This is a genomic window from Ruegeria sp. YKSD179, assembly GCF_059612885.1.
The window spans coordinates 1-115343 of record NZ_JBXWRL010000008.1; the positions used below are offsets into that span (position 1 = coordinate 1).

The 115343-nt window shown below is 52.7% G+C and carries 103 protein-coding genes, 1 tRNA gene and 3 pseudogenes (1 of these 107 running past the window's edge); 51 read left to right on the forward strand and 56 right to left on the reverse strand.

Annotated elements, in window-relative coordinates; translation table 11 throughout:
• Positions 1–135: 135 nt before the first annotated feature.
• Positions 136–750 (reverse strand): DUF1326 domain-containing protein, encoded by a 615-nt coding sequence (locus AC2FNE_RS06450; protein WP_496804990.1) that lies wholly within the window; start codon positions 748–750, stop codon positions 136–138.
• A 335-nt stretch (positions 751–1085) separates the two neighbouring features.
• Between AC2FNE_RS06450 and AC2FNE_RS06455 the strand changes: the two are divergent.
• Positions 1086–1235: pseudogene (locus AC2FNE_RS06455) on the forward strand (IS6 family transposase); the annotation flags it as partial.
• Between the two features lie 69 nt (positions 1236–1304).
• Here AC2FNE_RS06455 and AC2FNE_RS06460 read toward each other — a convergent pair.
• Genes AC2FNE_RS06460 through AC2FNE_RS06470 form a run of 3 tightly spaced genes read right to left on the reverse strand, consistent with a single transcriptional unit; the run spans position 1305 to position 3899 of the window.
• Positions 1305–2267 carry an aldo/keto reductase gene (locus AC2FNE_RS06460; RefSeq protein WP_170609023.1) on the reverse strand — a complete coding sequence of 321 codons (963 nt, stop codon included), beginning with the start codon at positions 2265–2267 and terminating at the stop codon, positions 1305–1307.
• A gap of 11 nt (positions 2268–2278) precedes the next feature.
• On the reverse strand, positions 2279–2989 hold the full coding sequence (locus AC2FNE_RS06465) for an SDR family NAD(P)-dependent oxidoreductase (protein WP_496804991.1): 711 nt from the start codon (positions 2987–2989) through the stop codon (positions 2279–2281).
• On the reverse strand, positions 2889–3899 hold the full coding sequence (locus AC2FNE_RS06470) for an amidohydrolase family protein (RefSeq protein ID WP_496804992.1): 1011 nt from the start codon (positions 3897–3899) through the stop codon (positions 2889–2891). Before AC2FNE_RS06470 ends, AC2FNE_RS06465 begins: the two co-directional genes overlap by 101 nt.
• A gap of 76 nt (positions 3900–3975) precedes the next feature.
• Here AC2FNE_RS06470 and AC2FNE_RS06475 point away from each other — a divergent pair, with 76 nt between their 5' ends.
• A complete protein-coding gene (locus tag AC2FNE_RS06475) occupies positions 3976–4707 on the forward strand; it encodes an SDR family NAD(P)-dependent oxidoreductase (RefSeq protein ID WP_170609019.1) in 732 nt (243 codons plus the stop codon).
• Here the strand turns inward: AC2FNE_RS06475 and AC2FNE_RS06480 are convergent.
• The 8 genes from AC2FNE_RS06480 to AC2FNE_RS06515 form a co-directional block, all read right to left on the reverse strand.
• Positions 4701–5504: an SDR family NAD(P)-dependent oxidoreductase gene (locus AC2FNE_RS06480; RefSeq protein ID WP_170609017.1), complete on the reverse strand. Its 804-nt coding sequence runs from the start codon at positions 5502–5504 to the stop codon at positions 4701–4703. The genes AC2FNE_RS06475 and AC2FNE_RS06480 overlap by 7 nt on opposite strands.
• A 71-nt stretch (positions 5505–5575) precedes the next feature.
• Positions 5576–6568, reverse strand: a complete 993-nt coding sequence (locus tag AC2FNE_RS06485) for a sugar-binding protein (RefSeq protein ID WP_170609015.1) — start codon at positions 6566–6568, stop codon at positions 5576–5578.
• 40 nt (positions 6569–6608) lie between these two features.
• A complete protein-coding gene (locus AC2FNE_RS06490) occupies positions 6609–7682 on the reverse strand; it encodes an ABC transporter permease (RefSeq protein ID WP_496804993.1) in 1074 nt (357 codons plus the stop codon).
• On the reverse strand, positions 7679–8419 hold the full coding sequence (locus tag AC2FNE_RS06495; protein WP_170609013.1) for an ATP-binding cassette domain-containing protein: 741 nt from the start codon (positions 8417–8419) through the stop codon (positions 7679–7681). The genes AC2FNE_RS06490 and AC2FNE_RS06495 overlap by 4 nt, the downstream gene beginning before the upstream one ends.
• A gap of 141 nt (positions 8420–8560) precedes the next feature.
• Positions 8561–9556, reverse strand: coding sequence for an inositol 2-dehydrogenase (iolG, locus tag AC2FNE_RS06500; RefSeq protein WP_170609011.1), 996 nt, complete (start codon positions 9554–9556; stop codon positions 8561–8563).
• Positions 9557–9580: 24 nt separating this feature from the next.
• Positions 9581–10354, reverse strand: a complete 774-nt coding sequence (locus AC2FNE_RS06505) for a TIM barrel protein (RefSeq protein ID WP_170609009.1) — start codon at positions 10352–10354, stop codon at positions 9581–9583.
• 1 nt (position 10355) lies between these two features.
• Entirely contained in the window at positions 10356–11315 is a 960-nt protein-coding gene (locus AC2FNE_RS06510; protein ID WP_496804994.1) for a sugar phosphate isomerase/epimerase family protein, read from the reverse strand.
• The gene (locus AC2FNE_RS06515; RefSeq protein ID WP_170609005.1) at positions 11312–12334 is read right to left on the reverse strand and encodes a Gfo/Idh/MocA family oxidoreductase; all 1023 of its coding nucleotides are present in this window, start codon (positions 12332–12334) and stop codon (positions 11312–11314) included. Before AC2FNE_RS06515 ends, AC2FNE_RS06510 begins: the two co-directional genes overlap by 4 nt.
• Positions 12335–12902: 568 nt before the next feature.
• Here AC2FNE_RS06515 and AC2FNE_RS06520 point away from each other — a divergent pair.
• On the forward strand, positions 12903–13931 hold the full coding sequence (locus AC2FNE_RS06520; protein ID WP_496804995.1) for a LacI family DNA-binding transcriptional regulator: 1029 nt from the start codon (positions 12903–12905) through the stop codon (positions 13929–13931).
• A 164-nt stretch (positions 13932–14095) separates the two neighbouring features.
• Here AC2FNE_RS06520 and AC2FNE_RS06525 read toward each other — a convergent pair whose 3' ends face one another.
• The gene (locus tag AC2FNE_RS06525; protein ID WP_496774370.1) at positions 14096–14554 is read right to left on the reverse strand and encodes a hypothetical protein; all 459 of its coding nucleotides are present in this window, start codon (positions 14552–14554) and stop codon (positions 14096–14098) included.
• 236 nt (positions 14555–14790) lie between these two features.
• Between AC2FNE_RS06525 and AC2FNE_RS06530 the strand changes: the two genes are divergently transcribed.
• Entirely contained in the window at positions 14791–15354 is a 564-nt protein-coding gene (locus AC2FNE_RS06530; protein WP_496804996.1) for a peroxiredoxin, read from the forward strand.
• A gap of 137 nt (positions 15355–15491) precedes the next feature.
• Here AC2FNE_RS06530 and AC2FNE_RS06535 read toward each other — a convergent pair whose 3' ends face one another.
• Complete coding sequence (locus AC2FNE_RS06535) at positions 15492–15806, reverse strand: hypothetical protein (RefSeq protein WP_170608946.1); 315 nt, start codon at positions 15804–15806, stop codon at positions 15492–15494.
• Positions 15807–16495: 689 nt separating this feature from the next.
• Here AC2FNE_RS06535 and AC2FNE_RS06540 point away from each other — a divergent pair.
• From AC2FNE_RS06540 to AC2FNE_RS06550, 3 genes are all read left to right on the forward strand, one after another.
• A complete protein-coding gene (locus tag AC2FNE_RS06540) occupies positions 16496–17947 on the forward strand; it encodes a DUF1254 domain-containing protein (RefSeq protein ID WP_496804997.1) in 1452 nt (483 codons plus the stop codon).
• Positions 17948–18012: 65 nt separating this feature from the next.
• Entirely contained in the window at positions 18013–18834 is an 822-nt protein-coding gene (locus AC2FNE_RS06545) for a hypothetical protein (RefSeq protein WP_496804998.1), read from the forward strand.
• Between the two features lie 121 nt (positions 18835–18955).
• On the forward strand, positions 18956–20884 hold the full coding sequence (locus AC2FNE_RS06550; RefSeq protein WP_496804999.1) for a DUF3604 domain-containing protein: 1929 nt from the start codon (positions 18956–18958) through the stop codon (positions 20882–20884).
• A gap of 879 nt (positions 20885–21763) precedes the next feature.
• Here the strand turns inward: AC2FNE_RS06550 and AC2FNE_RS06555 are convergent.
• From AC2FNE_RS06555 to AC2FNE_RS06585, 7 genes and pseudogenes are all read right to left on the reverse strand, one after another.
• A pseudogene (locus tag AC2FNE_RS06555) lies at positions 21764–23308 on the reverse strand (AAA family ATPase); the annotation flags it as partial.
• Positions 23205–23441: a hypothetical protein gene (locus AC2FNE_RS06560; RefSeq protein WP_496805000.1), complete on the reverse strand. Its 237-nt coding sequence runs from the start codon at positions 23439–23441 to the stop codon at positions 23205–23207. The pseudogene AC2FNE_RS06555 and the gene AC2FNE_RS06560, both read right to left, overlap by 104 nt.
• A 117-nt stretch (positions 23442–23558) precedes the next feature.
• Entirely contained in the window at positions 23559–24131 is a 573-nt protein-coding gene (locus AC2FNE_RS06565) for a hypothetical protein (RefSeq protein WP_496805001.1), read from the reverse strand.
• A gap of 158 nt (positions 24132–24289) precedes the next feature.
• A complete protein-coding gene (locus AC2FNE_RS06570) occupies positions 24290–24472 on the reverse strand; it encodes a helix-turn-helix transcriptional regulator (protein ID WP_496805002.1) in 183 nt (60 codons plus the stop codon).
• 73 nt (positions 24473–24545) lie between these two features.
• Entirely contained in the window at positions 24546–24956 is a 411-nt protein-coding gene (locus AC2FNE_RS06575; RefSeq protein WP_496805003.1) for a hypothetical protein, read from the reverse strand.
• Entirely contained in the window at positions 24953–26152 is a 1200-nt protein-coding gene (locus tag AC2FNE_RS06580) for a tyrosine-type recombinase/integrase (RefSeq protein WP_496805004.1), read from the reverse strand. Before AC2FNE_RS06580 ends, AC2FNE_RS06575 begins: the two co-directional genes overlap by 4 nt.
• A gap of 979 nt (positions 26153–27131) precedes the next feature.
• Entirely contained in the window at positions 27132–28136 is a 1005-nt protein-coding gene (locus AC2FNE_RS06585; RefSeq protein ID WP_496805005.1) for a fatty acid desaturase, read from the reverse strand.
• Between the two features lie 429 nt (positions 28137–28565).
• On the opposite strand from AC2FNE_RS06585, the gene AC2FNE_RS06590 reads away from it, so the two are divergent.
• The 3 genes from AC2FNE_RS06590 (at position 28566) to AC2FNE_RS06600 (ending at position 32671) form a co-directional block, all read left to right on the forward strand.
• Entirely contained in the window at positions 28566–29534 is a 969-nt protein-coding gene (locus AC2FNE_RS06590; protein ID WP_496805006.1) for a TAXI family TRAP transporter solute-binding subunit, read from the forward strand.
• Positions 29535–29633: 99 nt separating this feature from the next.
• Positions 29634–32243 carry a TRAP transporter permease gene (locus AC2FNE_RS06595; RefSeq protein WP_496805007.1) on the forward strand — a complete coding sequence of 870 codons (2610 nt, stop codon included), beginning with the start codon at positions 29634–29636 and terminating at the stop codon, positions 32241–32243.
• Positions 32240–32671: a universal stress protein gene (locus AC2FNE_RS06600; protein WP_170608686.1), complete on the forward strand. Its 432-nt coding sequence runs from the start codon at positions 32240–32242 to the stop codon at positions 32669–32671. The genes AC2FNE_RS06595 and AC2FNE_RS06600 overlap by 4 nt, the downstream gene beginning before the upstream one ends.
• A 91-nt stretch (positions 32672–32762) precedes the next feature.
• On the opposite strand, the gene AC2FNE_RS06605 is transcribed toward AC2FNE_RS06600, so the two are convergent.
• The 3 genes from AC2FNE_RS06605 to AC2FNE_RS06615 are packed head-to-tail and all read right to left on the reverse strand — an operon-like array spanning position 32763 to position 36845.
• A complete protein-coding gene (locus AC2FNE_RS06605; protein ID WP_170608685.1) occupies positions 32763–33797 on the reverse strand; it encodes a lipocalin-like domain-containing protein in 1035 nt (344 codons plus the stop codon).
• Entirely contained in the window at positions 33787–36201 is a 2415-nt protein-coding gene (locus tag AC2FNE_RS06610) for an ABC transporter permease (protein WP_496805008.1), read from the reverse strand. The genes AC2FNE_RS06605 and AC2FNE_RS06610 overlap by 11 nt, the downstream gene beginning before the upstream one ends.
• Positions 36198–36845 (reverse strand): ABC transporter ATP-binding protein, encoded by a 648-nt coding sequence (locus tag AC2FNE_RS06615; protein ID WP_170608693.1) that lies wholly within the window; start codon positions 36843–36845, stop codon positions 36198–36200. Before AC2FNE_RS06615 ends, AC2FNE_RS06610 begins: the two co-directional genes overlap by 4 nt.
• 173 nt (positions 36846–37018) lie before the next feature.
• On the opposite strand from AC2FNE_RS06615, the gene AC2FNE_RS06620 reads away from it, so the two are divergent.
• Entirely contained in the window at positions 37019–37453 is a 435-nt protein-coding gene (locus AC2FNE_RS06620) for an ion channel (RefSeq protein ID WP_496805009.1), read from the forward strand.
• Here the strand turns inward: AC2FNE_RS06620 and cls are convergent.
• The 3 genes and pseudogenes from cls to AC2FNE_RS06635 form a co-directional block, all read right to left on the reverse strand.
• Positions 37450–38862, reverse strand: coding sequence for a cardiolipin synthase (gene cls, locus AC2FNE_RS06625; protein ID WP_170608692.1), 1413 nt, complete (start codon positions 38860–38862; stop codon positions 37450–37452). The two genes, AC2FNE_RS06620 and cls, sit on opposite strands and share 4 nt — an antisense overlap.
• 23 nt (positions 38863–38885) lie before the next feature.
• A pseudogene (locus AC2FNE_RS06630) lies at positions 38886–39861 on the reverse strand (HAD family hydrolase).
• 75 nt (positions 39862–39936) lie between these two features.
• Entirely contained in the window at positions 39937–41547 is a 1611-nt protein-coding gene (locus tag AC2FNE_RS06635) for an arylsulfatase (protein WP_170608682.1), read from the reverse strand.
• 201 nt (positions 41548–41748) lie between these two features.
• Between AC2FNE_RS06635 and AC2FNE_RS06640 the strand changes: the two genes are divergently transcribed.
• Entirely contained in the window at positions 41749–42429 is a 681-nt protein-coding gene (locus tag AC2FNE_RS06640; RefSeq protein WP_170608681.1) for a Crp/Fnr family transcriptional regulator, read from the forward strand.
• Between the two features lie 2 nt (positions 42430–42431).
• On the opposite strand, the gene AC2FNE_RS06645 is transcribed toward AC2FNE_RS06640, so the two are convergent.
• The 8 genes from AC2FNE_RS06645 to AC2FNE_RS06680 all read right to left on the reverse strand — a co-directional run bounded on the left by AC2FNE_RS06645 (position 42432) and on the right by AC2FNE_RS06680 (position 50863).
• Complete coding sequence (locus AC2FNE_RS06645; protein WP_496805010.1) at positions 42432–43580, reverse strand: hypothetical protein; 1149 nt, start codon at positions 43578–43580, stop codon at positions 42432–42434.
• Between the two features lie 68 nt (positions 43581–43648).
• Positions 43649–45154 carry a VWA domain-containing protein gene (locus AC2FNE_RS06650; RefSeq protein WP_496805011.1) on the reverse strand — a complete coding sequence of 502 codons (1506 nt, stop codon included), beginning with the start codon at positions 45152–45154 and terminating at the stop codon, positions 43649–43651.
• Complete coding sequence (locus tag AC2FNE_RS06655; protein WP_170608678.1) at positions 45151–46134, reverse strand: VWA domain-containing protein; 984 nt, start codon at positions 46132–46134, stop codon at positions 45151–45153. Before AC2FNE_RS06655 ends, AC2FNE_RS06650 begins: the two co-directional genes overlap by 4 nt.
• On the reverse strand, positions 46131–46607 hold the full coding sequence (locus AC2FNE_RS06660) for a DUF4381 domain-containing protein (RefSeq protein ID WP_496805012.1): 477 nt from the start codon (positions 46605–46607) through the stop codon (positions 46131–46133). The genes AC2FNE_RS06655 and AC2FNE_RS06660 overlap by 4 nt, the downstream gene beginning before the upstream one ends.
• The gene (locus AC2FNE_RS06665) at positions 46604–47551 is read right to left on the reverse strand and encodes a DUF58 domain-containing protein (RefSeq protein WP_496805013.1); all 948 of its coding nucleotides are present in this window, start codon (positions 47549–47551) and stop codon (positions 46604–46606) included. Before AC2FNE_RS06665 ends, AC2FNE_RS06660 begins: the two co-directional genes overlap by 4 nt.
• A 19-nt stretch (positions 47552–47570) precedes the next feature.
• The gene (locus AC2FNE_RS06670) at positions 47571–48548 is read right to left on the reverse strand and encodes an AAA family ATPase (RefSeq protein ID WP_170608675.1); all 978 of its coding nucleotides are present in this window, start codon (positions 48546–48548) and stop codon (positions 47571–47573) included.
• A gap of 113 nt (positions 48549–48661) precedes the next feature.
• A complete protein-coding gene (locus AC2FNE_RS06675) occupies positions 48662–49774 on the reverse strand; it encodes an acetoin utilization protein AcuC (RefSeq protein ID WP_170608674.1) in 1113 nt (370 codons plus the stop codon).
• A gap of 3 nt (positions 49775–49777) precedes the next feature.
• Positions 49778–50863: an AI-2E family transporter gene (locus AC2FNE_RS06680; RefSeq protein ID WP_170481967.1), complete on the reverse strand. Its 1086-nt coding sequence runs from the start codon at positions 50861–50863 to the stop codon at positions 49778–49780.
• A gap of 170 nt (positions 50864–51033) precedes the next feature.
• On the opposite strand from AC2FNE_RS06680, the gene AC2FNE_RS06685 reads away from it, so the two are divergent.
• From AC2FNE_RS06685 to AC2FNE_RS06695, 3 genes are all read left to right on the forward strand, one after another.
• The gene (locus AC2FNE_RS06685) at positions 51034–51903 is read left to right on the forward strand and encodes a YihY/virulence factor BrkB family protein (RefSeq protein WP_170481965.1); all 870 of its coding nucleotides are present in this window, start codon (positions 51034–51036) and stop codon (positions 51901–51903) included.
• On the forward strand, positions 51900–53828 hold the full coding sequence (locus AC2FNE_RS06690; RefSeq protein WP_496805014.1) for a multiheme c-type cytochrome: 1929 nt from the start codon (positions 51900–51902) through the stop codon (positions 53826–53828). Before AC2FNE_RS06685 ends, AC2FNE_RS06690 begins: the two co-directional genes overlap by 4 nt.
• Positions 53829–53915: 87 nt before the next feature.
• A complete protein-coding gene (locus tag AC2FNE_RS06695) occupies positions 53916–54110 on the forward strand; it encodes a hypothetical protein (RefSeq protein WP_170611140.1) in 195 nt (64 codons plus the stop codon).
• Between the two features lies 1 nt (position 54111).
• On the opposite strand, the gene AC2FNE_RS06700 is transcribed toward AC2FNE_RS06695, so the two are convergent.
• The 3 genes from AC2FNE_RS06700 to AC2FNE_RS06710 all read right to left on the reverse strand — a co-directional run bounded on the left by AC2FNE_RS06700 (position 54112) and on the right by AC2FNE_RS06710 (position 57163).
• On the reverse strand, positions 54112–54813 hold the full coding sequence (locus tag AC2FNE_RS06700) for an RlmE family RNA methyltransferase (RefSeq protein WP_170481959.1): 702 nt from the start codon (positions 54811–54813) through the stop codon (positions 54112–54114).
• A gap of 86 nt (positions 54814–54899) precedes the next feature.
• The gene (locus AC2FNE_RS06705) at positions 54900–56015 is read right to left on the reverse strand and encodes an acyltransferase family protein (RefSeq protein WP_170608671.1); all 1116 of its coding nucleotides are present in this window, start codon (positions 56013–56015) and stop codon (positions 54900–54902) included.
• Between the two features lie 35 nt (positions 56016–56050).
• Positions 56051–57163 carry a Ppx/GppA phosphatase family protein gene (locus tag AC2FNE_RS06710; RefSeq protein WP_170608690.1) on the reverse strand — a complete coding sequence of 371 codons (1113 nt, stop codon included), beginning with the start codon at positions 57161–57163 and terminating at the stop codon, positions 56051–56053.
• Positions 57164–57401: 238 nt separating this feature from the next.
• Between AC2FNE_RS06710 and AC2FNE_RS06715 the strand changes: the two genes are divergently transcribed.
• From AC2FNE_RS06715 to AC2FNE_RS06725, 3 genes are read left to right on the forward strand one after another with little or no spacing between them, the layout of a single operon-like run.
• Complete coding sequence (locus tag AC2FNE_RS06715; RefSeq protein ID WP_170481950.1) at positions 57402–57698, forward strand: virulence factor; 297 nt, start codon at positions 57402–57404, stop codon at positions 57696–57698.
• 26 nt (positions 57699–57724) lie between these two features.
• A complete protein-coding gene (locus tag AC2FNE_RS06720) occupies positions 57725–58651 on the forward strand; it encodes a methylenetetrahydrofolate reductase (protein WP_170608670.1) in 927 nt (308 codons plus the stop codon).
• 9 nt (positions 58652–58660) lie between these two features.
• Positions 58661–59719: a methyltetrahydrofolate cobalamin methyltransferase gene (locus tag AC2FNE_RS06725; RefSeq protein ID WP_496805015.1), complete on the forward strand. Its 1059-nt coding sequence runs from the start codon at positions 58661–58663 to the stop codon at positions 59717–59719.
• 69 nt (positions 59720–59788) lie between these two features.
• Here the strand turns inward: AC2FNE_RS06725 and AC2FNE_RS06730 are convergent, their stop codons facing one another.
• Entirely contained in the window at positions 59789–60325 is a 537-nt protein-coding gene (locus AC2FNE_RS06730) for a winged helix-turn-helix transcriptional regulator (protein WP_170608668.1), read from the reverse strand.
• Positions 60326–60365: 40 nt separating this feature from the next.
• Between AC2FNE_RS06730 and AC2FNE_RS06735 the strand changes: the two genes are divergently transcribed.
• Together AC2FNE_RS06735 and AC2FNE_RS06740 are read left to right on the forward strand one after the other, a co-directional pair.
• The gene (locus AC2FNE_RS06735; protein WP_170608667.1) at positions 60366–60740 is read left to right on the forward strand and encodes a VOC family protein; all 375 of its coding nucleotides are present in this window, start codon (positions 60366–60368) and stop codon (positions 60738–60740) included.
• Positions 60741–60841: 101 nt separating this feature from the next.
• Positions 60842–61669, forward strand: a complete 828-nt coding sequence (locus tag AC2FNE_RS06740; RefSeq protein WP_170608666.1) for a polyphosphate kinase 2 family protein — start codon at positions 60842–60844, stop codon at positions 61667–61669.
• A gap of 98 nt (positions 61670–61767) precedes the next feature.
• On the opposite strand, the gene AC2FNE_RS06745 is transcribed toward AC2FNE_RS06740, so the two are convergent.
• Both AC2FNE_RS06745 and AC2FNE_RS06750 read right to left on the reverse strand, forming a co-directional pair.
• Complete coding sequence (locus AC2FNE_RS06745) at positions 61768–62619, reverse strand: class I SAM-dependent methyltransferase (RefSeq protein ID WP_170608665.1); 852 nt, start codon at positions 62617–62619, stop codon at positions 61768–61770.
• A 26-nt stretch (positions 62620–62645) separates the two neighbouring features.
• Complete coding sequence (locus AC2FNE_RS06750) at positions 62646–64688, reverse strand: ASKHA domain-containing protein (protein WP_496805016.1); 2043 nt, start codon at positions 64686–64688, stop codon at positions 62646–62648.
• Between the two features lie 218 nt (positions 64689–64906).
• Here AC2FNE_RS06750 and guaB point away from each other — a divergent pair, with 218 nt between their 5' ends.
• From guaB to AC2FNE_RS06790, 8 genes are all read left to right on the forward strand, one after another.
• Entirely contained in the window at positions 64907–66355 is a 1449-nt protein-coding gene (gene guaB / locus AC2FNE_RS06755) for an IMP dehydrogenase (protein WP_170608663.1), read from the forward strand.
• Positions 66356–66418: 63 nt separating this feature from the next.
• Positions 66419–67591, forward strand: a complete 1173-nt coding sequence (locus tag AC2FNE_RS06760) for an RsmB/NOP family class I SAM-dependent RNA methyltransferase (protein ID WP_496805017.1) — start codon at positions 66419–66421, stop codon at positions 67589–67591.
• Positions 67592–69052: 1461 nt separating this feature from the next.
• On the forward strand, positions 69053–70318 hold the full coding sequence (locus tag AC2FNE_RS06765) for a hypothetical protein (RefSeq protein WP_170611143.1): 1266 nt from the start codon (positions 69053–69055) through the stop codon (positions 70316–70318).
• Positions 70319–71128: 810 nt separating this feature from the next.
• Positions 71129–71365: a hypothetical protein gene (locus tag AC2FNE_RS06770; RefSeq protein WP_496805018.1), complete on the forward strand. Its 237-nt coding sequence runs from the start codon at positions 71129–71131 to the stop codon at positions 71363–71365.
• 32 nt (positions 71366–71397) lie between these two features.
• Positions 71398–72465 carry a recombinase RecA gene (recA, locus tag AC2FNE_RS06775; RefSeq protein ID WP_170608658.1) on the forward strand — a complete coding sequence of 356 codons (1068 nt, stop codon included), beginning with the start codon at positions 71398–71400 and terminating at the stop codon, positions 72463–72465.
• 139 nt (positions 72466–72604) lie between these two features.
• Positions 72605–75274 carry an alanine--tRNA ligase gene (gene alaS, locus AC2FNE_RS06780; RefSeq protein WP_170608657.1) on the forward strand — a complete coding sequence of 890 codons (2670 nt, stop codon included), beginning with the start codon at positions 72605–72607 and terminating at the stop codon, positions 75272–75274.
• Position 75275: 1 nt separating this feature from the next.
• Complete coding sequence (locus AC2FNE_RS06785; RefSeq protein ID WP_170608656.1) at positions 75276–75563, forward strand: DUF1330 domain-containing protein; 288 nt, start codon at positions 75276–75278, stop codon at positions 75561–75563.
• 354 nt (positions 75564–75917) lie between these two features.
• Entirely contained in the window at positions 75918–76541 is a 624-nt protein-coding gene (locus tag AC2FNE_RS06790; RefSeq protein ID WP_496805019.1) for a transglutaminase-like cysteine peptidase, read from the forward strand.
• A gap of 129 nt (positions 76542–76670) precedes the next feature.
• On the opposite strand, the gene AC2FNE_RS06795 is transcribed toward AC2FNE_RS06790, so the two are convergent.
• The 5 genes from AC2FNE_RS06795 to AC2FNE_RS06815 all read right to left on the reverse strand — a co-directional run bounded on the left by AC2FNE_RS06795 (position 76671) and on the right by AC2FNE_RS06815 (position 82610).
• On the reverse strand, positions 76671–77291 hold the full coding sequence (locus tag AC2FNE_RS06795) for a hypothetical protein (protein WP_496805020.1): 621 nt from the start codon (positions 77289–77291) through the stop codon (positions 76671–76673).
• A gap of 807 nt (positions 77292–78098) precedes the next feature.
• Positions 78099–78794 carry a hypothetical protein gene (locus AC2FNE_RS06800; protein WP_496805021.1) on the reverse strand — a complete coding sequence of 232 codons (696 nt, stop codon included), beginning with the start codon at positions 78792–78794 and terminating at the stop codon, positions 78099–78101.
• Between the two features lie 624 nt (positions 78795–79418).
• Complete coding sequence (typA, locus tag AC2FNE_RS06805) at positions 79419–81236, reverse strand: translational GTPase TypA (RefSeq protein WP_496805043.1); 1818 nt, start codon at positions 81234–81236, stop codon at positions 79419–79421.
• Positions 81237–81711: 475 nt separating this feature from the next.
• Entirely contained in the window at positions 81712–81957 is a 246-nt protein-coding gene (locus tag AC2FNE_RS06810) for a hypothetical protein (RefSeq protein WP_170607001.1), read from the reverse strand.
• Positions 81957–82610: an alpha/beta hydrolase gene (locus AC2FNE_RS06815; RefSeq protein WP_170481911.1), complete on the reverse strand. Its 654-nt coding sequence runs from the start codon at positions 82608–82610 to the stop codon at positions 81957–81959. Before AC2FNE_RS06815 ends, AC2FNE_RS06810 begins: the two co-directional genes overlap by 1 nt.
• Positions 82611–82787: 177 nt before the next feature.
• Here AC2FNE_RS06815 and iscR point away from each other — a divergent pair, with 177 nt between their 5' ends.
• The 9 genes from iscR to AC2FNE_RS06860 all read left to right on the forward strand — a co-directional run bounded on the left by iscR (position 82788) and on the right by AC2FNE_RS06860 (position 90436).
• Positions 82788–83246 carry a Fe-S cluster assembly transcriptional regulator IscR gene (gene iscR, locus AC2FNE_RS06820; protein WP_170606999.1) on the forward strand — a complete coding sequence of 153 codons (459 nt, stop codon included), beginning with the start codon at positions 82788–82790 and terminating at the stop codon, positions 83244–83246.
• Positions 83247–83307: 61 nt separating this feature from the next.
• Positions 83308–84351 (forward strand): cysteine desulfurase family protein, encoded by a 1044-nt coding sequence (locus AC2FNE_RS06825; protein WP_170606997.1) that lies wholly within the window; start codon positions 83308–83310, stop codon positions 84349–84351.
• An 18-nt stretch (positions 84352–84369) separates the two neighbouring features.
• A complete protein-coding gene (gene sufB, locus AC2FNE_RS06830; protein ID WP_170481905.1) occupies positions 84370–85890 on the forward strand; it encodes a Fe-S cluster assembly protein SufB in 1521 nt (506 codons plus the stop codon).
• Between the two features lie 68 nt (positions 85891–85958).
• The gene (gene sufC, locus AC2FNE_RS06835; RefSeq protein ID WP_170606995.1) at positions 85959–86714 is read left to right on the forward strand and encodes a Fe-S cluster assembly ATPase SufC; all 756 of its coding nucleotides are present in this window, start codon (positions 85959–85961) and stop codon (positions 86712–86714) included.
• On the forward strand, positions 86714–87994 hold the full coding sequence (sufD, locus tag AC2FNE_RS06840) for a Fe-S cluster assembly protein SufD (RefSeq protein ID WP_496805022.1): 1281 nt from the start codon (positions 86714–86716) through the stop codon (positions 87992–87994). The genes sufC and sufD overlap by 1 nt, the downstream gene beginning before the upstream one ends.
• Positions 87994–88479: a YIP1 family protein gene (locus AC2FNE_RS06845; protein WP_496805044.1), complete on the forward strand. Its 486-nt coding sequence runs from the start codon at positions 87994–87996 to the stop codon at positions 88477–88479. The genes sufD and AC2FNE_RS06845 overlap by 1 nt, the downstream gene beginning before the upstream one ends.
• Positions 88476–89069, forward strand: a complete 594-nt coding sequence (locus AC2FNE_RS06850) for a YIP1 family protein (RefSeq protein WP_170606989.1) — start codon at positions 88476–88478, stop codon at positions 89067–89069. The genes AC2FNE_RS06845 and AC2FNE_RS06850 overlap by 4 nt, the downstream gene beginning before the upstream one ends.
• A complete protein-coding gene (locus AC2FNE_RS06855) occupies positions 89062–90282 on the forward strand; it encodes a cysteine desulfurase (RefSeq protein ID WP_170481891.1) in 1221 nt (406 codons plus the stop codon). The genes AC2FNE_RS06850 and AC2FNE_RS06855 overlap by 8 nt, the downstream gene beginning before the upstream one ends.
• A 77-nt stretch (positions 90283–90359) precedes the next feature.
• A tRNA-Arg gene (locus AC2FNE_RS06860) sits at positions 90360–90436 on the forward strand.
• A 219-nt stretch (positions 90437–90655) separates the two neighbouring features.
• Here the strand turns inward: AC2FNE_RS06860 and mepK are convergent.
• On the reverse strand, positions 90656–91225 hold the full coding sequence (mepK, locus tag AC2FNE_RS06865; RefSeq protein ID WP_170480622.1) for a peptidoglycan L,D-endopeptidase MepK: 570 nt from the start codon (positions 91223–91225) through the stop codon (positions 90656–90658).
• 348 nt (positions 91226–91573) lie between these two features.
• Here mepK and AC2FNE_RS06870 point away from each other — a divergent pair, with 348 nt between their 5' ends.
• The 4 genes from AC2FNE_RS06870 to AC2FNE_RS06885 are packed head-to-tail and all read left to right on the forward strand — an operon-like array spanning position 91574 to position 95807.
• Positions 91574–93175, forward strand: a complete 1602-nt coding sequence (locus AC2FNE_RS06870; RefSeq protein ID WP_170606987.1) for a L,D-transpeptidase family protein — start codon at positions 91574–91576, stop codon at positions 93173–93175.
• Between the two features lie 34 nt (positions 93176–93209).
• Positions 93210–94286: a UDP-3-O-(3-hydroxymyristoyl)glucosamine N-acyltransferase gene (lpxD, locus tag AC2FNE_RS06875; protein WP_496805023.1), complete on the forward strand. Its 1077-nt coding sequence runs from the start codon at positions 93210–93212 to the stop codon at positions 94284–94286.
• 47 nt (positions 94287–94333) lie between these two features.
• On the forward strand, positions 94334–94591 hold the full coding sequence (locus tag AC2FNE_RS06880) for an acyl carrier protein (RefSeq protein ID WP_170480615.1): 258 nt from the start codon (positions 94334–94336) through the stop codon (positions 94589–94591).
• Between the two features lie 7 nt (positions 94592–94598).
• The gene (locus AC2FNE_RS06885) at positions 94599–95807 is read left to right on the forward strand and encodes a beta-ketoacyl-[acyl-carrier-protein] synthase family protein (RefSeq protein WP_496805024.1); all 1209 of its coding nucleotides are present in this window, start codon (positions 94599–94601) and stop codon (positions 95805–95807) included.
• Positions 95808–95860: 53 nt separating this feature from the next.
• On the opposite strand, the gene AC2FNE_RS06890 is transcribed toward AC2FNE_RS06885, so the two are convergent.
• Complete coding sequence (locus AC2FNE_RS06890) at positions 95861–96475, reverse strand: invasion associated locus B family protein (protein ID WP_170480611.1); 615 nt, start codon at positions 96473–96475, stop codon at positions 95861–95863.
• A gap of 445 nt (positions 96476–96920) precedes the next feature.
• Between AC2FNE_RS06890 and AC2FNE_RS06895 the strand changes: the two genes are divergently transcribed.
• A complete protein-coding gene (locus AC2FNE_RS06895) occupies positions 96921–98468 on the forward strand; it encodes a helicase HerA-like domain-containing protein (protein WP_496805025.1) in 1548 nt (515 codons plus the stop codon).
• A gap of 48 nt (positions 98469–98516) precedes the next feature.
• Here AC2FNE_RS06895 and AC2FNE_RS06900 read toward each other — a convergent pair whose 3' ends face one another.
• The 6 genes from AC2FNE_RS06900 to AC2FNE_RS06925 all read right to left on the reverse strand — a co-directional run bounded on the left by AC2FNE_RS06900 (position 98517) and on the right by AC2FNE_RS06925 (position 104364).
• The gene (locus AC2FNE_RS06900) at positions 98517–98771 is read right to left on the reverse strand and encodes a hypothetical protein (RefSeq protein ID WP_170480607.1); all 255 of its coding nucleotides are present in this window, start codon (positions 98769–98771) and stop codon (positions 98517–98519) included.
• 190 nt (positions 98772–98961) lie between these two features.
• Positions 98962–100332, reverse strand: coding sequence for a branched-chain amino acid ABC transporter permease (locus AC2FNE_RS06905; protein ID WP_496805026.1), 1371 nt, complete (start codon positions 100330–100332; stop codon positions 98962–98964).
• Positions 100329–101339: a branched-chain amino acid ABC transporter permease gene (locus AC2FNE_RS06910; protein ID WP_170480603.1), complete on the reverse strand. Its 1011-nt coding sequence runs from the start codon at positions 101337–101339 to the stop codon at positions 100329–100331. The genes AC2FNE_RS06905 and AC2FNE_RS06910 overlap by 4 nt, the downstream gene beginning before the upstream one ends.
• A 91-nt stretch (positions 101340–101430) precedes the next feature.
• On the reverse strand, positions 101431–102273 hold the full coding sequence (locus AC2FNE_RS06915; RefSeq protein WP_496805027.1) for an ABC transporter ATP-binding protein: 843 nt from the start codon (positions 102271–102273) through the stop codon (positions 101431–101433).
• A complete protein-coding gene (locus AC2FNE_RS06920; RefSeq protein ID WP_170606977.1) occupies positions 102270–103058 on the reverse strand; it encodes an ABC transporter ATP-binding protein in 789 nt (262 codons plus the stop codon). The genes AC2FNE_RS06915 and AC2FNE_RS06920 overlap by 4 nt, the downstream gene beginning before the upstream one ends.
• A gap of 124 nt (positions 103059–103182) precedes the next feature.
• Positions 103183–104364 carry an ABC transporter substrate-binding protein gene (locus AC2FNE_RS06925; protein ID WP_170606975.1) on the reverse strand — a complete coding sequence of 394 codons (1182 nt, stop codon included), beginning with the start codon at positions 104362–104364 and terminating at the stop codon, positions 103183–103185.
• A 167-nt stretch (positions 104365–104531) separates the two neighbouring features.
• Here AC2FNE_RS06925 and AC2FNE_RS06930 point away from each other — a divergent pair, with 167 nt between their 5' ends.
• Positions 104532–105629, forward strand: coding sequence for a PQQ-dependent sugar dehydrogenase (locus AC2FNE_RS06930; RefSeq protein WP_170606973.1), 1098 nt, complete (start codon positions 104532–104534; stop codon positions 105627–105629).
• Here the strand turns inward: AC2FNE_RS06930 and AC2FNE_RS06935 are convergent.
• Positions 105626–106630, reverse strand: coding sequence for a GlxA family transcriptional regulator (locus AC2FNE_RS06935; protein WP_496805028.1), 1005 nt, complete (start codon positions 106628–106630; stop codon positions 105626–105628). The genes AC2FNE_RS06930 and AC2FNE_RS06935 overlap by 4 nt on opposite strands.
• 169 nt (positions 106631–106799) lie before the next feature.
• Between AC2FNE_RS06935 and AC2FNE_RS06940 the strand changes: the two genes are divergently transcribed.
• A complete protein-coding gene (locus AC2FNE_RS06940) occupies positions 106800–108170 on the forward strand; it encodes a class II 3-deoxy-7-phosphoheptulonate synthase (RefSeq protein WP_170480590.1) in 1371 nt (456 codons plus the stop codon).
• 58 nt (positions 108171–108228) lie between these two features.
• Here the strand turns inward: AC2FNE_RS06940 and AC2FNE_RS06945 are convergent, their stop codons facing one another.
• Positions 108229–108903 carry a PAS domain-containing protein gene (locus AC2FNE_RS06945; protein WP_170607017.1) on the reverse strand — a complete coding sequence of 225 codons (675 nt, stop codon included), beginning with the start codon at positions 108901–108903 and terminating at the stop codon, positions 108229–108231.
• 229 nt (positions 108904–109132) lie between these two features.
• Here AC2FNE_RS06945 and AC2FNE_RS06950 point away from each other — a divergent pair, with 229 nt between their 5' ends.
• The 7 genes from AC2FNE_RS06950 to pstA all read left to right on the forward strand — a co-directional run.
• Positions 109133–110023, forward strand: a complete 891-nt coding sequence (locus AC2FNE_RS06950) for a YicC/YloC family endoribonuclease (protein ID WP_496805029.1) — start codon at positions 109133–109135, stop codon at positions 110021–110023.
• Between the two features lie 16 nt (positions 110024–110039).
• Positions 110040–110678: a guanylate kinase gene (gmk, locus tag AC2FNE_RS06955; protein ID WP_170606969.1), complete on the forward strand. Its 639-nt coding sequence runs from the start codon at positions 110040–110042 to the stop codon at positions 110676–110678.
• Positions 110679–111218, forward strand: coding sequence for a gamma carbonic anhydrase family protein (locus tag AC2FNE_RS06960; protein ID WP_170606967.1), 540 nt, complete (start codon positions 110679–110681; stop codon positions 111216–111218). It abuts the gene before it with no gap.
• A gap of 11 nt (positions 111219–111229) precedes the next feature.
• On the forward strand, positions 111230–112276 hold the full coding sequence (locus AC2FNE_RS06965; RefSeq protein ID WP_170606965.1) for an ATP-binding protein: 1047 nt from the start codon (positions 111230–111232) through the stop codon (positions 112274–112276).
• 168 nt (positions 112277–112444) lie between these two features.
• Positions 112445–113485, forward strand: a complete 1041-nt coding sequence (locus AC2FNE_RS06970; protein WP_496805030.1) for a substrate-binding domain-containing protein — start codon at positions 112445–112447, stop codon at positions 113483–113485.
• Between the two features lie 86 nt (positions 113486–113571).
• Positions 113572–115044 (forward strand): phosphate ABC transporter permease subunit PstC, encoded by a 1473-nt coding sequence (gene pstC, locus AC2FNE_RS06975; protein ID WP_496805031.1) that lies wholly within the window; start codon positions 113572–113574, stop codon positions 115042–115044.
• A protein-coding gene (gene pstA / locus AC2FNE_RS06980; protein WP_170480574.1) for a phosphate ABC transporter permease PstA crosses the window boundary here: on the forward strand, positions 115041–115343 show its beginning. 1029 nt of this gene lie beyond the right edge of the window; 303 of the gene's 1332 nt are visible here — the first part of the coding sequence; it begins with the start codon at positions 115041–115043; its stop codon lies beyond the right edge, outside the window. The genes pstC and pstA overlap by 4 nt, the downstream gene beginning before the upstream one ends.

Consider the following 115343-nt stretch of genomic DNA (forward strand, 5'->3'; position numbering starts at 1 on the left):
ATGCCGACCCCGAGCAGGGTATAAATCGCAGCGAGAACAACGACAGAAGAAAGACCTGCTATCACTATTAGCCGGTCTCGCTTCAAGCTGCGCTCTAGCGCAGTTCCAGTTGCTGTGGTCACAGTGCGCGTAGAGTTAGCCCGACCAGGCGAACGGGGCGAAATGTCCGTTCCTGGAGCCAGTGGAATCGTCCCATTCAACTCCGAAGGCATTGAACTTACTCTTTGTAGCCCGCGCAAGTGCGAGCGTTGTTGTTACCGGATGTGGGACATTATCGATCTTGATTGGGCCACCATTCGGAAGCGCGCTGTTGACAGCTTCGACCTCCTGCTGAACCAACTCACCAGCTGTCACGGATATCTTGTCTCCTTCGGACACGAAACTGATCGGTCGTTTCTCGACACCCGCAACTTCGCCGACCAAGGGCCCTAGCGCCTCCATCGGACCACCCGCAGCTCCAGTGGCGATATCGCCGATCGCTGCAGTTTGTGCATCACTGGCGTTCTCATCGACAATCAAACCGACTTTGATGTTTCCTTCGGACATCGCGCTCGGTGCGTGAAGCAAGACTATGAAGGACAAACCGTCTAGCGAAATACCGTCCTTTTCCCCTTTAAGAATTTTCATCGCAATCGCTGCCTTGCAATCACCCTCGGTGGGCGTCGCGGTCAGATTTGTCGTAATGCATGGGCACAAGAAATCGCAGTTGCAAGTTTCCATGTACTCGCCTTCGATATGCCAGCCAGCCATAATCAATCCTCCCTGAATATTGAGAGTATGTCACAACTTTTGACTTCACGCACCTTTGGCAATCAATGACCGCTAAGTCCGCAAGGCAGACGTTCACGGAATTTTGCCGAATGACCGCGACGAGCCCAGAGCAGCCTGATCGAAATCATTTGTTTTGTAGAAACAGCATCCATGATGCGTATTTGTGGGCTCTTTTTAAGCGGACTATGATTGTAGGTGCTCCGGGAAAGTCAAACTGTATGAATGAGCACCCTCAGAGGCGGTTGGCCGCGATAATGATGCTGGACGTAGTAGATTACTCCCAGCATATGGCCAATGATGAGGAGGGCACGCTCAGGCGCATGCGAAGTTTGCAGAAATTCGCTTCCGTCCATTCCTCCGTCTATAACCATTTCAACCAGGAAAGATCTCTCATCAGCCGAGACACCTTCAAGCTGACCCGCGCCGCCGCTCTTAGCGAGTGGCGTCAACTCTGTTCCGGATAGGTTCGCGGTTTCCCCGGCAAACTGAGACTGGTTCGAGTTAGTCTGACAGCACCTAGCTTTCCACAGAAGTCACCCAGGCTTGTACTCTCGATCCGCCTCTGGATCCTCAAAAGACACTGCCTGCTTCGATAACTCTTCCCAAAACGCGCCTGGGATACTCTCAGATGCCCAGTCGATCGTCTGTTTAACCCGTTCAGGCTTGGAGACCCCGACAATCGTCGAAGCAACACGTTCGTCTTGCATCGAAAACTGAAGTGCCGCGGCCCCGGGCGATACGCCATGCTGACGACAGAGCCTCTCGACGGCCTTGACTGGCTCGAGCTTGGGCGCGTCAGCGATCTGGTAGGTGACGCGCGGCATCTCTGCGCTGCCCTTGGCAAAAACGCCGCCGGCGTAGGGTGCTGCATTCAGTATCGCGATCCCCCGAGCGCACGCGTCATCGAACATCCGACCCGCGGAGCGATTGATCAACGTCCAGCGATTGTGGCTGATCAGCGCATCGAACGGATAGTCTCGCAAGATCGGTTCCATGATGTCGAGCCGGCCCATGGCCAGCCCGACCGCTTCCGCGATGCCCTCTTCTTTCAATTTGAAAAGCGCGTCGATCGCGCCGCCCTCTCGCGTGATCTCGCCCAGATCGCGCGCGTGTTCGGGATCATGCAGATGAAGCAGCGGAATGCGATCAAGGGACAATCGCTTAAGGCTCTCTTCCACGGATTGCCGCACCCGAGCAGCGTCAAACCGGCCCGTCTCCATGTCGCGGTCGAGCTTGGTCGAGAGCACAAAACCGTCCGGCAGTCCACCCATCTCATGGATCACGGCACCGACCCGCTCCTCGCTGCGGCCGAAGCCGTAGTTGTTCGACGTGTCGAGAAGATTGACCGGGCTTTCAAAGATCGACCGAACTGTGGCGCGGGCGCGGTCTTCGGTGACAGAGTACCCGTAGGTGTCCGGCATATCGCCTAGGCCGGAGGCTCCGAACCCGATAGAAGTCACGGCGAGCCTTGTGGCTCCAATTGGGTTTTGTGTCATAATTGTCCCCCTTAAATCGACCCGGCCTCGACCATATAGTTATTGGCCGTGCACATCGCGGCATCGTCTGACGCCAGAAACAGGACCATCCGGGCCACGTAGACTGGGTCTATCAAATCCGGCAGACACTGGCGGTCAGCATGTTTCGCGATGGCTTCCGGGGTGACCCACAGGTCTTTTTGCCGGTCGGTCATAATCCAACCCGGCACGATGGTGTTGACCCGGATGCGATGCCGTCCGAGATCCCGCGCCATCGTGCGCGTCAGGCCGTGAACGGCAGATTTTGCCGTGGTGTAGGCGGGAAAACCGCCCCCCGCTTCCCACCAGGAGTTGGATCCCATGTTCACGATGGCGCCGCCGCCCGCCGCGATCATATCCGGCGCCACGGATTGAATGGCAAAAAACATATGCCGCAGGTTGGTGGCCATACGTTCGTCCCAATATTCCAGAGTAACGTCTTTCCAGTCGTGCCGGTCATCCCGCGCGGCGTTATTGACCAGCACCGTGATCGGCCCAAGTCTGTCGCGCAACGTGTCAATTGCGGCACGCAAGGCTTCGATGTCGCGCAGGTCACAAATTTCAAACGTGGCCGTCTCGCCGATCTCGTCCGCTAGTGCTGCACTACCATAAGCATCGAGGTCGATAAATCCAACCTTCGCCGATTGTTTGGCAAAGCCTCGCACGATCTCGGCGCCGATGCCCGAGGCGCCGCCCGTGACCATCACTGTCTTGCCCTTGAGGCTTGGATAATTTGCAAAGGTCATACCATTGCCATCCTTTTCTGTAGAAAACTTTTGCTGTTTCGCCGAATATTTTTGCCTGCGCCTTCTCGCCCAGATGTGCGGATAGGCGCGCTGCTTGCGCAACCCAATCGCTGTACTGACAGCGTAGCAGACAGACCGGCCAATCGGAGCCGAACATCACTCTGTCTGGCCCAAATACGTCGATTACGTGATGTACATAAGGACACAACACATTATCCGACCAGTCATGCTCTGCCTCGGTAACAAGGCCTGAAACCTTACAATACGCGCCCGTATCTTCTGCCAGTTTGCGCATGCCCTCTGCCCAGGTGTCGAAGCTGTCGCTTCGTTCCAGTCGAGGCTTCAGGCAATGACCGAGCACCGCGCGCATGCCCTCGTGGCGCAACAGCAGTCGGTGGAAGTTTGCGAGATGCCTTGGAAAGCCAAGGCAATCGAAGGTCAGGTCCAGATCCTCGATGGCCCGAAAGACCCAGTCGAGATCCGGGCGGAGCATCCAGTCATCCTCCGGAATATCTTGGATCATTGGGCGGACGCCCACAAATTTCGGGTGGGCCGCAAAACGTTCCAGCGCTGAGATCTGCGTTGGGTCTTCAAAGTCGATCCAGCCCACGACCTTAGCGACGGTCGCCGTTTCTCCGGCGATTTTCAGAAGGTACTCCGTTTCCGCGAGCGTGGGGGCTGCCTGCACCAGCACGGTTTGCGCGAAGCCATGAGCGGCCAGCAAAGGTTGCAGATCCTCGGGTCCGAAGACGCGTGCAATCGGCGCATCCGGCAACATCCAAAAATAGTCTCCGCGCTCCGGATCCCAATAGTGTTGATGCGCATCAATTCTTTGCACGCGTTGCGCCATTTCGTAACCTGTCTTCACTGTGAGACTGCGCCAATCCGGGCCGCAAGTCACGACAAAGTGGAATATGTTGGCAGAAAAGGACGAGAGGCAAGACATGAACAGCTACGATCTCGAAGGGCGGGTTGCCGTTGTAACCGGTGGAGCAAACGGCATAGGGCAGGCCATAGCAGCGCGCTTTCGGACCAGCGGAGCACAGGTGGCCATATGGGACATGGATGCAGAAAACGTCGCGCAGTCGGAAGTGGAGTCCTTTTTCGCCTGCGACATTTCGCATTGGGAAAGTGTCCGCGAGGCGCGGGATGCGACTCGCGATGCTTTGGGTCGGATCGATATCGTCGTCAACAGCGCCGGGATCGCTGGACCCAACGCGCCGGTGGAAGATTATGATATCGCCGCATGGCGTCAAATCATGGAAGTCAATCTGACCGGAACCTTCCTTGTGAACCGTGCGGTCGTGCCGGGCATGAAGGAGAAAGGCTATGGCCGGATAGTCAACATCGCCTCTGTCGCAGGCAAAGAAGGTAATCCGCAGGCTAGCGCCTATTCTGCTTCAAAGGCGGGTGTGATCGCATTAACAAAATCGCTAGGCAAGGAACTCGCGGATCACAACATCGCGGTTAATTGCGTGACACCGGCGGCGGCGCGGACCCGGATTTTTGACCAGATGTCGGAAGAGCACATTCAGTACATGCTGTCGAAAATTCCGCGTGCCCGCTTCGTCGACGTCGAGGAGATTGCAGCTATGGTCACTTGGTTGTGCAGCGAAGAAAACTCTTTCACGACGGCTTCTGTTTTCGATCTGTCTGGTGGGCGGGCGACTTATTGAGCTTTGAAGGTCTCACACCAATCCGGATGCCAACGTGATAGAGGAGGCCGATTTTCGATTAGATCGCCGACCGCCCAAGCCATCCGTTTTGCATCCATTTCCTCAGTCACCTCATTATCCGGGCAAATGATGTAGAAATCGCCACGCTCAAGACGTGGGAGCATATAGTCGACAAGTTGTTCGGGGCTCCACCCTCCCGGATTGGGCTTGTGGGGGCCGGTAATGGTAAAGCCTGGAACCAGTAGGTGTGCAGTTACTTGACATTCTTCGGAGTTGCGGAGCTTGTGCTGCAACTGCTCTGTGTACGTTTTGAGAGCTGATTTTGTAACGTTGTAAATGACGTTGCCTGGTGGGTTAGTGATGCCCTGTTTCGAGCCTGTATTCAAAATAATCCCAGGACGTCCTTGATCTAGCATGCGTGGTAGAAATGCACGTTCTGCATAGACCGCCGCCCAAAAATTGACTTCCATTGTGCGATGCCATGCATCAAGCGCATCATCAGTACCGCCTGCTACACGGTCGGCCGCGTTATTCATCAAGAGATCAACGCGGCCTAACTCGCTAAAGCAGCGGTCAGCAAGCACAACCATTGCACCTGCATCAGAAACATCCATTGCTTGGCAAAGAAATGGGCCGTGAAGTGTTGCAGCAGCAGCTTCGAGGCGCAGAGTATCCAGATCAACCAGAACAATGTGCATCCCGCGCTTTGACAATGCTTGGGCTGTAGCTAGCCCAATACCAGACGCAGCACCCGTTATGACGGCGACTGAACCATTCTTAAGGGCCTCATGTTGCATTAGTTCTCTCCAAAAATGAGTTGAGCGGCGCAGTTTTAAACGCGCCGCTCACGGCTAGCACTGGTCACAATTTACTTCACGCAAGTGTCCACGTTGTCATTGTTGCAGACGTCGAGACCGGTGTAGATAGGATCATCAACGGATTTGCCATCAACAATGTCTTTGAGGATGAACATCGCCTTATAGCCCATTTCGTACGGACGCTGACCCACGAGGCCATTACCAAGGCCGTCTTTAGTTTGCTCCAATTGCATCGGCAGTGTGTCGGCTACAACAATAGTTAAATCGCCGGAGTCCATTTTTGCTTTATATGGCTCCGCGGCTGAACGATAGGCGTTATCGAACCACTGTGTAAATGCTCCAGTGGACAAGAATGCAGTCAGATCGTCATTTGCAGCCAGAATGTCCGACATGCCTTGAACGGCAACGTTACCGTCGTCATTGGTAATGAGCGGGCAACCAGATATTTCTGTCCAGCCTCCCTCACCGGCAAGAGCTTTTCCCGGAGGTGTCCCAGTATCCGCACCGGCTAGTGTGTCGCGTGCACCTTTAAGACGTTCATTATGGTTGGCTGCAGCCGCGCCGCCGGTTTGAAGACAAATTGTGCCGCCGTCAGGATGGCGAGCTTGAACTAGTTTTGCCAGGTTCACACCGATGTCGTAATTGTTGGTACCTACATAGGTAGTGCGTAGACTGGCATCTTCAGGGAGAAGATCCGAGTCCCAAGTGATTACTGGAATGCCGGCGGCTTCCGCGTCCTTGAGAACTTTACCCATTGCAGGAGCGTTCGACGGGGCGACGGCAATACCGTCAATACCTTTGGTGATCAAGTCTTGTACAATTTGTATTTGCTCAAGTTCGGTGTGCTCACCGGGCCCTATGTATTCACAGGTCACACCGTCCAGCTCCTCTTGAGCTTTGTAGCATCCATCACGGGCCAGGTCGAAGAACGGGTTGTTCATTGCCTTTGGAACGAGAGCAAATGTTTTTGCGTGACCATCCGCAAGCGCCATTCCTGACATTGCAATGGCTGCGACCATTGTGGTTGCAAGTAATCTCTTCATAGTTTCCTCCCTTGAGTTGTTGAAGAGTAGTAGTTAGGGGTTATTTTCCCCCGCGGTTTCGGATTTGTTCCAGAAGAACTGCCAAAATGAGGAACAATCCGACAAAAAATTGTTGCCAGAGCGCCGGTATTCCGGCGAGGATCAGCGAGTTTCGAATAAGTTCGATAAGCGCTGCGCCAATGGGCGCTCCAAGCGCAAAAACAATGCCGCCCATCAGATTGGCGCCGCCGATCACGGTGGCCGCGATCACGGTTAGCTCCCACGTGAAGCCCATCGCGTTTGTGACCGAGCCGGTGTAGCCGACAAAGAGAAACGCCGAGAGACCCGCGGTTAGAGAACATACAACGTAGACAGAGACCAACATCCGCTCAACTGGAATACCGGCAAGCTTTGCCGCATGCGCATTGCCGCCGATGGCAATCACCCAGCGCCCCCAGGTCGAGTAGCGCCAGATCCACCAGAACACCGCCGTCAAAATAGTGAGCATCCAGACCACGTTTGGGATGCTCAGGATACTGCCCCCGCCGATCCACTCAAAAAGGTCCTGATCCGGTCCGAAGTCCCAGATCATCTGGTTGTTTGAGACAACCCGTGCGAGCGAAACGACAATCGACAACATCCCTAACGTGACGACGAAAGGTGGCATGCGCAGATAAGCGACGAGAACGCCATTCACAAATCCCACAAGTGCAGCGACAGCCATACAGCCCAAAAAACCGAGCCCGATCCCAAAGCCGGCCTGCATAATCAAGCCCGTGACGATCCCAGACAGACCGACGAGTGATCCGACGCTGAGATCAATGCCCGCTGTACAAATAACTGCCGACATTCCAAGCGCCATGATCCCAAAGAATGCCATGTTTCGTGTAATGTTGAAGATGTTCCGCTCCGTCATAAAGGCGTCGGAAACGAACGTCATAACGACTGCAAGTGCGATCAACGCAAGGAACACCCAAAATGGCTGCGTCCTTATGATTGCTCCAAATCCGGAAACTTCTTGCCGGTGTGTAATGCTCTCGTCGATTGCCGCGTGATCCATTTCGCTTAATTCGTCCGCCGGTCCGTGTCCCGGATGTTGGCGTAGTTCTTCGTCGGTTGGTGGATTAGTGGTCATGCTGCTTCGATTGCCCCGATGATTAACCCGGTAACTTCTTCCGGGGTCGTTTCGCTGATACGTTTATCTGCAACTTTTGTGCCTCGACGTAGAACCGCGACCCTGTCGCATACGTCAAAAACATCTGGCATCCGGTGTGAAACAAGGATGACTGCGTGACCGGTGTCTTTCAGTCGATGGATGAGCGCCAAGACCTCTTTCACCTGACGCACCGAAATGGCAGCCGTTGGCTCATCCATCAAAACAAGTTTCGGATCACTAAGTCTTGTGCGCGCGATCGCAACGGCTTGACGTTGCCCGCCTGACATCTGCCGCACCAAGTCTCGCGGGCGGGTTTCGGATTTCAACTCACCAAAAAGTTCGCCCGCCTTCCTGTACATGGCCGAATAATCCAGCATGGAAATTGGCCCAAGCTTTTTTCTGAGTTCACGCCCCAAAAAGACGTTGGCAGCGGCCGTCAAGTTGTCGCAAAGGGCTAAGTCTTGATAAACGATTTCAATGCCCGCTTCCCGGGCGTCTATGGGTTTTGAGAATTCGATACCCCGGCCTTCGATGCTTATTGCACCGGAAGTCGGAGGAAAGTTACCAGCAATTATTTTCATCAGGGTCGACTTGCCAGCACCGTTATCACCCATTAATCCGACGGCCTCGCCGGGAGCAATCGAAAGATCTACGCCTTGCAGCGCATGAATGGCTCCAAAGCTCTTTGTAATGTTTTTGAGCTCCAAAAGGCTCATTTTGCCAACACCTCCATAATGTTGTTGCTACCTCGACCGAATTAGAGAGACGGTATCTCAACCGTTTCGACCTTAACACAAGCGCCAATTTGCGCACCGTATAAATCCATCGAGCTGCGCCCTATTGTGATGAGGTCGACGTCAGACATCTGAGAGCCTAACTGGCTGGCCAGTCTTCGTAGACTGCGTTGCGGCTTCGGCCATCGCAAGCGAGTTAATCCCGTCATCAAGCGTCACCGGAAGCGCCGATCGGTCGCCCAAAGCATCCACGAAGGCAGCCCATTCGTTAGCGTAAGACGGCATGTAGCGCTCAAGAAAGAAGTAAGTGGGCTTTGCTGCGGTCACGCCGGCCGTGGTGGATTTGACTACGGTGTTTTGCAGCATGTTCTGGGCTTGCAGGAGACCCTCTGATCCCAACAACTCTACACGCTGGTCGTAGCCATAGACGGCACGCCGCGAGTTCTTGATGACGCAGATGCGCCCATCCGCATAGGTCATGGTCACAGCAGCGGTATCGACGTCCCCCGCACCGCCGATCTCCGGGTCCACGATGGAGGATCCAGCGGCCATGATGCTCACCGGGGTCTGACCCATCATGAAGTTGGCCATGTCGAAGTCGTGGATCATCATGTCGCGGAAGAGACCGCCGGACACTTTGATGTAGGCAACCGGCGGCGGCGCTGGATCGAACGAGGTGATCGACAGAAGCTCTGCCTTTCCGATCTCGCCCGCATCGAGCGCCGTCTTCATCGCGCTGAAATTCGGATCGAACCGACGATTGAAACCAATCATGATGGGTTTGCCGGAGGACTTGGTGTTTTTTCTGCAGGCACGTGCCCGCTCAAGACTGAGATCGACAGGCTTTTCGCAGAGAACGGCCTTACCGGCGGCGGTCGCGGCCTCGATCAGGTCGGAATGCGTGTCCGTAGAAGTGGCGATCAAAACCGCGTCGATGCTGTCATCCGCGATGATTTCCTCGGTGGTACGCGCCGTACTGCCATATACGGCGGCAAGCTTTTCAGCATTCTTAGGGATATAGTCCGAAACCGCAGCAAGAGTGCTGCCCGGGTTGGAGGAAATGGCGGTGGCGTGTACACCGGCAATGCGGCCTGCGCCCAGAAGTCCGACTTTGATCATCGCGGGGTCTTTCCGAAAAGAGGGTTATAGTGTGAATGCGGCGCGGAAGGCTTCGAGAGCATCTTCCGGATTGTCCTTGGCGAAGGCCTCCATCCCGACGGGGCCGGCATAACCCAGATCATCGAGAGCGCGCGCAATGGCGGGCCAGTTCATCTCGCCTGTGCCGGGCTCGCAGCGACCGGGATTATCGGCCACCTGCACCTCGCCGATCCACGGCAAACAGGCTTTAGCGTGGCGGATCACATCCCCTTCTCCGATCTGAGTGTGGTAAAGATCGAGGTTGATCCGCAGCTCTGGACGGTCGACCGCGGCCACAAGTGACAGGACATCGGAGGTCGAATTGAATGGACAGCCGGGATGTTCGCGTAGATTGAGGTTTTCCAGTGTGAAGGTCACTCCCTCTTTAGCGGCCATGTCACAGATTCGGTTCAGTGTATCGCGGGCGCGCAGCCACATGCCCGGCGCGACATGCGCTATCTGCTGGATCGGCAGACCCCGATCACCCAGACCAGTTCCGTGCAGATTGAGGCGATGCACGCCAAGGCGTTTGCCGACCTGCGCCGTATCACGGGCCGATTTCAGCAGCATGTCGGCTCCTTCGGCATCGGCGAGCCTCCCCTCGAGATAGCCGTTCATGATCGTGAATGTCGCACCGGTTTTTTCGAGTTGGTCCAAGTCCCAAGCCGGCCAGTTCCAGAGACCAACGCCAAAGCCCATCTCATTCAGACGCGTCGCGCGCCAGTGGATCGGTTTGTCTTGCCAGAGCATCTCTGCGCAGGCCGCGAGTTCAAACGCCATCTCAGATATCCTGTGGTTTGTAGTCGGCGGTCTTGCCGGGCATGACGCCCTGCAGGAGTGCGACCGATTTCTCAAGTCCCTCAAGTGAGTTCAGGAGCACGTCCTCGTGCTCAATCGACAGCCAGCCGTCGTAGCCCGCCATCTTGAGCCGGATGCAAAACTGGCGCCACCATTCCTCGCCGTGACCGAAGCCAAGCGTGATGTAAGACCAGCTGCGGGCCGGGACGTCCATTAGTGAGCCGTTTTCCAGTAGGCTTGTCGTCGCCTGAACCGGCGCATTCAACAACGTGTCCTTGGCATGGACGTGGTAAATCGCATCTCCCAAAGCTTCGGCCGCGACCAGAGGGTCTGCTCCCATCCAGAAAAGATGCGAGGGGTCGAGGTTCGCGCCGATCACGGGCCCGACCGCCTCGCGCAGTCTTCTCAGGGAGGGAACGTTGTAGACACACTGGTTGCCATGAAGTTCGAGCGCGATGCGCTCAACGCCATGCTCGCGAGCCAAGCTCACGATGTCGGTCCAGAAAGGGACCAGTTTCTCTTCCCACTGGTAGCGCAGAATCTCCTTCGTCTCAGGTGGCCAGGAAGAGACGATCCAATTCGGCATCGTGTCGCTCGCATGGCCTGCGGGCAGACCGCTCATCGTGCAGACGGTCTTGATTCCCATGGCTCCTGCAACGCGTATCGTGTCCTTCAGTCCTTCGCCCTGAGTCGGGTCCGTTGGGTGCAGCGGATTGCCGTTGGCATTCAGGCTGATGATCTCCAGCCCGCGGTCCGAGAAGGCTGTTTCGAATGCATTGCGGGCTCCAGTATCGCTCAGCATTGCCTGCAGATCGAAGTGCGGCGCCATGGACCAGCCGCAGGTATTCACCTCGATCCCCGAAACGCCCAAGCGCGCTGCGTTGTCGAGCATGCCGTCCAGAGACATTGCCCCTAGGCTGTCTGACACAAACCCAAGTTTCATGTCGCGGCCTCCTTTGGGCGATCGTACAATTCCGGTTTCGATATGATTTCCACGGTCTGCTTCGTGCCGGTCGTCAACGCTCTGGCGCCAGCTTCGGCCACAGCCGACGCGCAGTATCCATCCCACGCGTTCGACGCGATTTCAGGGAACACGCTTGTTTCAGCAAAGCGGAGAAATTCCCGGTTCTGTCGCACATAAGCTTCGTGATAGCGACCGCGCCAATCGGCGTCGTAGCGCGTCCTGGACTCCAATTTAATGTCCGTCCTTGTGTAGGCCACGTTGTTCATGGTTACAGACCCTGCCTCACCTACCAGCTCCGCGCGAACGTCGTACCCGTAGGCTGCGTTGTTGTTGATTTCTATGGTCACCAGTTGACCGTCTTCTGTTTCCACAACCATCACCACCGGCGCGACGCGGTCGTCGGACCGCCGGGGCTGGTGTGCTGTCACGCTTGTAAATTCAGTACCAAGAACATGCCGCACGACATCGAATTCATGCGGTGCAGAATTTGTAATGGCCATGGCAGCAGTGAAATCAGCCGCAGGCGTTTCCACATTGCGATGAAAATTGTGCATCATGAGAGCGCGACCCAGGCGGCCAGATGTAAGCGCTTCCCGCATTTCGACGTAAGATTGGTCGTAGCGACGCATGAAGCCCACCATGACATACTGTTTTCCAACGCTCTGCTCTGTTTTGATCACATCGAGGCATTCGACCGAAGACTGAGACAAGGGTTTCTCGCACAAAACAGGCTTACCCGCCGCTATGCAGGCCTTTGTGAGCGGCGCATGAGTGAAATCAGGCGAGGCCACTATCACGGCATCCACATCCGAACGGCCTATCACCGCCTGGGGCTCGATTGAAACATCTGCCGCTCCAGTTGCGTCGGCAACAGATTGCGCGCGCGACCTATCCATATCGCAAATGACCTGAAGCTTCCCCATGGGAAGATTCTGCGCGACGATACGAGCATGGTCCTCACCCATTAAGCCCGCGCCTACGATGGCGAGTCGGATCATCCGACGATCTCCCTCAGTTTTGTCGCGCCATTCGCTGACCACTCGCATTCAGTTCACACTAGCAAGGGACCGATGGAGTTCTGGGTCAGCAAGTAGTTGACTGAACCGCCATTGGCCGCGACGACACGCGTTGCGTCATTGGTGCCTTTCTTGATCAGGTTTCAGAAGCCGCGCAGGGCTAAATCGAAGATCACTGCGATGCCTTTCGCCCATGCGTTGCACGGGAAGAGCGCTGCGGTCACCTCTACTGCGAAGGTTTTGGTGAAATTGTTGTCGTTTTCCCCGGATTGTAAGGCTTCTTGATTGCAGCCTAATTCTTATGTTGGCCATTAGGCCGAATTGTTCGCGAGCGGGTGCACATAATTGACGATCTGCTAGAGCAGGCGGTTTCGTATCGCAATTGCGCATTTGGCCTCCCCCAAAAACGTTGACGCCTAGTCTCTCTTGCAGGCGCTGCCAACGACATCTGAGTGCATCGTTGACATCTTTCACATCAATAGTAATTCTCCAAAAGATGTAATTTCGTCTCATTTCGTGTCGAGGCGCGATCTATTTGAGATTAAATGAGATGAAAAGACCAACAATTCCCGACCTTGCAAAGGCTGCTGGCGTTTCCGTTTCAACGGTCAATCGTGTACTAAACCAACCGAAATCGGTTCGCTCGCCAACGCAGGAGCGTGTTCTTGCCGCCGCAGAAGAAATCGGATTCTATGGCCTTGGTACGATTGAACACGCCGTCAAAGCCACAAGAACCACCCATCACCTCGGCGTGCTCCTGCAGAGAGGCTCTCGGGCCTTCTATCGAAACCTTGGTGACGCTATCGCTTACGCAGCAGAAACTTTTGGCAGTCACAAGATTGAGCTAACGCTGGAGTTCTTAGAGGATCTGTCGCCGGAAAAAGTTGCAAATCACATCATCTCGATGGGGGAGCGTTGCGAGGCGCTAGCAATCGTAGCTCCTCAGCATCCGCTTGTTGCGGATTCTATCGATGCCGTGTTGGAGCAGGGCGTTCCAATCGTGTCTCTAATTGGCCCACTATCCGCGAAGGGGAACATAAGCTTCGTTGGGCTCGACAACTGGAAGGTAGGACGAACTGCCGCCTGGGCTTTTGACAAGATGGTGCGGATACCCGGAGAGATTGGGGTTCTTGTTGGAAGTCATAGGCTTCGGAACCAGGAAATGAACGAAAGCGGATTCCGGTCCTATTTTCGAGAACACAACTCCCGCTTTTCGGTTCTCGAACCACTTCCGACTTACGAATCTGCGGCTGTCGCCCGCGAACATGTGGAAACGCTGCTCACCGAACATCCAAGCCTCTGTGGCCTCTACATTTCAGGAGGAGGTGTCACGGGCGCAATTGCAGCCCTAAGGGCGATGCCTAAACGAGACGACTTCGTTGCAGTTGGTTACGAACTTTTCGACGATACGCGTGCCGCCCTGATTGATGGCACACTATCCATGATCATTTCGCATCCGATGCAACGTTTTGCGCGAGAAACCGTCGCAACACTGATTAAAGCCAAAATTGCCGGCCGTTACGGTGGCGCGCACCGAGTCGCATTCGGGTTCGACATTTACACACCAGAAAGTGTCTGAGGTTTGGACGCAAAGTCCTTAGTCTCAGGACTCATAGCTAGGGTCTTGTCAGAAGAACTTTGCTTGAGCGGGGCAGGGCGGTTACCCAACGTCTGGTATGAGCCCAATGCGGCTTCTGCCTACCTCACAAACCAGCGCCATCCCCGACCTTTTCAGTTCGAGTTTCAATCCCTAGCGGGCAAAGCAACCTCGCCTTCCCAGTCAGAAATACGGTGCGGTAGCGCCAGGAATTTTGACGCCACACGTGTTTTGGTCGTTCCACTTCCAGTCATCCCCGAATATTTGCCGGTAGAGGAAACTATCCGCCAGTTGTTGACGCCGAAGGCAACAACCTTCCATCTCATGGTGAACGTGTCCTCTTGTTCACCAAAAACACAGACGCCACCGCCGCTGACACCGCTGGGCCCGCCGAAACCCGAGCCCACGCACCGGACAAAACCAGGATCGATTGGTCCCTCGTCAACAGTATAAGTCCCATAGTTGTCCTCTTTCCAGAACACGTCCTCGCCCGCGGAAATTTGCTCTTGGTTGACGACATAGAAGTTCGTTGCCGACACTTTCTCTGCAGCAGTCAGACAATGAGGTGCAATTAGAACTGCGGGGATTAGCATTGAACGCAACATGTTGTTTCCTTCGACAGTGGGGCAAAGCCAGCATGATAGAGCCTATGTTATTTATTGCTAGGAAGGGAACTCATAGCTGGACCTGCAAAGTCAGCTTTGTCCGCAACTCGGACGTTCGCTGCAACTCGCTTGAACGTCTACTTTGCGGACAAAGCGGACCCCATCCGCGCTTGTTCCAATGTCCGCATTTTGCGAATATTGAAAGGCACGAAATCAAGTCTGAGAGGAATAACACTATGACAAACCTGAACCAGGTAGACTGGTCGCAGTTGCCTATCCCAGATGACGATGGCGCAGCAGCCCATCTGACTGGGTCGAAGTTACAATCCGTTAGCCTCCCAGCAACAAATGGAACAACGGTTGATTTAGCCAGCCTTGACGGGATGGTCGTCATTTACATCTATCCGATGACCGGAAGGCCCGACACACCGTTACCCGATGGCTGGGATGGCATTCCTGGCGCACGCGGCTGTACGCCCCAATCCTGTGCTTTCCGCGATCACCATGCTGATTTGAAGGCGCTCGGCGTCACCCACCTTTTCGGTCTATCCACCCAATCCACAGAGTATCAGTCCGAAGCTGCAGACCGTATGCATTTGCCATTCCCGTTGTTGTCCGACGGAGAGCTGAACTTCACCAAGACCCATCAGCTTCCAACTTTTGATGTTGAGGGTATGACGCTTCTGAAGCGGATGGCGCTGATAGTGATTGACGGGAAGATCGTGAAAACATTTTATCCAGTGTTCCCACCAGACAGGAACGCCGATGACGTTTTGGATTGGGTGAAGTCGCAAAGCTGACACTCGTGCGCTCCGCGGCATTTGAACAAAAGGGCTCGCCCCGGTCATTCGCTGCATTCTGCGTGAACGATTGCTATGCGAACAAATCAGCCGACAAAACACGACTTTTTCTGTTTTTGGCCAAGTTCACGAATCTTTCAGTAGTTCCTAGTGCTACCGTTCGCATCAAGTTCCGACAGCGTCATGCCACCGCATACATTTTCTGACGGCCCGCTAAGGTTGCCGTCAGAATCATACATTGCGGTTATGCTGTTTGATCCTTGCGATTGATAGACAACAGAACCATCTTCGCCTGTTCCCGCTAAGTACAAAACGACCGTTCCGTCTGGAAGGCCACCTGAACCGGAATATGGACAAATTAATAAGTCCGGATGTTTATCAGAAATTGTTCCAGCTAGGGCATTTATTGGCACGAGTAGAACCACCGCCACAATCGAACCCAAAGACTTCATAATAGCGATCCTTACCACTTTAGGTTTGGCGTCCCAAGAACAGGACCCCATTAGGGCATAGAAAAACGTTGAATCGTCACGGAATCAAGCGCTTTGCTACTTTTCATGCTGCTCGCAGTAACGCTTCTCGATTTTTTGACTGATCCAAAACCTCTGGAGAACAACTAGTTCCAACACGAACATTCAATTCTGTTCTGCACGTGAAACTGATATTAAGCAGACTTCGCATTGCGTTTCAGTGCTTCCAAACTGTGTTTCCCGAAAAAATCGGTGAACGTACATTGTCAAGTTTCACGGACCAAACACTGTCGATCCTGGATCGGCGCTATCCTTGGTTGGAACCTCCGACAAATTCATAGCTTCCGCCCGCGACGCTAAATCAAGCCGCTCACGAATGACGCTTAGATGTACTGTTGCTGAATACTAGCGAGTAGCTGGACGCCGGGCACAATGTTAGCTTAGTGGCCTTTTGATCCGGCAAACTTGATTTGGCTCAAAGTCTGATTGGTTTGTCAGCGTATACTAACTCATGGCTTGAAGTCCTAGTAGATCGAAGACCAAACGCTTGTTGAGGTCCCTTCAAAAAAGAGGTCTGCGAACGCGCAACGCTTTGCTCCGTGTTTTCTTGCGGGAGTCAGGCCGAAACACTTTTGAAGCGATATTTGCGGCGAGAGGAGAGGATTACTCGAATGTTTTTTTCGCTGAAACACGCCATTGCTTTGAGCATGCTTTCGTGGTCACCACTCTCTGCTTTTGCGCAGGAAACAGTTGATACACGCATAGGACCACTTAGCTTCACACACGGTTTCACTACCGGCTACCCCACAGACGAAACTGTTGCGAAGCTATATGACGCAATGGACTTCCAAAGAGCCGTCCAAGCGTACATCTGGTCGATCCCGCTAGTCAGCATGGCCCAGTGGCGACGGGCTCACGAGGACGAACTCGGTGCCGAAAACGGCCAAATCGTATTCGTGGAAAGCTACGCCGACAAGATCGGCGGCCTGACCTACAACGCCACGACACCTTATGTCCTGCCCTTCATTGATCTTGCTGATGGACCGTGGGTCGTCGAAATGCCGGGACCGGAAGGTTCGGTCCGGGGGGCAGCGCATGACATGTGGCAGATCGGAATCACGCAGATCACCGAGCCCGGGAAATATGTCTTCGCAGGGCCTGACCAAAAGGTCCCGGAGGCGGAGAGTTACAAGGTCTACCATTCGCCGACCAACGGCGTCCTGCTGGGCATTCGCCTGATGCCGGAGGATAGAGATGAGCGCATGGCGCTGTTGGAAGAGATCAAGATCTATCCCTGGTCGGAGCGTGACGATCCCCAGCCGCGGGGCCACATCACCCCCGAAGCCAAATATTGGATGGCCGCAGCGCCGGTGGGCCTCGAGTACTGGGAACTGCTCAACGATACGATTCAACGGGAGCCCGTTTTCGAGCGTGATCGCTTTTTCATGGCGATGCTAAAGCCGCTTGGTATTGAAAAGGGAAAGGCTTTCAGCCCCGGCTGGCGGGAACAGCGCATCCTCATGGAGGCTGCCGTTGTCGGTGAAGCAATGGCCAAGGCTAACGACTATTCCAAACGCGTCGAAACGAGCCACTACCGCGATGATGTGCAATGGGAATATGCAACCACGGCAAACCCAGATCAGCGGGACGAGTTTTACGATCACCTGGATGAACGGGCTGCGTGGTTCTACGAAGCTGTAACGAATGATGTGGCCATGCACGGTCAGAAGACAGGTAAAGGCCAAGTATACATGGCAACCTACAAGGACGCTGACGGCGACTGGCTCGATGGGGGTACCGACTATGTGCTGCGTTTGCCTGCAGATGTTCCAGCTGAAGCATTCTGGTCACTAACAGTTTACGAGGTGAGCACTCGGACACTGGTTCAAAATGACTATGAAGTCGCTGACCGCTCGTCTCGTATGGACCTTTCTTATAATGAGGATGGTTCAATAGACATTTTTATAGGTCCCTCTGCGCCTGAGGGGGAAGCTGAGAGAACGAATTGGATACCGACTGAAGCTGGCCGCGCGTGGTTTCCATACTTCCGCCTCTATTCTCCCGAACAGCCCTTCCTGGACCAGACTTGGGTCTTACCAGACATTGAGAAGGCGAGTGAGTGAAGACATTCCAAGTCCAATCGGACAAGTTCGAGATTTTTCTAACAGATCAGGGGTAAGGACAGGACATGTTACGAAAGTTTGCAACCTGCATGGCGGCAGTCACAGCCTTTGGCGCGACAGCAGCTTCTGCCTCAGACTTAGGCGCGGCGGTCCAGAACCCAATCAGCTCATTGGTTAGCGTTCCCTTCAAGTTCACATTCGACAATGGAGCACCGAATGGGAAAGCAAACTCACTTGCGATTCAGCCTGTAATTCCGGTTACGGTTGGCGACTGGAACCTTGTTTCACGCTTTATCATCCCGCTCTACGACGCACCTGGTGGTGTAGCTGGATTGCCGGGCAACTCAGGGATCGGCGGCCCATCTCAGTCTGGTCGTACAACAGGTTTGGGCGACATTAACTACACGCTGTTCGCTAGTCCGGTCAAACCAGTCAATGGATGGATCTGGGGTATCGGTCCTTCCATTACAGCAGACAGTGCAACGGATGACCGGTTGGGGAGCGGAAAGTGGAGTGCGGGTCTTTCTGCAGTGGCTCTTAACCAACCAGGCTGGGGTACGTATGGCGGGTTGATCCGTCATCTCTGGTCGTTTGACGGAGACAGCGATCGCCAGGACGTCAATCAAACGCTTCTGGAACCTTTCATAAACTACAACTTGGACAACGGTTGGTATCTGATCAGCGATATGGTCATCACTTACAATTGGGAAGCGCCATCGGGTGAAAGGCTACTGCTTCCGATCGGTGGCGGCGCCGGAAAGGTAACCAAATGGGGTAATCAACCGGTCAATATTCGTGCCGAGGCGTACTACAACGTTGAAAGGCCCTCCAGCGCGCCAGAATGGCAAGTGGGATTTACTGTGCAGTTGTTGTTCCCCAAAGGCTGAATTTCGACTGCGAAATCAAGTTGTTTGGATATTTTCTGAGAATCGCTGCCTTAAATCAGAATATTTAGCCAATTTCAAAGCCTGCTGTAGGACACACATTCGGGAACTTGGGAGGATTATCATGAGATTCAGGAGTTTTTCATTCTATTCGGCCGTACTCTTTTTCTCGGCTGGTGGTGCTTTGGCACAGTTTGTGCCCACTGAGGAATCTCTTGGGGGTCTTTATAGAGGCAAGGCTTATTCACCTTATGCTCAGCGCGGATTTCCGAGTCAGGTCTTTTGGGGCGACACACACCTTCACACGGGCCTATCCATGGACGCTGGATTGTTTGGGAACGGCACCGGTCTTGATACCGCATTTAAGTTTGCCCGAGGAGAGGAAGTTGTGTCCGCGACGGGGCAACCGGCTAAACTCTCGCGTCCGCTCGACTGGCTCGTTACCTCAGAGCATTCCGATGGCATGGGAATGAGCTTCGATCTGTTTGAAGGCACGCCGAATATCCTTGCCAGTGAGCAAGGCGCTCGCTGGAGTGCCGCAATGAATGAGGGCGGCGAAGCGTCCGCCCAGGCAGCTATCGAATTGATACAAAACTTTTCGCAAGGGACGATGGACCCGAAATTGATTAAGGACTATTCACCTGGGTCCATAAAATACGGAGACATCTGGCAAAGTATTATAGATACAACTGAACAATACAACGAGCCCGGCAGGTTTACTGCGTTTATCGGGTTCGAGTGGACATCACTTGTCGCGGGCAACAATATGCACCGTAACGTCATTTTCCGAGACGATGGCGACAAGGCCTCGCAAGTGCAGCCAATGATCACGCAGGCTGCAGGTGGCGGTTCTCCTGATGTAATGAAGCTCTATGAGTGGATGGAGAAATACGAAACAACCACTGGCGGTCAAGTTCTTGCCTTAGCGCACAACGGGAACCTTTCAAACGGGGTCATGTTCCCTAATGATACACGCTATAATGGTGAGCCGGTCGATCAGGCCTATGTCGAAGCACGTGCCAAATGGGAGCCTCTTTATGAGATCACCCAGATCAAAGGCGATGGTGAGACACATCCGGCGCTTTCACCCGATGACGAATTTGCTGACTATGGAACCTGGGACAAAGGCAACCTGGATCTTAGCCAAGCGAAAACACCGGACATGCTTTCACGTGAATACGCACGAGAGGCGCTGAAACAGGGTTTCGCTTTGCAATCCAAACTAGGGACCAATCCCTATCGCTTCGGCTTTATGGGATCCACCGATAGCCACACGTCGCTGGCAACAGCTGATAGCGACAATTTCTTCGGCAAGGCGGCGAACGCTGAACCGTCCAAAGAACGGGCAGCACATCCTTTCATTTCGTCGGACATTGCGACATTCGAAGGATTTGAAACGCTGGCTTCTGGGTACACTGGTGTCTGGGCGACCGAAAACACTCGTACAGCTCTCTGGGACGCTATGGCTCGGCGAGAGGTATATGCGACAACAGGCCCGCGGATGATGGTGCGGTTTTTCGGTGGTTGGAACTTTAATGAAAACGATCTGCGTTCACGTTCCCCTGCGTTTGCCGGTTACGAAAAAGGTGTGCCAATGGGCGCTGACTTACGAGCCGCCACGTCAGACGCACCGAGCTTTATGGTTTACGCATTGCGTGATCCTATCGGTGCAAATTTGGACCGGATCCAAATCGTCAAAGGATGGATGGACGCTAATGGTAACCTCAATGAGAAAGTATATGATGTAGTGTGGTCCGGTGACCGCGCGCCCGACGCAGACGGGAAACTTTCGCCAGTGGGTGATACAGTTGACGTTGAGGCTGCAAATTACACAAACACCATTGGCGCGTCGGAATTGGCTACTATTTGGACCGACCCACAGTTCAACCCGGCCGAGCATGCCTTTTACTACGCCCGGGTAATTGAAATTCCGACCCCGCGATGGGTTCTTTACGACAAGGTGCGTCTAGATGCCGAAATCCCAGAGGGAGCCAACCTATCAACACAAGAACGGGCTTACACATCACCGATTTGGTACACTCCGCAGAAATAGAGTCGTATCATAGCAAGTAGTAAGCGATTGCCGCCGGGTTGCCGCTTTGGGATCTGGGCGGTCATTCGCTGCGGTCGCGAACAAAGATGTCGTTTGAACGTCTTCTTTGGGATCGTTGCAGTCATTGAAGCCATTTTAGCGAACGTCCGTTTCTGAGCGCAAACCCGTCGTTCGCACCGCGCCTTGCACAAAGCCTGACAGCGAGAGCGCGAGCCCGAGGGCTTTGCCCGGGCTCGCGCTCTCGCTCCTGTTGCGATGGTTCAAGCAACGCGCGAGATGCGAGTTTATATATAGGGATCTCGCGCCAAATCTCGCACCCGCGAGTTGCCGCGATCTCGCGCATCTCGCTCACGCTGAAACAAGCCAAATCCAATCTCGGTTTGTTCCTACGCGACCCGCAGTCTGCAGTGCATCTATCATCCGGGTAATTTCCCGTTTTTGGTCGCGATCGCGCGATGCTTTGGAGATGTCCAACTTCGAAGCGTACGCAATGAGATCCTGCATGTTGACGATCCGGTGCATTTCCGGTTCGGGCCATTCTTCGCCCCCGGGATTCCAGCTACCATGCTCATCGATGTAGAGCGAAAGAGCCTCGATGAGCTTTTGCTGTTTGTCGGGCAGCAGCCCCGCCGCATCAGCAATTTCATGAGGTGAGTTGGACATTGGCTCGATAAAGCACGACGTGACATGCTCCCCGTCGCTGTCGAGACCCAGCGCCACCTTCTGGAGTTGGTAGGAAAATGTAGCCCCATCTTCTCCATCCCGCACTTTTTCGGCGACTGCCTTGATTATATCGCCGTCTCGGGTGATTGAGATTTCTGCATCGACGGCGCCTTTGAGAGAAGAATGACCGCGTGCTCCGCGCGACGTGTCTTTGCCAGTATGATGAACAAGCAGGATTAGCCCATCGATTGCGTTCTCGATCGTGCTAGCGCCCTTCAGAGCCGCCCTCATGCCCTCGGGCGAATTTTCGTCACGCCCGCCGATTGCACGAGCCAATGTGTCTATGAACACGGATTGTACGGCCTGGCCAGCTTCCCGACCGAGCGTTCGGATTTGCTTTATCAAAATAGAAACAGCGTCCTCATCGCAAAGATCAAATCCACCATTGAGAACGTACATCGGAACGGGACCGACCTTTCTCAAAAGAGGCACAAGGCGGTTGCGCACCCCGCCCACACCTTCAAATGCGACATAGACAACTGGCCCGCCTTGCGTGCGATGGGAATACCAAGGCTTGTTTGCAGCAAGATGTGCGGCCATGTCCAACGCCAACCATGTTTTTCCGGACCCCGGCGGTCCAAAGAGCGTTGCGATTCCACGTTTCGGTAACCAACCCCGGATCGCATCAGCGTTTTCAAATATGGGTTCAACCTCTCCCAACCAAAAGCCATCGGGTGCAACGGGCTCTTGAGCGTCGCAGTCAGCCAGCGCCCGCGGGGCATGCCTGAGGCGGTTCCAGAGTTGCGTTGGACCATCTTCGATCAGGATTTCGTTTGCGTCCTTGCGGGGCGAGGGATCAAAAACACGCCCGCCGCAGGACGCCGCGGCACCTCGGGCTGCAGCGACACTGTCCGCGTCGGCGCAGAATATCGCGCCGGGAAAATCCTTCGCTGCCCGTGGCCATCTCTGGCCAAGCATTGCAACCACCCGGACGTCAGGTGTGGAAATGTCCTCTTTCATCGCCCGCCATATTGCCAGAGCATCCTCTGCGCCCTCCGCAACCAGAGTATGAGCCGGTTCGGCATCTGAGACCTCGAACCAACCTTCGCCAATTGGCCCAAGTGATTTTCGATCACCGACACGCACACCATCAGTTGAAAGCGGAACACGTTGCACGCCACAGATTTCTTCCATGGCATCCAACACTGGAAACACGCAGCAAGGACGGCCATCGGCAGCACTCGGATGAAAGCGGGCTGAATTTTTTGGAAGGTGTCTTAGGATGCCACGTGCATCGAGATACTTCTGGGCAGGCGTACCTTTGATCGGAAGAGCCTTTGACCAAAGCTGTCGAGCCTTTTCGCGGTTTGGCTTTTCCAACTTTCCGTTGCCCAATCTGAATGTTCCATCTCCCTGGGCTGCAAGCTGATCAAAATCCGCATCGGGAATGCGAAGGTAACCGCCATCTTCCGCCTCATGATCGTAGAAGGAACCGCGTTTTTCACCTTGCAGAACGACGGACTTGGATCCTCGTTGTCCAAATCTGAGGTCGCTTTGGGTCGACAGGGACATGTTGGGCTCACCGAAGGCTTCAAGTGCCACGCCGCGAAGAAGCTCGTTGGGTGCTGTTGCCCAAAACGCTGCTCGATCGATTGGACTAAAACGGGATTTCGTCATCCAAAAACGCGTTCCGGCGGTCCCGGTCCACTCTCTGTTGCCGCAGCTCAAAATACGCCCCCAACGCAACCCGCAATCCCTCATAGCCAAGGTCTGACCCAATCTGGCGAACCGCGTCAGTAAGTCCTTCTCGCTTCCAGAACAACGCCATGCGGTCTGCGGCTACCCGCAAGTCTTCGCGTTCGCCGTCAGTGAAATCGATCAACGTATCACTCATTTTTGTGCTCGCTTATTGCTGTTTGGCAGGAAGGTCGTTGCAAGACGATGCAGGCAGCTCGGGTTTGATTTTCTGCACAAATCAGAACCCGAGCAATTGTGCTTACCGATGCCGACGTCAGGCCCACGCATCCGGATCTTCGTCGGGATCATCCTTCGACCCTTGATCGGATCGCGATGAACCGACTTCAGAGGCAAATGTTGAAAGGTCTGGCCACTTGCTCTGTGGTGCAATCTCGAACCTGATTTCGGTCGATGTGCCTCGCCCAAATTTCACGGTGTCGACCGCAACAATACGAACTCGAACAGCCTTACCTTTTGGAATTTCGCCTGCCTCATTTGCGACCGATGCGACGAATGAGGTGATGGCACGTGAACCGCCACGCAGTTCGCGGACAGGGGGCTCATCCCAGGCTTCACTTCTCAGGTCCAGCGATACGGCAGGCGAGTGTTCAGACGATGGGCTTGGAGTTCCATTCCAATCATCTCGCTTCGCCAAGGGTACGAAATCCGCGCCATGCTGATCCACTTTGAGCCAACCCTGTTCTGCATTGGCAAGATCCAGATCTAGGATCTTGCCGGTCAGGTCGACTTCAGCCGCGTCGCTGTCAACGCACGAGGCCTTGAAAGTAGCAGTTCTAGCATCGAGGCGAATGTAAGGGCGGCCCGTGCCGCTGTTAGGAAATTGCATCGTATTTCTCCTTTTCGGTTTGATGCGTTTGAGTTTCAGGTTTCGGCGTATGTTTTAGGCGCCAGTCGTGATCGAGAATTCGAAAGGTCTGATGAGGCATGTCTCCTCCGTTCGCGGGCTGGTGGGCTCGCGTTTAGGGTTTTCGGTTTTCGGGTTGTTTAAATTCGCTCGGCTTTCAAGCTTTCCACTGCAGTCTGAATGTCGCTTTCCGGCCAGCTGGCTGCATATCCAAGCTTAATGGGTTTTGGTAACAATCCGGCCTTGGCATGTCGCCATATTGTAGCCTTTGACAAGCCAAGGCGCTCGGCAACTTCGCGGTCAGTTAAAAGTCGGTCGATCATATGACCCCTCATGAAATGTTAAATCATGAGGTTAATTTATATGAGAGCATACCGGCCTGTCCGGCCGCTTAATTTACCGGCCGGTTTCCTTCATTCGATCCGATACCCGTTTTCGTAATGCACTTGAGGTTGGTTTGATGAGTGGGTGCCTTTCTGAAACCCGACGGCAGACTTCGGCGCGGTTCACACGTGGCCCCATGTCTTTGGCCGCGTCGTCAATCAGTCTGTCTATCGCATCCCAATCGTGAAAACCTTTTCGTCCTGGATCACGATCCGCCACACCCATGAGAACATCCTGCGCTCGCTCAAAGTCGGCCAACCTGATTCTTCCGTCTGTAGTCTTATACGTTGACCATTGGGGCTTCCATGTTTCCAACTTTTCACCTTCCCGGCACAGTCTCACAATGCGGCGAGCATCTGCTTTGGAACGTATCTCAATCGTGATTACCTCGCCCCACCATTCAGGAGCCTGCTCGTCGCTCATACCCTTGCCTCCTTCAGCTTCACCACACTTGCGTCGCCATTGCCCGTGACATGATCAGCCCAGGCAGCCAAAAAGGTGCGGCGCTTTTCGATCAGGTCGGATCGCTGATACGCCCGCTCCACTGCATTGCCGACAACATGACCGAGTGATGTTTCAGCGACCTCGTAAGGCTGGCCGGTTTCTTCGGCCCAAGTGCGCAAACTGGATCGGAACCCGTGCGGGCGGGCAGTCATGCCCCGGTCACGCATGAGTTTGCACATAGTCATGTCGCTGATCGGCTTGTTTCGTTGCCCCGAGAACAACACTTCACCACCGTGGCGCAGGGCGTCCTCTACGACCTTTGCAGCCTCGTCGGTCAGTGGTACTCGAAAGTCTCCCGTCGCCCCCTTGCGACTCTTCACAAGCTCAGCAGGGATCGTCCAGATACGGGCGTCCAGATCGATTTGATCTGGCATTGCGTAGCGGACCGGGGCAGATCGCACTCCGGTCAAAATCAAAAGGCGTAGCGCGAGTTCAGTGACGCTCTGGCCAAGAGAAGCATAGAATACCGGCACCTCCTGCCACGGCAAAGCTGGAATGCTCTTCGCTTCATGCCGCTGTTTGCCGAGAAGAGCGCGGGCTTTGTCCACCGCCTGTAAATCTACATTCAGGCCCAAGGCAGCGGCATGTTTTAGGACAAGGCTTAAGCGATTCGCAGCTTTACGTGCCGTCTCCGCCTTTTCATGCCAGATCGGCGACAGCGTGTCTCGCACAGAGATCTGATCCACCTCAGCGATGGGTATCTTTCCAAGCTTGGGTAGTATGTGGTTTTCCAACGGGGAGAACCAGCGTCCCGCAGTTCCATCGCCTTTCAGTTCCGCCTTGCGCGCCTCAAAGCAATCCTGTGCTATCTCCTGAAGAATATGCAAATTACGGATGGTCTCCCGCTTCTCTGCTTCGCGCTTGGCTATAGGATCGATACCGCGCTTAGCCTGTTGCCTGTGCTCGGTCGCCATTTCTCGCGCAGCCTTCAGGGAAACATCGGGGTAGGGACCAAGGCCCATTTCCCTGCGCCTGCCGTGTATAGTGAAACGAAATACCCACGCAGCCGTACCATCCTTGCGTCGCACGAACCGTAGTCCGCCGCCATCTTCGTGCTTACCTGAACGGAGTGATTTTAATCCGACTGCCGAAAGCTTGTGTAGTTTGCTTGACAAAATTCGTCCCCCATCTCGTCCCCCAATACATGTTGTGGTACGGTGACATGAGTTGAGGCGGCCTGCAAGGTAGAAACGCATTAAAAGATTTTAGTTATATAAACATAGGAGTATCTATGACACTACATGATGTGGCTCAGTACATTTTCATTGTGCCCTCCTTTGGCACCACAACTTCCGTATAAAACGTTTTAAGCTTTCCAAGCTGCACTATTGATTTGGTCCAAAAACGCTTTTTTGTACCGATTGCCGGTTTGAATGATCAAACTTGGAGGTAATTATAAGTTTCCCGCTCTGTTCGGCGTGTAGATTAAAATTCTTTGATTAATGCGCTGCATTTGAACGGACATCGGGATTTTTGCGCTTCTCTCCGATATCAAGCCTATTTGCCATTCAAATTTTGCAGGATAGGGAATCCGAAGGTTGCAACCCTCACGTATTCGGCAAACCGGGGGAAATGTCGTACGTATGTTTTTTCTGGCCCATACCGGTGATCTGTCACAAAAAATTTCGAGATAACCTGTGTCATTGTCGCGCAGTTTTATCCGTATTTCGACGCGATGCCACACGCTCAATTGGGAAGATTGTACGCAACTGCGGCCCAAAACTGTTAAACCGCGCTTTGCATCCAGTTGAACCGATACAATCTCTGCTCCGGGATCTCCAATTCGTATTAAGCGTGTCACATCTACGATATGATCACCCACTGAAGAAGGGTCGGCCCGTATATCAAATCCTAAAAGCCGAGTTTGACCAGTAACCAGGCCGTCGCTGAACTTTAGCGCAGATAAATGATCACCGCGCTCAAGTTGAAATGTCACAACCGGGTCAGTCAAAATCGGAGACCGGTCAGAATCTGGATCAACCGTGTCCGAAGCCTTTACCCAATCATCCAAATCGCTTGGCACGGGAAAGATGGGCCCGTTTCCCCCGCATGCAGAAGCTGACAATGTGATCAGCAACAAAAGCAGTCTTGCAATCATTTCGCTGACGCAAAATGGCCAGCCGTAAAGAATGATGGAAACGGCACCATACGCTCATTTTCTTCGTCATAAAGTTTCCAACGGAAACAGGATAAACCCTGCAAGAAACCGATTTTGTGAGAGTTGAGCAATTTTTGTTCTTCTAACGCCGCATGAGCTGCACGCAATTTATACCCCGGAATCTTGGCGTTGAGGTGGTGCAGATCGTGGTAGCCAATATTCATCGTCACAAGGTCAAAAAAACCACCCCAGTCCAAAACGGCACTTCCTTGAAGAGCGGCCGTTCCGAAAGTCAGTTCCGGACGTCTGCCCCATAAAATTTCCTCAAAGTTGTGAACGACGTAGGGGATCAAAGCGCCAAAAGCGCAAGCCAGGTAAAATGCAGCGGCCCAGACCGCGATGCCGCCCCAGCCAGCAACCCACCAGATGGTCAGCAAGTAGCCGGCTAACATAAGGTTGTGAAGGATCAGGTCACCGATGCCAGTCTTGAAGCCGTAGAGCGGCATGCGACGCAAAATCCCATACAGCAAAAACGGTCCGATCACGACCAACAATATTGGGCTGCGATAAAATCGGTACTGAAGCTTCTTCCATCTTGGCGCGACGTCCCACTCCTTTAGCGTCATAGTGAAAATCTCGAATGTATCGCGGCGCTCCAGATCACTTACATAGGTGTGGTGGAGACCATGGATGTAACGTGTGGCGCGATACGGTGTCATTGCGATGGGTGACAGCATTGTCCCAAAAAAATCATTCAAATTTCGAGAACTAAAAAAGGAACGGTGTAAACAGTCGTGCTGGATCATGTAAACACGAAGACCCATTGCGGCTGCAATCAACACCGACGGAACCGTGAGCCACCATTTACCTATGGTTAGGATGCCTACTGTTATTGCGCCAAAATACAGCGCCACACTAATTGTTAGTTCCAGCCAAGCTCGAGCGTCGTCAGCGTGAGCAAACTGTCGAGACGCGGAATATGCTTTGCGATCAGAACTCATATGCTTGTTTCCAAAATACACTTGGATACGTATTCGAATTTTATTCGTACGCCCGTTGTCTGGTCAAGCTGGACCAAACCCCTTCTTTCCTTGCCATCAATAACTCAGTCGGGGTTTAGGTGTTCTTTTCCGCTCGGATGTATTGAACGATCCGCATAGAAATATCGGTGCAAGGCCCACAATAACGTTTCGGTAGGGGGAAACTTTTCGGTCTTCCGTCAAATCTGAGACTTAGAGGTCAGTAATTTGGCTCTGGTCTTGACAAGAGTGATCTCGAAATGAAACGTCGAATATGTTGGTAGATTGTGGGAAATCAGAAAATTCACTCCGCTTATTGGTGGGCTCCACATTTGTGTTAGCGCACTTCGGACAAGATGGGGGTGTTTCGCTCTTTCCTCCACCAACGCAAAAAACAATGGGAGTTTTTAAATGAAACACAGCAGCAAGCTCAGTCTCGGCGCAGTCGTAACGGCGGCTTTCATGGCGCCGGCGGCTTATGCCGAAGAATTCATCACCATCGGCACCGGCGGTGTTACCGGGGTGTATTACCCGACTGGCGGCGCAATCTGCCGTCTGGTTAACAAAGGGCGTAAGGAGCACGGAGTGAGGTGCTCGGTCGAATCGACCGGTGGATCGGTCTACAACATCAACACTATTCGCGAGGGTGAATTGGAGTTCGGTGTGGCGCAGTCCGACTGGCAGTACCACGCATTCAATGGCAGTTCGAAATTTGAAGAGGCCGGACCCTTCGAAAACCTTCGTGCTGTCTTCTCGGTTCACCCCGAACCCTTTACAGTCGTGGCGCGAGCGGATTCCGGCATCGCAAATTTTGAAGACCTAAAGGGCAAGCGCGTCAATATCGGTAACCCTGGTTCCGGTCAGCGCGGTACCATGGAGGTTCTTCTGGGAGAAATGGGCTGGACCACCGATGATTTCGAGCTGGCGACCGAACTAAAAGCCGCAGAACAGTCTGCAGCCCTGTGTGACAACCAAATCGACGCGATGGTCTATACTGTTGGCCACCCGTCCGGTTCGATCCAAGAAGCCACGACTGCTTGTGACTCGGTTTTGGTCAACGTTACCGGCGGTGCGGTCGACAAGCTGGTCAACGACAATTCCTTCTATCGTACCGCAACTATTCCCGGCGGAATGTATCGCGGTTCAGATGGTGATACTGCAACGTTCGGTGTAGGCGCGACGTTCGTGACGTCCTCGGATGTATCGGAAGACGCGGTTTATGCTGTTGTCAGCTCGGTCTTCGAAAACTTCGATGATTTCAAAAAGCTGCATCCGGCATTTGCTAACCTCAAGCCCGAGGAAATGATTGCAGACGGCCTGTCGGCCCCGCTGCACGCGGGTGCTGAAAAGTACTACAAAGAAAAAGGCTGGATTCAGTAAACCAGACCTAATGCGGGGTGCCTTGAGGCACCCCGTACCAAACCCGAGTGAAACGGGTGCATCAGAAGGCCGGAAAAGGCCGCGACGGGGAGACATTGCATGAATTCCGACACACAATCCAATCGCCCTTTATCCGAAGAAGAGTTGCAGGATCTTGTAGCCTCGTCTGACGCGGGTGGGCGCAATCCGGTAGGCAATGTCGGAATATTTCTAGCAATAGTGGCTGCGGTTTGGTCGATCTTTCAGGTCGTCTTGGCTTCGCCGTTGGCAAACTATGTGTTGCCCGGCAGCGTCGTAAACAATGCAAGGCAATTCCATCTGGCGTTTGCCATGTTTTTGGCTTTCGCAGCCTATCCCGCGTTAAAATCCAGCCCGCGAGATTATATTCCGGTTCAAGATTGGATTATGGGGTTGTTGGGCACCTTTGTCGCCCTTTACGGGTACTTCTTTTACAGCAAAATCGTAGATGCCGGCGGTCTTGCGGACGATACAGATAAATGGGTGGCGCTGGTTGGATTGCTTCTTCTGTTTGAGGCGGCCCGTCGCGCGCTTGGTCCGGCGATGGCAGTCATCGCGACGATTTTTCTGGCCTATGTTTTCTTTGGCTCTTCTGAATGGGTGCCGGAAGTCATCCGGTGGAAAGGCGCCAGCCTGAAAAAGGCGATGAGCCATATGTGGATCACCTCTGAAGGCGTGTTTGGGATCGCCTTGGGTGTTTCAACGAAATTCGTTTTCCTATTCGTTCTGTTTGGTGCCTTACTAGATAAGGCAGGGGCAGGGAACTATTTCATCAAAATGGCATTTGGCGCTTTGGGCCATCTGCGTGGTGGTCCCGCGAAGGCGGCGGTTGTTGGCTCTGCTGCGACCGGCTTGATCTCAGGCTCTTCTATCGCCAACGTTGTAACGACCGGAACTTTCACCATCCCCTTGATGAAGCGTGTCGGCTTTTCAAGCGAACAGGCAGGATCGGTCGAAGTCGCCTCGTCAGTTAACGGGCAGATCATGCCTCCTGTGATGGGCGCAGCGGCTTTCCTAATGGTGGAGTACGTTGGGATTTCGTACGTCGAGGTGATTACGCACGCCTTTCTGCCTGCCGCAATTTCCTACATTGCGCTGGTTTACATCGTACATTTGGAAGCAGTGAAGCGTAACATGCCGACACTGGGTGATCGAGATGTTCACCTGGCAAGGACAGTTGTCGGAATGCTGTCATTCTTCATCGTTTTTGCAGGGCTTTGCTACGGTTCTCAATTCCCAGTCGATGCTGTATCAAGTTGGGCCCCATCGGCGGCGGGTTTGATACTGAGCGTGATAGTTTGCGCTGTTTATGTGGCGTTGCTTTATTTGGCGGCACAAGTTCCAGACCTAGAGCCCGATGATCCAAATGCTAAAGAGGTGCAACTCCCCGTCATTGCTGACATTTACAAGGCTGGCTTGCACTATCTTTTGCCAATCATCGTTCTAGTCTACTTCCTGATGATCGAACAGAAATCGCCGGGCCTATCCGCGTTCTGGGCTACTGCGTTGCTGTTTGTGATCCTGCTGACGCAGAAACCGCTAAAGGCAATTTTCCGGGGGCAAAGTGACCTTTATAATTCCTTTATCGACGGTGTCGCTGACCTGTGGCAGGGTCTTATAGATGGTGCGCGGAACATGATTGGTATCGCGCTCGCCACTGCCACTGCTGGCGTAATTGTTGGCACCGTGACGTTGACGGGTGTCGGTCAGGTGATGGCTGATTTGGTCGAGTTTCTTTCCGGCGGTAACCTCATCTTGATGCTAGTAATGGTCGGTATCCTAAGCTTGATACTTGGCATGGGTCTGCCGACTACTGCTAACTATATCGTTGTCAGCTCGCTTATGGCTGGCGTGGTCGTCGAATTGGGTGCTCAGAGTGGTCTGATCGTACCGCTTATCGCGGTTCATCTTTTCGTCTTCTATTTTGGTATAATGGCGGATGTTACGCCTCCTGTCGGTTTGGCAAGTTTTGCCGCAGCGGCTGTATCTGGTGGGGACGCGATAAAAACCGGCTTCACTGCTTTCTTCTACAGCCTGCGTACCGTGGCGTTGCCGTTTGTGTTTATTTTCAACACCGACTTACTGTTGATTGACGTGACTTGGGTAGAAGGGATCATCGTTGCCGTTTTCGCGACGATTGCCATCCTTGTGTTTACTGCGGGCACAATGGGATACTTCCTGACCCACAGTCGCATTTACGAAAGTGTTGCCTTGATTTTCGTGGCTTTCGCATTGTTCAGGCCCGATTACTTTATGGATAGAATCTCTCCGCCTTTTACATCTGTTGAACCTTCGGCATTCGTCAAAGCGATTGGCGATACGCCGCCGGGAACCGAGGTACGGATGGTTGTCAGTGGACCGGATTTCGATACGCTGGAAATGACGGACACTACTGTAGTTGTCCCCGTCGGTAGCGAAGAGGGTGGCGCCGCGCGTGTTGAAGCGATGGGTCTTTTACTTCTGGCCGAGGACGGGCTTGTTAAGTTGGAAGAGCCAATGTTCGGATCACCAGTCGCCGATGATTTGGATATCTTCGACTACTACGGAGACGAAGCGGTGCGATTGACTTCGGTCAGCTTGCCTTCAAGCCAGCCGCCCAAACAATTGATCTACATTCCCGCTATGATCCTGTTGGGTCTGATCGCCTTTCTGCAACGCGGTCGAGCGGCAAGACAAGAGGTGCCTGCATGACGAAATCTGTTCTTTGTGCCGTAGACATTAGTAATGGTGATCAGGATGCGCATGTTCTGGAAAAGGCCGCGGCGCTTGCTGATTCCGAAAGTGCTGCCCTGGATGTAGTAACTGTACTGCCGGATTTTGGAGAAAGCTGGGTGTCGACCTTTTTTGAGCCCAATTTTCATGAAAAGGCTGTGGAGGATGCGCACAATCAATTGGTGGCTTTGTGTGCAAAGACAGTGGGCGAAGAACGAAACGCCAAAATACGCCATGTGGTTGCAACCGGAACCGCGTATCAGGAAATACTAAAAACGGCCGATGGTGCTGGAAGCGATTTGATTGTGATTGGTGCACATAAACCGGATTTCAAGGATTACCTATTGGGGCCAAACGCGGCGCGGGTGGTACGACACTCGTCCGTTTCTGTTTACGTTGTGCGATAGCGGGATCCGCGCCAAATGCGTTTGCTCGGGGTCCAACCTTTTTGCAAAGTCTTTACCTTTGCTAGAGAGAAGATTTTGAACCGGCGCGTTTCTAGTAGCCTGTCATCTCCAAATACCCGCGGCCTGAGTGGGTGCCGGAGACACGTACGGGACCTTCCCAATATTCAAACCGCGTACCCATCCACGCGTTGGGTGTCTGCGCGCTGACTTCGATATCCAAGCCGCGGTCCGGTAGAATCAAACGCCAACTTGTTGGAACGTCTCGACCAGCCACCTGACTTATTTTCAATGGGTTAAATTGCATTACCCCGTTCGGCAGAGCCTCACTGTGACCATCAGACTCAATCCATGTGGCGGAAGTGAAGTCTTGTTGCACGCCGCGCAATTTGAAGGCCATTAACTTCTGTCCACTATCAAAGCTAAGTGAAAACCAGTCCCATCCGATCTGATCCGAAGACAGCGGTTGAGAAGACCACTCGCGATCCAACCAACCTTCACCTTTCACTGGCACGTCCCCTGAAGGCAGCTGTAAGACACCTTGAACGTCAAACGAAGGTTGGGAATAATAGTAGCTGGCCTGCCCGTCGGCGGACTTTACCGAATAGCCCTGATCGCCGTGGAAAATCAGGGGGCCAGTGGCACTCATTGACAGATTATAGCTGAATTCGGTGCCGCTTGCAGCCAAGCTTAACGTGTCGAAATCGTCGCCCCGCATGTACCATTCGTCTATCCACGCTTCAAAGGGATGAGATTCGACGCCAGCTTGCCCGATGCCGCCGCGTGAAAGCCGCTCTGCGAAGAAGTGAGCGTCGGGGGTGGTGATTGCAGCATGGCCCATCCAGAGTTGCGGGTTTTGCCAGCCATTGCTCTCAAATGGCCGCAAAGCGGATCGGAATAGGGTCCATTGAATGCCGTATTCCTTTCCATCCGCACCTATGAGATTGGCGGTCATGTACCACCACTCGATACGATATTCCGGATGTGGGCCGTGATCCCGCGGGAATTCCAATTCGTACCCGCGCTGGGGCACATTGAACCCTTCAGCGGAACCTCCAAGTCCAGCATACCCCTGCGCCATGGTGCTGAATGGAAACAACAAAAACAGCAGAAAGGCTTTAACGTTCATTGGCAAAAACCTGTAGCAACTCGGCAGGGCGCATACGGATCAGGCGGAGGGACGGGAGAGCGGCCGCTAATGCAGCGGCTAGAATTGTAAGCGTGAATAATCGCAGCCAGTCGGTAGGAAACAAATACATAGGCAAGCGCCAGCCAAAAGCCTCGACATTAATGACCGCCAAAAGAATCCAAGCCAGCGCCAACCCCAAAGGTAATGCCATGCATGCAGTTAGGGTTGCCAATAAAACGCTTCGTAAAAGCTCAAGCCGGGATAGTTCTGTACGGGTAAGCCCCAAGGCCCAGACCGGCGCAACTTGTGGAAGGCGCTGCGTCCATAGGGTCAGTAAGCTTGTCAGGATAGCGAACCCGGCGACCCCCAAAGTAAGTACGTTCAAGGCCGAAGTTATCAGAAACGTTTTTTCAAAGATCGCCAGCGATTGGTTTTTCATATCCGCTTGTTGAACTACCGCATTGGGTGGCAGGTTAAATTGTTGCCGCAATGCAAGTGCTAATTCGGCTGCTCCTTCTGGTTTTGTTCGGATGCCGAAACGGTTTGCTCTAGCATTAGGAGCGACTTCTTCAAAGAGCGACATCGACACAATTGCCTGGCCAGTAGGGTTGCCATAATCGGAATAGACGCCAGCTATGGGCAAGATATGGTTAGGGGTCAGCCGCAACTTTTCGCCCGGCCAAAGATCGCTGCGACGTGCCAACTGTTCGTTGATAAGTACAGCTGAGTTCTGGATCACTTGGCTCCACGCGTCCGAAGTTTGTGCAATCAGGGGCCAATGCTGACGATATGCTGGGTCATCGACGACTCCGTACAAGAAAAGTGCTCCTGTCTCGTGAGGCAATTCGATGCTGCGAATAGGTAGAATGGCGTCTACCTGGGGCGCAAGCCACTCATTGATCCGTTTCGCTTGTTCCTCGTCGTTGGTCGTTAAGTACAACTCGGAAACCAGTCGCTGATCCAGCCAGCCGACAAAGGTCAGACGAAAGCTCGAAACCATAGTGCCGACCCCAATATTGGCCGCCAGCGCCAACATCAGTGCCATCAAAGCAAGCGATAATCCGGGAAGCTGAGTTCGCATATCGGCCCAAACCCATTGAGCGACAGGTCCTCGTGTTCTTGCTGAAACCAATGCCACCGTCGAGGACAAGGCCAGTGGCAGCAGTAACGCTGCGCCAGTAAGAAGGCCGGCCAGCATGGTAAACCCTGCGATTAATCCTCCGACAGTCGCAAACAGGATTGTACCGCCAGCCATAAGCGCCCCGCCAACCAACGCTGTTATCCGCCACGAAATTGTGCTGCCAAGCCAGGATTGACGTCCGGGTCCTTCCAGGAGTGGCATTTTGTACAGCCTCCAAAGGGACTGACCACTGGCTATCAATGCGCCGCCAACTGCCATTGCCAAACCGCTCAGAGCCCACGCGGTTCGCAGGGTTAGCTGCCCTTCGACCGGGGCCCCATAAAGCCCGCGGAGCGTTGCGGCAACGTCAGGCAAAAGAGCCCCGGCGATAAAAAAACCTAGAACCAATCCAATGCTGCCGCCGACAACAGATATTAGCACCAACTCGCCCAGCACGATCTGTACAAGACGCTGCATTGGTACGCCCAGTGCTCTAAGCGTTCTGATCATCCCTCGTCGCTGGGCAAAGGAGAGGCCAACCGTGCTGTGGACAATGAAAAGCCCGACGGCAAATGAAAGCAGGCCAAAAGCTGAAAGGTTAAGGTGAAAGCTATCGGTAAGCTGCGCTGTGTCCATCTGTGCAGAGGGGACAACGCGCACCAGATCCGGGGCAAGCTCTGACAGAGGAATAACCCCCAAAGGTTGTTCTGGCAGAACTAAAAGTCGAGAAACTTGCCCGCTGCGATTTAGCAGGCGTTCGGCTACGCCGATATCCGTCAAAACATAACCTGGTGGCAACGCATCGCTTACAATCACAGGTGGAAAGCCGTCCTGGTCCTCAAATACGTCCTGTAATTCGGGTGCTATCAGCAGGCGACCGGGTGCGGTCAAAAGGTCCACCGGTTCTGGCGGCGAGGGAACGTTTTCGACCTGAGTTATGGCGGGCAGGGGCGGGGCGGACACCATGTCAACGCCCATCACCTGAACGTAACGTCCGCCGACGCGCATGGAACCGTCCAGAACTGCGGAGACCTGCCAGCCAGCTCGCCGAAGGTCAACATAATGCGAAAGTTGCATGTTGCCGGAGGGGTCGCGAATTTCGTCAAACTGACCAAGGGCAAGCTGGTCGCTGGCCCTTGCATAGCTGGCTTTGGCCTCGGCGTTGATAGCCTGTACCGCGGACCAAAGCGCTGTTGCCAGTGAAATACCAATCAACAAGGTGATTGTTTGCAGCAGATGCCTCCGCCAATGAGACACCAAGACCTGTATGACCTGACCGTTCATGTGATCCGACCGCCGACGAGATGCGCTCGGCGATCCAAGCGTGCCGCAATCTCAAGTGAGTGCGTCACTAGCAACAAAGCTGTGCCCGTGTCTGCCACTAGGGCAAGCATCAAGTCCAGAACAACTCCTGACGCGGTTTCGTCGAGGTTTCCTGTGGGTTCGTCCGCCAACAGCAATGCAGGCTTGGATGCCATAGCTCGTCCGATAGCAACCCGCTGTTGCTGCCCGCCAGACAAATTTTCGGGGTATCGGGTGAGAAAGTCAGACAAACCCAACCTGCGGACCAAATGATCTATCCAGTCAGGGTCATGCCGATCGGCCAACCGTGCATGAATTGCAAGGTTTTGGGCAACCGTAATGGAGGGTATTAAATTGAATTGTTGAAAAACCAGTGACAAGCTCTCACGTCGTAGCGCGGCCCTGCCGGCATCATTTAGATTTGAAAGCTGAATTCCGTTCAACGTGATTTCCCCGGCATCGAATTCGTCAAGCGCTGCCGCCAGATGTAGAAGGGTGCTTTTGCCGCTTCCGCTTTCACCAGTCAGAGCCAGCGTTTGCCCATGTTCTAGCGTGAGCGACACATCGTTCAAAACAGGGCGCCCGCCGGGGTAGGTCTTCCTCACATGATCTAGCTTTAGCAGCATTTTATGTCTCTTGTTGCACAAACCAGAATGTGCAACCCGAACGACCGCTGTCCAGTGCTGAACAAGGATGGGCGCCATTCGCCGCAGTTTCAATCCGTGTATAGGGTTGTCCAATGTTTAATCTGCGCCCATCCTGTGGCAAAAACCCACAATCAAAACAGGGAACGGATTTTATGACGCTATCGCAGCAGATATTTTGGGGCAGCCTGTATTTGGGGGTTTGTTTCCTGATTGAAATTATGTTGCTGACTTGGTGTGCGTTAGTCATTCGTAAGCTTGTGGCCAAATGGGGGCACAAGAACCCTATCTATGTTACAGCAGGTCCGATCAGCGTCGCATTAGCGTTTATCATTCTAACCCATACATTGCAGGTCTGGATTTGGGCCGTCGTCTGGGTTTTGCGGGATGTGTTGCCGGATTGGAATTCGGCACTCTACTTTTCTTTGGTAACGTTCACTACACTGGGCTACGGCGACATTGTGCTGGGCGAGGGGTCGCGGATTTTCGGGGCTTTTGCGTCAGTTACCGGCCTTCTTGCATTTGGCCTTTCTACTGCGTTTTTGGTGGCCCTGATGACGCGCGTATTCAAGGATTGGTTTCCGAGTTAAAGAATCGGGGCAAACAATCTTGCGAGCGGGGCACCATACCGAATATGGGCCGGTTGCTGGGCCAAAAAGCGGGTGAGCTCGTAGCTTGAAGCAAAGTCTTTTTCAAGCATCGCGGCTACAGCATCGGCCGCTCGGGTATCGAAAAACAGGGCCATCGCCTCGAAGTTCAATCGAAATGACCGGTTGTCTAGATTGGTTGTTCCGACAGCAGCCAAAGTGTCATCGACTACAAATGCTTTCTGGTGCAGGAAGCCGTCCGTATAGCGAAGAACCTTTACCCCGCACTCGCGAATTTCGTCGAAGTAGGCAAACGCGGCCAGCCAAGGTAGCTTGTGATCAATCACGTCAGGAACCAGAATACGTACATCCACCCCCCGCAGAGCAGCGTGCTGCAACGCAGTCATTATGTCGATATCCGGAACAAAATAGGGTGAGGCTATCCACACCCGTTCATTTGCGCCAGCGATTGCAGAAAAGAACATCATAGCTCCGGTTTCGGAATCGTCGCCTGGCCCGGTCGCCACTAAAAGCGCGTTCATGTCTTGCTCAGACTCGCTGCCGGCCCAATCCAGTTCATCAATTAAGTCTTCGTCGCGGGCCCAATGCCAGTCTTCGACGAAAATCAGCTGCAACTGCCTGACAATGTGGCCCGTCATTTTAATGTGAGTGTCGCGCCAATGTCCGAATTGGGGATTTTGCCCCAAGTATTCGACACCGACATTGTGACCACCGATAAATCCGGTTTCCCCATCGATAACCACCGTTTTGCGATGGTTTCGATAGTTTAACTGAAATCGAAAATTCGGGCCGCGCTGCTCTTTAGGGTCTGCGACATCAATACCCGCTTCTTGCATCGCTTCTAAATATGCGGAGGGCAGACCGTAGCTGCCGACCGCATCTGTCATGAACCGGACATGAACGCCGCGTTTCGCAGCAGCAATCAGTTTTTCCTGTAACTCCTGACCCAGTGAGTCATCGCGCACGATGTAAAATTGAATTAGAATATAAGACTTGGCACTTTCGATGGCCTCAAATATCGATGCGAAAGTAGCCTCGCCATCTATCAGCAGCTCCGCACCGTTGCCCCGCGAAACTGGTAGGTGCGCCAACGCTTCGAAAGGGCGCGGATTTATGCCCATCTTGTCTGGGTCAGGCCGCGAGAAGTCTGCGAAGGTCTTGATCCCTTCCACAACGCGCTCGCTTTCCTGTCGGGCGATGCGATAGCCGCGAAATCGGTGATGACCAAGAAAAAGATATAAAGGCACCCCAAGTACGGGCGCAGTAATTAGAAACACCACCCAACCCACAGCGCCTTGCGGCGTACGGGCAGTCTGTGCAGCGCGCACCGCAAAAAAAACCGCAGTGCTATACAAGCCAAAGAGGAATAGCGAAACAAGCAAAGCCCACATCAGGTTCTCACAATTCGGGTCGTTCAGTTCGCCCCAGTGTAGATGCGCGACCAATCATTCGCCATATCTACTAGCACCCATCCCATTTCGGGGCCTTTTTCGAGACCTTCTACCAACTTTCCGACCGGGCTTTCACGGTCGTAAGCCCACTCACGTTTTGCGTCCGTATGGTGGACCAGGATTCCCAAACGCCTGCCGTCTCCTGCCGTAGTCCATTCTATCATCGCAAAATCACCGTCCGAATTTCCTGCGGCAATAATTGGCCTTCGACCGATCGTCCGTTCTATGTTTATTGGCTTGCCTTCTTTGTCGTCGACAAAGGCGATGCCAGGTGCCTTGGCAATAACAGGTTGACCATTTGTCGTGTCAAACGTGGTCTCGCCATAGGTCCCAAGAACTTGTTCGGGGGGGGATGCCATATGCGTCTTCAGCAAAAACCCTCATGAAATGCAGTCCGCCACCGGAAACGATAAAAGTCTTGAAACCTTCGTCCCTGAGATAGCTCAGAAGTTCGACCATCGGTTGGTAGGTCATTTGGTTGTAGGGCAATCCAGTTGAAGGGTGTCGAGCTATATCAAGCCATTCTGCTACGTCGGCCTGAAATTCATCGACCGTAACTCCTGAATGCGATGCGTTGACAACCTCGATCAGCGCATCGTGTCCGCCCTGCAAAACGGTATCCAAGTCCCCTTTGGCTGCCGCCTGTAAAGCAGGGGTGGAGAGGATTGCGGGATCATCTTTGGCGAGATTAGCCAGCCTGTCCATCGCAAATATGAACTGAAAATAAACCGGATGCTCAGCCCACAATGTGCCATCGTTATCGAATACAGCTATGCGCTGGGCTGGCGTTACATAGTCTGGGTCGGATGGGTCCGTCACTGCTGCGACAAACTCGATAATCTGTTTCTTTGCTTCATTGTTGTTCCAGCTGGGCAATGGATCGCCCAAGGACATCAGGGGAACACAGAAAAGCAGGGCGCTCAGAGAATAGTGTCGCATGAAATTCTCGTGTGTTTACAAGATGAAAAGGGCCGCCGTTGAATTGGCGGCCCACTTAGGTTTTTTTTGCCTTTCTTAGTTGTTTGTTGGTGAGGCCAGTTTTTCCATTACCTGGTCGAGGTTAAAGCTTGCAGCTTTCTGACGAGGTGGGAATTCCTGGAACGTGGCTAAGAAGTTGCCAACATATTGTTGCGCAGGAACCAGAAAATAAGCCCTATCCAACAGCCAGTCATAATAGGTGTTGGAGGTTCGATAGGCGCGCTCGTATGGGTCGCGGCGCAAGTTGACGATCAGCGGAATCCGAAGCTCGGTCCATGGCTCGATCCAAGCGCGCAAGGTCGCCCAAGCTTTCTGTTCCAGGAAGATCAGCTTCCAATCTTCGAACCGCAAGGCGGTCAGGTCGCCGTCATCAGAGAAATAGAATATCTCTTTACGCGGACTTTCGGCGGACTCGCCGGTAAGTAGCGGCAGGATGTTGTATCCGTCCAAGTGCACTTTGTAGTCGCGCCCCATACCAGGAGAGCTGTATCCATCCATCAGCTTTTGTTTGATGTCTGGGTCTCCTGCAACTGCAAGGTATGTCGGCAGCCAGTCCATGTGATGAACGATCTCGTTTGTCACCGATCCTGCCTCGATCTGACCGGGCCAGCGAACCATCGAAGGTACACGCCAGCCACCTTCCCAATTGGTGTTCTTTTCCCCCCAGAATGGTGTCGCAGCAGCGTCCGGCCAAGTATTCATATGTGGGCCGTTATCCGTCGAGTAATGAACGATCGTGTTATCAGCTATGCCCAGCTCATCCAGCAAGTCCAGCAACTGTCCAACATGCATGTCGTGTTCGATCATCCCAGCCGTGTATTCATCTGCAACGCCACCAATGATTTCATTGGCCTGAGCCCGCATTTCGTCTTTGACATGGGTGCGGAAGTGCATGCGCGTACCGTTCCACCAAACGTAAAATGGCTGTCCCTGTTCATGCGCGCGTTTGATGAAATCGATGGCTGCAGCGACCGTTTCGTCATCAACGGTTTCCATGCGCTTCTTGGTCAATGGGCCAGTGTCTTCTATGGTTCCATCGGACTTTGATTTGATTACCCCACGGGGACCATAGGCTTCGCGGAAAGTGCGTCCGTCAGCCAGGACCATGTCGCCCGGATAATCTTCGTTTTCAGGCTCTTCTTCGGCGTTCAAGTGATAGAGGTTGCCAAAAAACTCATCAAATCCGTGGTTTGTCGGTAAATGCTCATCTTTATCGCCCAAGTGGTTTTTGCCAAATTGACCGGTCACATAACCGTGGTCTTTGAGTAACCCGGCAATTGTGGGATCTTCGGTTTGCATACCAAGATCAGCTCCTGGCAAGCCAACCTTGGAAAGACCTGTCCTGAAAACAGACTGGCCCATTATGTACGATGATCTGCCCGCAGTGCAGGATTGCTCACCATAATAGTCGGTAAAGATCATGCCCTCGTCGGCAACCCTGTCGATGTTCGGGGTCTGGTATCCCATCAGACCCATTGTATAGGCAGATATGTTCGACTGGCCGATGTCATCGCCCCAAATCACAAGGATATTTGGCTTTTGATCCTGCGCCCAGACGGGCACCGCCAGCGCAAAAGCCACAGAGGCGACGGCGAAACGGCGCAAACCGCGACGCCAACTATCTGCTATGGAAAAAGGTGGTGACATGATGAGCTCCCTGAATTGTTTGGGTCTTAATGACCCGTTTATTGAAAAGTCATCGATGGCGGCTAGTTTTCTATAGCAATCCGCCAACAAGTTCCTGAATCCCGGCGATAAAAAACCTGAATAGGACGGGAATCGTACCAAAGTAGTCTAGGCTATGATAATACCCTGAAACCTATCATATGATGAGATTGATGAATACTAATGTTTGATATTCAGGATGATAGAAAGCAATTGTTGGCCACTGGTTGGTTCGGCTCGCGGGGAGCTAGGTTTCAAAAGGATTTGCTCGAATGCGCCACCAAAAAGACTTTCGGAGCGTTTGAAACCCTTTATCACAGCGGCGATCCTGCCAACGGTGTTTACACCGTTTTGGACGGCGCGGTACAGATCACGGCCCCGGCCGACGATGGTCAAGAATTTGTTCTTCATCGTCAGGGAGGTGGTTTTTGGATCGGCGATTTAGCTTTGTTTGCTGATGCCCAGAGACTGGTTAGCGTGGTCGCCACGCAAGAAACGCGAACGTTGTTTTTTCCGAGCACCCGAGTGGACAGATTGGTAAAGGAAAACCCTGAATACATTCGGGATTTTTACGCTTTAACCCACGAGAATATGCAAACAGCCCTTCGTATTATGGCTAACCTTGCGGTCACTGGTACGGAAAAGCGTTTGGTGCTGCGACTACTTCATCTGGATGAAGGAACGTCGAAGTCTAATGGATGGATAACGGTGTCGCAGGATGAACTGGCAGAAATGGTTGCCGTGTCGCAGCCAACACTTCATCGCAATCTTCACCGCTTGGCAGATCTCGGTTTAATCGAACTTGGCTACGGCCGCGTTCGACTGAGAAACCGCCGAAAACTCATCGCAAGCTGTCAAAGTTGACTTCATGGATTGAGCGGAGGAAGTTTTTCTGGTCGTTTTTCACTCATGAGCCGCAAAGATTTCAATTCTGCTATTGCTTCGGACCATTCCTCAGCGTTGGGGAATGCCTTACCCGAATACCGCCTTGCGCCTATGTCAGCCAGTCGATTTTCAATCCCAGCGACATCAGAAGGATCACAGAGGGCTTTCAGTGAATCCAACGCCGAATAAGCTGCAGAAAGATCATGCTCTTGGAGAGCGTGCTTGAGTTTTTTTTGCACGATTTTCGGTGACGCCTCATACGCAATACGCCTCTTGGTCCTCCACGAGTTTATACGAGGCCGCAAAAACCGCACAAACGCCCATATAGCGACCGCGAGCAAGGTGATCCAAAAAACAAAGGTTCTTATCGTGTCGGCGTCAGGTGGTTCCCACTTGGGGGGGGCAAGCGTCAAACTTACTGCTTGGATGTCGATGGTTTCCACATCGTCCGTTTCTAGGTTGTACCATTGGACAGATATTGCTGGCAGCTGTGTCTCGCCGCCGTCCTGTGCAAGGTAAACGACTTCGTCGACTCTTTGACCAGAAAGTACACCTCGGTCCTCGTTTTCCGTAAAGCGAGGCTCTTTGGGATATGCGCGCAGCAGCGGGTCCTGCACCTCGGGTATCATTGTTGGGATTAGGAAGGGTGTTGTTCCCGATATTTTGGCGGTCAGTCGGCGGGTTATGGCACCTCCGTTTTGCATGTCGGTTTCGCCTTCAATCTGCTGATTCAGCCCAAAATCCGTGGCGAGGATCAACGGATTGAGATCTCTGGCTCCTTCGGGCACCGTCGCCGTCAGGGTAAGGGCAGGCAGCGGGACCGACACCTGCTTCGGTTCGTTTGTTTCGGGGTCAGCAAACGTCACATTAACGTCCAGAGCGACCAGATCGATGTCTCCTGCCTGTAAAGGGTACAGACGATAACTAAGCTGGACGCCCGACCAAGTTTCACCCTCCACGGACTCGCTTATGGGACCAGACGCCCCCTCCGGCAGGCGTACAAGCAAGTTTTCTTTTTCCAGCGACGGAAACACAGGTGGGGACGGCATGAAAGTTGGCACCAACACTTTGATTCGAACGATAGCCGGTTGCCCGACCACAACTGGATCGCTTGGTGCTGCAATCGTCACTTGAGGCTGCTCCGAGGCTTGAGCAAACCCTCGAATTGGAAACAGCAACATGAGGAATATGACGTATCTCATTGCTGTTGCAACTGATTTTCCAACAAAAATCGATTGCGTAAGAAGTCTTGCATGTCAGTGTCGATCGTGCTGATCCACTGATCTGCAGTCATTGCCTGCCCACCATCAACTGATGCGTTGATGGTTGTTTCTTTACCGCGGCCTGCCTCATTATCAAAAACAGTGTCATCAGCCCCAATTCCGGCTTCTTCACCAGTATCCGACTGTTCGCGCGTGGTTTCGACGAACTCAAGTATGGCTTTGGATACTGCTAGGTTGTGCTGAGCCTCAGGCCAATCTGGGCGGCGTTCCAAGGCTGTCTCAAAGGCGGAAATGGCAGGCCTGTATTCCCGGTTGCGGATCCTTGCGATGCCTTCGGAAAATGCAGCCTCTGGCGTATTCAACTCAGCGAAAATTGCGGATGCTTCGGGATATTGCCCGGCCTTAAGATGAGCGTATCCCCGTCGGTACGGGTCCTGAAACAGCGCGGCGGCATCAGCAAATCGTTTTTGATTCATTGCGATTTGGCCTTGTTGATCGGCTGTTAGGAACCAGTCTCTCCACCCATCGGCGAAAACGGGTCCGGATGGCGAAGTAAAGAACATTATGACGAATGCCCAACGTATGACCCAGCCTCTGCGAAACCACAGAAGGGACAACAACGCAGCAGGCCACACGAGGATCCAACCGCGGTCTTCCCAGTCTAACCGATTATCATCATCCAGTGCAGCTGAATATGCTGACTGAATTCTGCGCTGAAGTAGGGTGATATCCCTGTCATCATTGGAAAAGGGAACAACAGTGGCGTTGCTCAGCGTGTCGATCTGCGCGATGCGTTGATCGTCGGGCAAAGTGGTAAGAAAGAATAACGGCACGGTCGCAGTCTCGAAACCGGTTAGTTGCGAAGGGTCAAGATCGTCCAGGACAAACAGCACTGCGCCGGGAGTTTCACTATCGAATAAAATCGATTCTGATAAAGACAGTGCATCGGCAGCGGCGTCGCCCTGCTTTGGCATAACGGCTGGTGACAGCCCTTCAAGGAGTGGACGCAGGATATTAGCATCCTCTGTCAACGGAGCGACGCGATGAGATGTTCCGGCGTAGGCGATCAAAGCTGTTTGCGCACCTGCCCTTGCTTTTATCAAGTCAGCCACTTTGAACTTGGCGCGATCCAGACGCGACGGCGCGAGGTCACTATTTTCCATACTGTCGGTGACCTTCAAAGCTATGACCAGCGGAGCCGTATCCGCGATTAAAGGATTGGGCGCCCGAGACCAGCTAGGACCGGAAACCGCTAAAGTAATCAGAATTGCCGCGATCATTGCGAAGTCGACGGGGTAGGCTTTCTGTGTTTCACCTGCCCCAATCTGCAACACTCGTGCAAGATGCGGGGCAATCCCCGCCGGCAGTTGAGCGTCAGATTTTGTTCTTGGTCTCACAAGCCACCAAATGACAAAAATAGGGATTAGCAACAGCAACCAATATGTTCGAATAAAATGGAATTCCGCCAGCGCGCCGATCATGCCGTACCTCTGCGCCTTTGAATGACATACTGCCCCAGGGAACCGCCAAGTATAAGCAAGAGCGCAATTCCCAGCGGATAGTGTGCCATACTTTGGCGTGGGCGATAGCTCTGTGTTTCGACCGTTCGGGGATTGAGCTCGTCGATGCGCTGATAGGTTGCTTGCAGCGCGGCCTCATCGTCAGCATAAAAATATTCCCCGCCAGTACGGTTAGCGATGTCCTGCAGCGCGTCCAGATCAACTCGATCTTCACCCGACGCGTTGGGGTCGCCGACCCCGACCGTGTAAATTACAACGCCTTTGTCTGCTGCGATAGCAGAAGCATTGACTGGCGTCATTCGGCTGGACGTGTCAGCGCCATCGCTCAATACAATCATTAATCGTTGTTCCACGTCGCTTGACTCGAACGTGCGGATACCCAGACCGATAGCATCGCCAAGCGCTGTGTTTGGGCCTGCCATTCCCACTTCGGTCTGATCCAAAAAGCCATTCAGGCTTTTTAAATCTTCAGTGAACGGTGCCTGAACAAATGCGCGGGTGCCGAAGATAATCAGGGCCATGCGATCGCCTTTCCGATTAGCGATGAAATTACTCAGAACGTCTTTGACCGCTGCTAGGCGTTGTTTTGGCGTGCCATCAGGTGCTTGAAAGTCTCGCTGATCCATCGAACCAGAAATGTCGAGCGATAGAACGACGTCGCGCGCCGACTTTTCGATAATTACTGGGTCCCCAAGTTTTTCAGGACGAGCCAGCGCAGTCAACAGCATCAACCAGATAAAGATTACCAAAACGGTCTGGGCCCACGTGCGGGTTCGAATGATAGACCCTGATCTCGGTTCGATCCCTGCAGCTTGAACCACATGGCGGAAGAACGGAATACGGATGGCGTTACTTTCTTCCCGATGCGGTGGAGCGACCCAAAATACCAATAGCGGCAAAGGCAACAGCAAAAACACCCATAGCGAAGCGAAAGAGATCATCGCGCTCTTTTCTCCGGTTGGTGGGTCCTGATCCACCGCTGAGCGAAATTAGTTAGACAGGGGTTGTCTGGATTGTCTCGATATGGCGCCTCCAAAAGAATCTGACCTAATTCGTTCGTTAGTTCATTTTTTTCACCTGTTTGCCTTAAAAAGTTCAGCCAATTTTCTCCGTACAAACTGGCAACTTGACGGCGTGGGTAAGCGACCAGAGCTGTCCTGCGAAGGATCTCGGCGATTTTAGCCGGGTTGTCGTTGGAAACTCCCAATTCCAACAGTGCTTGGCGCCGGTAGGCGTTGATATTTCGATGCCGGAGGTAGGTTAGCGCAGCGAGAGCAATCAACCCAAAAAGTAAAACTGCTAAAACAACCCACCCCCATGTCTGAGGCATCATCGAAATTGGGTTTGGCATTGGGGCCGGCTCTAGCATGTCTAGCAACTCAACAAGCGATTTTCCTTCAACATCAACGCTCATTGCCGACCTCCTTGATGGCCAAAGAGCTTTAGAAGTTGTTTGAGGGTCGGTTCAGCCGTAGTCAGCGGAACGATCGGAAATCCATATCTGCGCGACCAGAGTTGAAGTTGGTCCAGGCGATCCTCCATCGCGGCACTAATGCGAATGGATAGTTCAGGATCGGAACTGTCGAGCTCAATCTGCTGATTGCCATCAGAAACTGTCAGCTTTAGATCGGGCTTTAGCGCCTTGGAACTAGGGTCGGAAATATTAAACAGTATCAGGTCGTTGGATGCCGCCAACCTGCGTATCAATTCTTCCGAAGCTGCGTCCAATCCATCGAAGTCGGAAAACACGCAGACGATAGTGTTATTGTGCGCAATTCGTATCGCCTGAGTAAGAACGTTGTTCAAAGTGACCGTTGGTTCAGGCTGCATGGACGCATTCAACATTGAGTTCAAAGCGCCGACAGACGAAAGGAACCGGGTCAGTGCAGCAGCGCGGCGTTGTGGTCGGTGTTCCGCCAGATCGGTATCGCCGAAAACAATACCACCGACCCGATCCCCCTGACCAAGCACGCGATGCGCGATTATTGCGGCCGCTTCCGCGGCTATGACCGATTTCATGAATGTTTCAGTTCCAAAAAACATCGAAACCCTTTGATCTACCAGCAAAAGAGCAGGGCGGTCGCGTTCTTCGGTGTAGACCTTGACATGGGGTTCGCCTGTTCGGGCGGTAACTTTCCAATCAATGGTTCGAATGTCATCGCCTGGCAAATAATTACGCAACTCTTCGAAATTCAATCCTCGCCCGCGCAAACGCGAGGCATGACGGCCATTCAAAATTGATTGGGCTGGCTGTCGCGGCAAAAGGCTGATCGCGCCCGAGTTTAGACCAAGCCGCAGCAGGTGGGGCCCATCGACATGGATGCGCGGATCATTCGGATATACGGCGGTCTTGGACACGCGGCTTTTTCCTCGGTCGTCAGGGCAACGCCACAAGGCGAAGAATTTCTGCGATTACGTCGTCTGCAGACTTCGCATTTCCTTGCGCTTCAAAACTCAACGTTATGCGATGGCGGAACACATCGTGTGCTATCGCTCGTATATCTGCGGGATCAACATAATCGCGCTGGTTCATCCAGGCGTGCGCTCGACCGCATTTGTCCAACGCCAACGAAGCGCGCGGGCTGGCGCCAATTTCGATCCAACTGGCAAGTTCAGAACTCAGGTTTTCAGGCGTCCGAGTGGCTTGTACTAAATCCGCCATGTAACGGTCCATAGCATCAGAAACGTGAATATTCCCAATTTCGGATCGGGCCTCAAAAACGATACTCTGCGGTATCGGAGACGGCGTTTCGGATGGTGTTCCAGCTCCGGCCGCGATTTCTTCGCCGCGGACCAAACGTATAACCTCGACCTCATCCTGAACCGGCGGATAGGTAATCTGCACATGCATTAGGAAGCGGTCCATCTGGGCCTCGGGCAGGGGATAAGTACCTTCCTGCTCGATTGGGTTCTGAGTCGCCATCACGATAAACAGAGGTTCCATCTTATGCGTGGTGCCAGAGACGGTAACTTGCCGCTCCTCCATCGCCTCCAACAAGGCTGCCTGAACTTTGGCAGGTGCCCGATTGATTTCATCGGCAAGCACGATGTTCGCGAATATCGGTCCTGGTTCGAACCGAAAATTACCACCCTGATCTGTTTGCTGATACACTTCTGTCCCGGTTACGTCAGACGGCAACAGGTCAGGGGTGAACTGTATACGGCTGAACTTTGCATCTAGATTACGCGCCATCGCCTTGACTGCGCGGGTCTTAGCGAGCCCGGGCAAGCCTTCAATTAAAAGGTTTCCATTGGCCAGCATCCCGATGAGCAACCGGTCGATCACATCGGTTTGACCGATAATGGCCCGCCCCATTCGGGCTTTTAAGTCATTTATCTGATTGTGTGCATTCATTTTGGTGTCCACGCTCCGCCAACTTCTGTGAAATAGCGAGTTCGTCAGCCATGATCCTGGCGGGATGAAAAGTTTTGTAATGTCGGCAGGTTAGCAGGCTTTAGCGAATCGATCTACCGCGAAGTCCGAACCGCAAGTTGGCGGAGATCGCTCAGTAATTCCTGCCGAATTGCCCCATGATTTGGTGTATCTCTAAGAGTCTGAAACCAATGCAGCGGCGGTTTCCGTCCTGCGGCTCGGCTCCAATTCAAACTACTCAGAATTTGTTGTGATTGGGCATCCAAAAGCGCAGGGATTTCAAAGCCGTTCAACATTGCCCACACTCCGCTCCACAACCGTGCAACGGACCAAGGGTTATACCCGCCTCCGCCCAGAACCAGAAGTCGGGGAGCAAGATCGCGCAATTGCACAATAGTGCGCCAATGAGAATTATTGGACAAAGCAAGGCGCGACAGAGGGTCCTCGGCGACAGCATCTGCGCCGCACTGGAGAACAATTGCCTGAGGACGAAACGCCTCGGTCGTTGGTAGGATCAATTGGTCCAAGATGACGCTAAATTCGTCATCGTTTAGGCCCTTTGCCACCGGCAAGTTCCACGCAGCGCCACCGGCGTGATTGTTTAGCAGTCCAGTAAACGGCCATCTGCGCGCTTCGTGCACAGAAATCATCCGGACCTTGTCCGAGCCTTGAAAAGCGGATTCGACACCATCGCAATGATGCGCGTCGATATCGACATAAACGACGCGATCCATGCCCATTCTTAATAACGTCAAAATGGCAAGAACTGGATCATTTAGGTAGCAGAAGCCATTGGCACGGCTTGGTAATCCGTGATGTGTACCTCCGGCCGGATTGAACACGATGCCGCCATCTCGGATCAATTCGGCACCCAACATAGATCCGCCTGCCGCCGTTGCGGGACGCCGATACATTTCTGGAAACACCGGATTCGACAAGGTGCCCAGCGCATATTTTTCACGCTCAGTGTCAGTGACAACTTGAGACTTTTCTGCCGTTTGCAGGATCTCAATGTAGTCTGGCGTATGGAACGCGTGCAAAGCGTCAGGTTTTGCACAAGGGCTGATCCTGTAATTTTCTGAGTTTAGCCAACCAAGTGCACGGCAAATGTCAATTACAGTAGACACCCGCGGAATCGCCAGAGGATGTTTGGAACCATATGTAGAATGGCGATATATTTCGGACCCTAAAAAGACAGGGTTCTGCATGGCTTATCGCACGTCTGTTGCAGGCTCGGTGTCGCCCAGCCTTCCGTCCAGCGACATCAGAATGGCAACCGGCCTTAGCGCGGGAATATGGCTGAAGATGATAAGTATGCAGACGGTCAGCGGCACACTGAGAAACGCACCTATAAGGCCCCAGACGGTGGTCCAGAACGTCAGGGCCAGTACTACAAGAAAAGTCGACATGTTGAGTGAGCGACCCAACATTGCGGGATCTAGGAAATTGCCAATTAAAAACTGAATTGTCCCACATCCCAAAACGATGATCAGAAACGGACCAATAGTTTCGAACTGAACCAGTGCGATCATAGCAGGGAAAAACACGGCGATAATCGATCCGATGGACGGGATGAAATTCAGCGCAAAGGTCAAAACGGCCCATGTTTCGGCGTATTCTAGGCCAAGAACCCGAAAGACCGTGTAACTGATCGAAGCGGTTACCAGGCTGATAAAAGTCTTTACACCCACATATCTTTGCAAACTGAAAGAGATAGCGTCCAGAACAGTTGCTAATTCGGCCCCCAATTGCGGATTTCCCGCAGCCAGTTGTATCTTTTTGCGAAATGCCAGCCGCTCTGCCATCAGAAAAGCAACATAGAGGCTAATCAAGAAAAACTGATTGAGCAGTGAGGTTGCGCTGCCCAGCAGTAACCTTGCGACATAGGACATGTCGATACTGATCAGGTTGTCACGAATAAATGAGGTAACATCATTCCCCACCAGACCAGTGATGCGATTCACAGCGCCATCAAACTGGTTTTCGTAGGTGTTTATGGATCTGGCAAATTGCGTGGCCTGACTGCCTAGTACGTACATGATCGTAAACAAACCGGCTAGAACCACGGTGACCCCGGCAATGTTTGCAAGCCAAACTGGCAGCCGGGTCAACGAAACAACCCGATCGCTGAGGGCGATAATCAGGACATTGACCAAAAGAGCCATGGTCAGTGGGATCAGGAATTTGGCTCCGGCGTAAAGTCCCAAGACGACCAATGTCGCTACGATCGTGATATCGCGCGTCGCCGACAATTTGAGGCGAGGTTTGGCAGGTTTGTTTTGCGGTTCGGACGGCATGCCTTGGTCCTGATCATTGTCGCCGGGGTGTCACGGTCCGACGATACTTGTCGCGATCCTGCACGGGATCAGGGCTTTGTGCAATCCGGTCAGTCAGTTATGCGCGGAAATTAACTGGCGAATTGGCAAATGTGGTTCTGCCAGAAGCAAAGGACGGGTAGGGTCGACGAATGAAACCTATAGCGATTCTTGAAAAAAACCGTTTTGTTGGCGCTCTGTTCCTAGCTTTGCGGAGGTTCGGCAACAAGGATGGTTTTGTCATGAGCAGCCACGTTGCCATGTCTCTGATGATGGCGCTGTTTCCCTTTGTGCTTTTCACTGTTGCCTTGGCGGGGGCATTGTCGCAGGGCTATGTCACCGACGAACTGATCGAATTAATCTTCGGCGCTTGGCCCAGTGATGTTGCAGATCCAATTGTGCGGGAATTACGTGCGGTGTTAGAAAACTCAGGATCCGGAGTAATTACGATTGGGGGATTGCTGGCAGTATATTTTGCCTCAAACGGTGTGGCTGCAGTACGCAAAGCCATGACGCAAGCCTATCATGATCAGGATACCTGGCCGTTTTGGAAGGCACGATTAATGTGCTTTGCCTTGGTCATCATCGGCGGTGCCGCAATTCTCGCTATCGCAGCGGTCGAAGTAGTACTGCCCGTTTACACAAGACTTGTCTCAGAAAATACTGCCTTTGACGTGGGCGGCTGGCTGTCTGTTGACCGTTTGCGTTGGACTTTTACCGTGGCAGTTCCTGCGGGCACTGTAATTCTTGCGCATCTGATACTTCCGACACGACGACACAGGCTGTCACAGATAATACCTGGGGTCATTTTAACCCTCGCGCTGTGGGCAGCGGGCGGCTGGGGTTTTTCCGTCTACATAGCTCAATTCGCGACATATAGTGCGACCTACGCAGGGTTGGCGGGGGCCATGGCTGCTTTGATCTTTCTTTATTTGTGTTCTGCCATGTTGATCCTTGGAGCCGAGTACAATGGTGCTCTCATTGATCTTGAAAGTGTCTCAAGTTCGGAGGGAAACGGGTGATCGGTTCCCGCACAAGCTGCATTCCGGGGTTGGCTGTTATATTTCTGGCCTCATTTTGCCCTTTGCCACAGGCAGTTATGGCGCAAAGTTATATCGGCTCCGAGGCGTGCGTAGACTGCCATCAGGACATTGCGGACAGCTGGAAAGCTTCACACCATGCCTTGGCTTGGACTGAGGTTTCTGAAGGTTCTATTCAAGCAGATTTCAAAGACACGAGTTATGAAGATGACGGCATGTCTGTTTTGTTTTCCAATAAGGACGGAGCGCTGGTTGCGACCGTGACTGAAAAAGACGGTATGACGACAGAGTATTCGGTTCATTCCGTAGTTGGTATCGAACCTTTGCAACAGTATCTTTTTGAGATCGAACCTGGGCGTTTACAAAGCTTCGATGTCGTATGGGATACTGATGCAGGTCGTTGGTTTCACCTTTATCCCGATCAGGACCTGCCGCCGGATGATGGATTGCATTGGTCGGGGCCTTATAAGAACTGGAACACTCGCTGCGCGGAATGTCATGCAACAGGATTCGTAAAAAACTATGATCCTGTCTCCAGAAGCTATGCGTCGGTTCACTCCGAAATCGGGGTCGGGTGCGAGGCGTGTCATGGACCAGGCTCAGCGCACATTGAGTGGACGAACGGTAAGGCTGTAAATGAAAGCCTGAGCGAGTTTGGGTTTCCGATTAATTGGGGAATAGGTGACACCGAAGCCGAAATTCAGCAATGCGCTGGTTGCCATTCGCGACGCGAGGCCCTGGAGGACGGAAATCCGTTGCCGGGTACACCTTATCACGATGCTTATAATCTGGCGGTACTGAGACCGGGCCTTTATCACTCGGATGGGCAAATTCTTGACGAAGTATATGTTTACGGCTCGTTTCTACAGTCGCGAATGTATGACAAGGGTGTCGGCTGTATGGATTGCCACAATCCCCACAGTGCGAACCTCGTTGCAGAAGGCAACGGCATTTGTACACAATGCCATTCGCCAGCCGGAAATCCGAAATTTCCCTCTCTGATACGCAAAACCTACGATGCACCCGAACACCACCATCACGAGGATGGCTCGGATGGGGCGCAATGCAAGAGTTGTCACATGATCGAACGGGTCTATATGGGCAACGATTGGCGTCGCGACCACAGTTTCCGAATTCCACGCCCCGATCTGGAGTTAGGGCCTGACGCGTGCACAGATTGTCACCAAGATAAAGATCAACGCTGGGCCGCTGCAAATATCGAAACATGGTATCCGGCATCAACCCGGCGCGCGCCGCATTTTGGTAGCGCGTTTGACGATGCTGCAACCGGACAGTTACAGGACCCCGAAATACTATTGGAAATAGCAAACGACCCTCAAAACGCAGGGATTGTACGCGCTACCGCCCTTTATCTGCTGCAAGCTTTCGGATCGGCTGAAATAGCTGCGGCTACCGCTGAGAGCCTTTCCGACCCTGACCCCTTGATACGGGCAAATGCGGTTGCCTTGCAACGCGAAGCAACTTTGACCGACCGAATTGAACGTCTTGAACCGTTGCTTTCGGATCCGCTGCGCAACGTACGTTTAACGACCGCCAAGGAGTTCTTGTCGATCCCCGCAGGAGCATTGTCGCCTGCGCAACAGGCTGTTGTACAAAAGTCGATGGCGGACTGGCAGAAGACCATGTCAAATAGGTTGGATTTTCCGGAAACTCATCTGGTTCTTGGGGGGCTGGCGTTGTCGCTTCGAAATTCGCAGGCAGCTGAAGGCGCGTTTCGCGAGGTAGTCCGATTGGATCCCCAGCGAGCCGAAGCCTGGCCGATGTTGGTACAGTTGGCTCATATCAATCGCGGACCACAGGCCGCGATCCAGACGCTGGATGAGGCCCTAAAAATTCTGCCAAATGACCCGAACCTCAAACAACTTGCAAATCAGTACGCGCGGTAAATCGGCACTTCACAGACCAATTTGTGCCATTTTGCGGGCGAATTTCACCTTTAGTGTCTAGCGGCAGTTAGGTAACCCCGGTGTTTCATGCCCAAAAGGTTTTCGACCAAAACTCAACCCCCAGTGGGTCCGCGCAAAGACAGTTTGGACAAGCGCATAGCGAAGCTGCGCGCGAAGAAACCCGTTGATCTGAATCACGGAGAGGCTTTGTTACTGCAGGGCATCGCTTCGTCTTCATTGCGTGAACAGCGCATCGCCGCAGGCAAGGTTCACTTGGATTGAATCATCCTCGATACCCGGTTGCGACAACAAATTTTTCGGAACTGTCTGATCGGGAAGATGGTGGCTTAACGTTAGCTACTTTAGTGAATTTCTGTTTCAGCAACTTTTGCAGATCGCCTTCCGCTCCGCCGGCCAAGACTTTTGCTACAAAAGTACCGCCTTCTTCAAGGACGTCAAAGGCGAAATAGGCTGCTGTTTCGCAAAGCGCCATAATACGCAAGTGATCCGTCTGCTTATGTCCCGACGAGGACGCTGCCATGTCCGACATAACCACATCAGCCTTGCCGCCAAGCCATGCCTTTACCTTTTTGTCAGCGTCATCCTCCATGAAGTCCAGCTGATGAATCTCGGCACCCGCAATTGGTTCCACCTCTTGCAGGTCAATACCTAAAACCGTTCCAATCCGCTTACCGGACCGTTCACCTAGCGCATTGACCCGCTTTACCGCAACCTGACACCAGCCACCTGGCGCACAACCTAAATCAACCACGCGTGCGCCGGGCACCAGAAATCGGAATTTTTCGTCCAATTCTAAAATTTTAAATGCTGCGCGCCCCCGATAGCCTTCGGCCTGTGCACGTTTCACGTAGGGGTCGTTCAATTGTCGCTCGAGCCACCGGGTCGAACTGAGCTTACGTCCACGCGCGGTTTTGACCTTGGTTTTCAAGTCACGTTGACCGCGACCCGAAGTGTTTTTTGCCATTTCAGGACCTCCTTGAAGCGGGTCTTTGGCCAAGCACATAGCGATTTGCCCTTACATAATAAACCCGCCTGACGGGTATTATTCTCTCAAGCACCGGAGGTTTTGGGACGAAAACGAGTAAAATACGCTTCGAGTGTTCGGAAACTGATTTCGGCGATCAAGTAGGATAAAAGACTGTAAACAATTAAGAGCGCCCAAGGGTCCACACCGCCGAAAAGGCCTGTGCTAATGCGGTTAACGACATCCAAAGCGATCAGGTGATACAAGTAAATTCCGTAACTGACGACACCGAACCGGGCGACTGGTGGAAATGTCAGTATTCCAGATAGAATGTTTTTTTCACGAACGACTAGTGCAACTAACGTGTAAGTCATTGCGATGTGTATCAAAAGATTGGGCCAGCCCCGCAAGTCGTAAGGGGCCAGCACCATAAGTACCGCGATGCTCAACAGTCCAATAGCCGACGCGTAATATCCGCCTGCGAAGCCAGACAATTTTTCAAAGCCCTTTTGTCGGTGCAGCACCACAGCGGACAGTGAACCAAGAATGATTGGAGCGTAGGTCGCGTTGGGTAACTTGAACAGCAAAGGTCCCAGAGAAATTGGCTCGAATGGAAAAAGACCGCTGATGATCGCGACATTCAGACCAACAAAGACGATGCAAACAGGTACTAATAATCGAAATGGCAAGATCAGCAACACCAGAGGCCAGATCATATAATATTGTTCTTCAACGGAAAGAGACCAGGTGATCCCCAGCAGTGGAATATGCTCGGTCAAAAAGTTGGAAAGAAAAAAGTAATAGAACGGCCAAATACCAAGAAGCCCGGTTTGACCCTTAATCACGACATAATATGTGCCAACCAGAGTGACAACAAAGAAGTAAACCGGAAAAATCCTAATAATTCTTCGCAAGTAAAAATTGCGTAGCGAAAACCTTCCGTACCTTTTGGACTCGCGCAGCAGAAGAGTTGTGATTAAAAAACCGCTGAGAACAAAGAAGAAATCTACGCCAAGAAACCCCCTTCCGAAAATGTGAGTCTGGCTGTCAGGGAATGGATTCGCGTGGTGCCACAGTACCATCGCAATGCAAATAAACCGAAGACCATCCAAATTCGAAAAGCGTCTTGTTGTTTGATAAGCGTTAAAATCCGGCTGGCCTGAAATGGGTCGATCAGAACCGAGTTCAGCAGTATCGGTCATTTTGCTCGCCTGAGTATCGTTCAAAATCCTTAGTCTCAGAACGGTCCGTCTTCCAAAACGCCGTCCGCGCTCATTTGAGCGTAAAGAAGACCCTCACGCAAACCGCGGTCCGCAACGGAAAGACGATCAGTAGGCCAACACCTTAGAAGCGCTTGCAGTATCGCAGAGCCAGACATTATCAGCGCTTGGCGATCATCACCAATTCGGGGATCGCGACGACGCCCGTGAGGGCCAAGCTCCAGATATCCCCGAATTACCTTATCTATCTGATCACTTGTCATACGCAGCCCGTCAACTTTGGTCCGGTCATATCGTTTGAGGCCCAAATGCGAGGCAGCAACTGTTGTGACGGTTCCACTTGTACCTACGATCTGGAAACCATCGCGTGCTTGTTCGTCTTTATAGGGTGCAAAATCAGCAAGATTTTCTTCGAAAAACCAACTCATCAGGGCGAACCGGGCCGAATCGTCCTCAACGTCATTAAATTGGTCTCGCAACGTTGCAACGCCGAGTGGGACACTGATCCAATCCACCACTTTAGCAGCAGGAAACGGACTTTCTGCTAAGTGAAAACCGTTATGAAGCCGCATAATAGCTGCTGGTCGATCCCGGCGCGGTACTGACGATATGTCAATCCAAACCAATTCGGTTGAACCGCCGCCGATGTCCACAACAAGCAACTGCTCGGTCTTGGTTGAAACCAGCGGGGCGCAGGAAATGACGGCAAGACGCGCCTCTTCTTCGGGTTGTATGATTTCCAGCGTAAGGCCGGTTTCACGTTTGACTTGCCGAATGAAATCGCGCGCATTCTTGGCGCGACGGCACGCTTCTGTCGCAACCAAGCGCATCCGTCGAACTTTGTTCCGTTTGAGTTTTTGTTGGCATATTCGCAATGCCTGAACGGTGCGGGACATGGACGCCCGCGACAATCGTCCGGTGCGTTCCAAACCCGCGCCCAGTTGCACGGACTTGGAAAAACTGTCTACCACATGGAACCCGCTGCCCTTGGGCTGGGCTATCAACATGCGGCAGCTATTTGTTCCCAAATCCAGCGCCGCATACAATGCATCTGGATCGGGCCTTGCCGGCGCGGGGCTTTCGACCGCCTTCGGGAACGCGCCCGCACCTTTGGGACGCTTGGGCGCCATGGTCACGCCCTCCGATTTTCGAGTTACCCCGACCATAGGTGCCGCAATTCGATCACGCAAGACGCTCATTAAGGTCATTAGAATTTTGATGTTCGGATTCGGCGCTCTGGCCTTTAAAGCTACAACATCTTCAGAAGGCAAAAGGTCGCTGGAAATGCGCCGTGTGTCGAAAACCGACCGACTTGCGCCCACATAGAAGTCTAGAAACTGTCCATCTGGTTAGGAGGAATCAAAGGCAATGCCTGACGTCACCATTGTTTTTTGGCGCGACATTCCCGCTCAGGTCATCGTTGGCAAAGGTCGACGAGGCGCCAAGCGGCAGTTAGAGGAGCGGTTTGAGCAGGCGATCGATCGCGCGGCCATGAAGGTGAACGCCAAGGACAGCGATGCCTACCTAGCTGAGTGGCGCAAGGCCGAGCCTTTCGAGGTCGAAGGCGACCCGTCAGAAATTGCTGAGGCAGAAGCCGTGCGTTTGGAAACAGAGTATGATCAGGACCGTATCAAGTTACTGATCGCCAATGACGGTTGGGCATGAGCCCGAAACAGCTATGGGAGGCCGCAATGGCTTTGCTGAACTTCAAGAAACGTGATGTGGCCGAAAAAGCCCCAGTGAACCCGACCGTCGAAGCCTTTTTGCAAGGCTATTCGATTGAAGTGATGCCGCGTACTGCTGAAAAGGTGGAGGATTTTCGCGCTTTGCTGCCCATCGGGACCCGTGTCTATATAGCCCACATCGAAGGTACCCCGATTGAGGATATGGTCAAAACAGCCAAGCGTATCGCCGACGAAGGGTATCCAGTGATGCCGCATTTTCCCGCGCGGATCATCAAAGATGCGGCTACGCTGGAAAACTGGATATCCATGTACCAGGGCGAAGCGGGCGTAGATCAGGCGCTGTTGTTGGCTGGCGGTGTTGCCAAGCCGCACGGCGATTTTGACAGTTCCATGCAGTTGCTGGAAACCGGCTTGTTTGACAAAGCTGGGTTCAAGCGTTTGCACGTTGCTGGTCACCCAGAAGGCAATAAGGATATTGATCCTGACGGTTCAACAACAAACGTGAACGACGCGTTGCGTTGGAAGCAAAAGTTCAGCGAAACGACGGACGCAGAAATGGCACTGGCCACCCAATTTGCTTTTGATGCCAAGCCAATCATTGAGTGGGCAGAGGGCCTTAAGGCGGCGGGCATTGATTTGCCTATCCACATCGGTATCGCGGGCCCAGCCAAGCTGCAGACGCTTATCAAATTCGCTATTGCCTGCGGAGTTGGACCATCGCTGAAGGTCCTGCAAAAACGCGCTATGGACGTGTCCAAACTGTTGCTGCCTTACGAGCCGACTGAAGTGTTGACTGAGTTGGCCAATCACAAAGCGGCAAATCCAGACTTTAACGTTACCAACGTGCACTTCTTCCCACTTGGCGGAATCAAGACAAATGCCAACTGGGCAATCGAAAATGGCGGCGCTTCTGCGAAGCCCGTGAACTCCTAAGGACCAGACATGACCCGTACAGTCGTCGAATCTAAGACAAAAACAGCCATTATCGGCTTTGACGAACCTTTCTGCGTCATAGGTGAACGCATCAACCCAACTGGCCGAAAGAAATTGGCTGCCGAACTGGAAGCGGGCGATTTCTCGACAGTTGAGAAAGACGCGCTGGCTCAGGTGGCGGCAGGCGCGACCGTGCTGGATATCAACGCGGGCGTTGTTTATAATTCGAACCCCAACCCGAACGAAACCGAGCCACCGCTGATGCGCAAGATCGTCGAGCTGGTGCAGGGTTTGGTTGAGGTTCCGCTCTGCATCGACAGCTCGGTGCCGGGCGCGTTGGAAGCTGGCCTTGAGGCAGCTGAGGGCCGCCCACTCTTGAACTCAGTTACTGGTGAAGAAGAGCGCCTTGAATTGGTTCTTCCGCTGGTAAAAAAATACAACGTTCCTGTTGTAGCAATATCAAACGACGACACCGGAATATCCGAAGACCCGAACGTGCGCTTTGATGTAGCCAAGAAAATTGTTGAACGCGCTGCCGACTTTGGAATTCCTGCGCATGACATCGTTGTTGACCCGCTTGTTATGCCTATTGGTGCAATGGCTACGGCAGGTCTGCAAGTTTTTGCATTGGTTCGACGTTTGCGTGAAGAACTGGGTGTGAACACCACTTGTGGTGCATCCAACATTTCATTTGGATTGCCCAACCGCCATGGCATTAACAATGCATTCCTGCCAATGGCGATGGGAGCTGGCATGACGTCCGCGATTATGAATCCGGTTGCACTGCCTGTTGGCCCGAAGAAGCTGGCCGAGAAGAAGGCCGAGGTCGAAGCCAAAGGTGTGATTTTGCCACCTGATATGGACGACGAAACTTTCTGCCAGCTGTTTGGTCTGGGATCGACCATGCCCCGTGCGGGAAAAGAGATGGAAGCAATCCGCGCAGCCAATCTACTGACCAACAATGACCCTCACGGTGGCGAGTGGATCAGGTTCAACAAATCTCCTGACGAAGCAGGAGCGGCAGGCGGAGGACGCCGTGGAGGTGGCCGTCGACGACGTGCCGGATGAAATTTGAGACCGAAAAGGCCGGGCTTAGTCCCGGCCTTTTTCTGTTCTGCAAGTTTTCGGTTCCGTAATTTATCCTCTCAGGGCTATGGCGTGATTGATATCGGCACCTTTGTTTGCAGCGCAATAAGTGGGGAAGGGCGCTCGTGCTGACAATTCAATCTCGCGCTTGACCCAATTTCGATCTTCCAGCTGATGTAGAGAGTTTGAAAGTGCCCGGTCAGTAATAGGTGCTAAATCCGACTTCAGAATCGAAAAGCGTTTAGGTTTTTTGACAAGGGCTAATATTGGTACTGTCCAGTTGCGCCGAAGCAATGCGAGCTCTTTGTCATCCGGAACCGCAGCCATAATTCTGTGAGCTACAATTGCAGCTTCTCTTCCAGCTGGGGTTAGGCGGAATTCGGGCCGCAATGGGTGGCCGTGACCGGGGTTTCTCTCAATCAGTTTGAGTTGAACAAGGTGATCAAGGCTCGCTGAAAATGATGTTCTGCTAGCTGGCGTAGCCTCCAATAAAGGCGCCTGACGACCGGGAACACCAGAATGCAGAAGAGCCAGAATGTTCAGTGACCAGGCTCGGGAAGTCAGGTTGACAAGCGTTTTTATGTCCATAAAGTATAGTAACTTTATTTTTAGCACAAAGGAAAGTTCTATGGCGCTTATTTCTCTTGAAAATACAATAACGCTCGCGATTTCCGTACGTGACCGACACCTGAGCGCGGAATGGTATAGCTCTAAACTTGGATTTGAATTGATCCATCACATTGATGAAGTCGGCTGGAGCGAGATGCAGACAAAGACTCCGGGCGTAACCTTGGGGCTGGGGGAACAGTCTGTGCCTTCGCCGGGTAATTCCGTTCCTGTCTTTGGCGTGGCTGACATTGCGACGGCGCGCAGAGCACTTGAGTCAGAAGGCGTGCGGTTTGATGGTGCAACAGAAACTATTGAGGGCATGGTCAGCACTGCAACTTTCTATGATCCCGATGAAAATGCGTTGATGCTGGCGCAAGACCTAAGTCAAGGCTGATAGCCTCGCCCAAATTGTCGCAGTTCCGCCCCCGATTATTGCCAAGCTCGATCAATCAGGGGACACTAAAACAACGCGCGGCGAAAAAAACGGTGGCTGTCATGCAAAAAACACGCCCTCCGAGATTGTCGGATGCGGACCTTTCTAAAAGACTGGGAAAAAAAGAATATTTCGAACAACTGATCGACTTGCAAGCGGTGCTGGCGCGAATTCAGCAAGCCTTTTTGTTTCATGGTCTAAAAGGTGTGATCGTATTGGAAGGCTGGGATGCAGCAGGAAAAGGTGGAGCGATCCGGCGGATCAGTCAGGCCCTTGACCCTCGCAGCTTTAAGGTCTGGCCAATCGGGGCCCCACGAAATTATTACTTGAATCGCCACTATTTGTTACGGTTTTGGGAGCGATTACCCCCTCAGGGAGCAATTTCTGCATTTGACCGCAGTTGGTACGGCCGCGTTTTGGTGGAACGGATAGAGAGGCTGACACCTGAACATAGATGGCGCGATGCCTATCGAGAAATCAACGATTTCGAGCGCATGTTGGTTGCTGACGATACGCGCATTGTGAAGTTGTTTTTTCATATCTCTGCTGATGAGCAGATGGATCGTTTTACAGAGCGATTGCGTAACCCTCTTAAGCGTTGGAAGCTAACGTACGAGGATTTCCGAAACCGAGAAAAATGGGCGGAAACTGAAACAGCGGTGGATGAAATGTTGGCGCGAACCTCGACGGACTTTGCTCCTTGGCAAGTTATTGCGGGGAATAACAAACGGTATGCCAGGATCGAAGCCATGAAGGCTATTGTAGCAAGGTTTTCCGAAGGAGTTGACCTCAGCCCTCAGGTTTTGGACCACAAAACGCTCGATGCTGCGGGGCATGCATTGGATGGTGAACAGGATTTAATTGATAGCCTTCGTGCACGGACCGAATAGGCCTCAAGGCAGTGAAGCCTTGTCAGACTCTGTTGCAAGTGAAGTCTAACCTTTGCGATTGGCAAAAGGCATCGCGTCCGCTGACGCGAACCCACCAGTTATTCTGCGCGTCGGGCCTGAAGCAAGTTGATGACAGCAGGAACGCGTGTTCCATTTGCAGAATGATAGCTCGCAAAAGCGTTTGCCACGCTGCTCTGTATGATTTTAACGTCGTCGTCCGTGCCCTCGAAATGCGCGATCACGCGGGCTGCAGGACCCACACGTGTGCAAAGCTTTGCCGCTTCGTTTAAGTCATCTGGTCCAGTTAGAGTCAGGGGAACAGGTCGGACCTGAATGTCGGTTAATCCTGCTTGGGCCATCAAATTCGCAACACGCTCCCTGTCATGAAAAGCAAGAGGGCCCGGCGCGTTGCGATCGACTTTGGGTGGTTGGCCAAGGTGTTTTACTGCGGCCACATGAGGTATCTTGAACCACGGGTTTTCTGAAAGGCTACCCCACGCGGCGAAGGTTATCCGTGCGCCGGGTTTCAATCCTTGTGCCATGTTAGCAAACGCTGCCACGGGATCCGAGAAAAACATTACCCCAAAGCGGGAGATTAGTGCGTCACAATTCAGTTCGGACAGATCAGCAACCTGTGCATCAGCTACTTTAAATGAGACGTTGGGCATCTGTTCTGCCCGTGACCGCGCCCTTTCAAGAAATTGTTCGGAGATATCCAAACCTTGCACCTCGCCGGAGGGCCCGATTAGGTTTGCAGCAGCAAGCGAGCTTGCCCCAGTACCGCAACCAATGTCCAAGACTTTCATTCCATCCGACAGGTTGGCTTCGTCAAGAACCAGTGCCAATACCGGAGCCAAAAGGTGATCCAGTTGATCCTCGAAGGTCAACCATCTGGATCCCATGTCAGACTTTCCCCAAAACTCGGCTTGGTCGTCGTTTGCGATTTGCATATCGTTCCCCTCACTGGGTGAGTGGACTATGACCTCCTGCGCCTCCGGCGGCCAGACTTTTCCTCATCCGAGCCGGTATTAAATGACGGAGAAGGCAGGGAAACAACTTGGGCAAGTTCCGGAAATGGGTCGGTCTTATGCGGTATTGCATTTGCAGCAACAAAGTGGTCTTGAAACTTCGGTTCGATCGCTGTTTCGACCTTGGTGATTTCGCGTACGACCTGTTCGATCTCGGCCCTTGAGCCTATGTTGCACAGTGCAATCCGCGCCCCAGTGCCAGCTGCGTTTCCCGCACTTGTGACCTTTTCCAAAGGTGCGTCTGGTATCATACCCAGTACCATCGCGTGTTTGGTTGATATGTGCGCACCAAAAGCGCCAGCCAGAACTACACGGTCCACCTGATCGACCTCCATTTCGTCCATGAGCAAACGCGCACCGGCATAAAGCGCGGATTTTGCCAGCTGGATGGCTCGAATATCGCCTTGGGTCACTGTAATCTTAGGGCCACCTTCGGCGCTGGCGTCGTGAATCAGGTAGGAGTGAGTGCGGCCTTCGGGAACGCATCTTTCCGTACCGGTTTGCGCCGCTGAACCAATCAACCCGCTTTCGTCCAAAAGCCCGGCGATACGCATCTCTGCAACCGCTTCAATTATTCCTGACCCGCAGATGCCGGTGATTCCGGTGGTGGCGATATCAAGTTCGAAACCTTCCTCGTCCGACCACTTTTCTGAGCCGATGACCCGAAATCTCGGTTCCTTTGTTGTCGGATCAATCTCAATCCGTTCGATGGCTCCTGGCGCGGCCCGCTGACCAGAGCTGATTTGCGCCCCTTCAAAGGCGGGTCCGGTGGGTGAAGAACAGGCTAGAACACGGCTGGTATTACCCAAAAGAATTTCGGCATTTGTGCCGACGTCGACGATCAAAACAAGATCACTGGATTTTCCCGGTTCTTCGGATAAGGCCACAGCGGCGCAGTCGGCGCCAACGTGTCCAGCGATACACGGGAGGATATAAACCTGAGCACGCGGATTCATGTTGATCAGGTCCATTTCCTGCGCGGGTAAGGACATGCTTTCTGAAGTGGCAAGCGCAAATGGAGCCTGACCAAGCTCTACCGGGTCCAGACCAAGCAGCAGATGATGCATGACCGGGTTGCAGACAAACACCGTTTCGACAATCAATGTTGCATCTATTCCAGCTTCATCAGCGATTGATGTAGTCAGATCATTAATTGCGTCCCGTACCGCGCGTGTCATTTCCTTGTCACCGCCGGGATTCATCATGGCATAAGATACGCGGCTCATCAGGTCTTCGCCAAAGCGGATCTGTGGGTTCATGAGACCTGATGAAGCTTTGACTTCGCCTGTTTCAAGATCGGTCAGGTGTGCAGCGATGGTCGTTGAGCCGAGGTCGATGGCCAGCCCGAAAAGGCCGTTTTCGTGTAGCCCGGGCCAAATTTCCAAAATACGCGCCACAGAGCCTTTGTGATCTTTATGAACGGCGACTGTGACCTCCCATTTTCCCTTTCGTAATACCGGTTGCAATTTGGAAAGCAGTGACACGTCGGCAGTAACTGCGTCGATGTGCCATTGTTCGCGAAGCGCGCGCTCTAACCTTTCCAGATCGCCTGTAGGCGAGTGCATGTCCGGTTCTTCCACCACAACGAAATACAATCGCGTGGCTGGGTCCATTGTGATTGCACGTGCGGCGGCAGCTTTGCGAACCACCTGACGATGGACCTGACTTTCAGGGGGAACGTCGATCACGACATCACCCTGCACAGAGGCCTGACAACCCAGACGCCGCCCCGGTTTCAACCCGCGCTTGTCATCGTAACGTTGTTCGACTGCATTCCAATCACTCAAAGCGTCTTGGGATACGGTCACGCCATGCTTAGGAAATTCGCCATAGCTCGGCGTGATTTGGCATTTTGAGCAAATGCCCCGCCCACCGCAAACCGAGTCCAAATCCACCCCAAGTTGGCGGGCCGCAGTTAGGATCGGCGTGCCGACAGGAAAATGTCCGCGTTTGCCCGACGGGGTAAAGACGACAAGTGGATCGGTAGTCATTCAGGCCTGCCTTTTTCAAATTCGCGCGAGTCTCGCGCAAAATATGGTTTTAACCACAAAGGGAAAGGGCTGTCAGCGGCACGATTTGCGCGGCTTGCGTCGTTTTCTGCCTCGGCATTAGCTGGACGGGGTCAACAACATAGCATCAGGGGCTTTTCCTTCGACACAATCCATGCCATAGGGTCACCGCCAAACGGGCTTTTGCATGGGGTTAACAGATGCAGATTCGTGAGGCACTCACCTTTGACGACGTTCTTTTAGTTCCGGGCGCATCTTCTGTGCTGCCGGCGACGGCGGATACGACTACGCGTGTAACGCGCGAAATCTCGATGAATATCCCTTTGCTGAGTTCAGCGATGGACACAGTGACCGAAGCCCGCATGGCCATTGCGATGGCGCAGGCTGGCGGCATCGGTGTTGTTCATAAGAACCTTTCAGCGGAAGAGCAGTCCCGCGAAGTGCGGCGCGTCAAGCGTTTCGAGTCGGGTATAGTTTATAACCCCGTGACTCTACGTGCCGATCAAACCTTGGCTGATGCCAAGGCTCTGGTCGAGCGGTACAACTTTACTGGTTTTCCTGTGACAGATGATAATGGGCGCGTAGTCGGTATTGTCACAAATCGAGATATGCGTTTTGCCACTTCAGACGACACTCCGATCAAGGCGATGATGACCTTTGACAATTTGGCAATGCTTCAGGAACCTGCTGATCTTGAAGAGGCCAAAAGCCTGATGCGAGCACGTCGGATCGAAAAGCTGTTGGTTGTAGACGGTCAAGGAAAACTTACTGGTCTGTTGACCTTGAAGGACACCGAACAAGCCGTTCTAAACCCGACCGCGTGCAAGGATCAACTGGGCCGGCTTCGGGTTGCTGCCGCCACTTCTGTCGGCGACGCCGGTTTTGAACGTTCTGAAATGCTTGTGGACTCGGGCGTCGATATCATCGTTGTGGACACCGCTCATGGCCATTCTCAGGGCGTTATTGATGCCGTGAAGCGGGTAAAGACTTTGTCGAACGAGGTCCAGATTATCGCGGGCAACGTGGCGACCCAAGAGGCAACGCGCGCTTTGATTGACGCCGGCGCGGATGCCATCAAAGTTGGTATTGGTCCTGGTTCGATTTGTACCACCCGAATGGTTGCCGGGGTGGGGGTTCCGCAATTGACGGCAATAATGGATTGTGCAGCGGCGGCTGGCGATGTTCCGGTAATTGCAGACGGCGGCATAAAGTTTTCTGGCGACTTCGCGAAAGCCATCGCCGCTGGCGCATCATGTGCGATGGTCGGTTCGATGATCGCAGGAACGGATGAAAGCCCCGGTGAAGTGATCTTATATCAAGGTCGCTCATTCAAATCCTATCGTGGGATGGGAAGCCTTGGCGCGATGGCGCGTGGTTCAGCGGACCGCTATTTCCAAAAGGATGCCGCCAGCGACAAGTTAGTGCCCGAAGGGATCGAAGGGCAGGTGCCTTACAAAGGATCCGCTAGCGCGGTTGTGCATCAGCTCGTGGGTGGATTGCGCGCTGCCATGGGCTACACAGGTTGCGCCACGATTGATGAGATGCGGCGTGATTGCAATTTTGTCAAAATCACGGGTGCAGGCCTGAAGGAAAGCCATGTGCATGACGTGCAAATCACTCGGGAGAGTCCCAATTACCGGATTATGTAAAATTAGTGCGGCGCACGCGCTGTTGCCTAATGAAGTCGCTTAGGCGGAGGAATCGAAACTAACATGACGCCCTCCGCCCGAGTTCAGGCAGCAATAGAAATATTGGATGATATTCTTGATGGATCGCCCGCCGAAAAGGCTTTGACCGGGTGGGCTCGAAGAAGTCGATTTGCTGGCTCGAAGGATCGCGCGGCAGTCCGCGATCATGTGTTTGACGCGCTTCGGTGCCGCCGGTCATTCGCAGCGCGTGGAGGCTCAGAAAACGGGCGCGGCCTAATGATCGGCGCAATAAGGTCCTTGGGAGCTGATCCTAATGAGTTGTTCACAGGTGATCGGCATGCGCCCGATCCGCTTGAGGAAAGCGAAGTTGGCCGGGACTTTGTGACCGAGTCAGAAAGGTTTGATATCCCAGAATGGCTGTGGCCAGAGTTTCAACGTTCGCTTGGTGACGAGGCGCAGGCGGCGGCGACCGCGCTTCAAAGTCGTGCGCCATTACATTTACGTGTAAATTTGCAAAAGGTTAATCGCCAGCAAGCTGCCCAAGAACTTATGCGGGAGGGGATCAGCTCAGAGGTTCACCCAGCTTGTGAGACGGCCCTTGAAGTAAAAGAAGGTGCCCGCAAGGTCGCCCAAAGCCACGCTTATTTATCTGGATTGGTGGAGTTACAAGATGCTGCCAGTCAAGCTGTTGTTGCTGCGCTGCCTTTGCGTCCGGGTATGCGGATTATTGACTATTGTGCCGGAGGCGGCGGAAAGGCTTTGGCCATTGCAGCACTTTCCAATTCTGTAAAAATTTTTGCGCATGATGCGAACCCAGCCAGAATGCATGATCTACCAGCACGCGCCCAACGCGCAGGGGCTGAGATTAAGATTTTATCTACTGAAGAAGTGTTCGCGCACCCCGGATTTGACATCATTCTTATCGATGCACCGTGTTCCGGTAGCGGATCCTGGCGCAGAGCGCCCGCAGGTAAGTGGGCGCTAACTCCAGACCGCCTTTCAAAGCTTGTTAGTGCTCAGATGAAAATCCTTGGTTCAACAGCACCGCTTGTTTCACCTGGCGGATTGTTGGCCTATGTTACCTGCTCGATTTTGTCGGCTGAAAACGATTCAGTGGTGGAGGGTTTTTTGAACAATCACCCGGGTTGGCAGTCTGACTGGCGTAAGCAGTGGATGGTATCCAAACGGACCGACGGGTTCTTTTGCGCGCACTTAAATAAACCGTTAATCCCCTAGTACGTAACAACATTCAGGAGAACTCTCCGTTTCTCTTAAGCGAATGTTAACCGGGTTTGGGCCGACAACAAAAAGCCCAACGACTTGAGTTGTTTATGACTTTAGCCACGAAAGTTTTTTCTGATCCGTCTTTTCAAAAAGCCCCTTAGGTCTGTGGCTCGCCACATAAGTGTTAATCGGCGCGATGCTGAGTCTTTCGCTCGTTTTGGACCTGGTTCCCAAGGTCTGGCACTCAAGTTTCGTTGTGGTAGTGGTTTCTTTACTGACGGCTGCGTACTTTGGTTGTTTTACGTGGTGCAATAGCGGACTGCATGGCGCAGTAGGAGGTGAATTCTATTGCGGTTTTTGCTGAGCAGGAGTTGATTACCTGCGTTATCGCCAACGCTTAAGGCGATATTTTGACGGTCAATGCCGAAGCGCGTGCACGGGTTCAAGCCTTTCCGGGCACTAGGTCAGAGCAATTTATGAAACCTATGTTTGCAAACCCTCCTGCGATTGCAGTCCGGGGCTGAGACTTACGGCAAAGCGCGAGAAGACATGGTGCCCCGGTGCCAATCTCGGTCTTCGATGTCGGCAGCGGTCGGTTCTGTTGGCGATTTCATTTGGATGCTCCGAGGGAATGGAAAGAGGTCAGCGTTCCGGTTTTAACCGAAGGGCGAAACGGAACCCTTTTGAGGGTAAACGATGCAGCGGCGCGTTTGTTGGGGCGATAGCCTGATATTCTGCATCAGGCGTTCAATAGCGAGTCGAGCGCAAAGAATATTATCGTGCAGGTTCAAACGGAAAACGGTGCCGTTCCTGCCGCCGTGCGCGAATTTAGTCGTTCGGGAACCGCTCGTGACTTGTTGTAGTTGCCGATTGAGCAGGCAGGACAAAGCAGTAGTGAGGTATCATTTGCGGATCTTCCAGTGCCCATCATGCGTCTTGCTCCGGACGGCCGCATCCTGGAAGCCAACCGGTTGGCCATGAAACTGATCGAAAACTTTGATGCCGGATAGACCAAGGTCGACGAGATCATGAAGAGTTTAACGCACCAATTTCCAATTGGCTGGCGCGCTCACAGGCAGTTGCATTGGAACTACCGTATCACGTTACCCATGGTCAAATATCGCAACTCTCGTGTCACGCGCTTCTCTGTCTAAGCTGCGGCCGTATGCTAAAAAAACGCTTAAAACAGATGCTAAATTTAGAGGTCGGCCCCCAATTTTTTTGGCCGAGACTCTGCGCTAAAACCAGTTTCTGGTTGGTTATTTTTCCTACTGTGAAACAAAGAAACAAGACGCAATCAAACAACGAAACACTACTGAAGTCATCTGGACACACTCACACATAATGATTTGTAACCTAGGCTGACCGCATATTGAACTAAGCGTCAGGTCGCGTTTATCTAATCTTATGAGCAGAGAAAAAACTACGATATCTCGCCAAAGATTTCGACGGCCTGTTTCCGCGATCCCTAGCTTGACTGGAGTTATAGCGATTATCGCCATTCCGGTTATCCACTTCCTGTGGCCTGACTTGCAAGGCGTTTCAGACCGCGATCAAACAGTGCTTTTCGCTTTATCCGTTTTTTCGTTACTTGTAGTTTCTGAAGTTTTTTACTCAAAGGTCTATCGGAAACCAGGAAGTGGATTAGTTTATCGACCTCAAAATTTTTTTGATGGTAAATACGTATGTGATTTTGGGATCAAGTTACTCGGGCTTGCCGCTAGTTTTGCTATGTTGGCAGTGTTTTATTATTCAGCTGATATCTACAGGGATGACTGGTATTCACCATTTTTTTCTTTGCTGAGTGATTACTGGGGTCTCATATTGTTTGTTATTTTAGTCACTGTTACATTTGTTCATTTTTCGATGCGCAATCCTCGAGACGGTTTGTGGCATTTGGGGCGAGCCGTCTTAACCCTCGGTCGCTTATCAACGCGAGCGCCTGAGTTGAAGGTTCATTTTCTTGGACTTGGAATAAAGGGATATTTTTTACCGCTGATGTTTTGTTATTTGGTTTACGATTGGTCTTATTTTCAAACTCGTTCGTTATGGAGTTCTGATGATTTTTATGATGTCTACGAATACCTGTTTAGGTTTTCTTTTTTTCTTGACCTCACAATAGTAGTCATAGGCTACGCTACAGCAACACGCCTGTTGACTTCCCAGATTCGGTGGACCGAAACTAAAGTAAGTGGTTGGCTGGTCTGCATAATTTGCTATGCGCCATTCTGGCAGCTTTTGTCGCGCAACTACTTTAATTATTTCGAAAGCGGCTTTGCTTGGGGTCAATGGCTTTGGGACTATCCCGTCCTATATTTTATGTGGGGTAGTACAATTCTACTTTTTTTGGGTATTTATAGCCTAACCTCTGCTAGGATGGGGCTAAGGTTTTCCAATTTAACATATAGGGGTCTTGCCTGCGATTTCCCTTACAACATAAGCAAGCACCCGGCTTACATAAGCAAAAACATAACTTGGTGGTTGATATCCATCCCTTTCATCGCTGTTGATTTCTGGACTGGGGTGGCCAATTGCACTGCTTTATTTGGTGTAAATGCTATCTACTATTTTCGTGCGCGACACGAAGAAATGTGCCTTTCCAAAGCCCCGTCGTACCGGGCCTACCAGCGTTTTATTAATGATCGCGGGCTAATTGCACAATTGAAGCGTGGTATATTGGGGCAAACGAAATGGATACCCGAGCAGAAAAATCGAAGTGACGTCCGCACCCGGATTTAGTTACTTGCTAAATTTGGAACAAGGTTAAAAATATGTTCACGCAGTTGTCGGGTGGTGATATATTTCACTTGATCTAATTTCTTGGTCTCCTTTAAAGCGTGAATATGTACGACGTTTATGCTGGATCGACAATTGATCGGAATTCGACAGTGTTTCTGTCGTGTTGCTGGTCGAACCGGATCAGTGATCGAGAATGCCAGTTGGACTCTCAATTTTGTAGGACATCAGAAAGTATTTGACATACTGCGGGATACATCTTGGCGAACGCACGACCTTCAGATTGTCGGTAAAAGAAGAGGGAGCGACTGACTGATACGGAGAAACAAAGGTGGAATGAACGCTGCGATAAGAAAATGTGCAGAAAGTTCTATTTGGTTATTCATGATTTTTGGTCAGATCAGCGTGTCCACAGGCATCAGAGTATTGATTAGCGATCTTCCATCAGCCTAATGGCTACCGGTACGTAAGGAATATGGTGCGTACTTGTTTCACAATGGTTTTATCAAAAAAATGAAACCCTGTACCCCAAGACAGGACTTAAGCGGCAAAAGTGTAAGTACAACAAACAGCGTTCCAGTCGGCGCGATAGTATCGAGATCACGTTGGAGCGTCTCAAGGATTGGTGGCGCGGATCTCTAACAGCCATGAAGGATCACAAAGGTCTTTCTGTCGGCAGCTGTTCTCGTCGCAGAAGTCTTGCTCCGGCCGTGAAACAATGGGTCCGAAAACTAGGGGGGGAGTTCTTTCGGCGGCAACTCCTAAATCAAACGACAAGAGACGGTGGTATTCTTGACCGGATGTTTAGGCTCGATGTCTGGAAAAGTTAAGGGCGAGCGTTTGAGTGAGCTTGTAATCTACAAAAGCCGTGAGAGTGAAGTAAGTCAATGTTTTATTGATATTCTTAAAATAAGCCACGGTGCAGGAGCTATGCAAAAAGCATTCCAGCATTTTTCTGAAGAGTGGGCAACAAAGATTTCAGTTGATATGTTCTCTTTTTACCCCCATAAGGAACAAGAGGTGAACAAAGCAGTGATTGCCGCCCGTTGAAGGGTGTGACAAAAAGGGAAGGCGACAGGACAATGGCGGATCTTCTGACAATGAGCGACAAGAAAAACGCAGACAAGCAAAAGGCGCTCGACAGCGCGTTGGCGCAGATCGAACGGCAATTCGGCAAGGGCTCGATCATGAAGCTCGGCGAGGACGCCAAGCAAGACATCGAAGCAAGCTCGACCGGTTCGCTTGGTCTGGACATTGCGCTTGGGATCGGCGGTCTGCCAATGGGGCGGATTGTTGAGATTTACGGCCCGGAAAGCTCGGGCAAGACAACGCTTACATTGCACTGTATTGCTGAGCAGCAAAAACGCGGAGGGGTCTGCGCGTTCGTAGATGCTGAGCATGCGCTGGACCCACAATATGCCCGCAAGTTGGGTGTTGATCTGGACGAGCTGCTGATTTCGCAGCCCGATACCGGTGAACAGGCGCTTGAGATCACTGATACTCTGGTGCGCTCTGGCGCAGTGAACATGGTTGTGGTCGACTCAGTTGCGGCATTGACTCCGAAATCCGAACTTGAGGGCGACATGGGTGACAGCAATGTCGGCGTGCAAGCCCGTTTGATGAGTCAGGCCATGCGCAAACTGACCGGCTCGATTAGCCGCTCGAACTGTATGGTTATTTTCATTAACCAGATTCGAATGAAAATCGGTGTTATGTTCGGTAGCCCGGAAACTACCACTGGTGGTAATGCGCTGAAATTCTATAGCTCGGTCCGTCTGGATATCCGTCGTATTGGCGCAATCAAGGATCGCGATGAGGTTGTTGGCAACCAGACCCGCGTCAAGGTCGTCAAGAACAAGGTGGCGCCGCCGTTCAAGCAGGTGGAATTCGATATCATGTATGGCGAGGGTATCTCGAAGATGGGCGAGCTGCTGGACTTGGGCGTCAAAGCCGGCGTGGTAGAAAAATCAGGCTCATGGTTTAGCTACGGCGACGAACGGATCGGACAGGGGCGTGAGAATGCCAAGCAATACTTGCGCGACAATGGTAGCGTAGCTCTTGAGATAGAAGACAAGATTCGCGCAGCACATGGTCTGGATTTCGACATGCCCCCCGGCGCGGCTGAGGACGAGGATATCCTCGAAGCCTAAACTTTTCGAAAAACATAGCGAACCAGGCGGTCCTTTCGGGGCCGCCTTGTTTCGTTGTGCGACCTCTATGCTGTGGACTATCTAAAGGGAGGGGGATAAACCCGTCTCAACAAATACGATTGCGCGCTGAGGGAATCTTATGCCCACGCTAAATGATATCCGTTCGACTTTTTTGAACTACTTCGCCAAACAGGGGCACGAAGTGGTTGCGTCCAGCCCTTTGGTCCCGCGCAATGACCCAACGCTGATGTTTGTGAATTCAGGGATGGTTCAGTTTAAGAACCTGTTTACCGGGGTGGAAATGCGCGACTATAAGCGTGCAACCACGGCGCAGAAGTGTGTCCGCGCGGGAGGCAAGCACAACGATCTTGACAATGTGGGCTACACCGCGCGCCACCATACGTTTTTTGAGATGTTGGGCAATTTTTCGTTTGGTGATTATTTTAAGAAAGATGCGATCCCTTTTGCTTGGGAACTGATTACCAAGGAATTCGGTATCGACAAGAACCGTCTGTTGACGACTGTTTTCCACACCGATGACGAAGCGTTCGACATCTGGAAGAAAGTTGGAGTCCCCGAGGATCGGATCATTCGTATCGCAACAAACGATAACTTCTGGCAAATGGGTCCGACGGGTCCATGCGGTCCATGCACCGAGATTTTCTATGATCACGGCGATCACATCTGGGGCGGGCCTCCGGGTTCGGCGGAAGAGGATGGCGACCGCTTCATCGAAATCTGGAACATTGTTTTCATGCAGAACGAACAGTTCGAAGACGGCTCGATGGTCGAACTCGACATGCAGTCCATAGACACTGGTATGGGTTTGGAGCGGATCGGTGCTCTGCTACAGGGTAGCCACGATAACTATGACACGGATTTGTTCAAGACGCTGATTGAAGCATCTGCGGACGCAATTGGTGTTGACCCTTATGGCGATCAAAACGTGCATCACCGGGTGATTGCCGACCACCTGCGATCGACCTCGTTCCTTATCGCCGACGGTGTGATGCCGTCGAACGACGGACGCGGCTACGTTTTGCGCCGTATTATGCGTCGCGCTATGCGTCACGCGCATCTGCTAGGCGCGAAGGATCCGGTTATGTACCGTCTGGTGCCAACGCTGGTACAATTGATGGGCGCGCAATATTCCGAGCTGGGCCGGGCGCAACCGCTGATAGAAGAGACATTGCTGCTAGAGGAAACCCGCTTCAAGCAGACATTAGATCGCGGTCTAAAACTGCTTGATGAAGAGGTTGCAAACCTGCCCAAGGGCGCCGCGCTGCCGGGTGCTGCTGCATTCAAGCTCTACGATACTTATGGATTTCCGCTGGACCTGACGCAGGATGCTCTGCGCGAAAAGTGCCGGACAGTGGATACGAACGGGTTCGACGCTGCTATGGCTGAGCAAAAGGCCAAGGCCCGTGCAGCATGGGCCGGGTCAGGAGAAGCGGCAGATCAGGCCGTTTGGTTCGACGTTTTGGACAGCGCCGGGGCAACCGACTTCCTAGGCTACGATACCGAAAAGGCCGAAGGGCAGGTGGCTGCTCTGGTCGTGGATGGAGCGCTAGTCGACAAAATCGAAAAGGGCGGCAGTGGTTGGGTCGTTGTGAACCAGACGCCTTTCTATGGTGAGGCAGGCGGTCAAGTTGGAGACACAGGTGAAATCCGTCGTTTGGAAGAGCGTAATGATGTCGCGCAAGTTCATGACACAAAAAAATTCGCTGATGGCAAAGTCTATGCCCACAATGTCTCGCTGAAAAGCGGCACTCTTTCAAAGGGCGATGCAGTGGAGCTTGAAGTGGATCACGCGCGGCGCACGGCGATCCGCGCCAACCACTCAGCCACGCATCTGCTGCACGAAGCGTTGCGCGAAACGCTGGGCAATCATGTGGCGCAGCGTGGTTCTCTGAATGCCTCCGACCGACTAAGGTTTGATTTCAGCCATTCCAAAGCACTAAGCCATGAGGAAATCCAAAGGGTCGAGCGTGAAGTGAATGATTTTGTTCGACAGAACTCGACCGTTGAGACCCGGATCATGACACCTGATGATGCGCGGGACTTGGGCGCTCAGGCCTTGTTTGGTGAAAAATACGGAGACGAAGTTCGCGTTGTCTCGATGGGTAAGGCGCCCACAGGTAAAGGTCAGGACGGAGAAACCTGGTCGATCGAACTGTGTGGCGGTACCCATGTGCGTCAAACCGGCGATATTGGTACCTTTGTCGTTCTGGGCGACAGCGCAAGCAGCGCAGGTGTGCGCCGGATCGAAGCGCTTACTGGGGATGAGGCGTTCCGGCATCTGTCTGCGCAGGGTCAACGGTTGGGACAGATAGCCTCTGAACTCAAGACGCAGCCAGATGATGTTGTCAGCCGGGTGAAATCGCTGTTGGACGAACGCAAGGCATTGCAGAACGAAGTTGCTCAGCTTCGCCGCGATCTGGCGATGGCCGGAAGTTCGGGGCAAGGTGGGTCAGAAACACGCGATGTAAATGGCGTGCCTTTCCTTGCCCAAGCTTTGGCTGGTGTATCAGGCAAGGATCTTCCTGCATTGATTGACGAGCACAAAAGCCGCTTGGGCTCTGGTGTCGTGCTGCTGATCGCGGATGCAGGCGGTAAGGCTGCCGTGGCGGCTGGGGTTACATCGGATCTGACCGACAAGATTTCTGCGGTAGATCTTGTGAGGGCGGCCGTGTCTGAACTTGGAGGCAAGGGTGGCGGAGGACGCCCTGACATGGCGCAGGGCGGTGGTCGTGATGCGTCGAATTCAGATGCAGCGATCCAAGCCGCAGAACAAGTTTTGGGAGGATAAGATGCCCGCACTCTGGATTGCGCATGTAACCGTAACGGATGACGAGGCCTACGGCAAATACGCCGAACTGGCCGGGCCCGCTATTGCCAAGCATGGTGGCGCGTTCATTGCGCGCGCGGCACGGTATGTGCAGTTGGAGGGGAAAGAGCGTCCGCGCAACGTCGTGGCTCGATTCCCATCGGTTGAGGCTGCAGTGGAATGCTACAATTCTCATGAATATCAACAAGCGCTAAGCTATGCACGAGGGGCCAGCGAGCGTGAATTGATTGTTGTGGAGATTACCGAATAGGCCCAAATCGGCACAACTGAGCTAACCTCTGATTGTGTGGGCGGATATTTGCCAATCAATTAGCCTGGCGGTATGTTCCGCTGCTTAAAATTTTCTATTTTAGATTAAACCATATTTTTTCAAATGGTTATGGTGACTTTAAGCGCAGAAATTGCGCCATCACACTTGGAATGTGGCCGTAACCTCTCAATTCTTGCTTGAAATGGTCAAAATGTGGATCGAATTTCCGCCTCATTTGGGTTGCAACTTCTCCTCAGATTGCGCAGGCGGCTCCGTCTTCTGATAGTTAGGTGAGACGATTCACTTTCCTTTTTGTCCGCAATCGCGAGGATGAATTTGGATCAAGGAACAGGCATGAAACCGTTGAGCACTGAATTCAGAACCGTTGCTGCGCGGTTGACCGCGTCGTTAGGTCGACTGATATTTGTTTCCGCTTTGGGGATCGGGGCAGTGGTTGCCGGATCGGTTTCGGAAGCGAGCGAAGGTCGCTTTATAAGAGCTGTTGCAATCTCACCTCCGCCGTCTGGTGCACAGCGCCTATGCCAAAAATATAATTGGGCGTGTTCGACCAAGACCTCCGTGTCCTTATCAAGTCAACAAGAGATGCGTATTATTCAGCGTGTCAATCGTCAGGTGAACGCAACAACGCGCTCGGTGTCGGATAAGTCGCAGTATCGAACTCTGGAAAGATGGGCGCTTCCAACATCCCGAGGCGGCGACTGCGAAGACTTTGCTCTTCTGAAGAAACGCGACTTGATCCGCGCGGGTATCGATCCCAGTAAATTGCTCATCGCAACGGTTTTGGATAACCAGCGCAATCCTCATGCCGTTCTTGTTTATCGGTCGGTCACCGGTGACTTGGTTCTGGACAACCTAACAAATAAGATCAAGCCTTGGACGGCGACGCGTTACCTGTTTCTTCGGATGCAGAACCCAGACAAGCCAAGTGGTTGGATTGGTATTTACGGTCGGAGTTGAACCCATACCGTAAGTCGAACGTTCTCAACTCTGACAGTATAAATTGAATAAAGGGCGACGCTATCATCGCCCTTTTTCCTTTTTCAAGGTCTCTCGATTCTAAAACCGCTAACACATCGCATGTCCCGGTCAACCAAGTACGGGCAATTCCTCACCTGTTGTTGCTTCCACTTTTGCCGTGACCACCTTCACCGTTGCGAGATCCATTGCCTTGACCGTTGTTGCTACCGCCGTTTCCGGTTCCGGGGCCAGATCCACCAGTGTTTCCCCCACCATTGCCGGGGTTCTCATTGTTTCCATTGCCGTTGCCAGAGCCTCCGCCGCCTTTGCCTCCGTCGCCTCCGTCGCCTTTGCCTCCGTCGCCTTTGCCTCCGCCACCAGCGCCGTTGCCAGAGCCTCCGCCGCCCTTGCCGCCAACATCGCCTTTGCCTCCGCCTCCGCTGCCTCCGCTGCTGCTGCCTCCGCTGCTGCTGCCTCCGCTGCTGCTGCCTCCGCTGCTGCTGCCTCCGCCGCTGCTGCCTCCGCCGCTGCTGCCTCCGCCGCTGCTGCCTCCGCTGCCGCTGCCTCCGCTGCTGCTGCCTCCGCCGCTGCTGTCTCTGCTGCTGCTGCCTCCGCTGCTGCTGCCTCCGCCGCTGCTGTCTCCGCTGCTGCTGCCTCCGCTGCCTCCGCCTCCGCTGCTGCTGCCTCCGCTGCTGCTGCCGCCGCTGCTGCTGCCTCCGCTGCTGCTGCCTCCGCTGCCCGAACCTTCACCGTTTTGAGAAGGCCCGTCCCCGGATCTTTGGCTAAAGCTGGCGATTGACGCCGTGGGAAAGTCAGTCAAAAGCCCTGCTAGGGGCGCGCACTGTGCACCGAGCCGCTTAACTATCTCTTCAAAATCAGCGCGACGCTGTATATACCGTAGCGCTCCAGTCGTTATGGTGTTGCACTCACATAGTACTTGAGATGATGCGCCGGATTTGCGCACTTTGCTGACATCGCATATATCAGATGCGAGAGCACCGCTCGCGGGAGTCAGCAGAAATGTAGACGCTACTAAATACAGTGGGAATCTGCGAAACTGATTGCGCATTGTTTACTCCTCGAACCTCATTCTCAACTCTTCCGGCCATCTGAACCAATTGACTTCAGGTCAGTATGAACGGCGTTATAATTGAGATGCTTTTACACCTCTTAGTTGCCTAGTTCTCAAGGCGTCTAGAGGTGGATCCAAGTCTTAGAACTACAGAAAATGAAGGCAAAAACATTGAAAAACAACAGAAAATTCCAGTACTTTGGTTTGCCCTAAAGTATTTATCTTTTTTGAGATGGCGACAATTCTGCCACATTTATGCCATTGTTTCCTATTTGCGCGAAGCTGAAAAGAAGTAACGTCGCCGATTAGTTAAACAATTTCGGAAACAGCCAACTGAAGACTTTGGCGAAGTGGACCACTTGGGTTTTGGGAATATTGAGTCGTAAGAACGGGCAACTATGAGGGTTGCCCGTTTTATTATTCTTGGTATGTCTGATTGATCTGATTATGCCGCACAGTGTCTCGCGACATCAGCCAATATCCGTTTATCCATTAGAGACCGCCACCGCTGCCTCCACCGGGGTTGTTTGACCCGTCATTATTGTCCTGACCGCCAGGGTTGGTTCCGTCGCCTTGGCCTGAACGGTTGCCACCGTCGCTGCCGCCGCCGTTGCCGCCGCCGTTGCCGCCGCCGTTGCCGCCGCCGTTGCCGCCGCCGTTGCCGCCGCCGTTGCCGCCGCCGTTGCCGCCGCCACTGCCACTGCCGCTGCCGCTGCCACTACCGCTGCCGCTACCGCTGCCACTACCGCTGCCACTACCGCTGCCACTACCGCTACCGCTACCGCTGCCACTACCGCTGCCGCTGCCACTACCACTACCGCTGCCACTACCGCTGCCGCTGCCACTACCGCTGCCGCTGCCACTACCGCTGCCGCTACCGCTACCGCTGCCACTACCGCTGCCGCTGCCACTACCGCTGCCGCTACCGCTACCGCTGCCACTACCGCTGCCACTACCGCTGCCGCTACCGCTACCGCTGCCACTACCGCTGCCGCTGCCGCTACCGCTGCCACTACCGCTGCCGCTACCGCTACCGCTGCCACTACCGCTGCCGCTGCCACTACCGCTGCCGCTGCCGCTGCCGCTGCCACTACCGCTGCCGCTACCGCTACCGCTGCCACTACCGCTGCCGCTACCGCTGCCGCTACCGCTGCCACTACCGCTGCCGCTGCCGCTGCCATTACCTTCTGTCTCGTCAGCAGGCCCGTCGCCGGATCGTTGAGAGAACCCGTTGCTTGAAGCTGTAGGTAAGTCGGTTAGTAAGGCCGCGAAAGAAGGGCAAGTCTGAAGTGTACGAGCTAAGATGTCTTCGAAATCTGCGCGGCGCTGAATATAACGCAGCATTCGTTGGTCGACGACTGTACACCCACACAATGTCTCGGACGACACGGACTTTCGGGCCGTTTTGACGCTACATTCTTCCGCTTGAGCCGCACCGGTACTAATTAAAGGAAAGGTTGCGGACACAAATACTAAAGATAATAGTCGGTATTTCACGCGCATGTCGTCACTCCTTCGGAACTCGTTACCATACTGGTCGCACCACAACCCGGTGCCGCACGTTGTACGCATAAACTCAATACTGTACTTCAATTAGAATTACATTCATCCTGCGACGCATTTTCAATACTTGCTAAAATTAAACTTGGTAAAGAAAGGCGCTCGGTGCTGAAAAATGTATAAAAATCAAAAGGAAAAGCCCGCCGTCGTATTTGGCTGATTTTTTTTTGGTTTCCCAAGTCTGGAAGTAAATATGTCGCAACTGCGAAATTGTTTCAATTATGACGACAATTTCTCGATCCTTCTCAAGCGGATTTGGCAATGCGCTTGCGTTCATGCGGATCCAAAAATCTTTTGCGCAGACGAACCGCATTTGGAGTGACTTCGACCAATTCATCGTCATCAATATATGCAATGGCTTCCTCCAGCGAGAACTGGATGTGCGGTGTCAGGCGCACTGCATCATCTGAACCGCTGGCCCGGACATTGGTCAGTTTTTTGCCCTTAAGCGGGTTTACTTCAAGATCATTCTCCCGGGAATGCTCACCTATCACCATGCCTTGATAGACCTCGGTTTGCGGCCCGACGAACATTCTGCCACGTTCTTCTAGGTTCCAAAGAGCGTAAGCTACGGCTTGTCCTTTCTCCATTGAGATCAGAACACCGGCACGTCGCCCCGGAATAGGCCCCTTGTGTGGTGCCCATCCGTGAAAAACGCGGTTCAGAACGCCTGTTCCGCGGGTGTCCGTCAGAAACTCCCCGTGGTATCCGATCAAACCACGTGATGGAACCAGCGCAATAATCCGGGTTTTGCCAGCACCAGCCGGTCGCATTTCGGCCAGCTCTCCTTTCCGGGCCCCAGTTATTTTTTCGATCACGGCGCCAGAATATTCGTCATCAACGTCGATAGTAACTTCTTCGATCGGCTCCAAGCGCTGCCCGTCTTCCTCACGAAACAGAACTTGAGGGCGCGAAATGCTAAGCTCAAATCCTTCGCGGCGCATGTTCTCAATCAATACACCCATCTGAAGTTCGCCGCGGCCCGCAACTTCGAAGGCCTCTCCGCCGGGGGTATCCGTTATTCGAATGGCCACGTTGGATTCAGCTTCTTTAATTAACCTGTCGCGAATTACCCTAGATTGCACTTTCTTGCCGTCGCGCCCGGCCAGAGGTGAGTCATTGATGCCAAAAGTGACGGATATGGTCGGGGGATCGATCGGCTGGGCGGGTAGGGCCTCGTCAACCTGAGGTGCAACAAGGGAGTCAGCCACTGTAGCCTTGCTCATCCCAGCAATGGTTACAATGTCACCCGCCTCAGCTAAGTCGATGGCCTGCTGGCTGAGGCCCCTGAACGCCAAAATTTTGGAAGCGCGAAAATTCTCTATCAGAGTTCCATCGCGGCTAAGTGCTTTAAGGCTTTCGCCAGCTTTAAGAGTGCCGCTTTCTACGCGACCCGTCAGAATTCGGCCAATAAAGGGGTCACTGCCCAGAGTGGTCGCCAACATACGAAAGGGTTCGTCCTTATGCGATGCTTGCTGGGGCGCTGGAACGTGGTCGACAATTAGGTCAAACAAGGCGGTCAAATCCTTGCGCGGTCCGTCAAGGTCCATATCAGCCCAACCGGACCTACCCGAAGCGTACATTGCCGGAAAGTCCAGCTGGTCATCGTCTGCGCCCAGATTTGCGAACAAGTCAAAGCATTCGTCCAATGCACGATCTGGTTCGGCATCGGGTTTGTCGACTTTGTTCAGCACAACGATTGGGCGAAGTCCGAGGGCGAGGGCTTTTGACGTTACAAACTTGGTTTGCGGCATCGGCCCCTCGGCGGCGTCTACCAGGAGCACAACGCCGTCCACCATGCTAAGGATGCGTTCGACCTCGCCGCCGAAATCCGCGTGACCCGGGGTGTCAACGATGTTGATGCGCGTACCTTTCCATTCCACTGACGTTGCTTTGGCCAAAATCGTTATACCACGCTCGCGCTCTAGGTCATTGCTGTCCATTGCACGTTCAGCGACAGCCTGATTTTCCCGGAATGCTCCGGACTGTTTGAGCAGTTCGTCCACAAGAGTTGTTTTGCCGTGGTCGACGTGGGCGATGATCGCGATATTACGCAGGTCCATGAGAGGTATGCCTTTGAACGGGAAGTTGACGGGCGCATAACGCGGCACGGACAAAGTTTCCAGCCCTTACCCGCGATCAATTGCCAGAGATATCCGAAAAGGGTCACATTGACAGGGTAGGTGGCATACTGGAAATGAAACCGGCGATACCCATAGTGAAGGCAAACAAGAAGGAATTGACTGGTTTCCGTCCAGTAGTTTCTTTGAGCCAAGAAAGTTGGACAGCCAATAGCTAAAGAGAGAGCGTTGTAACGCAGTCGTTCGTTAATGATTATCTATTGAATTCTTGAATGGCTTGTTTTGTAGAATTCGTCACCGCGATCTCGACTCTAACGACTTTTCGGTGAGTTTTTCGTCAATAATTGCTCGGGCCAGAGCTTTAGATCGAAAATACGTGTTCGGGTTTTGCACTATATTGGCAGACAATAAAAAAGGAGCTTTTTAGCTCCTTTTTGCGGTTCAGTTATATTGGCAATTATTGCTTCGCGATCGCCTTAAGTCGCGACCTATGCTCTGTCAGTCGTTTAACTACGAACTGCCGAGCTTTGCGTTCAGCCATACGGACACGGATTTCCGTCAAAAAGGCCTCCTCCAAAGTTTGCGACGCGGCGGCCAAAACTTCTCCGACCTCGACAAAGAAACGGTCTTCGCCGGTTTCATCCATTACCTTCATGGTGTCTTCGGCCAATTTTGCTGCCAATGTGGTAATGGTGTCTGACATTAGCGTGTATTTTCAGTCAGCCTGCGTTTCACGTATTCGGTCACCTCGGTAATCAAAGTGTCCATGTGGCGATCCTGAAAGAAATGGTCAGCACCCGCCACCTCGTTATGAGTGATAGTGATGCCTTTCTGTTCGTGCAGTTTATTCACCAAGGCCGTAGTATCGGCAGGTGGGGCTACACGGTCCGCAGAACCATTGATTATCAAGCCCGAGGATGGGCAGGGCGCCAAAAACGAAAAGTCATACATATTGGCAGGCGGCGACACACTGATAAATCCGGTAATTTCTGGTCGGCGCATCAATAGCTGCATTCCAATCCACGCACCAAACGAGAAGCCGGCAACCCAGCAATGTTTCGAGTTGTTGTTCATGGACTGAAGATAATCCAACGCTGAGGCGGCATCGCTCAACTCGCCTACGCCCTGGTCATATTCCCCCTGGCTTCGCCCAACGCCACGGAAGTTGAACCGCAGTACGGTAAAGCCCATGTTGTAAAAGGCGTAGTGCAAATTGTAGACCACCTTGTTGTTCATGGTCCCGCCAAATTGTGGGTGCGGGTGCAGAACAATCGCAATCGGTGCGTCTTTTTCCTTCTGTGGGTGGTAGCGGCCTTCAAGGCGGCCTTCGGGTCCGGGAAAAATCACCTCGGGCATATGGGCTTTTGTCCTGTCTTTTTCTCGTTGGCGCCGGGATACGCTTGACGGTAATCCGTGGGCACCTTAGAACGGTTCTAATTATTTCACTGTGCGCAATAGCGCTGTCAGTCGGAGATACGCACTGGCTGCGGCGGCGTCAATGTTTTCGCACTGATCTTACCGCGAGGGTACGATATGAAGCTTTCGACTAAAGGTCGCTATGCAATGGTCGCTCTTGCCGATATCGCCTTACAACCGTCTGATCAGTTGGTCACTTTGGGTGAGATTTCCGAGCGCCAGGATATCTCGTTGCCTTATTTGGAGCAGTTGTTTGTTAAACTTCGGCGAGCAGATCTTGTTGCATCGGTACGCGGCCCCGGAGGTGGATACCGCCTGGCGCGTCCAGCGTCAGACATTCGTGTGGTCGAAATACTTGCCGCGGTCGACGAGACAGTTGATGCAATGCACAAAGGGGCTGGCGCTTCGGGCGGTTCTTCAGGCAGCCGCGCACAATCGCTAACGAATCGGTTGTGGGAAAGTCTAAGTGCCCACGTCTATGTTTTCCTTCATCAAACGCGGCTGTCAGATGTAATAAGAAACGATCTCGCACCTTGTCCTGCAGTGCCGACCCTATTTGCAGTCGTGGACGACTGAAAAGAAAGCGACGCGCGATTATGCAAACAAGCTCAAGCCCAATTCAAGAAAAGATGCATTCATGAAACGTGTTTATCTGGATCATAATGCGGCTGCTCCACTAAGATCCGAGGCAAGGGCGGCGATGATTCAAGCAATGGATTTTGTTGGAAACCCATCATCCGTTCATGCCGAGGGAAGAGCTGCGAAATCCTTGGTGGAAAAAGCCAGGGCACAGATTGCTAATGCTTTTGGCGCCGATGGTGCTGACGTTGTTTTCACTTCCGGGGCAACTGAAGCGGCCGCCTTGGCGCTGCAAGGGCGGCAACTGCAAAGTGCTGCAATTGAACATGACGCGGTAAGGGCATGGACTGATGAGGTTTTACCCGTTTCCTCCAGCGGTATCGTGACAATTGACGATCCCATAAATTCCACATTGCAGTTGGCAAATTCCGAAACAGGAATTGTTCAGAATTTACCTAACGGGCTTGCCGTTACAGATGCGACCCAGGCATTTGGCAAGTTGCCGATCGCCTTCAACTGGTTGGGCGCGCAAATTGCACTGATTTCCGCGCATAAGCTTGGCGGTCCTAAAGGAATTGGTGCAATCGTGATGAAACGCGGCACAGACCTTGCCCCACAAATAAAGGGCGGCGGGCAAGAAATGGGCCGTCGATCTGGAACCGAAAACGTTGTCGGGATTGCCGGATTCGGCGCCGCGGCGGAGGCATCGGCACGAGATTTGGCAAATGGTGTATGGCAAAGGGTTGCAGAATTTAGAAATATTCTAGAAAAGGCCCTTGAGGCCGGGTCACAAGCGACTATTTTTGTCGGGAAAGATCAGGATCGTCTGCCGAACACATCGTGTTTTGCCACACCCGGATGGAAAGGCGAAACGCAGGTTATGCAGATGGATTTGTCGGGGTTCGCGATTAGCGCAGGCTCGGCGTGTTCAAGTGGTAAGGTCCGCGCCAGTGCGGTATTGACTGCAATGGGTTTTGACGAGGGGATTGCAGCCAGCGCGATTCGCGTGTCGCTGGGCCCTGAGACGACCGAAGAAAATGTGCTTCGTTTCGCGGAAACGTGGCTGGAAAAAGAGAAAAAGCATCGCGCGCGAGCCGCGTGATCTGACGGAGGGTATCTAATGGCCGCCTTGGACCAGACCCAGGTAAAAGAGGGTGTCGATCAGGAAACCGTTGACGCGGTTCGCGAAGTCGGAACCTATAAGTATGGCTGGGACACTGATATCGAAATGGAATATGCGCCCAAGGGCGTGAACCCAGATATAGTCCGGCTGATTTCCGAGAAAAATGAAGAACCTGAATGGATGACCGAATGGCGTTTGGCAGCGTTTGAACGTTGGACCAAAATCGATGAGCCGACTTGGGCAATGGTGCACTACCCAAAAATCGATTTCCAGGATCAGTATTACTATGCCCGGCCGAAGTCGATGGAAGTGAAGCCGAAGTCACTGGATGAGGTTGACCCGAAACTTCTGGCCACTTACGAAAAGCTTGGTATCCCTCTGAAAGAACAGATGATTTTGGCCGGCGTGGAAGGGGCTGAAAACATGCCCGCCGAAGGGCGTAAGGTAGCCGTTGATGCAGTGTTTGACTCGGTCTCAGTTGGCACGACCTTCCAAGAAGAGCTGAAAAAGGCGGGCGTCATCTTTTGCTCTATATCTGAGGCGATTAAGGAACACCCGGATTTGGTCAAAAAGTACTTGGGTACGGTAGTCCCGGTATCTGACAACTTCTATGCAACGCTGAACTCAGCGGTGTTTTCGGATGGGTCGTTCGTATACGTTCCGCCGGGCGTTCGCTGTCCGATGGAGCTGAGCACTTATTTCCGCATAAATGCAGAAAATACAGGTCAATTCGAACGCACGTTGATCATTGCTGATAAAGGCTCTTACGTGTCTTATCTTGAGGGGTGCACGGCTCCGCAGCGTGATACAGCGCAGTTGCACGCAGCTGTGGTAGAGATCATCGTCGAAGAAGACGCCGAGGTTAAGTACTCGACCGTTCAGAACTGGTTCCCGGGCGACGAGAACGGCAAAGGTGGCATCTATAACTTTGTGACCAAACGGGCCGATTGCCGGGGTGACAGGTCCAAGGTGATGTGGACGCAAGTTGAAACAGGTTCTGCTGTTACCTGGAAGTACCCTTCTTGCATCCTGCGCGGCGATGACAGCCAGGGTGAGTTCTACTCGATCGCCATCACCAACAACATGCAGCAGGCCGATACCGGCACCAAGATGGTGCATCTGGGCAAGAATACAAAGTCGCGGATTGTTTCCAAAGGCATCAGCGCTGGCAAGGCTCAGAATACCTATCGCGGACTTGTTTCGATGCACCCTAAGGCCAAGAATTCACGGAATTACACGCAGTGCGACAGCCTGTTGATCGGCGACAAATGTGGTGCGCACACAGTGCCTTACATCGAAGTGCGTAACAATTCATCGCGTGTTGAACATGAAGCCACAACGTCCAAGGTCGACGACGATCAGCTTTTTTATTGCCGTCAGCGTGGCATGGACGAAGAAGAGGCTGTGGCACTTGTTGTAAATGGCTTTTGCAAAGATGTCCTGCAGGCGCTGCCGATGGAATTTGCGATGGAAGCACAGCAACTGGTTGCAATTAGCCTCGAAGGTTCAGTGGGTTAACGCCTCACTTGCCGATACCAATATATCGGGGCCGAGTGGCCCCTTGCGATACTCAAAAAGGGCAAAAAATGCTGGAAATCAACAACCTGCACGTCAAACTTGAGGAAGAGGAAAAAGAAATCCTCAAAGGTGTCGATCTGAAAGTCGAGGCCGGGAAAGTTCATGCGATTATGGGCCCGAATGGCTCGGGCAAATCCACACTCAGCTACGTTCTGTCAGGTAGGGACGGATATGAGGTGACGCAGGGCTCTGCCACCTTGGACGGTGATGATTTGCTGGAATTGGAGCCAGAAGAGCGTGCAGCAGCAGGCCTGTTTCTGGCGTTTCAATACCCGGTTGAAATTCCTGGTGTAGGCAACATGACTTTCCTGCGCACCGCCGTGAACGCCCAACGAAAAGCGCGGGGTGAAGAGGAGTTGTCGGCAGCGGAGTTTCTGAAAGACATCCGGGCAAAAGCAAAAGCATTAAAGATCGATGCTGATATGCTCAAACGCCCTGTCAACGTCGGATTTTCTGGAGGCGAGAAAAAGCGCAACGAAATCCTTCAGATGGCAATGCTGGAACCGAAGATGTGCATTCTTGACGAAACGGATTCAGGTCTCGACGTCGATGCAATGAAACTGGTTTCTGAAGGAGTGAACGCATTACGTGATGAAGGGCGCAGCTTTTTGGTGATCACGCACTACCAACGCCTGTTGGATCACATCAAACCCGATGTGGTGCATATCATGGCCGATGGCCAGATCGTTAAATCTGGTGGCCCGGAACTGGCGCTGGAAGTTGAGCACAATGGCTATGGCGACATTTTGGCAGAGGTGAACTGATGGCTTTGCCACAACCAAATCAGACTGCAACGGAAGAGCGGCTGACATCGCTGACAATGCCTGACGCCGGTTGTACCCGCAAAGCGCGCGAGGCCGCTTTGTCCCGCGTGCGGGAAATGGGATTGCCTGGCCGTCGGGATGAGTACTGGAAATACACGCGACCAGATACTTTGGTTTCTGCAGAAGCGCCGCCAGCTGCGGTGTTTCACAATGACGAACCCATGCTGTTCAGTGAGTTCGATAGGCTGAAGATCGTTTTCGTTGACGGTGTTTTCAGCCCTGATGCATCGGATGAACTGGAATTAGAAGGCGTCAAGATCGATCGGCTGGAAGATATCTGCTGCAAAGATATCCATTGGGCAAAGGAGTTATACGGCGTACTTGAAGCAAGGGGTCAAAAACCTGTAAAGCGTCCTTTGGCTGCGTTGAATACAGCATTTGCAACCGACGGTGTGGCTATCCATGTAACAGGTAATCCTTCGAAACCGATCAGCCTGATCTACAGGCACGAGTCTGAAACCTCAGATGCCATTCTGCACCACATTGTGCGGGTAGAAACTGATGCTGAGGTAACAATTCTTGAGAACGGGCCCGCCGCCTCGCGTTTCAATAAATGCATGGAGATTGACATCGCCGATGGTGGGACGCTGCATCATATCCGCGCACAGGGCCGTGACCATCAGCGCCGGGCCGCGACGCACATGTTCACTCGCATGGGGAGTGAAGCGGTCTACAAGTCGTTTACACTAACCGTAAACGGCGTTTTGACCCGCAATGAACAAGTTGTCGAACTGACCGGAGATGATGCAGTTGCTCATGTTTCGGGCGCCTGTGTTGGCGACGGAGATTTTCATCACGATGACACAGTCTTTATCACTCACGACGCGGTGAATTGCGAAAGCAGGCAAGTTTTCAAGAAAGTGCTTCGCAACGGCGCCACCGGCGTTTTCCAAGGTAAGATTCTGGTCAAAGAAGGCGCACAGAAAACAGATGGCTATCAAATCAGCCAATCGCTTCTGTTAGACGATGACAGTCAATTCCTGGCTAAACCTGAGTTAGAGATTTATGCCGACGACGTCGCTTGTTCGCATGGTTCAACTTCGGGCGCAATCGATGAAACCGCTCTTTTCTACCTGCGGTCACGCGGAGTACCGACCGAAGATGCCACTGATATGTTGACACTTGCGTTCCTCGCCGAAGCGGTCGAGGAGATCGAGGATGAAGATCTGGCTGACGTTATAGTGTCAAGGTTGAAAGATTGGCTGGCGCGTCGCCGCTGATGCCAGTTACGCGGGATATCGTGGCCATGTATCGCGGTCCGGGTCGCGTCGTGCGTCGTCTTTTAGACATGGGTCCGCGCGAGGACAGGGCGCTAGCAATCGCCATGATAGCCTGCGCGATCGTTTTTGTGGCCGATACGCCACGTCTTGCGCGCGAAGCTCATATTTCCGGTCAAGAACTGAATGCGTTGTTGGCAGGCAGTCTGTTCGCTTGGGTGATTTGTATGCCGCTGGTTCTGTATTTCCTGGCTGGGCTTACGCATCTTGTGGCACGAATATTCGGGGGCAGTGGGAATTGGTTCGGCGCGCGGTTGTCGTTGTTCTGGGCGCTGCTCGCTTCTTCTCCTTTGATTTTGCTGAACGGCCTGGTTGCCGGTTTTATTGACCCGGGTCCCACGCAAACTATGACGGGCCTAGTGTGGTTTGGCGTGTTTATGTGGTTTTGGATATCTGGACTTATCCGGGCAGAAGGTAGTTCCGCATGACTGGTATTTCCTTGCGTGCGTTGGTGATGACCACAGTAACGAACCCTGCCGAGGCTGCTCGTCAGCTTTTGGCACTAAAACTCAATCGTGAAACACTGTGGCTCGGGCTCGCTCTTGCTATTGTGCTGAACAGCTTGGTGCATGTCGTTTCGAACATGCTTGCTCCGCTGCAGGACCCCGATCTGCAAGCCCTGGCTGGATCATTAGTGCTTTATGTCGTGCTTGCTGGTGGCAGCCTGTTACTTAGTATCGCGGCAGTTTATCAGGTTGGTCGCTTGTTGGGCGGAACAGGGTCATTTGAAGACGTAATGATCCTTATGGTTTGGATGCAATTCTTCAGGGTATTGGTTCAGGTATTCAGCTTGATCCTTATGTTGATTATGCCGGGCCTTTTCGCAGTTTTGGCATTCGCAGCCGCGCTATTCATGCTGTACGTCGTCGTGCATTTCATTGATCAGGCGCATCGCTTTGGATCGCCGCTCAAAGCGTTGGGTGTTTTGGTTCTATCTGCGCTTGCAATTGCTGTAATTGTAATCGTTCTGTTGTCCCTTGTTGGGGGGCCAATGTTGGGAACTCCGGCTTATGTATGATGTTCAAAAAGTTCGAACCGATTTTCCAATTCTGTCTCGAGAGGTGAACGGTAAGCCGTTGACATATCTCGATAACGGAGCATCAGCTCAGAAGCCTCAGGTGGTTATTGACGCAATTACACAGGCTTACTCATATGAATATTCAAACGTACACCGTGGTCTGCACTATTTGTCGAATTTGGCCACTGAAAAATATGAGTCCGTTCGCGGAACAATTGCCCGTTTTCTTGGGGTCAGGGATGAGAATGAAATCGTTCTGAACTCTGGCACGACGGAAGGGATCAACTTGGTTGCCTATGGTTGGGCGATGCCCAGACTTCAAGCTGGTGACGAAATCGTTTTGAGCGTTATGGAGCACCACGCGAATATCGTGCCTTGGCATTTTCTGCGTGAAAGACAAGGCGTTGTGCTGAAGTGGGTCGATGTTGACGCCAATGGGTATCTCGATCCGCAGGCAGTGATTGATGCGATAGGACCGCGGACCAAGCTTGTCGCGGTAACTCACTGTTCGAACGTTTTGGGAACCGTTGTAGATGTCAAAGCGGTCACGCAAGGAGCGCACGCCAAGGGAGTTCCCGTTTTGGTAGATGGCAGCCAAGGCGCGGTTCACATGCCAGTCGACTTGCCGGATATCGGATGTGATTTCTATGCTATTACCGGACATAAACTTTATGGGCCGTCGGGATCTGGAGCGATCTACATTAAGTCTGAACGCATGGCCGAAATGCGACCCTTTATCGGCGGCGGAGACATGATCAAGGAGGTTTCCAAGGATCAAGTTGTCTACAATGATCCTCCAATGAAGTTTGAAGCCGGAACACCGGGGATCGTTCAGACGATTGGTCTAGGTGCCGCCCTGGATTACATGATGGATCTTGGGATGGATGCCATCGCGTCCCACGAAGCTGGGTTGCGCGATTATGCTATGAAGCGATTGACTGGTTTGAATTGGTTACAGGTTCAGGGCTCTACTCCGACAAAGGCTGCGATCTTTAGCTTTACTCTGGATGGGGCAGGGCACGCGCATGACGTTTCGACAATACTGGACAAAAAAGGTGTCGCGGTTCGCGCTGGTCACCATTGTGCTGGACCGCTAATGGATTTCTTGGGGGTGACCGCGACCTGCCGGGCGAGTTTTGGTCTTTACAACACGACGGAAGAAGTTGACACGCTTATAGATGCCCTTGAACTTGCGCATGATCTTTTTGCTTGATCCGTGTTGGATACCAAGCGATTGCACGCGTATTTTCAGTTGCACCCCGCTGGGAAGAAAGATACCTAACCACCAAGGCACCTGTAGCTCAGCTGGATAGAGCGCTGCCCTCCGAAGGCAGAGGCCAGAGGTTCGAATCCTCTCAGGTGCGCCATTTCATTGTGACTGACTGTTCGATTTCTCGGAAATGCACGTAAAACATTGGAGCGGGGCCGAATAGCGCAGCCTAAATTTTTTTGCGCGGCGAAAAGTCTTGGGGGTACGTTTCAGAACTGAGATCAGTGAGATGCGCAAGAAAATTGGTGCGAATACGCCATACTCAATCGCACAGTACTGAGTTTGCTTAAAGTAGCGCGAGTATCAGATCGCTTGCTCAGCCGCGCCAAGTACGAATGTCACCGCAGTCCATATGTACAAAGTTTGATCGATAGTATTGGCCGACGCCGCCTGCACGACAGGACATCGCCGCTTTGGCCATTTGAGAAACCGAACGGGATGACAGCCTTAGATCAGCGGCCTGACCCTTCACATGCAATGAGTTCCGCGCGACGCCGCGCGACCGTGAACGAAGCATTGCGTTCGTTTTAGGCGAACGGTAGCCAGACAACAGCATGTAAGGCTCACTTGCATCCAGCAAGTTATGCGATGCAGCCATGATGTCGATGGTGCGCAGGTCCATATCTTTAACCTGATCATTGCGCCAATCGCGCATGAAGTGGTTAACTTCTTTCACGGCGTCCTTAATGTACTTACCATCGACCCAATAGACCATGTCGATACGTTCGCCCGTGCGGCCGGAATACATCCGAATCCTGCGGATATCGCCACCGCCGCGAAGAAAACCAGCTGCTTTTGAGTAGGATGGTGCCGCGACAACGGCTGTAGCGGCAAATGCACCCAATAGGGCACGCCGGGTTAGTCCCGATGTACTGCTCTTGCTCATTTCTAGTTTCGTCCCGTACTGTTCCTGCCTGCACACGATGTTACGCGCGCGATCTTAATTTTTTCCCATCCCAGACGCGGATTTTATGACACAGCCAGAATCGTGAGCCAAGCAGTCTTTCGCTTAGTCGAAATCCAAGGGGAATTTTCGGCAAATTTTTGCGCAATTGACACAGGCTTGCCGATATTTCCGGCAGGATCAGTCGACCAGATGCAAACACGCATCAATTTTTCAAAGATGCGGCTCGATGATATATTTGTGAATAGACATCCTCGGAGCAAACAAACAGTATCAGGTTTGGGCGCTTTCTAGAGTGCCTTCAAGTTATTGAAAAACCAAGGCCAATCTATGCAATCGGTTCTACGTTCTACTGCCAAATTTTTACTTGCGGCATGCATTGCGATCTCAGGGTCCGTCGCCACCGGTGACACGGACAACACCGCGTTTCAGATGGCTTTGGCGGAAAACACGGCTTCGGATCCGGCCCTTGCGGCATTTTATCGTCAAAACGGGTATGAGCCCGTTTGGGTTGGAAACCACGTTGAGCACGCGGTTCGTCGCGCCACTCTGGTGCGGGCTTTGTTGAATACAGATCAGCATGGATTACCCGATGGGCGATACGATCCGCAGGGTTTAGTTGCCAAGATGGAAACTGCCAAAACCACCCGCGATCTCGGGGCGGTCGAGGCAGAGTTGAGCCGCATTTTTGTGAAATATGCTAAAGACATGCATTCTGGAACCGTTAATCCCGAACAAATTGATGGCGGTTTGGTGCGAGAGGTGGACCGCCTTTCGTCAAAGGAGCATCTTCAGGCGCTGTTAGACCATGGTGGGGATACATACATCCATCAAGTTGCACCACAGTCGCCTCAATATCGGGCATTGATGAAGCAGAAGATGTTGCTGGAAAACCTTATTGCCCAAGGCGGATGGGGGCAGAAAGTACCAGATACCAAACTGGAACGCGGGGACTCAGGAACTGACGTTGTCAGGTTGCGCAACAGGCTTGTCGCAATGGGTTACCTAAAGCCGACCGCCAGCCCCACGTTTGATGATGCGCTTGTCGCAGCTGTTCATGAATTTCAAACAGCGCATGGGCTGGAAGCCGATGGGGTCGCCGGCCAAGGAACAATCGCAGAGCTAAACAGACCAGTTTCGGACCGCCTTAAGGCCGTTTTGGTCGCGCTTGAGCGCGAGCGTTGGCTGCCGGAAGAGCGTGGTGAGCGGCACATTTTGGTCAATCAAGCAGATTTCTCAGCCAAGATCGTCGACGATGGTCGTGTGACCTTTGAAACCCGAGCTGTTATTGGAAAGAACACACACGATCGCCGCAGCCCCGAGTTTTCAGACCAAATGGAACATATGGTTATCAATCCCAGTTGGTACGTTCCACGCTCAATCATAACTAAGGAGTATCTGCCCAAACTGCGTGCGAACCCAAATGCGGTGGGCCATATTCAGATAACAGATCGCAGCGGGCGCCGGGTTAATCGTGAGGCTGTCGACTTTACTCAGTTCACCGCGCGCAATTTTCCCTTTTCAATGCGCCAACCACCTAGTCAAAGCAACGCTCTGGGTCTTGTAAAGTTCATGTTCCCAAATAAACACAACATCTATCTGCATGATACACCTCAGAAAAGTTTGTTCGCGCGCGAGGTTCGAGCTTTCTCACATGGGTGCATTCGACTGGCCGATCCTTTCGAGTTTGCTTACACTCTGTTGGCCCGTCAGGAAGAGGATCCAAAGGCCTTTTTCCACCGTGTCCTGAATACGGGCAAGGAAACCAAGGTCGAGCTGGAGCAACCAGTTCCGGTGCACTTGATTTACCGCACGGCCTATATCGGACCTAGGGGCGAAGTTCAGTATCGTCGCGACGTTTACAACCGGGATCAGAAAATCTGGGACGCGTTGCAGAAAGCAGGGGTGGTCCTGCCAGACGTTCAGGGTTAATCACAGGGCGAATCCTGAAATAAGGAAGCCCGCCATGCAGTACACCATTCAACAAATCGCTCAGTCGCTTGGCGTCGAAGCCGAGGGTCAGACAGATCTTACAATTCAGCGCGCCGCCGAACCAAAGGATGCAGGGCCGACCGACCTTGCGATGGCAATGGCCCCGAAATATGCCGAGGATTTGAATGCGGGCACCGCGCGTGCGGCAGTGCTGTGGGAAGGAGCGGATTGGCGCGGGTTTGGCTTGGAAGCAGCGCTCTTTGTAAAACGTCCTCGCATGGCAATGGCCGGTATCACAGCTATGCTTGACCGCGGGCAGGGCGTCGCGGAAGGCATTCACCCCTCTGCAGTGATTGATCCAACAGCCGAAATAGAAGACGGTGTTTCAATTGGTCCTTTGTCCGTTATCGGAGCACGGGCAAAAATTGGCATGGGTTCCGTAATTGGACCGCATTGCGTAATCGGTATGGATGCCTCGATCGGTCAGGACGCGTTTCTTCGTGAAATGGTCAGCGTCGGAGCAAGGTCGCAAATCGGGGATAGGTTCATAGCGCAGCCCGGTGCACGCATCGGAGGTGACGGTTTCAGCTTTGTAACACCTGAGGTTTCAGGTGTTGAAATCGCGCGTAAAACACTGGGTGATCAGGGTGACGCCAAGGCCCAGAGCTGGCTGCGAATCCATTCATTAGGCGCAGTTGAAATCGGCGATGATGTCGAAGTTGGTGCAAACTGCACTATTGATAACGGAACGGTCCGTAACACGGTTATTGGCACAGGTTCGAAATTGGATAACCTCGTTCATATCGGCCATAATTCGCAGATCGGAAATGACTGTTTGCTGTGTGGTCAGTCGGGACTTTCTGGCTCGGTCGTAATGGGAAACAATGTGGTTATTGGTGGGCAGAGTGGTATTTCGGACAATGTATTTATTGGCGATGGTGTGATTGCTGGCGGAAGCTCAAAAATATTGTCAAACGTGCCTGCTGGTCGTGTTGTTATGGGTTATCCGGCTGTAAAAATGGAAACTCATACTGAGATCTACAAAGCGCAGCGGCGTTTGCCGCGGTTGGCACGGGACGTTGCGGCTATCAAAAAGGCTGTTTTCAAATAGCCTCCAAGTGATTAAATCATCCCCAACGCGATAATCAGGGGAACGACATGAGCATCAGCGACCGCGTCATAGCAATAATTGCAGAGCAGGCCGTTCTGGAGCCATCCGATGTAACACCCGACAGCACGTTAGAAGATTTAGGTATCGACAGCCTGGGTTTGGTCGAAAGCATTTTTGCAATCGAGGAAGAATTCGATATCACCGTGCCATTCAACGCAAATGAGCCAACTGCCGGCGACTTCGATATCTCGAATGTTTCCGCCATTATCGCGGGAATTGAAAAACTCGTGTCGGAAAAGGTCTGACACTCGCATGAAACGCGTTGTCATCACGGGTGCTGGCACCATCAACTCGCTGGGCCACACGGTTCCCGATACACTCGAAGCAATGCGCGAAGGTCGGTGTGGTATTTCAGAGCTTGAATTTCGCGATGTGGAAAGGCTGGCCATAAAAATCGGTGGCCAAGTTCGCGGTTTTGGGGCCGAAGGTCGGTTCAATCGGCAGCAGATGACGCTGTATGATCGCTTTACGCAGTTTACCTTGACGGCAACCAAAGAGGCTATCGAACAATCCGGGCTCGTTTTCCATGGTGAACTTGCAGCTCGATCCGGAGTCGTTCTGGGAACTGCTGGCGGCGGTGTATCCACTTGGGACGACAACTATCGGTCGGTCTATGAGGACGGAAAAAACAGGGTGCATCCTTTTGTCGTTCCAAAGTTAATGAACAACGCCGCAGCCAGCCATGTCTCAATGGAGTATAACCTAAAAGGGCCAAGTTTCACCGTTTCGACAGCTTGCGCATCTTCGAATCATGCGATGGCGATGGCATTTCAAATGGTTCGCAGTGGTGCCGCACCAACAATGGTCACTGGTGGATCTGAATCGATGCTATGCTTTGGCGGGGTTAAAGCCTGGGAAGGCCTGCGTGTTATGTCCAAGGATGCATGTCGCCCTTTCAGCGCAAACAGGAATGGCATGGTGCAAGGCGAAGGTGCGGGTATTTTCGTGTTTGAAGAATTCGAACATGCCCGTGCTAGAGGTGCTGATATTCTTTGCGAAGTCGTTGGTTTTGCCATGTCCTCGGACGCATCCGACATCGTAATGCCCAGCAAACAAGGCGCCTCGCGCGCTATGGCAGGCGCTTTGTCAGACGCACGTCTGAACGCTAGTGATGTTGGCTACATAAACGCACATGGAACAGGAACCACTGCGAACGATAAAACCGAGTGTTCGGCAGTTGCCGATGTCTTTGGTCAGCACGCGGATGAACTAATGATCTCTTCGACCAAATCTATGCATGGTCATTTGATCGGTGGAACCGGAGCAGTCGAGCTGTTGGCGTGTATCATGGCTGTGCGTGATGGTGTTATTGCGCCCACTATCGGATATGAGGAACCGGACCCAGAATGCGCTCTGGACGTGGTGCCGAATGAGGCGAGAGAAGCAAGTGTTGACGTGGCGCTTAGCAATGCATTCGCGTTTGGTGGCCTAAACGCGGTTCTTGCGCTTAAACGAGTTTGACAACGAAACACCGCCGAATTCAAAACGGCGGTGTTCGACAATTCGATCGAAGATTAGTTTTGGTTCGGGGTCAAGCCATCGAACCCGGATGTAAATCCTGCCAGCGACATTTCGATTTCCAAAACCTGGTTGGGCGCAAGAACCGACACAATCGACAAAATCGCTTTGTTGCCGCCCTTCATTGCATCCACATCGCCTTCGGTAAATCCGAGTTGAGCGATACATCCAACTGGGTTGCAGTGGTGATAGTTGTAGCGTTTGCCAGGGGCGCCATCGACAGAAACAGCAAGTTGCGACGGGATATGGGTTTCCAGAGGGACGATAACCGTTGCGGCGGCAACCGCTGCGATTCCTTCTGGTAACTTCTCGATAGTAACTTCAGCAATCGGTTGGCCCTGTTGGCCCGTTAGAATTTGGCGCAACGCACAAGGATCATCGCCGCTTTCAGTCTTTATGCAGGATACTTCCCAGTCGCCAGATTGTTTTTCGACGTATTGCTCACCAATACGCGGGCCAGTTTCGCCTAAATCCAGATCGCCTTGGGCTGTTTGCCCACTGTCAGCTTGTGGTGATTCCGTCGGCTGCGCTTCAGTTGTTTCCTGGGCGAACACTGCGCCACAGCAAAGGGTGGCTGCCAACAGGTTTAGTGGAACAAGTTTCCTGATCATGAATGCCTCGTTGTGCTGATCCAGCTTTTTTTTCCATCTAGCATCCCAACCTTGCCGTGTCAGGTTTAATCCGACTAGAACATCTGAAATTGATCGTATTTTCGCCTAATTCGTCAATTTTTTGCCGATCCCGCCCAACAAAAAAGGGAGCCGTTTGATCGGCTCCCTTTTTGTTTGGTTTCTCCCCGTCGGACTGGCCGACTTAGTTATGGCGCGACGTTACGAGAGGGGAACCCGGTGGTCAACTGTTAACGTAAAAAAGTGATCTGAATCGGGTGATAAGCAGTCGAAACCTAAAAAAGCCGTGCCCTAAGGCACGGCCAGTCGACAGGGAGGAAGTTTGCTTCCCCGCAGAAAACCCACATGGAAAGCAGATTGACTATCGCACTTAAAGGTTAACTTTATATGCTTTGGAAAGATCGGTGAAAGCAGGGGCGAGTTATCAATGAACGATAAGGTCTTTTTAGGCGGCGCGGGAGCAGATTACAGTCAGCCACAAGGATTGGCTTTGAACTATGCCAATCGACACGGGCTGATTGCCGGGGCGACCGGTACCGGTAAAACAGTGACACTTCAGATTTTGGCCGAAGGCTTCTCGCAGGCCGGAGTTCCTGTTTTTTTGTCCGACGTCAAAGGTGACCTTTCCGGGTTGGCTCTTGCCGGTAGTGACGAGCACAAACTGCATCAGGCTTTTTCTGAACGCGCTGCTCGGATCGGGTTCGACACGTTTAGCTACGCTGCCTGCCCTGTGACTTTCTGGGATTTGTTTGGTGACCAAGGGCACCCAGTCCGCACTACAGTAACCGAGATGGGACCGCTGTTGTTGTCACGCCTGCTGGAGTTGAGCGAGGCACAAGAGGGTATCTTGAATATTGCCTTCCGGGTAGCAGACGAAGAAGGGATGCCGCTCTTGGATCTCAAGGACTTGCAATCTCTGCTGGTTTGGATCGGCCAAAACCGCGAGGAACTATCGCTTCGGTACGGCAATGTTTCAACCGCCTCCATTGGTGCCATTCAGCGGCGCTTGCTAGTTCTGGAAAATCAGGGCGGTAAAAATCTTTTTGGTGAACCCGCACTGGATTTGTCCGACCTGATGCGCAAAGACGAAATCGGTCAGGGCATGGTGAATATCCTTGCTTCGGACAAGCTGATGGGAGCACCCAGGCTCTACGCCACTTTCCTGCTTTGGCTGCTTAGCGAATTGTTTGAGGAATTGCCGGAGGTTGGTGATCCAGACAAGCCCAAACTGGTATTCTTTTTTGACGAAGCTCACTTGCTGTTCGATGATGCGCCCAAGATTCTTGTCGACAAGGTCGAACAGGTTGCGCGCCTTATCCGCTCTAAAGGCGTGGGCGTTTATTTCATCTCACAAAATCCGGCTGATATTCCCGAGGATATCTTGGGACAGCTTGGTAATCGAGTTCAGCACGCTTTGCGTGCCTTTACCGCAAAGGATCGCAAAAATTTGCGGTTGGCCGCCGAAACCTATCGGGAAAACCCGAGTTTTGACACAGAAACGGCCATTCGCGAGGTAGGCGTGGGAGAGGCGGTGACTTCGCTACTCGAAAAAAAAGGGGTGCCAGGTATTGTCGAACGTACCCTTATTCGACCGCCGGGATCGCAATTGGGGCCGATTAGCGCAAGTGAACGCAAGGCTCTGATGGCCGCTTCCGAAATGGCGGGCAAGTACAAAATCCCAGTAGATCGAAAATCAGCCTACGAAATTCTTCAAGCCCGCGCGAGTGCCGCTGCAAAAGCCGCTGAACAAGCCGAAGCAGACGAAGTCATTGAAAACCAATCACCAATGGAACGAGAGTTTAGCGCCGCCAGACGTTATTCCGGTAGCCGTGTTGGTCGGTCAACTGCGCGCAAGACGCGAAAAAAAGACACGTTTGCGTCTGCGATGAGCGAGGCGGTCATAAAAGAACTAAAAGGAACGACCGGACGGCGCATGGTTCGAGGAATTCTGGGAAGTTTGTTCAAAAACCGATAAGTCAAGGATTGGTGTCAGCGCCACAGAAATTCAGCGCAAGACAAGAAACTAATTTTTAAGTCTACGCTGGCCTTCTTGCCTGCAATATGCATCCGCCTCGGGCACTGACATCTTTGTCGCAGGAAAATTGATTGCCCGGTCCCACGAGACACGGTCTTGACGATAGAGCTGACAGGTAACTTCGCCTTTGGGGGTCTGAACCGTGACCGGTGTGGTTTCAAGGTCTTCGGGTGTCGGTATGCACCCGGATAAAACGGCAACTAACGGAACTGTCAGGGTAGCGAATTTATATGGGATATTCATTTCAGTCACCAACCTTCAGTAATCGTTGTCACTCGATTTGCTCCAAATCGTCCAATCAATCCATACATGATGATCCGATTTGTTCTCTCGCGTGAGCAGTAGAGAAAGCGTTTATAAAATTTTAACCTTTCGTGCAAGAAACCGCACCGTGTTTACAGCGCGGTGTGCGATTTTAACCTCTTGGTCAGGACTATTTTTCCGGGATCAGGCCTTTTGGATTGAACCTAAGTACAATCAGCAAAATCAAACCCATTGTAAGCATCCGCATGTGCTGAACATTCGCTTGAATGTGGTCGCTCATTAAAACAAGACCAGAAGCGATGGATTGCAACAGACTAGACGAGTTCTCGGAAAGGGAAGCTTGCAGTGACGCTGACCCGTTTTGCATCAAAGTTGCGGCATACGTGCCCATCGGCTCGACCTGCACCCAAAGGAACCAGATGACGAAAGCCCCGAGGACAGCACCGAAATTGTTCCCCGATCCGCCAACGATAACCATTACCCAAACCAAAAACGTAAAGCGCAGCGGTTGATAGGCTCCGGGCGTAAGCTGTCCATCTAACGTCGTCATCATTGCGCCGGCTATTCCGCAGATTGCTGAACCCAGTACAAAAATCTGCAAGTGGCGGCGGGTTACATCCTTACCCATGGCTTCGGCGGCGACTTCATTGTCGCGGATCGCGCGCATCATCCGGCCCCAAGGACTGCGCAGCGCCATCTGGGCCATCCACAGTAAAATTACCAAAATAACTGCGAAAAGCAGCGAATAACCCAGCTTTACTGACAAGGTCGACGCCGTCACCGGGTCCAGCCCCAACCATTCTGCCCGGGCGATGAAATCCGGATCCTGCTGAAGATCTACTTCGTAACCCACAATGGGTGTCGGGCGTGGTATTCCATAGACATTCTTGACGCCACGCGCCAACCAATCTTCGTTTTTTAGGACCGCGATGATGATTTCGGCAATACCAAGTGTCGCAATAGCCAAGTAGTCCGACCGTAGACCCAACGCCGTTTTTCCAATCAGCCAAGCAGCCCCCGCCGCTAACAAGCCTCCTGCAGGCCAGGCAAAAAGTACGGGTAGGTTCATCCCACCTAAATTACCTTCAACTGCTGGATTAATAGCTTCAACTGCAGCAATGCTGGGATCAAAAATCGCCCGATAAACAAAGAAACCGACGACGAGAACCCCAATAATTGAAAGTGTCTGTGCACGACCCTTTGGAACTTTTTTGGCAATCATGACCGCAGCGACAACAGTTGCGGCGCCGAGCAAAAGAGACAGAACTACGCCATAGCCTCCTGCAGCCCAGGCTCCTGGTGTAGGCGGTGTCGATACAAGGACCACGGCCAAGCCACCTAAAGCGACGAAACCCATGACACCCACGTTGAACAAACCAGCAAATCCCCATTGAAGGTTCACTCCGATTGACATGATGGCCGAGATCAAACCCATGTTTAGAATGAGGATTGCAGCATTCCATCCTTGAAGCACGCCTGTAACAAGAATAAGCGCGCCGACGATCGCGAACAGAAACGCGTTTTTAGTCGTCTCGCTCATACCGCTTTTCCTTTAAACAGGCCTGTAGGCTTGAACAGAAGAACGATCAGCAGGATCACAAAACTAACAGCGAACTTGTAATCGGTAGACAGCAATTGAACCAATCCTGACGGCTCCAAACTCTCTGGTGCCAGATAAGTGAGTACCTTCTTCCACGCGTAGGTGATTGTTACTTCTGAAAATGCAATAATAAAGCCGCCTGCGATTGCGCCTATTGGGTTGCCCAATCCTCCTACTATAGCCGAAGCGAAGATTGGTAGCAGGAGTTGAAAATAGACAAACGGCTTAAAGCTTTTATCAAGCCCATACAGTACTCCAGCAGTCGTTGCCAGCGCTGCGACTATTATCCAAGTTATCATCACGACCCGTTCAGGGTTGATACCGGATAGCAGCGCCAAATCTTCGTTATCTGAATAGGCGCGCATGGATTTTCCAGTGCGCGTTTTGTTCAAAAACCAGAACAACAAAGCAACTGCAACCACAGCCACGATGACAGTAATTCCCTGAGACGTTTTGATTGCAAGGCCTTCGCGTAAGCCAGTTATGGCTTTGAAATCTCTCGCAGAAATCAGAAATCTGGCGCCGTCGGAAAACCTTTGATCATCAGGACCGATGATGAAACGCACGAGCCCATTCATGATGAACATGACGCCCATCGAGACGATCACCAGTATCACGGGCTTAGCCTTTTGTTCGCGGTAGAAGCGATAAACAATTCGGTCTGTGATAAGAACCAAAACGATGCAACCCAAGATGGCAAAAGGCAAAGCCAACAGCGCCGTGGGAAGGGGCCCAAAACCAATTCCGGCTGCTTGGAATCCCCAAGTGACCAAAACTGCGATCATCGCGCCAAAGGCCATCGTGTCACCATGCGCAAAGTTCGAAAACCGCAAAATGCCGTAAATCAGCGTGACTCCGAGCGCACCCAGCGCCAGTTGACTGCCATAGGCAATCGCGGGAACGATGACAAAGTTGGAGAGCGCGACAAGGGCGTTGAGGAAGTCCATCAGATTTGCACCCCCCGTTCAACATAACCTGCCAGTCTTGTCCTTAGGGTGATACATGTGAAGACAATAGAGTTTTCTTCTGCAAGCATTCTTATCCCCCCAAAAAGCTCTTGCGCACTTCCGGATCGGCCAACAATTCCTTGCCTGTACCAGTGTAGGCGTTGCGCCCTTGCACAAGCACATAGCCTTTGTCTGCGATTTCAAGTGCTTGGCGGGCATTTTGTTCGACCATTAGAATCGGCAAACCTGTACGCGAAACTTCGATAATCCGGTCGAACAGCTCGTCCATAACAATAGGGGATACGCCAGCGGTCGGCTCGTCCAACATTAGAACCTTGGGCTGGGTCATCAGTGCACGGCCGACGGCGACTTGTTGGCGCTGGCCCCCCGACAACTCCCCAGCAGTTTGATTACGCTTTTCGCGCAGGATCGAGAACAGCTCAAAAACTTGTTCCATCGTTTCAGAGATGTCGTCCCGGCGAATGAATGCGCCCATTTCCAGATTTTCTTCGACGGTCATCGAGGTAAAAATGTTCTGGGTCTGCGGTACGAAACCCATGCCTTTAATAACGCGGTCTTGCGGGGTGAGCGATGTTATATCCTCACCGTCCAGCCGCACAGATCCGGCGCGAACATCCAGCATTCCGAAAACAGCTTTCATCGCAGTAGATTTGCCTGCTCCGTTCGGGCCGACAATGACCGCAATTTCCCCTTTGTCGACCGCAATCGTGCAGTCGTGAAGTATATCTGGCCCCTTGCCGTAGCCGCCTGTCATAGTATCGCCGATTAAAAAGGGTCCACCGTCGACCTTGGTGACAGGCCCGCTTTTTTTGTACGCGGGCGTCATGGTTCCGATCCCGGCCTTGTTGGTGATCGAGGCGTCCTTGTTGCCCTTATCATCGTGATAAGGGTTGTCACTAGAGCTGCGGCTCATGTATGGGCCTCCAGCTTGTCTTTATTTTTCAGACCTGTACCTAAATAGGCTTCGATCACGTGTTCGTTCGCCTTGATTTCATCTAACGTGCCCTCGGCCAGTACTCTGCCTTCGGCCATGCAGATGACGGGGTCGCAGATTTTTCCGATAAAATCCATGTCATGCTCGATGACCACAAAAGTATAACCGCGTTCCTTGTTAAGACGCAGGATCGTGTCTGCAATTGTCATCAGCAGAGTGCGGTTCACGCCTGCGCCGACCTCATCCAGAAATACGATTTTGGCGTCAACCATCATGGTGCGACCCAGTTCCAGCAACTTCTTTTGCCCGCCAGAAACTTGACCGGCCTTGTGATCGGCCAGATGCTCGATTGTCAGAAATTCCAGCACTTCGTCAGCTTTGGCCTGCAAAGCGCGTTCTTCGTCAGCAATACGTTTGCGTCCGAACCAAGTATTCCAAAGTGACTCACCCGATTGCGCGCCAGGAACCATCATGAGGTTCTCCCGACAAGTCATCGACGAAAATTCATGCGCGATCTGGAACGTGCGCAGCAAGCCCTTGTGAAACAGGTCGTGCGGAGGCAAGCCGGTAATATCTTCGCCATCCATAAACACTTTGCCGCTTGTGGGCGGCAGCACCCCGGCGATGACATTAAACAGCGTTGTTTTGCCGGCTCCGTTCGGCCCGATTAGGCCCGTGATCGAGCCCTTTTCGATCTCCAGTGTCGCCCCGTCCACTGCGTGGAAACCGCCGAAATGCTTATGCACGTCTTCAACGACGATCATCTTATCCCCTAGCCGCCGTTGTCGGCGTTGTTTTTGTTCCATCCCCAAAAAGTGCAGTCTTTTTTCATTGAATCAGCCCGGGAGCAAGGCCCGGGCTGATTGCTATATACATATTTGAATGGGATCAACGGAAGTTAACGGTCTTGTTTTCACCGTCTGTCACTTCGATCTCACGGTAGGAGCCAGCACTTTCACCGGGGCCGATTAATTCGACTCCAGATGCACCGACATAATCGATGTCTTGTCCGGCAGCCAGTAGTTCTAGACCCTTGGCCAGTTCACCCGGATAAATCTTTTCGCCGGGTTCGTTCGCAACCTCCAGCACTTTGCCGACATAGTCCGCTGGGTTTGTCGAACCCGCCGCTTGCATTGCCAGCATGAAAAGCGCTGCTGCATCATAAGATTCCGGTGAGTACGGCGATGAACCGTCAAATCCCGCGGCTTCGGCCATAGCGAAGTATTTCTCTGCGCCTTCGCCACCCGAACCAGCAATCTGACCGAACGATCCATTGAGGTCGGGGCCGACGTTGGCTGGCAACGAGTCACCGATCATACCGCCGGGCAATCCGAATGTGTCAAAAGCTCCGCTATCCAACGCTGATTGAATGATGCCCAGTCCGCCCTGATCAAGATAACCTGCAACAACAAGAATGTCGCCGCCTGCAGACGCAAGAGCGCCAACTTCTGCTGAATAGTCCGCTTTGCCATCCTCGTGGGCAGCAACAATCGTGACTTCACCACCGACAGCTTCAAAAGACGTTTGAATAGCGTCAGCCAAACCCTTGCCGTAGTCATTGTTTGTATAAGTCAACGCGATCGAATTGATCCCGCGATCCTGCAGGATGTCGGCCATGACCTGACCTTCACGTGCGTCCGACGGTGCCGTGCGGAAAAACAGGCCGTTATCTTCCATGGTCGACAGACCAGGTGATGTGGCTGAGGGTGAAATCATGACCATGCCGTTTGGTATCGCCACGTTCTGAAGTATTGCACCGGTAACACCCGAGCAATCGCCCCCGATGATGCCTGCGACACCTTCCGCGATCATGCGTTCGCCGTTCGCTGTTGCCAATCCGTTGTCAATACAGCCGGTGTCTGCGCGCATGCTTGTGACGGTGGCGCCATCCAAAAGTTTGCCGGACTCCGTTACTTCGGCCATCGCCAGTTCGGCACCAGTTCCCATGGCTGGAGAAAGTGATTCAATCGGGCCGGTAAAACCGAAGAGAACGCCAAGCGTGACATCCTCGGCCATGGCCGAACCGGCCAGCAATGCGGTTGCTGCAGTTGCAGTAAGCAGCTTTTTCATTTGGTTACTCCCTGTTTTGAACTTTTTTGTTCTGAGCAAGACCCTAGGCAAGCTATCGGAAAAAGAAAAGTACTAACGAAACTGTGTTTTCTCTGATTAGGAACCTATCTGTTTTATCGGGATAGCGGTTGTTCCCGCTGTCACGTGTCAAATGATGGAGCGGCATCATGTCCAAATTCCTTGCAACGGTATTTCTTTGCCTTTGGGCTGGATCGCTCAGCGCCGATGTTTTGCAAACTTCAGCCGGCCCCGTACAAGTTTCAAAGGTGGCAGAAGGTCTGGACACACCTTGGGCAGTCGGGATTTTGCCGGATGGATCGTTCCTCGTAACGGAACGGGATGGAGACTTGCTGTACGTCAGCAAAGGCAAGGCACGGCGCGTGAAAGGAGCGCCAAAAGTCGCCGCGAACGGGCAGGGCGGTTTGCTTGATGTTACTGTGGCAAAAAACTTCCAACGAACCCGCGAGATTTTTCTGACTTTTTCCAAACCACAAAAAGGAGGTGCAGGAACGGCTTTGGCTGTTGCTCGTCTGTCAGAATCTGGTGATCGCCTTACAAATTTACGCGTGATTTTTGAAGCTGTTCCCGGCGGTAGCGGCGGGCGCCATTTCGGATCACGGGTCGTTGAAGCTCCAGACGGGAAACTGTTCGTAACGATTGGAGATCGCGGTGACAGACCGCAGGCTCAAAACAGGTCAAATCATATGGGTACAGTTATCCGCATAAATCGCGATGGAACGGTGCCAGCGAATAATCCATTTGTCGGTCAATCAGATATACGACCTGAAATCTGGAGCTATGGTCATCGAAATCCTCAGGGAGCTGGCCTTGACGGGCGGGGAAACCTCTGGCTGTCCGAGCACGGCGCGCGCGGTGGAGACGAGGTGAACCGGATCAAGCCGGGCGCAAATTATGGATGGCCGGTAATTTCCTACGGTGTCCACTATTCCGGCGACAAAATCGGCGAAGGCACATCTAAGCCGGGGATGGAACAACCCGAACACTATTGGGATCCATCAATAGCGCCGTCCGGCTTAATGGTTTACTCGGGCAAATTGTGGCCAGAGTGGCGAGGCAATCTGTTCGTGGGATCGCTCAAATTCGATTATATCGCCCGGCTGTCAGGATCCAATTTGCGAGAGGTCGAGCAGATCAAAGGCCCGGAAACCGAGCGCGTCAGGGATATAGTAGAGGCACCAGACGGTTCAATTTGGTTTATTTCTGTCGGGCAGGGCGCGATATACCGGATGGTGCCAGCGAGTTAGACAGATAACCTTCCGCTTTGCGCTCCACGCTCGCGATATGGCGTAGTGTTGTAGTGTGCACGGTAGCATTTCGAAAAATGCGACGGACTGGCAAAACCGCAGGCCAGTGCCACGTTTATGACGCTCATATCCGTCTGCATAAGTAGATTTCGTGCCTTATGCAGACGCAATTCCATATAATACCTCTTGGGCGAGCGGCTGAGGTAACGACGGAACAACCTTTCAAGCTGTCTGGTCGACATTCCTACATCCTTGGCCAGGATAGAAGGGGAAATCGGCTCTTCGATATTCTTTTCCATCATGAGAATGACTTGGCTGAGCTTGGGGTGGCGAACACCAATTCGAGTTGGCGTGGACAGACGCTGTGTGTCCTGGTCAGTTCGAATAGAGGAATAGATCATCTGATCTGCCACCGCGTTGGCCAAATCCTCGCCGTAATCGTCCGCAATTAGCTTTAGCATCAAGTCAATGGATGAGGTTCCGCCAGCGGTGGTCATTCGATTTCCGTCGATCTGAAACACAGACTTCGTAAGTTCTACAGTGTCAAACTCTTCAGCAAAACTGTCTGAGTTTTCCCAATGTATTGTCGCACGTTTGCCTTCCAGCAGCCCGGCTTTGGCCAAGGTATAAGTTGCTGTGCATAGACCGCCGATCCTAAGACCCTTGCGTGCTTCGCGTCGTATCCAGTTCAGAATACGCTTGGTGGTGGCGGCCTGCACGTCAACGCCACCACAAATCAGAATTACGTCGTCACGCTGTAGTTCGACGAGATCGCAATCGACGGTGAACGTCGTGCCTGCCGAACATTTGACAGTTTCGCCACCTTCGGCGGCCAATTGCCAGGTATAAAGCTCGCGGTTGGCCATTCGGTTTGCAATGCGCAAGCTGTCCAAAGCCGATGCAAAAGACAGAAGCGAAAACTTCTCCAACAAAACAAACACAAAGTTTTTTGGCTTGTCAGTGTTGCTGTCCACAGTGACAACTTGGCGTTGCTCTTGCATGGCGAACTGTCCTTGATTCGGAGCGCGCCGTGAATTTGGCGGCGGCTGGTCTGCCCGCAACCATGCTCAAAGCTTATTTGCGGCGTCAAGAGGCGCAAAAGGGATATGGTCACTCTTCGCAGCTTTTTGTATAGAGACACCCTGAATTACCTCAGCGGAGATCAAAGCTATGACCGAGTGGCAAAAATCGAACTGGCGCAACAAGCCCCGTGTTCAGATGCCCGAGTATACCGATGCGGCCGCGCTGGCCAAAGTCGAGGCTCAGCTTTCGCAGTATCCCCCGCTGGTTTTTGCGGGTGAGGCACGACGCCTCAAGCAGCATTTGGGCGCCGCTGGCCGTGGCGAGGCTTTCTTGTTGCAAGGCGGAGACTGTGCCGAGAGTTTTGACCAATTTAGTGCGGATGCTATCCGCGACACCTTTAAGGTGATGCTGCAAATGGCGATGGTTCTTACCTATGGGGCAAAAGTCCCTGTGGTTAAAGTTGGCCGTATGGCGGGTCAGTTTGCCAAGCCACGCAGTGCGCCAACCGAGGTTGTGGATGGTGTAGAACTACCCAGCTATCGCGGCGACATTATTAATGAGCTGGCTTTTACGCCAGAAGCTCGAGTTCCGAACCCAGCTAAGATGCTGCAAGCGTATACGCAGGCGGCCGCAACGCTGAACTTGTTGCGCGCGTTTTCAACAGGCGGTTTTGCAGACATGAACCGCGTGCATTCTTGGACTCTGGGTTTCACCGACGAACAGGATGTACAAAAATATTCTGAAATAGCAGATCGAATTCAAGACACCATCGATTTCATGGATGCCGCGGGAATCACTGCAGACACCACACATGAATTTTCGACCGTCGAGTTCTACACAAGCCACGAAGGGTTGCTTCTGGAATATGAAGAAGCCCTGACGCGGTTGGATTCGACTTCGGGAAATTGGTTGGCTGGGTCAGGTCATATGATTTGGATCGGTGACCGTACCCGGCAGCCTGATGGCGCTCATGTCGAATTTTGTCGCGGCGTTTTGAACCCAATTGGATTGAAGTGCGGACCTACTACTACCGCCGAGGACCTGAAGATTTTGATGTCCAAGCTGAACCCGGACAATGAAGAGGGTCGTTTGACGCTGATCGCACGTTTTGGTGCAGGAAAAGCTGGCGAGCATCTTCCACGCCTGATCAAGGCAGTTAAAGAAGAAGGCGCGAAGGTAACCTGGGTCTGTGATCCGATGCACGGCAACACCATCAAATCGGCGACGGGTTATAAAACGCGACCGTTTGACTCGGTTCTACGTGAGGTACGTGATTTCTTTGGCGTCCATCAGGCTGAAGGAACAGTGCCGGGTGGTGTACATTTCGAAATGACCGGTTTGGACGTAACAGAATGCACTGGCGGTGTCCGAGCGGTGACCGAAGAAGACCTATCGGATCGGTATCACACGGCATGCGACCCCCGCCTCAATGCGTCGCAGTCGTTGGAGTTGGCGTTCCTCGTGGCCGAAGAACTCACTAACTTGCGCAGCAATGGCTCTAAACGCGCCGCGAGCTAAGTGCAGGTTTTGCTGAACCAAAACGGCGGGCCGGGTGCTCGCCGTTTTTTAATTTTGATCAGTCGTCCCGTGACGAAACGAGCCTCAGGTGAGGTGGAGCCGATTTGAATTCAGCCTGTTCCTCGGCCAGCCCCATGTTTTGCAAGCCGGACCGCACCGGTGGCTTTTGGATATCGTGCACGGTCCTTATCTTGTTTTCCGCTATGGTAAATCGGCGGGGTGTCGATACGATTGGGCCATCACTAACCAGAACACCCAGTGCTCTGCTAATATCGCCAAGATCGCTTTTCAGCGGCAGCAAAAGCATTCTCGCCTGAAGCTTTGCGCGCCCAAGTTTGCCAGATGAAACAAGGCCCAATTCTGCAATTGCGGGTTGGGAGAAAACCCTATCCAAATGCCTCGTTACAGCGCCGCGAGCGCTGGGCTCGAAATAGGCTGTCAGAGGCATTCCTCGAACCTCCATACCCGCGAGTTTCGTCAAATGGCTTCCCGCCAGTCGAAACCTCGCCAAACCAGGTGCGATCCTTTCCAGAACGAAAGTATACTCGAGGATATTCTCAAGCCCGCGCGGATCGATTTGAGACCGCATCGGAACTTCACCGCCAGTTAAGAGAGCGGTCCAGTATGCTTCGGCCTGACGGATAGGGGACAAGCTACGCCCACTGTCAAAGCGGTCCATTGCAATGATCTTTCCAAAGTCGGAGTTGGCGTCCGTTCCAAAAAAAGTTTTCATTTTCATTACCCTTACGCCGATTAGCCAGGATTTTCCTAAAATGCCATCTAAATGGCGGATCGTCGGCCTGATAGTCTCTGTGCTCGTAAGACTGACACGGGTTTAATCAATTTTGGAGGAAATATTTAACTAATGGTTAACTTGTCCGAAGATTTGACGAATAAGCAAGGCCTTGCCCCACAGCAACGGATAGCATTAGGTGCGGCAGGCAACTTTGGAAAGGACAGGCATGATCAAATCCATGACCGGTTTTGCCTCGGGAAAAGGGGAGCACGGCCCTCACAGTTGGGGATGGGAACTGCGCAGCGTCAATGGTAAGGGGCTGGACCTACGCTTGCGAGTACCGGATTGGTTAACCGGTCTTGAAGCGGCACTAAGATCCGACCTGTCAAAAACTTTGGGTAGAGGGAATGTCATACTTTCCTTGCGATTGAGTCGGGAAGAATCTTCGCAGGACATTAAACTGAACGTGCCGGCGATGGAGGCAGCCTTGGATGCTTTGGTTGCAGCAGAAGCGATGGCGTCGAAACGAGGTTTGTCACTTGCGCAATCCAAGGCCAGTGAACTTTTGTCGTTAAAAGGAATGATCGAAGCTGGACCTGATGTTGATGATGCGGGTCCGCTGGTGGAATTTCTCAAGTCCGATTTCAGCGCTTTACTGTCTGATTTTCTGGAAATGCGTCGGACCGAAGGTTTGGCGCTGGAAGCGATAATAAGGGACCAACTGGAAAGCATTGAAAACTTGACTCAGCGCGCCGCGGCATTGGCAGAAAAACGGCGTCAAGAAATGAGGCAGGCGCTACGAGAAAATCTGGCGCGTGTCTTGGATAACTCTCATGGTGCTGACCCCGACCGGGTTGCGCAAGAGCTGGCCTTGATCAGCGTTAAAGCAGACATCACAGAAGAGATCAATCGTCTGGCAGCTCATGTTTCAACCGCGCGCGGTTTGTTGCAGCAGGACGGGCCTGTCGGCCGCAAACTGGATTTTCTGACACAGGAATTCAATCGCGAGGCCAACACCCTTTGTTCGAAATCCCAAAATGCTGACTTGACGTCGGTGGGGCTGGAGTTGAAGGCAGTGATCGATCAAATGCGCGAGCAAGTGCAAAACGTAGAATAGTGACGGGAACTACATCATGGCGGATCGCCGAGGCCTATTAATCATTCTGTCCTCGCCATCAGGCGCAGGAAAGTCCACGCTGGCTCGCCGGTTGATGCAATGGGACTCGAATTTAGAGTTTTCCATCTCGGCCACGACCCGAGCCCCGCGACCGGGTGAGGAACACGGGCGCGAATATTTTTTCCTTTCTGAAGACGCGTTTAAACAACAGGTTACAGACGGTCAGATGCTTGAACATGCTCATGTTTTTGGGAACTTCTATGGTTCTCCCGCTGGTCCGGTGCGTGACTCGATTGATCAGGGCAGGGACGTTTTGTTTGATGTTGATTGGCAAGGGGAAGTCCAGATTCGCAATTCTGATCTGGGTAAGCACGCTTTGTCGATCTTCATTCTTCCGCCTTCGATCCCCGAATTGAGACGACGTTTGGAGGTTCGAGGTCAGGACAGCGACGATGTGATTGCGAAACGGATGCTGAAAAGCTGGGATGAGATCAGCCACTGGGGCTATTACGATTACGTACTGATTAATGACGATCTGGATGCAACCGAGGAAAAGCTAAAGACAATTGTCAGTGCAGAACGAATGCGCCGCATTCAGCAGCCAGGATTGCAGGAACATATTCGAACTTTGCAGGCTGAATTTGAGGATCAATAGATGACGTTTTATGCACTGGGCGACGAGAAGCCGCAGATTCATGAGGACACATGGGTGGCGCCGGACGCCAACCTCATCGGTAAAGTTGTACTCGAACAGGGCGCTTCGGTTTGGTTCGGTACTACTATTCGGGCCGATCATGAAGAAATTCGAGTGGGCGCCGGAAGTAACGTTCAGGAAAACTGCGTCATGCACATCGATCCAGGTTATCCGTTGACCATCGGCCGGAATTGTACGATTGGACACAAGGTGATGTTGCATGGTTGTGTGATCGGTGAAAACAGCTTGATCGGAATGGGTTCGATCATTCTGAATGGAGCTAAAATTGGTAAGAATTGTCTTATCGGCGCCGGTGCTTTGATAACAGAAGGCAAGGAAATTCCAGACAATTCACTAGTCATGGGCGCGCCCGGCAAGGTGGTGCGTCAACTGGACGAAGCCGCGGCAAAAAGCATAACGTTGAGTGCACTGCACTATCAGGACAATATGCGGAAATTCCGGGATCAGATGGCACCCGTTTCGTCCGCTGATCTGAAGTAACAGGCCGGAAAATGTCCAGCGAGTTGATTGATGAGTTCATTGCCGCGGTGCCCATGCCCGCACTAATGGTTGATCAGACAGAACGCATCATTGCAGCAAACACTGAATCCAAAACTTTGCTGGGACCGAATATTCAAGGGCGCCATTTCGCGACTATTCTTCGGCAACCGCAAGTTATAGACACCATCGAAAACAGTCTTCGCAGCAAAGGTCACACTAAAACCCGACATCTATCCAATGACGGAGCACAGGACACCACCTTTGAAGTAGAATGCCGATATATGAACGGAATTGGAGCCGTATCGGGTGGTGCGGTTTTGGTCGTGTTTCAGGATGTTACGCATTTAGAGCAAGCCAGTCAGATGCGTCGGGATTTTGTTGCCAACGTTAGCCACGAGCTTCGCACGCCTCTTACGGCACTGATGGGGTTTATAGAAACACTTCGTGGACCTGCTCGGGACGACGCGGCCGCACGGGAGCGTTTCCTCAAGATTATGACAGACGAAGCTTATCGCATGAATCGTTTGGTCGGCGACTTGTTGTCGTTAAACAGAGTCGAAAGCGAAGAGCGTGTAAGGCCGACTGAGCAAGTTGATATAAACGGGTTGCTTCAGTCGATCCTGAATGCACTGCGACCATTGAGTGACGACGCCTCGGTCGAATTATCACTGACCGCGCCGGAAGGGCCGGTGATGGTGACCGGTGACAGCGACCAATTGCGGCAGGTTTTTACCAATCTGGTGGAAAACGGAATAAAATATGGGGGTAGCGGCGGAAGCGTTGAGATTAAGTTAATCCCATCTGAAAGAAACATCGCTATTCGAGGACCTGCGGTAAGGGTGCAGGTTATTGACAAGGGTCCCGGCATAGACGCCGTCCATCTACCTCGTCTGACCGAAAGGTTCTATCGGGCCGACAATCATCGGTCCCGACAACTGGGGGGAACGGGTTTGGGATTAGCGATCGTAAAACACATTGTGAACCGGCATCGCGGACGGTTGCGTGTAGAAAGCGACCTGGGCAAGGGATCGGTTTTTACCGTCATTTTGCCACGCTGATTTTGTGCAATTTGGACCCCGGTCAAATATTCAAAGTGAATCTCAGCAAAATTCCGCAGTGTCATAATACTGTTACATCAGTGTCACAAAACCCTTACGGACGACTCATAGGGGTTCGCTCGAGATCATCATGGGGGTGATCACCTTCAAACATTCAGGGAGACTGTAATGTCCTTTGTAAAACTGTCGGCTTCCGCGCTGGCGATTGCTGCTGTTTCGGCCACCACTGCTGCTGCACGTGACAACGTCCAAGTTGCCGGTTCGTCGACTGTTCTGCCTTATGCGTCTATTGTTGCTGAGCTGTTTGGTGAAAACACTGACTTCCCGACACCTGTTGTGGAATCGGGTGGCTCATCAGCAGGCCTTAAGCGTTTTTGCGAGGGCGTAGGCGAAAACACCATCGACGTGGCGAACGCATCGCGCGCAATTCGTGAAAAAGAAATCAAGGCGTGTGCTGACAATGGCGTGACTGATATCATGGAAGTCCGCATCGGCTATGACGGCATTGTTTTCGCAAGCCAGCAGACTGGCCCGGCGTTCACAGCGTTCCAACCTTCAGACATCTACAATGCCATCGGTGCCAAGGTCATGAAAGACGGTGCACTGGTTGACAACAGCTTTAACACTTGGGCTGAATTCAACAGCGATTTGCCGGACGTTGAAATTGCGATGTTCATCCCCGGTACCAAGCACGGTACTCGTGAAGTGTTCGAAGACAAGGTTTTGCTGGCCGGCTGCGAATCGACTGGTGCTATGGAAGCTATGATCGCAGGCGGCATGAGCGAAGACGACGCTGAAGACGCATGCTTGGATGTTCGCGCCGACGGAAAATCGGTCGACATCGACGGTGACTACACCGAAACTTTGGCTCGCATCGACACGAACCCGAACGGTATCGGCGTGTTTGGACTGGCGTTCTATGAGAACAACACCGACAAGCTGAAAGTTGCAACGATGGGTGGCATCGCTCCTTCAACTGAAACCATCGCTTCGGGCGAGTACCCTGTTTCGCGTCCGCTATTCTTTTACGTTAAGAAGGTGCATATTGGCGTAATCCCTGGCTTGAAGGAATACGCCCAGTTTTTTACGGCTGATGAAATCGCAGGCGGTTCTGGCCCTCTGGCCAATTATGGCTTGGTAGCGGATCCTGAGCTTGCAAAAACTCAGGATGCAATCGCCAACGAAATTACCATGGGCTCGGGCAGCTAAGCCTGACATTGGTTAAAAATGCAGGGGCGGCACGCGTGCCGTCCCAAACTTCTTGAATAATTCCCAAATAGACCTGTGGGGGTGCCATGCCGATACTTTGGCTTATTCTGATCGTTTTCGCGATCGCGGCAGTCGGTTTTTTTCTTGGGCGGTCCCGCGCTTTGCACAGTTCCGGAGGCGACAGCCGGGGCTTGCACTCGCTTCCCTTTTATTACGGCGCAAATGTAGCCTTAAAAACCGCGGTTCCCGCATTTGGTCTTATGATCATCTGGCTGTTGGTTCAGCCGTTATATGTCAATTCTCAAGTGTCGGAGATGATCCCCGACTCTGCTGTCAAAGAGGGCTCGTCCCGCAGTTTAGTAATGGCCGAAGTTCGCCGAACTGCATCGGGCTTGAACAATGCGATTGCGCAAGGTCACCTGACCGAGGACATGGTAAATAACGCGCGTGCAGATATTACCGACATGACCCAACGCCTGAAGGACGCCGGGCAAGTCGTGACCGCTGAAATCACCCAGCCCGTTTTGCGAGCGGCTCAAAGCTATCGAACTCTGACCTCGACTGGCTATTCGATCATGACTGTCGGTGTAATATTGGTCGCATTGTTGGGTGCAGGTGCCGGTTGGTTGCAAACCAGTTCTGAATACCGGGCCAGAAACGTTGTGGAACAAGGGGTCAGCGTGCTTCTTTTCGGGGCCGCCTCAATCGCCATCCTCACAACGATTGGTATCGTGCTTTCACTTGTGTTTAACACTTGGGAATTCTTCAAACTGTACCCCGCGACCGAGTTCTTTTTTGGTACGACTTGGGCGCCAAGTTTTTCAGGTCGAGGTGGATCGTCATCACTTGGTATCATTCCTTTGCTTTGGGGCACCTTCTATATCTCGCTTGTTGCGTTATTGGTGGCGGTGCCGATCGGCCTGTTTGCCGCGATCTACTTAAGTGAATATGCGTCTCCGCGTGTTCGTTCTTTTGCTAAACCGATGCTTGAAGTTTTGGCAGGCATCCCAACCATTGTTTACGGCTTGTTTGCGTTGCTGACTGTCGGACCGTTGCTGCTTGGCGTTTTTGGTGATGAGGGCTTGGGTTGGATGAAGGCCGGAACTGCGGTCATGACAGCTGGCCTTGTCATGGGCATCATGCTCATCCCTTTTGTTTCTTCCCTGTCCGACGACATCATCAACGCCGTTCCCCAAGCTATGAGGGACGGGTCTTATGGCCTTGGCGCCACGCAATCTGAAACAATTCGGCAGGTTGTTCTGCCAGCGGCGTTGCCGGGTATTGTAGGCGCGATTCTTATGGCTGGCTCGCGTGCAATCGGTGAGACGATGATCGTTGTTCTTGGTGCAGGTGCTGCTGCAAGGCTCAGCCTCAATCCGTTTGAAGCAATGACAACCGTCACCGCCAAAATTGTAAGCCAGTTGACTGGTGATGCCGACTTTGCCTCGCCCGAGGCGCTGGTTGCTTTTGCGTTGGGTATGACACTTTTCATCCTAACGCTGGGCTTGAATATCTTCGCCCTTTACATCGTGCGTAAGTACCGGGAGCAGTACGAATGACTGATGCAAGCATGCAGAACCCTAAAACGGGTGGACATGGTGTTTCTCTGACCGCTGCCGATGCCCGCACTCGTAAACGAGCCAATGCGGAAAAAAGGTTTCGCGCTTACGGAATTGCGGCCATCGCCACCGGTTTGTTCTTTCTCATTGTGCTCTTTGCTTCGATCCTTTCACAGGGGATACCTGCGTTCACAAGGACTGTGATTAGTGTTGAATTCACTTTGTCTCCTGCGGAACGCGACGAAGCAGAAAGTACTTTGTTCAAGACCAAAGCATATTCAGATCTTTTTATCAGATCA

What these genes read in the sequence shown, in the direction of transcription:
- AC2FNE_RS06450 (WP_496804990.1), bottom strand. Translation starts at nt 750, where the DNA reads ATGGCTGGCTGGCATATCGAAGGCGAGTACATGGAAACTTGCAACTGC.
- AC2FNE_RS06460 (WP_170609023.1), bottom strand. Translation starts at nt 2,267, where the DNA reads ATGACACAAAACCCAATTGGAGCCACAAGGCTCGCCGTGACTTCTATC.
- AC2FNE_RS06465 (WP_496804991.1), bottom strand. Translation starts at nt 2,989, where the DNA reads ATGGTCACGGGCGGCGCCTCGGGCATCGGCGCCGAGATCGTGCGAGGC.
- AC2FNE_RS06475 (WP_170609019.1), top strand. Translation starts at nt 3,976, where the DNA reads ATGAACAGCTACGATCTCGAAGGGCGGGTTGCCGTTGTAACCGGTGGA.
- AC2FNE_RS06480 (WP_170609017.1), bottom strand. Translation starts at nt 5,504, where the DNA reads ATGCAACATGAGGCCCTTAAGAATGGTTCAGTCGCCGTCATAACGGGT.
- AC2FNE_RS06485 (WP_170609015.1), bottom strand. Translation starts at nt 6,568, where the DNA reads ATGAAGAGATTACTTGCAACCACAATGGTCGCAGCCATTGCAATGTCA.
- AC2FNE_RS06490 (WP_496804993.1), bottom strand. Translation starts at nt 7,682, where the DNA reads ATGACCACTAATCCACCAACCGACGAAGAACTACGCCAACATCCGGGA.
- AC2FNE_RS06495 (WP_170609013.1), bottom strand. Translation starts at nt 8,419, where the DNA reads ATGAGCCTTTTGGAGCTCAAAAACATTACAAAGAGCTTTGGAGCCATT.
- iolG (WP_170609011.1), bottom strand. Translation starts at nt 9,556, where the DNA reads ATGATCAAAGTCGGACTTCTGGGCGCAGGCCGCATTGCCGGTGTACAC.
- AC2FNE_RS06505 (WP_170609009.1), bottom strand. Translation starts at nt 10,354, where the DNA reads ATGGCGTTTGAACTCGCGGCCTGCGCAGAGATGCTCTGGCAAGACAAA.
- AC2FNE_RS06510 (WP_496804994.1), bottom strand. Translation starts at nt 11,315, where the DNA reads ATGAAACTTGGGTTTGTGTCAGACAGCCTAGGGGCAATGTCTCTGGAC.
- AC2FNE_RS06515 (WP_170609005.1), bottom strand. Translation starts at nt 12,334, where the DNA reads ATGATCCGACTCGCCATCGTAGGCGCGGGCTTAATGGGTGAGGACCAT.
- AC2FNE_RS06520 (WP_496804995.1), top strand. Translation starts at nt 12,903, where the DNA reads ATGAAAAGACCAACAATTCCCGACCTTGCAAAGGCTGCTGGCGTTTCC.
- AC2FNE_RS06525 (WP_496774370.1), bottom strand. Translation starts at nt 14,554, where the DNA reads ATGTTGCGTTCAATGCTAATCCCCGCAGTTCTAATTGCACCTCATTGT.
- AC2FNE_RS06530 (WP_496804996.1), top strand. Translation starts at nt 14,791, where the DNA reads ATGACAAACCTGAACCAGGTAGACTGGTCGCAGTTGCCTATCCCAGAT.
- AC2FNE_RS06535 (WP_170608946.1), bottom strand. Translation starts at nt 15,806, where the DNA reads ATGAAGTCTTTGGGTTCGATTGTGGCGGTGGTTCTACTCGTGCCAATA.
- AC2FNE_RS06540 (WP_496804997.1), top strand. Translation starts at nt 16,496, where the DNA reads ATGTTTTTTTCGCTGAAACACGCCATTGCTTTGAGCATGCTTTCGTGG.
- AC2FNE_RS06545 (WP_496804998.1), top strand. Translation starts at nt 18,013, where the DNA reads ATGTTACGAAAGTTTGCAACCTGCATGGCGGCAGTCACAGCCTTTGGC.
- AC2FNE_RS06550 (WP_496804999.1), top strand. Translation starts at nt 18,956, where the DNA reads ATGAGATTCAGGAGTTTTTCATTCTATTCGGCCGTACTCTTTTTCTCG.
- AC2FNE_RS06560 (WP_496805000.1), bottom strand. Translation starts at nt 23,441, where the DNA reads ATGAGTGATACGTTGATCGATTTCACTGACGGCGAACGCGAAGACTTG.
- AC2FNE_RS06565 (WP_496805001.1), bottom strand. Translation starts at nt 24,131, where the DNA reads ATGCAATTTCCTAACAGCGGCACGGGCCGCCCTTACATTCGCCTCGAT.
- AC2FNE_RS06570 (WP_496805002.1), bottom strand. Translation starts at nt 24,472, where the DNA reads ATGATCGACCGACTTTTAACTGACCGCGAAGTTGCCGAGCGCCTTGGC.
- AC2FNE_RS06575 (WP_496805003.1), bottom strand. Translation starts at nt 24,956, where the DNA reads ATGAGCGACGAGCAGGCTCCTGAATGGTGGGGCGAGGTAATCACGATT.
- AC2FNE_RS06585 (WP_496805005.1), bottom strand. Translation starts at nt 28,136, where the DNA reads ATGAGTTCTGATCGCAAAGCATATTCCGCGTCTCGACAGTTTGCTCAC.
- AC2FNE_RS06590 (WP_496805006.1), top strand. Translation starts at nt 28,566, where the DNA reads ATGAAACACAGCAGCAAGCTCAGTCTCGGCGCAGTCGTAACGGCGGCT.
- AC2FNE_RS06595 (WP_496805007.1), top strand. Translation starts at nt 29,634, where the DNA reads ATGAATTCCGACACACAATCCAATCGCCCTTTATCCGAAGAAGAGTTG.
- AC2FNE_RS06600 (WP_170608686.1), top strand. Translation starts at nt 32,240, where the DNA reads ATGACGAAATCTGTTCTTTGTGCCGTAGACATTAGTAATGGTGATCAG.
- AC2FNE_RS06605 (WP_170608685.1), bottom strand. Translation starts at nt 33,797, where the DNA reads ATGAACGTTAAAGCCTTTCTGCTGTTTTTGTTGTTTCCATTCAGCACC.
- AC2FNE_RS06610 (WP_496805008.1), bottom strand. Translation starts at nt 36,201, where the DNA reads ATGAACGGTCAGGTCATACAGGTCTTGGTGTCTCATTGGCGGAGGCAT.
- AC2FNE_RS06615 (WP_170608693.1), bottom strand. Translation starts at nt 36,845, where the DNA reads ATGCTGCTAAAGCTAGATCATGTGAGGAAGACCTACCCCGGCGGGCGC.
- AC2FNE_RS06620 (WP_496805009.1), top strand. Translation starts at nt 37,019, where the DNA reads ATGACGCTATCGCAGCAGATATTTTGGGGCAGCCTGTATTTGGGGGTT.
- cls (WP_170608692.1), bottom strand. Translation starts at nt 38,862, where the DNA reads ATGTGGGCTTTGCTTGTTTCGCTATTCCTCTTTGGCTTGTATAGCACT.
- AC2FNE_RS06635 (WP_170608682.1), bottom strand. Translation starts at nt 41,547, where the DNA reads ATGTCACCACCTTTTTCCATAGCAGATAGTTGGCGTCGCGGTTTGCGC.
- AC2FNE_RS06640 (WP_170608681.1), top strand. Translation starts at nt 41,749, where the DNA reads ATGTTTGATATTCAGGATGATAGAAAGCAATTGTTGGCCACTGGTTGG.
- AC2FNE_RS06650 (WP_496805011.1), bottom strand. Translation starts at nt 45,154, where the DNA reads ATGATCGGCGCGCTGGCGGAATTCCATTTTATTCGAACATATTGGTTG.
- AC2FNE_RS06655 (WP_170608678.1), bottom strand. Translation starts at nt 46,134, where the DNA reads ATGATCTCTTTCGCTTCGCTATGGGTGTTTTTGCTGTTGCCTTTGCCG.
- AC2FNE_RS06660 (WP_496805012.1), bottom strand. Translation starts at nt 46,607, where the DNA reads ATGAGCGTTGATGTTGAAGGAAAATCGCTTGTTGAGTTGCTAGACATG.
- AC2FNE_RS06670 (WP_170608675.1), bottom strand. Translation starts at nt 48,548, where the DNA reads ATGAATGCACACAATCAGATAAATGACTTAAAAGCCCGAATGGGGCGG.
- AC2FNE_RS06675 (WP_170608674.1), bottom strand. Translation starts at nt 49,774, where the DNA reads ATGCAGAACCCTGTCTTTTTAGGGTCCGAAATATATCGCCATTCTACA.
- AC2FNE_RS06680 (WP_170481967.1), bottom strand. Translation starts at nt 50,863, where the DNA reads ATGCCGTCCGAACCGCAAAACAAACCTGCCAAACCTCGCCTCAAATTG.
- AC2FNE_RS06685 (WP_170481965.1), top strand. Translation starts at nt 51,034, where the DNA reads ATGAAACCTATAGCGATTCTTGAAAAAAACCGTTTTGTTGGCGCTCTG.
- AC2FNE_RS06695 (WP_170611140.1), top strand. Translation starts at nt 53,916, where the DNA reads ATGCCCAAAAGGTTTTCGACCAAAACTCAACCCCCAGTGGGTCCGCGC.
- AC2FNE_RS06700 (WP_170481959.1), bottom strand. Translation starts at nt 54,813, where the DNA reads ATGGCAAAAAACACTTCGGGTCGCGGTCAACGTGACTTGAAAACCAAG.
- AC2FNE_RS06705 (WP_170608671.1), bottom strand. Translation starts at nt 56,015, where the DNA reads ATGACCGATACTGCTGAACTCGGTTCTGATCGACCCATTTCAGGCCAG.
- AC2FNE_RS06710 (WP_170608690.1), bottom strand. Translation starts at nt 57,163, where the DNA reads ATGGCGCCCAAGCGTCCCAAAGGTGCGGGCGCGTTCCCGAAGGCGGTC.
- AC2FNE_RS06715 (WP_170481950.1), top strand. Translation starts at nt 57,402, where the DNA reads ATGCCTGACGTCACCATTGTTTTTTGGCGCGACATTCCCGCTCAGGTC.
- AC2FNE_RS06720 (WP_170608670.1), top strand. Translation starts at nt 57,725, where the DNA reads ATGGCTTTGCTGAACTTCAAGAAACGTGATGTGGCCGAAAAAGCCCCA.
- AC2FNE_RS06725 (WP_496805015.1), top strand. Translation starts at nt 58,661, where the DNA reads ATGACCCGTACAGTCGTCGAATCTAAGACAAAAACAGCCATTATCGGC.
- AC2FNE_RS06730 (WP_170608668.1), bottom strand. Translation starts at nt 60,325, where the DNA reads ATGGACATAAAAACGCTTGTCAACCTGACTTCCCGAGCCTGGTCACTG.
- AC2FNE_RS06735 (WP_170608667.1), top strand. Translation starts at nt 60,366, where the DNA reads ATGGCGCTTATTTCTCTTGAAAATACAATAACGCTCGCGATTTCCGTA.
- AC2FNE_RS06740 (WP_170608666.1), top strand. Translation starts at nt 60,842, where the DNA reads ATGCAAAAAACACGCCCTCCGAGATTGTCGGATGCGGACCTTTCTAAA.
- AC2FNE_RS06745 (WP_170608665.1), bottom strand. Translation starts at nt 62,619, where the DNA reads ATGCAAATCGCAAACGACGACCAAGCCGAGTTTTGGGGAAAGTCTGAC.
- AC2FNE_RS06750 (WP_496805016.1), bottom strand. Translation starts at nt 64,688, where the DNA reads ATGACTACCGATCCACTTGTCGTCTTTACCCCGTCGGGCAAACGCGGA.
- guaB (WP_170608663.1), top strand. Translation starts at nt 64,907, where the DNA reads ATGCAGATTCGTGAGGCACTCACCTTTGACGACGTTCTTTTAGTTCCG.
- AC2FNE_RS06760 (WP_496805017.1), top strand. Translation starts at nt 66,419, where the DNA reads ATGACGCCCTCCGCCCGAGTTCAGGCAGCAATAGAAATATTGGATGAT.
- AC2FNE_RS06770 (WP_496805018.1), top strand. Translation starts at nt 71,129, where the DNA reads ATGTCTGGAAAAGTTAAGGGCGAGCGTTTGAGTGAGCTTGTAATCTAC.
- recA (WP_170608658.1), top strand. Translation starts at nt 71,398, where the DNA reads ATGGCGGATCTTCTGACAATGAGCGACAAGAAAAACGCAGACAAGCAA.
- alaS (WP_170608657.1), top strand. Translation starts at nt 72,605, where the DNA reads ATGCCCACGCTAAATGATATCCGTTCGACTTTTTTGAACTACTTCGCC.
- AC2FNE_RS06785 (WP_170608656.1), top strand. Translation starts at nt 75,276, where the DNA reads ATGCCCGCACTCTGGATTGCGCATGTAACCGTAACGGATGACGAGGCC.
- AC2FNE_RS06790 (WP_496805019.1), top strand. Translation starts at nt 75,918, where the DNA reads ATGAAACCGTTGAGCACTGAATTCAGAACCGTTGCTGCGCGGTTGACC.
- AC2FNE_RS06800 (WP_496805021.1), bottom strand. Translation starts at nt 78,794, where the DNA reads ATGGCAGCGGCAGCGGCAGCGGTAGTGGCAGCGGTAGCGGCAGCGGTA.
- typA (WP_496805043.1), bottom strand. Translation starts at nt 81,236, where the DNA reads ATGGACCTGCGTAATATCGCGATCATCGCCCACGTCGACCACGGCAAA.
- AC2FNE_RS06810 (WP_170607001.1), bottom strand. Translation starts at nt 81,957, where the DNA reads ATGTCAGACACCATTACCACATTGGCAGCAAAATTGGCCGAAGACACC.
- AC2FNE_RS06815 (WP_170481911.1), bottom strand. Translation starts at nt 82,610, where the DNA reads ATGCCCGAGGTGATTTTTCCCGGACCCGAAGGCCGCCTTGAAGGCCGC.
- iscR (WP_170606999.1), top strand. Translation starts at nt 82,788, where the DNA reads ATGAAGCTTTCGACTAAAGGTCGCTATGCAATGGTCGCTCTTGCCGAT.
- AC2FNE_RS06825 (WP_170606997.1), top strand. Translation starts at nt 83,308, where the DNA reads ATGAAACGTGTTTATCTGGATCATAATGCGGCTGCTCCACTAAGATCC.
- sufB (WP_170481905.1), top strand. Translation starts at nt 84,370, where the DNA reads ATGGCCGCCTTGGACCAGACCCAGGTAAAAGAGGGTGTCGATCAGGAA.
- sufC (WP_170606995.1), top strand. Translation starts at nt 85,959, where the DNA reads ATGCTGGAAATCAACAACCTGCACGTCAAACTTGAGGAAGAGGAAAAA.
- sufD (WP_496805022.1), top strand. Translation starts at nt 86,714, where the DNA reads ATGGCTTTGCCACAACCAAATCAGACTGCAACGGAAGAGCGGCTGACA.
- AC2FNE_RS06845 (WP_496805044.1), top strand. Translation starts at nt 87,994, where the DNA reads ATGCCAGTTACGCGGGATATCGTGGCCATGTATCGCGGTCCGGGTCGC.
- AC2FNE_RS06850 (WP_170606989.1), top strand. Translation starts at nt 88,476, where the DNA reads ATGACTGGTATTTCCTTGCGTGCGTTGGTGATGACCACAGTAACGAAC.
- AC2FNE_RS06855 (WP_170481891.1), top strand. Translation starts at nt 89,062, where the DNA reads ATGTATGATGTTCAAAAAGTTCGAACCGATTTTCCAATTCTGTCTCGA.
- mepK (WP_170480622.1), bottom strand. Translation starts at nt 91,225, where the DNA reads ATGAGCAAGAGCAGTACATCGGGACTAACCCGGCGTGCCCTATTGGGT.
- AC2FNE_RS06870 (WP_170606987.1), top strand. Translation starts at nt 91,574, where the DNA reads ATGCAATCGGTTCTACGTTCTACTGCCAAATTTTTACTTGCGGCATGC.
- lpxD (WP_496805023.1), top strand. Translation starts at nt 93,210, where the DNA reads ATGCAGTACACCATTCAACAAATCGCTCAGTCGCTTGGCGTCGAAGCC.
- AC2FNE_RS06880 (WP_170480615.1), top strand. Translation starts at nt 94,334, where the DNA reads ATGAGCATCAGCGACCGCGTCATAGCAATAATTGCAGAGCAGGCCGTT.
- AC2FNE_RS06885 (WP_496805024.1), top strand. Translation starts at nt 94,599, where the DNA reads ATGAAACGCGTTGTCATCACGGGTGCTGGCACCATCAACTCGCTGGGC.
- AC2FNE_RS06890 (WP_170480611.1), bottom strand. Translation starts at nt 96,475, where the DNA reads ATGATCAGGAAACTTGTTCCACTAAACCTGTTGGCAGCCACCCTTTGC.
- AC2FNE_RS06895 (WP_496805025.1), top strand. Translation starts at nt 96,921, where the DNA reads ATGAACGATAAGGTCTTTTTAGGCGGCGCGGGAGCAGATTACAGTCAG.
- AC2FNE_RS06900 (WP_170480607.1), bottom strand. Translation starts at nt 98,771, where the DNA reads ATGAATATCCCATATAAATTCGCTACCCTGACAGTTCCGTTAGTTGCC.
- AC2FNE_RS06905 (WP_496805026.1), bottom strand. Translation starts at nt 100,332, where the DNA reads ATGAGCGAGACGACTAAAAACGCGTTTCTGTTCGCGATCGTCGGCGCG.
- AC2FNE_RS06910 (WP_170480603.1), bottom strand. Translation starts at nt 101,339, where the DNA reads ATGGACTTCCTCAACGCCCTTGTCGCGCTCTCCAACTTTGTCATCGTT.
- AC2FNE_RS06915 (WP_496805027.1), bottom strand. Translation starts at nt 102,273, where the DNA reads ATGAGCCGCAGCTCTAGTGACAACCCTTATCACGATGATAAGGGCAAC.
- AC2FNE_RS06920 (WP_170606977.1), bottom strand. Translation starts at nt 103,058, where the DNA reads ATGATCGTCGTTGAAGACGTGCATAAGCATTTCGGCGGTTTCCACGCA.
- AC2FNE_RS06925 (WP_170606975.1), bottom strand. Translation starts at nt 104,364, where the DNA reads ATGAAAAAGCTGCTTACTGCAACTGCAGCAACCGCATTGCTGGCCGGT.
- AC2FNE_RS06930 (WP_170606973.1), top strand. Translation starts at nt 104,532, where the DNA reads ATGTCCAAATTCCTTGCAACGGTATTTCTTTGCCTTTGGGCTGGATCG.
- AC2FNE_RS06935 (WP_496805028.1), bottom strand. Translation starts at nt 106,630, where the DNA reads ATGCAAGAGCAACGCCAAGTTGTCACTGTGGACAGCAACACTGACAAG.
- AC2FNE_RS06940 (WP_170480590.1), top strand. Translation starts at nt 106,800, where the DNA reads ATGACCGAGTGGCAAAAATCGAACTGGCGCAACAAGCCCCGTGTTCAG.
- AC2FNE_RS06945 (WP_170607017.1), bottom strand. Translation starts at nt 108,903, where the DNA reads ATGAAAACTTTTTTTGGAACGGACGCCAACTCCGACTTTGGAAAGATC.
- AC2FNE_RS06950 (WP_496805029.1), top strand. Translation starts at nt 109,133, where the DNA reads ATGATCAAATCCATGACCGGTTTTGCCTCGGGAAAAGGGGAGCACGGC.
- gmk (WP_170606969.1), top strand. Translation starts at nt 110,040, where the DNA reads ATGGCGGATCGCCGAGGCCTATTAATCATTCTGTCCTCGCCATCAGGC.
- AC2FNE_RS06960 (WP_170606967.1), top strand. Translation starts at nt 110,679, where the DNA reads ATGACGTTTTATGCACTGGGCGACGAGAAGCCGCAGATTCATGAGGAC.
- AC2FNE_RS06965 (WP_170606965.1), top strand. Translation starts at nt 111,230, where the DNA reads ATGTCCAGCGAGTTGATTGATGAGTTCATTGCCGCGGTGCCCATGCCC.
- AC2FNE_RS06970 (WP_496805030.1), top strand. Translation starts at nt 112,445, where the DNA reads ATGTCCTTTGTAAAACTGTCGGCTTCCGCGCTGGCGATTGCTGCTGTT.
- pstC (WP_496805031.1), top strand. Translation starts at nt 113,572, where the DNA reads ATGCCGATACTTTGGCTTATTCTGATCGTTTTCGCGATCGCGGCAGTC.